94 protein-coding genes, 2 tRNA genes and 1 pseudogene (2 of these 97 cut by a window edge) are annotated in these 115,343 nt (G+C 67.2%); 53 read left to right on the top strand and 44 right to left on the bottom strand.

All coding sequences use genetic code 11. From position 1 onward, the window contains the following. Positions 1–2,440, top strand: partial view of a glycosyltransferase family 4 protein gene (locus CFB47_RS27495; RefSeq protein ID WP_179258988.1) — the 3' portion only. Its footprint begins 26 nt before the window's first position; only the last 2,440 of its 2,466 coding nucleotides appear in the window; its start codon lies beyond the left edge, outside the window; the stop codon is at positions 2,438–2,440. A 473-nt stretch (positions 2,441–2,913) separates the two neighbouring features. Here the strand turns inward: CFB47_RS27495 and CFB47_RS27490 are convergent, their stop codons facing one another. Continuing rightward, complete coding sequence (locus CFB47_RS27490) at positions 2,914–4,089, bottom strand: acyltransferase (RefSeq protein WP_089457858.1); 1,176 nt, start codon at positions 4,087–4,089, stop codon at positions 2,914–2,916. A gap of 217 nt (positions 4,090–4,306) precedes the next feature. Here CFB47_RS27490 and CFB47_RS41300 point away from each other — a divergent pair, with 217 nt between their 5' ends. Together CFB47_RS41300 and galU are read left to right on the top strand one after the other, a co-directional pair. Further along, positions 4,307–4,450, top strand: coding sequence for a hypothetical protein (locus tag CFB47_RS41300; protein ID WP_006479318.1), 144 nt, complete (start codon positions 4,307–4,309; stop codon positions 4,448–4,450). Between the two features lie 230 nt (positions 4,451–4,680). After that, positions 4,681–5,568: a UTP--glucose-1-phosphate uridylyltransferase GalU gene (gene galU / locus CFB47_RS27485; RefSeq protein WP_011548079.1), complete on the top strand. Its 888-nt coding sequence runs from the start codon at positions 4,681–4,683 to the stop codon at positions 5,566–5,568. Between the two features lie 395 nt (positions 5,569–5,963). Here galU and CFB47_RS27480 read toward each other — a convergent pair whose 3' ends face one another. Further along, positions 5,964–7,082, bottom strand: a complete 1,119-nt coding sequence (locus CFB47_RS27480) for an acyltransferase (RefSeq protein ID WP_089457859.1) — start codon at positions 7,080–7,082, stop codon at positions 5,964–5,966. Between the two features lie 257 nt (positions 7,083–7,339). Here CFB47_RS27480 and CFB47_RS27470 point away from each other — a divergent pair, with 257 nt between their 5' ends. Next, a complete protein-coding gene (locus tag CFB47_RS27470) occupies positions 7,340–7,789 on the top strand; it encodes an HU family DNA-binding protein (protein ID WP_011355701.1) in 450 nt (149 codons plus the stop codon). A gap of 278 nt (positions 7,790–8,067) precedes the next feature. Then, complete coding sequence (locus tag CFB47_RS27465) at positions 8,068–8,859, top strand: AadA family aminoglycoside 3''-O-nucleotidyltransferase (RefSeq protein WP_089457860.1); 792 nt, start codon at positions 8,068–8,070, stop codon at positions 8,857–8,859. 151 nt (positions 8,860–9,010) lie between these two features. On the opposite strand, the gene CFB47_RS27460 is transcribed toward CFB47_RS27465, so the two are convergent. From CFB47_RS27460 to CFB47_RS27450, 3 genes are all read right to left on the bottom strand, one after another. After that, positions 9,011–9,484 (bottom strand): VOC family protein, encoded by a 474-nt coding sequence (locus CFB47_RS27460; protein ID WP_089462902.1) that lies wholly within the window; start codon positions 9,482–9,484, stop codon positions 9,011–9,013. A 385-nt stretch (positions 9,485–9,869) separates the two neighbouring features. Beyond that, positions 9,870–11,027, bottom strand: coding sequence for a porin (locus CFB47_RS27455; RefSeq protein WP_089457862.1), 1,158 nt, complete (start codon positions 11,025–11,027; stop codon positions 9,870–9,872). Between the two features lie 403 nt (positions 11,028–11,430). Beyond that, a complete protein-coding gene (locus CFB47_RS27450; protein ID WP_089457863.1) occupies positions 11,431–12,378 on the bottom strand; it encodes a YihY/virulence factor BrkB family protein in 948 nt (315 codons plus the stop codon). 142 nt (positions 12,379–12,520) lie between these two features. On the opposite strand from CFB47_RS27450, the gene fdnG reads away from it, so the two are divergent. The 10 genes from fdnG (at position 12,521) to CFB47_RS27400 (ending at position 23,182) form a co-directional block, all read left to right on the top strand. Beyond that, positions 12,521–15,592, top strand: a complete 3,072-nt coding sequence (gene fdnG / locus CFB47_RS27445; protein WP_089462901.1) for a formate dehydrogenase-N subunit alpha — start codon at positions 12,521–12,523, stop codon at positions 15,590–15,592. Positions 15,593–15,602: 10 nt separating this feature from the next. After that, a complete protein-coding gene (fdxH, locus tag CFB47_RS27440; protein WP_089457866.1) occupies positions 15,603–16,517 on the top strand; it encodes a formate dehydrogenase subunit beta in 915 nt (304 codons plus the stop codon). After that, positions 16,514–17,140 (top strand): formate dehydrogenase subunit gamma, encoded by a 627-nt coding sequence (locus tag CFB47_RS27435; RefSeq protein WP_011355693.1) that lies wholly within the window; start codon positions 16,514–16,516, stop codon positions 17,138–17,140. The genes fdxH and CFB47_RS27435 overlap by 4 nt, the downstream gene beginning before the upstream one ends. 107 nt (positions 17,141–17,247) lie before the next feature. Beyond that, positions 17,248–18,183: a formate dehydrogenase accessory protein FdhE gene (gene fdhE / locus CFB47_RS27430; RefSeq protein ID WP_179250128.1), complete on the top strand. Its 936-nt coding sequence runs from the start codon at positions 17,248–17,250 to the stop codon at positions 18,181–18,183. A 76-nt stretch (positions 18,184–18,259) separates the two neighbouring features. Further along, positions 18,260–19,699, top strand: a complete 1,440-nt coding sequence (gene selA / locus CFB47_RS27425; protein WP_089462900.1) for an L-seryl-tRNA(Sec) selenium transferase — start codon at positions 18,260–18,262, stop codon at positions 19,697–19,699. Continuing rightward, on the top strand, positions 19,696–21,621 hold the full coding sequence (gene selB / locus CFB47_RS27420) for a selenocysteine-specific translation elongation factor (RefSeq protein ID WP_089463567.1): 1,926 nt from the start codon (positions 19,696–19,698) through the stop codon (positions 21,619–21,621). Before selA ends, selB begins: the two co-directional genes overlap by 4 nt. A 32-nt stretch (positions 21,622–21,653) precedes the next feature. Then, positions 21,654–21,749: transfer RNA gene (locus CFB47_RS27415), tRNA-Sec, on the top strand. A gap of 56 nt (positions 21,750–21,805) precedes the next feature. After that, a complete protein-coding gene (locus tag CFB47_RS27410) occupies positions 21,806–22,561 on the top strand; it encodes a Fic family protein (protein ID WP_089427918.1) in 756 nt (251 codons plus the stop codon). Positions 22,562–22,671: 110 nt separating this feature from the next. Further along, positions 22,672–22,771, top strand: a tRNA-Sec gene (locus CFB47_RS27405). Positions 22,772–22,969: 198 nt separating this feature from the next. Beyond that, a complete protein-coding gene (locus CFB47_RS27400; protein WP_089457868.1) occupies positions 22,970–23,182 on the top strand; it encodes a hypothetical protein in 213 nt (70 codons plus the stop codon). A 75-nt stretch (positions 23,183–23,257) separates the two neighbouring features. Here the strand turns inward: CFB47_RS27400 and CFB47_RS27395 are convergent, their stop codons facing one another. From CFB47_RS27395 to CFB47_RS27380, 3 genes are all read right to left on the bottom strand, one after another. After that, positions 23,258–23,683: an NUDIX hydrolase gene (locus CFB47_RS27395; RefSeq protein WP_089462899.1), complete on the bottom strand. Its 426-nt coding sequence runs from the start codon at positions 23,681–23,683 to the stop codon at positions 23,258–23,260. Positions 23,684–24,000: 317 nt separating this feature from the next. After that, positions 24,001–25,389, bottom strand: coding sequence for a nucleobase:cation symporter-2 family protein (locus tag CFB47_RS27385; RefSeq protein ID WP_089442905.1), 1,389 nt, complete (start codon positions 25,387–25,389; stop codon positions 24,001–24,003). A 142-nt stretch (positions 25,390–25,531) separates the two neighbouring features. Next, on the bottom strand, positions 25,532–26,488 hold the full coding sequence (locus CFB47_RS27380; RefSeq protein ID WP_089462897.1) for a LysR family transcriptional regulator: 957 nt from the start codon (positions 26,486–26,488) through the stop codon (positions 25,532–25,534). Positions 26,489–26,591: 103 nt separating this feature from the next. On the opposite strand from CFB47_RS27380, the gene CFB47_RS27375 reads away from it, so the two are divergent. After that, complete coding sequence (locus tag CFB47_RS27375) at positions 26,592–27,329, top strand: SDR family oxidoreductase (RefSeq protein ID WP_089462896.1); 738 nt, start codon at positions 26,592–26,594, stop codon at positions 27,327–27,329. 8 nt (positions 27,330–27,337) lie between these two features. Here the strand turns inward: CFB47_RS27375 and CFB47_RS27370 are convergent, their stop codons facing one another. Further along, the gene (locus CFB47_RS27370; RefSeq protein WP_089462895.1) at positions 27,338–28,315 is read right to left on the bottom strand and encodes a LysR family transcriptional regulator; all 978 of its coding nucleotides are present in this window, start codon (positions 28,313–28,315) and stop codon (positions 27,338–27,340) included. Between the two features lie 133 nt (positions 28,316–28,448). Between CFB47_RS27370 and CFB47_RS27365 the strand changes: the two genes are divergently transcribed. The 3 genes from CFB47_RS27365 to CFB47_RS27355 all read left to right on the top strand — a co-directional run bounded on the left by CFB47_RS27365 (position 28,449) and on the right by CFB47_RS27355 (position 30,861). Next, positions 28,449–29,165 (top strand): SDR family oxidoreductase, encoded by a 717-nt coding sequence (locus tag CFB47_RS27365; RefSeq protein WP_089462894.1) that lies wholly within the window; start codon positions 28,449–28,451, stop codon positions 29,163–29,165. A 206-nt stretch (positions 29,166–29,371) separates the two neighbouring features. Then, the gene (locus CFB47_RS27360; RefSeq protein ID WP_089462893.1) at positions 29,372–29,707 is read left to right on the top strand and encodes a putative quinol monooxygenase; all 336 of its coding nucleotides are present in this window, start codon (positions 29,372–29,374) and stop codon (positions 29,705–29,707) included. After that, positions 29,704–30,861 (top strand): iron-containing alcohol dehydrogenase, encoded by a 1,158-nt coding sequence (locus tag CFB47_RS27355; RefSeq protein ID WP_089462892.1) that lies wholly within the window; start codon positions 29,704–29,706, stop codon positions 30,859–30,861. The genes CFB47_RS27360 and CFB47_RS27355 overlap by 4 nt, the downstream gene beginning before the upstream one ends. A gap of 83 nt (positions 30,862–30,944) precedes the next feature. Here the strand turns inward: CFB47_RS27355 and CFB47_RS27350 are convergent, their stop codons facing one another. Beyond that, entirely contained in the window at positions 30,945–33,125 is a 2,181-nt protein-coding gene (locus CFB47_RS27350) for an ornithine decarboxylase (RefSeq protein ID WP_089462891.1), read from the bottom strand. Between the two features lie 511 nt (positions 33,126–33,636). On the opposite strand from CFB47_RS27350, the gene CFB47_RS27340 reads away from it, so the two are divergent. Next, on the top strand, positions 33,637–35,937 hold the full coding sequence (locus CFB47_RS27340) for an Orn/Lys/Arg decarboxylase N-terminal domain-containing protein (RefSeq protein ID WP_089462889.1): 2,301 nt from the start codon (positions 33,637–33,639) through the stop codon (positions 35,935–35,937). 46 nt (positions 35,938–35,983) lie between these two features. Next, positions 35,984–37,369 carry a putrescine-ornithine antiporter gene (potE, locus tag CFB47_RS27335; protein WP_089457879.1) on the top strand — a complete coding sequence of 462 codons (1,386 nt, stop codon included), beginning with the start codon at positions 35,984–35,986 and terminating at the stop codon, positions 37,367–37,369. Positions 37,370–37,390: 21 nt separating this feature from the next. Here potE and CFB47_RS27330 read toward each other — a convergent pair whose 3' ends face one another. Further along, entirely contained in the window at positions 37,391–38,299 is a 909-nt protein-coding gene (locus CFB47_RS27330) for a LysR family transcriptional regulator (protein ID WP_089427897.1), read from the bottom strand. Between the two features lie 174 nt (positions 38,300–38,473). Between CFB47_RS27330 and CFB47_RS27325 the strand changes: the two genes are divergently transcribed. Further along, positions 38,474–39,058: a putative glycolipid-binding domain-containing protein gene (locus CFB47_RS27325; RefSeq protein ID WP_089462888.1), complete on the top strand. Its 585-nt coding sequence runs from the start codon at positions 38,474–38,476 to the stop codon at positions 39,056–39,058. Positions 39,059–39,103: 45 nt separating this feature from the next. Here the strand turns inward: CFB47_RS27325 and CFB47_RS27320 are convergent, their stop codons facing one another. Both CFB47_RS27320 and CFB47_RS27315 read right to left on the bottom strand, forming a co-directional pair. Then, a complete protein-coding gene (locus tag CFB47_RS27320; RefSeq protein WP_046549856.1) occupies positions 39,104–40,096 on the bottom strand; it encodes a sulfonate ABC transporter substrate-binding protein in 993 nt (330 codons plus the stop codon). Positions 40,097–40,395: 299 nt separating this feature from the next. After that, positions 40,396–40,803, bottom strand: coding sequence for a DUF427 domain-containing protein (locus CFB47_RS27315; protein WP_089457882.1), 408 nt, complete (start codon positions 40,801–40,803; stop codon positions 40,396–40,398). A gap of 289 nt (positions 40,804–41,092) precedes the next feature. Here CFB47_RS27315 and CFB47_RS27310 point away from each other — a divergent pair, with 289 nt between their 5' ends. Further along, a complete protein-coding gene (locus CFB47_RS27310; protein ID WP_089462887.1) occupies positions 41,093–42,754 on the top strand; it encodes an ABC transporter substrate-binding protein in 1,662 nt (553 codons plus the stop codon). Positions 42,755–42,854: 100 nt separating this feature from the next. Here CFB47_RS27310 and CFB47_RS27305 read toward each other — a convergent pair whose 3' ends face one another. The 6 genes from CFB47_RS27305 to CFB47_RS27280 form a co-directional block, all read right to left on the bottom strand. Beyond that, positions 42,855–43,802: a TauD/TfdA family dioxygenase gene (locus CFB47_RS27305; protein ID WP_089432426.1), complete on the bottom strand. Its 948-nt coding sequence runs from the start codon at positions 43,800–43,802 to the stop codon at positions 42,855–42,857. Positions 43,803–43,966: 164 nt separating this feature from the next. After that, complete coding sequence (locus CFB47_RS27300) at positions 43,967–44,920, bottom strand: TauD/TfdA family dioxygenase (protein WP_089462886.1); 954 nt, start codon at positions 44,918–44,920, stop codon at positions 43,967–43,969. A gap of 148 nt (positions 44,921–45,068) precedes the next feature. Then, positions 45,069–45,914 (bottom strand): ABC transporter ATP-binding protein, encoded by an 846-nt coding sequence (locus tag CFB47_RS27295; RefSeq protein ID WP_089462885.1) that lies wholly within the window; start codon positions 45,912–45,914, stop codon positions 45,069–45,071. Positions 45,915–45,954: 40 nt separating this feature from the next. Further along, positions 45,955–46,776 carry an ABC transporter permease gene (locus tag CFB47_RS27290; RefSeq protein ID WP_089462884.1) on the bottom strand — a complete coding sequence of 274 codons (822 nt, stop codon included), beginning with the start codon at positions 46,774–46,776 and terminating at the stop codon, positions 45,955–45,957. Between the two features lie 42 nt (positions 46,777–46,818). After that, positions 46,819–47,661 carry an ABC transporter permease gene (locus CFB47_RS27285; RefSeq protein WP_089462883.1) on the bottom strand — a complete coding sequence of 281 codons (843 nt, stop codon included), beginning with the start codon at positions 47,659–47,661 and terminating at the stop codon, positions 46,819–46,821. 15 nt (positions 47,662–47,676) lie between these two features. Continuing rightward, a complete protein-coding gene (locus CFB47_RS27280; RefSeq protein WP_089462882.1) occupies positions 47,677–48,744 on the bottom strand; it encodes an ABC transporter substrate-binding protein in 1,068 nt (355 codons plus the stop codon). Between the two features lie 214 nt (positions 48,745–48,958). Between CFB47_RS27280 and CFB47_RS27275 the strand changes: the two genes are divergently transcribed. Further along, entirely contained in the window at positions 48,959–49,333 is a 375-nt protein-coding gene (locus tag CFB47_RS27275; protein WP_089458957.1) for a phage protein NinX family protein, read from the top strand. A gap of 22 nt (positions 49,334–49,355) precedes the next feature. Here the strand turns inward: CFB47_RS27275 and CFB47_RS27270 are convergent, their stop codons facing one another. Further along, entirely contained in the window at positions 49,356–50,342 is a 987-nt protein-coding gene (locus CFB47_RS27270) for an ABC transporter substrate-binding protein (protein ID WP_089463566.1), read from the bottom strand. 157 nt (positions 50,343–50,499) lie between these two features. Then, positions 50,500–51,378, bottom strand: coding sequence for a LysR family transcriptional regulator (locus CFB47_RS27265; protein WP_089457888.1), 879 nt, complete (start codon positions 51,376–51,378; stop codon positions 50,500–50,502). Positions 51,379–51,478: 100 nt separating this feature from the next. On the opposite strand from CFB47_RS27265, the gene CFB47_RS27260 reads away from it, so the two are divergent. Then, entirely contained in the window at positions 51,479–53,050 is a 1,572-nt protein-coding gene (locus CFB47_RS27260; RefSeq protein WP_089462881.1) for an MFS transporter, read from the top strand. An 86-nt stretch (positions 53,051–53,136) separates the two neighbouring features. Next, complete coding sequence (locus CFB47_RS27255) at positions 53,137–54,078, top strand: AEC family transporter (protein WP_089463565.1); 942 nt, start codon at positions 53,137–53,139, stop codon at positions 54,076–54,078. Between the two features lie 35 nt (positions 54,079–54,113). Here CFB47_RS27255 and CFB47_RS27250 read toward each other — a convergent pair whose 3' ends face one another. The 5 genes from CFB47_RS27250 to CFB47_RS41815 all read right to left on the bottom strand — a co-directional run bounded on the left by CFB47_RS27250 (position 54,114) and on the right by CFB47_RS41815 (position 58,711). Further along, on the bottom strand, positions 54,114–54,545 hold the full coding sequence (locus CFB47_RS27250) for a DUF1090 family protein (protein WP_089463564.1): 432 nt from the start codon (positions 54,543–54,545) through the stop codon (positions 54,114–54,116). 160 nt (positions 54,546–54,705) lie between these two features. Beyond that, entirely contained in the window at positions 54,706–55,896 is a 1,191-nt protein-coding gene (locus CFB47_RS27245) for a LysR family transcriptional regulator (protein WP_089462880.1), read from the bottom strand. A gap of 61 nt (positions 55,897–55,957) precedes the next feature. After that, on the bottom strand, positions 55,958–56,686 hold the full coding sequence (locus CFB47_RS27240; protein ID WP_089442880.1) for an aspartate/glutamate racemase family protein: 729 nt from the start codon (positions 56,684–56,686) through the stop codon (positions 55,958–55,960). A 22-nt stretch (positions 56,687–56,708) separates the two neighbouring features. After that, positions 56,709–58,259 (bottom strand): NCS1 family nucleobase:cation symporter-1, encoded by a 1,551-nt coding sequence (locus CFB47_RS27235; RefSeq protein ID WP_089462879.1) that lies wholly within the window; start codon positions 58,257–58,259, stop codon positions 56,709–56,711. Positions 58,260–58,369: 110 nt separating this feature from the next. Then, on the bottom strand, positions 58,370–58,711 hold the full coding sequence (locus CFB47_RS41815; protein WP_256946760.1) for a hypothetical protein: 342 nt from the start codon (positions 58,709–58,711) through the stop codon (positions 58,370–58,372). Positions 58,712–58,970: 259 nt separating this feature from the next. Here CFB47_RS41815 and CFB47_RS27220 point away from each other — a divergent pair, with 259 nt between their 5' ends. Further along, positions 58,971–59,519, top strand: coding sequence for a DUF3005 domain-containing protein (locus CFB47_RS27220; protein ID WP_089462878.1), 549 nt, complete (start codon positions 58,971–58,973; stop codon positions 59,517–59,519). Positions 59,520–59,583: 64 nt separating this feature from the next. Here the strand turns inward: CFB47_RS27220 and CFB47_RS27215 are convergent, their stop codons facing one another. Then, entirely contained in the window at positions 59,584–60,345 is a 762-nt protein-coding gene (locus tag CFB47_RS27215; RefSeq protein ID WP_089442877.1) for a DUF4397 domain-containing protein, read from the bottom strand. Between the two features lie 523 nt (positions 60,346–60,868). Between CFB47_RS27215 and CFB47_RS27210 the strand changes: the two genes are divergently transcribed. Continuing rightward, the gene (locus tag CFB47_RS27210; protein ID WP_089442876.1) at positions 60,869–61,201 is read left to right on the top strand and encodes a hypothetical protein; all 333 of its coding nucleotides are present in this window, start codon (positions 60,869–60,871) and stop codon (positions 61,199–61,201) included. Between the two features lie 126 nt (positions 61,202–61,327). Here CFB47_RS27210 and mmsB read toward each other — a convergent pair whose 3' ends face one another. The 3 genes from mmsB to CFB47_RS27195 all read right to left on the bottom strand — a co-directional run bounded on the left by mmsB (position 61,328) and on the right by CFB47_RS27195 (position 65,193). Continuing rightward, positions 61,328–62,218, bottom strand: coding sequence for a 3-hydroxyisobutyrate dehydrogenase (mmsB, locus tag CFB47_RS27205; protein ID WP_089462877.1), 891 nt, complete (start codon positions 62,216–62,218; stop codon positions 61,328–61,330). A gap of 16 nt (positions 62,219–62,234) precedes the next feature. Next, entirely contained in the window at positions 62,235–63,761 is a 1,527-nt protein-coding gene (locus CFB47_RS27200; protein ID WP_089462876.1) for a CoA-acylating methylmalonate-semialdehyde dehydrogenase, read from the bottom strand. A 112-nt stretch (positions 63,762–63,873) separates the two neighbouring features. Continuing rightward, positions 63,874–65,193: an MFS transporter gene (locus tag CFB47_RS27195; protein ID WP_089462875.1), complete on the bottom strand. Its 1,320-nt coding sequence runs from the start codon at positions 65,191–65,193 to the stop codon at positions 63,874–63,876. A gap of 443 nt (positions 65,194–65,636) precedes the next feature. Here CFB47_RS27195 and CFB47_RS27190 point away from each other — a divergent pair, with 443 nt between their 5' ends. The 3 genes from CFB47_RS27190 to CFB47_RS27180 all read left to right on the top strand — a co-directional run bounded on the left by CFB47_RS27190 (position 65,637) and on the right by CFB47_RS27180 (position 68,083). Next, the gene (locus CFB47_RS27190) at positions 65,637–66,596 is read left to right on the top strand and encodes a LysR family transcriptional regulator (RefSeq protein ID WP_089462874.1); all 960 of its coding nucleotides are present in this window, start codon (positions 65,637–65,639) and stop codon (positions 66,594–66,596) included. A 123-nt stretch (positions 66,597–66,719) separates the two neighbouring features. Further along, positions 66,720–67,526, top strand: coding sequence for a uracil permease (locus CFB47_RS27185; protein WP_089462873.1), 807 nt, complete (start codon positions 66,720–66,722; stop codon positions 67,524–67,526). Between the two features lie 59 nt (positions 67,527–67,585). Then, positions 67,586–68,083, top strand: coding sequence for an SRPBCC family protein (locus tag CFB47_RS27180; RefSeq protein WP_089462872.1), 498 nt, complete (start codon positions 67,586–67,588; stop codon positions 68,081–68,083). 64 nt (positions 68,084–68,147) lie between these two features. Here the strand turns inward: CFB47_RS27180 and CFB47_RS27175 are convergent, their stop codons facing one another. Together CFB47_RS27175 and CFB47_RS27170 are read right to left on the bottom strand one after the other, a co-directional pair. After that, complete coding sequence (locus CFB47_RS27175; protein ID WP_089457908.1) at positions 68,148–68,870, bottom strand: haloacid dehalogenase type II; 723 nt, start codon at positions 68,868–68,870, stop codon at positions 68,148–68,150. A 127-nt stretch (positions 68,871–68,997) separates the two neighbouring features. Next, a complete protein-coding gene (locus CFB47_RS27170) occupies positions 68,998–69,984 on the bottom strand; it encodes a hypothetical protein (RefSeq protein WP_089462871.1) in 987 nt (328 codons plus the stop codon). A gap of 90 nt (positions 69,985–70,074) precedes the next feature. Between CFB47_RS27170 and CFB47_RS27165 the strand changes: the two genes are divergently transcribed. Together CFB47_RS27165 and CFB47_RS27160 are read left to right on the top strand one after the other, a co-directional pair. After that, positions 70,075–70,290, top strand: coding sequence for a hypothetical protein (locus tag CFB47_RS27165; protein ID WP_256946759.1), 216 nt, complete (start codon positions 70,075–70,077; stop codon positions 70,288–70,290). 336 nt (positions 70,291–70,626) lie between these two features. Next, a complete protein-coding gene (locus tag CFB47_RS27160; protein WP_089462870.1) occupies positions 70,627–72,876 on the top strand; it encodes a bifunctional diguanylate cyclase/phosphodiesterase in 2,250 nt (749 codons plus the stop codon). A 27-nt stretch (positions 72,877–72,903) separates the two neighbouring features. Here the strand turns inward: CFB47_RS27160 and CFB47_RS27155 are convergent, their stop codons facing one another. Next, on the bottom strand, positions 72,904–73,971 hold the full coding sequence (locus CFB47_RS27155; RefSeq protein ID WP_089442865.1) for a diguanylate cyclase domain-containing protein: 1,068 nt from the start codon (positions 73,969–73,971) through the stop codon (positions 72,904–72,906). Positions 73,972–74,038: 67 nt separating this feature from the next. Further along, positions 74,039–75,043, bottom strand: a complete 1,005-nt coding sequence (locus CFB47_RS27150) for a chemotaxis response regulator protein-glutamate methylesterase (RefSeq protein ID WP_089462869.1) — start codon at positions 75,041–75,043, stop codon at positions 74,039–74,041. Positions 75,044–75,377: 334 nt separating this feature from the next. Here CFB47_RS27150 and CFB47_RS27145 point away from each other — a divergent pair, with 334 nt between their 5' ends. Beyond that, a complete protein-coding gene (locus CFB47_RS27145) occupies positions 75,378–75,908 on the top strand; it encodes a DUF4946 domain-containing protein (protein ID WP_089462868.1) in 531 nt (176 codons plus the stop codon). Positions 75,909–76,155: 247 nt separating this feature from the next. Here CFB47_RS27145 and CFB47_RS27140 read toward each other — a convergent pair whose 3' ends face one another. Next, entirely contained in the window at positions 76,156–76,380 is a 225-nt protein-coding gene (locus CFB47_RS27140) for a hypothetical protein (protein WP_039357299.1), read from the bottom strand. A 337-nt stretch (positions 76,381–76,717) separates the two neighbouring features. Between CFB47_RS27140 and CFB47_RS27135 the strand changes: the two genes are divergently transcribed. The 4 genes from CFB47_RS27135 to CFB47_RS27120 all read left to right on the top strand — a co-directional run bounded on the left by CFB47_RS27135 (position 76,718) and on the right by CFB47_RS27120 (position 79,826). Continuing rightward, positions 76,718–77,407, top strand: coding sequence for a DUF969 domain-containing protein (locus CFB47_RS27135; protein WP_089442862.1), 690 nt, complete (start codon positions 76,718–76,720; stop codon positions 77,405–77,407). Further along, entirely contained in the window at positions 77,404–78,354 is a 951-nt protein-coding gene (locus CFB47_RS27130) for a DUF979 domain-containing protein (RefSeq protein WP_089462867.1), read from the top strand. Before CFB47_RS27135 ends, CFB47_RS27130 begins: the two co-directional genes overlap by 4 nt. Before the next feature lie 10 nt (positions 78,355–78,364). Continuing rightward, positions 78,365–79,387 carry a DUF2891 domain-containing protein gene (locus tag CFB47_RS27125; RefSeq protein ID WP_089457914.1) on the top strand — a complete coding sequence of 341 codons (1,023 nt, stop codon included), beginning with the start codon at positions 78,365–78,367 and terminating at the stop codon, positions 79,385–79,387. A 115-nt stretch (positions 79,388–79,502) separates the two neighbouring features. Next, complete coding sequence (locus CFB47_RS27120; RefSeq protein WP_089457915.1) at positions 79,503–79,826, top strand: hypothetical protein; 324 nt, start codon at positions 79,503–79,505, stop codon at positions 79,824–79,826. Positions 79,827–79,856: 30 nt separating this feature from the next. Here the strand turns inward: CFB47_RS27120 and CFB47_RS27115 are convergent, their stop codons facing one another. Continuing rightward, a complete protein-coding gene (locus tag CFB47_RS27115) occupies positions 79,857–80,681 on the bottom strand; it encodes an IclR family transcriptional regulator (protein ID WP_089462866.1) in 825 nt (274 codons plus the stop codon). Positions 80,682–80,869: 188 nt separating this feature from the next. Between CFB47_RS27115 and CFB47_RS27110 the strand changes: the two genes are divergently transcribed. The 7 genes from CFB47_RS27110 to CFB47_RS27070 all read left to right on the top strand — a co-directional run bounded on the left by CFB47_RS27110 (position 80,870) and on the right by CFB47_RS27070 (position 92,488). Further along, the gene (locus CFB47_RS27110; protein ID WP_089462865.1) at positions 80,870–82,525 is read left to right on the top strand and encodes a GMC family oxidoreductase; all 1,656 of its coding nucleotides are present in this window, start codon (positions 80,870–80,872) and stop codon (positions 82,523–82,525) included. A gap of 128 nt (positions 82,526–82,653) precedes the next feature. Next, positions 82,654–83,958 (top strand): MFS transporter, encoded by a 1,305-nt coding sequence (locus CFB47_RS27105; RefSeq protein WP_089462864.1) that lies wholly within the window; start codon positions 82,654–82,656, stop codon positions 83,956–83,958. 573 nt (positions 83,959–84,531) lie between these two features. Beyond that, entirely contained in the window at positions 84,532–85,947 is a 1,416-nt protein-coding gene (locus CFB47_RS27095) for an FAD-binding oxidoreductase (protein ID WP_089462862.1), read from the top strand. A 180-nt stretch (positions 85,948–86,127) separates the two neighbouring features. Beyond that, positions 86,128–87,549, top strand: a complete 1,422-nt coding sequence (locus CFB47_RS27085) for an amino acid permease (RefSeq protein WP_089457920.1) — start codon at positions 86,128–86,130, stop codon at positions 87,547–87,549. A gap of 253 nt (positions 87,550–87,802) precedes the next feature. After that, positions 87,803–90,739 carry a molybdopterin oxidoreductase family protein gene (locus tag CFB47_RS27080; protein ID WP_089462861.1) on the top strand — a complete coding sequence of 979 codons (2,937 nt, stop codon included), beginning with the start codon at positions 87,803–87,805 and terminating at the stop codon, positions 90,737–90,739. A gap of 15 nt (positions 90,740–90,754) precedes the next feature. Next, a complete protein-coding gene (locus CFB47_RS27075) occupies positions 90,755–91,501 on the top strand; it encodes a 4Fe-4S dicluster domain-containing protein (RefSeq protein ID WP_089457922.1) in 747 nt (248 codons plus the stop codon). Positions 91,502–91,540: 39 nt separating this feature from the next. Then, positions 91,541–92,488, top strand: a complete 948-nt coding sequence (locus CFB47_RS27070) for a DmsC/YnfH family molybdoenzyme membrane anchor subunit (RefSeq protein ID WP_089462860.1) — start codon at positions 91,541–91,543, stop codon at positions 92,486–92,488. Between the two features lie 32 nt (positions 92,489–92,520). On the opposite strand, the gene CFB47_RS27065 is transcribed toward CFB47_RS27070, so the two are convergent. Next, a complete protein-coding gene (locus CFB47_RS27065) occupies positions 92,521–93,273 on the bottom strand; it encodes an IclR family transcriptional regulator (RefSeq protein WP_089462859.1) in 753 nt (250 codons plus the stop codon). Positions 93,274–93,487: 214 nt separating this feature from the next. On the opposite strand from CFB47_RS27065, the gene CFB47_RS27060 reads away from it, so the two are divergent. Continuing rightward, positions 93,488–94,477 carry an AAA family ATPase gene (locus CFB47_RS27060; protein WP_089457925.1) on the top strand — a complete coding sequence of 330 codons (990 nt, stop codon included), beginning with the start codon at positions 93,488–93,490 and terminating at the stop codon, positions 94,475–94,477. Then, positions 94,474–96,195, top strand: coding sequence for a cobalt chelatase (locus tag CFB47_RS27055; RefSeq protein WP_089462858.1), 1,722 nt, complete (start codon positions 94,474–94,476; stop codon positions 96,193–96,195). Before CFB47_RS27060 ends, CFB47_RS27055 begins: the two co-directional genes overlap by 4 nt. An 88-nt stretch (positions 96,196–96,283) precedes the next feature. On the opposite strand, the gene CFB47_RS27050 is transcribed toward CFB47_RS27055, so the two are convergent. From CFB47_RS27050 to CFB47_RS27035, 4 genes are all read right to left on the bottom strand, one after another. Continuing rightward, positions 96,284–97,051: a sulfite exporter TauE/SafE family protein gene (locus tag CFB47_RS27050; RefSeq protein ID WP_089457927.1), complete on the bottom strand. Its 768-nt coding sequence runs from the start codon at positions 97,049–97,051 to the stop codon at positions 96,284–96,286. After that, on the bottom strand, positions 97,048–98,082 hold the full coding sequence (pta, locus tag CFB47_RS27045) for a phosphate acetyltransferase (protein ID WP_089462857.1): 1,035 nt from the start codon (positions 98,080–98,082) through the stop codon (positions 97,048–97,050). Before pta ends, CFB47_RS27050 begins: the two co-directional genes overlap by 4 nt. Before the next feature lie 128 nt (positions 98,083–98,210). After that, positions 98,211–100,028, bottom strand: a complete 1,818-nt coding sequence (xsc, locus tag CFB47_RS27040) for a sulfoacetaldehyde acetyltransferase (RefSeq protein ID WP_089442844.1) — start codon at positions 100,026–100,028, stop codon at positions 98,211–98,213. Positions 100,029–100,188: 160 nt separating this feature from the next. Continuing rightward, entirely contained in the window at positions 100,189–100,587 is a 399-nt protein-coding gene (locus tag CFB47_RS27035; RefSeq protein WP_089457929.1) for a nuclear transport factor 2 family protein, read from the bottom strand. A 455-nt stretch (positions 100,588–101,042) separates the two neighbouring features. Between CFB47_RS27035 and CFB47_RS27030 the strand changes: the two genes are divergently transcribed. The 6 genes from CFB47_RS27030 to CFB47_RS40720 all read left to right on the top strand — a co-directional run bounded on the left by CFB47_RS27030 (position 101,043) and on the right by CFB47_RS40720 (position 110,722). Continuing rightward, positions 101,043–104,015, top strand: coding sequence for a type VI secretion system Vgr family protein (locus CFB47_RS27030; protein WP_089462856.1), 2,973 nt, complete (start codon positions 101,043–101,045; stop codon positions 104,013–104,015). A gap of 67 nt (positions 104,016–104,082) precedes the next feature. Beyond that, positions 104,083–108,882 (top strand): RHS repeat-associated core domain-containing protein, encoded by a 4,800-nt coding sequence (locus CFB47_RS27025; protein WP_089462855.1) that lies wholly within the window; start codon positions 104,083–104,085, stop codon positions 108,880–108,882. After that, on the top strand, positions 108,882–109,217 hold the full coding sequence (locus tag CFB47_RS40730; protein ID WP_143330873.1) for a hypothetical protein: 336 nt from the start codon (positions 108,882–108,884) through the stop codon (positions 109,215–109,217). The genes CFB47_RS27025 and CFB47_RS40730 overlap by 1 nt, the downstream gene beginning before the upstream one ends. 140 nt (positions 109,218–109,357) lie before the next feature. Next, positions 109,358–109,528, top strand: coding sequence for a hypothetical protein (locus tag CFB47_RS41295; RefSeq protein ID WP_179258987.1), 171 nt, complete (start codon positions 109,358–109,360; stop codon positions 109,526–109,528). A 26-nt stretch (positions 109,529–109,554) separates the two neighbouring features. Continuing rightward, positions 109,555–109,890: a hypothetical protein gene (locus CFB47_RS40725; protein WP_143330872.1), complete on the top strand. Its 336-nt coding sequence runs from the start codon at positions 109,555–109,557 to the stop codon at positions 109,888–109,890. 250 nt (positions 109,891–110,140) lie between these two features. Beyond that, positions 110,141–110,722, top strand: coding sequence for a hypothetical protein (locus CFB47_RS40720; protein WP_143330871.1), 582 nt, complete (start codon positions 110,141–110,143; stop codon positions 110,720–110,722). Positions 110,723–111,137: 415 nt separating this feature from the next. Here CFB47_RS40720 and CFB47_RS27020 read toward each other — a convergent pair. From CFB47_RS27020 to CFB47_RS27010, 3 genes and pseudogenes are all read right to left on the bottom strand, one after another. Beyond that, positions 111,138–111,648 (bottom strand): annotated as a pseudogene (locus tag CFB47_RS27020) (PLP-dependent aminotransferase family protein); the annotation flags it as partial. A gap of 91 nt (positions 111,649–111,739) precedes the next feature. Beyond that, positions 111,740–114,625: a GH92 family glycosyl hydrolase gene (locus CFB47_RS27015; RefSeq protein ID WP_089462854.1), complete on the bottom strand. Its 2,886-nt coding sequence runs from the start codon at positions 114,623–114,625 to the stop codon at positions 111,740–111,742. Between the two features lie 481 nt (positions 114,626–115,106). After that, positions 115,107–115,343 carry the 3' end of a PLP-dependent aminotransferase family protein gene (locus CFB47_RS27010; RefSeq protein ID WP_089462853.1) on the bottom strand. It continues 1,290 nt past the right edge of the window, so only the last 237 of its 1,527 coding nucleotides appear in the window; its start codon lies off the right edge, out of view — the gene reads right to left on this strand; the stop codon is at positions 115,107–115,109.

Genomic DNA, 115,343 nt, shown 5'->3' with positions numbered 1-115,343 from the left:
CGTATTGAATCTCGCCACCGCTGATGCGGCCGTGGCCGAAGCGGGCGATGCCGCCGCGCTGCGCCGGGCGCTGCCGGCCGAACGGGCCAACGCACGCCATCCGACGCGCGCGCTGCGCGTCGCGATCGTCCACGACTGGCTCGTCACCTATGCCGGAGCCGAGCGCGTGCTCGAACAGATCGTCGCGTGCTTTCCCGACGCGGACCTGTTCAGCCTCGTCGACTTCCTCGACGATCGCGCGTTCGTACGCGGCAAGCCCGTGACGACGTCGTTCATCCAGAAGCTGCCGTTCGCGCGCACCAAGTACCGCAGCTACCTGCCGCTGATGCCGCTCGCGATCGAGCAGCTCGACGTGTCCGAGTACGACCTGGTGATCTCGAGCAGCCATGCGGTCGCGAAGGGCGTGCTGACGGGGCCGGACCAGGTGCACATCAGCTACGTGCATTCGCCGATCCGCTATGCGTGGGACCTGCAGCACCAGTATCTGGAACAGTCGAACCTCACGCACGGGCCGAAGTCGCTGCTCGCGCGGATGATCCTGCATTACATCCGCAACTGGGACACGCGCACCGCGAACGCGGTGGACGGTTTCGTCGCGAACTCCGCGTTCATCGCGCGGCGCATCAAGAAGGTCTACCACCGCGACGCGGCGGTGATCTTCCCGCCGGTCGACGTCGACGCGTTTTCGCTGAACGCGGAGAAGGAGGATTTCTACCTGACCGCGTCGCGGATGGTGCCGTACAAGAAGATCGACCTGATCGTCGAAGCCTTTTCGCGCACGCCCGAGCGCAAGCTCGTCGTGATCGGCGACGGCCCCGAGATGCAGAAGATCCGCGCGAAGGCCGCCCCGAACGTCGAGATCATGGGCTACCAGCCGTTCGCAGTGCTGCACGACCGGATGCGGCGTGCGAAGGCGTTCGTGTTCGCGGCCGAGGAGGATTTCGGGATCTCGGTGGTCGAGGCGCAGGCGTGCGGCACGCCGGTGATCGCGTACGGCAAGGGCGGCGCGCTCGAAACCGTGCTCGACCCGCAATCGGACCTGAACCCGACCGGCCTCTTTTTCGACGAACAGACGCCGCTCGCGATCGTCGCGGCCGTCGACGATTTCGAGCGTGCGCCGCAGCGCTTCACGCCGACCGCCTGCCGCACGAACGCGGAGCGGTTTTCCGCCGATACGTTCCGGCAGCGTTTTCTCGACTACGTGGAGGCGGCGCTGCCCGGCGCGACCGCGCAGCGCGGTACGGCCATCGCGCCGATGCCGGCCGCGCGCGGCCCGGCGACGCTCGTGCTCGACCAGAGCGGCGTGCTCGGCGGCGCCGAGCTGTCGCTGCTCGAAATCATGAAGCACATGCGCGCGAACGCCGATGTGCTGCTGTTCGACGACGGCCCGTTCCGTGCGGCGCTCGACGAGATCGGCGCGCGCGTCGACGTGGTCGACCAGGGCGCGCTCGCGGGCGTGCGCAAGCAGGGCGGCGTGTCGCTCGGTGCGTTGAAGCAGCTCGTGCGGCTGGTGCGCGACGTCGCGCGCCGCGCACGCCGCGCCGAGGTGATCTACGCGAACACGCAGCGCGCGATGGTGGTCGCCGCGCTGGCCGGACGGCTCGCGCGCAAGCCGGTGGTGTGGCACCTGCGCGACATCGTCAGCACCGACCATTTCGGCAGCAAGCAGTTGCTGGCGATCAAGTACTGCGCGCGGCTCGGCGTCACGCGCGTGATCGCGAATTCCGATGCGTCCGCGCAGGCGTTCCGGACGCTGACGGGCTTCACGCCGCAGCACGTCGACGTCGTGTTCAACGGCATTTCGGCCGAGCCGTTCGACGCGCTGGAAGGCGTCAGCCAGGCCGCGCTGCGCACGCGCCTCGGGTTGCCCGAAAACGCGTGGCTCGTCGGTTCGTTCAGCCGGCTCGCGCGCTGGAAGGGGCAGCACGTGCTGCTGGAAGCCGCCGCGCGGCATCCCGACATGCACGTGGTGCTGGTCGGCGCGCCGTTGTTCGGCGAGGACGAATACGCAGCTCAGCTGCACGAATACGTCGCGCGGCACGGGATGGACGAGCGCGTGCATTTCCTCGGGTTCCAGCGCGACGTGGCCGCCTGCATGACGGCGGTCGACGTCGTCGCGCACACGTCGATCACGCCCGAGCCGTTCGGGCGCGTGATCGTCGAGGGGATGCTCGCGCGCCGGCCGGTCGTCGCGGCCCGCGCGGGCGGCGTCGTCGAGATCATCGAGGACGGCGACAACGGGCTGCTCTGCGCGCCGGGCGATGCGGCCGCGCTGGCCGATGCGCTGGCTACGTTGAAGCGCAACGGCGCGCTGCGCGAGCGGCTCGTCGCGAGCGGCCGGGCGACGGCGGTGCGCCGGTTCGGCACCGAAACCTACGTGGAGCGGGTCGAGAAGATCCTCGCGGATACAGTGAAGGCGGCGAAGGCGAAGAAGCGCTAGCAGCCGTCGGCGCGAGCCGGTGGGAAACGGGCCCTCATGCGGCGGTGTGCTGCGTGGGGGCTTTGTTTTTCAGCGCCGGGGGCCTTTGTCGGGCGGGTGATGGGTTGTTGTGCGCTGCGCGGGGCGTGCTTGGCCGATTGTTGAGTGGGAGGGCGCGGTTGGTGACGCGAGAAGGCGACGCCAATGGTGGCGTCAGAGGAAGACTTCAGAAGATGACGCCAGAAGATGACGCCAGAAGATGACGCCAGAAGATGACGCCAGAAGATGACGCCAGAAGATGACGCCAGAAGACCGCGCCCAGGCAGTCCCGGTGGCGAAAGGCGGTCGAGGGCGGCTCCTGCGGGCCGTGGCGCGGCCCGACGCCCGAAGGCTACCCACCCCCGCCAACCCGGCATGCCGGCGCGCTCAGGCCATGAAAAAGCCCCCGCGCGGCGCAGCGCCGTGCGAGGGCTCGGGAAAGCGCTCCGGCCGGATCAAACGGCCCGTTCAGGCGCCGGCGTAACGACCCGAGCGGGGCGAGCCGGCTTGAAGCTGGCCGACCACGTCATCGCGGGCCGTTCGAACATCCGGTAGAACACATACGCGACCGGGATCGCGGCGGCCATGAACGCGAACGACGGCCAGATCGACAGCTGCAGCTCGGAATGGAACAGCACCGAGCCGAGACAGACGAACAGCGGCAGGTGGATCAGGTACAGCGAGTAGCTGAAGTCGCCGAACCAGCTCAGCACGCGCAGCGGCGGCGTCGGGCGTGGCGGACGGGCGAGCGCGCGGTACAGGAAGCACGCGAAGCCGGCCGACCACAGCTGGAACGCGCCGTACTGGCCGAAATGGAATGCGCCGCAGCCGGCGGCCAGCAGCACGGCGGCCGCGCCGTACCACGCACGCGACGGCACGGCGGCCGCGCCGCGGGCCGGCTGCGCGCGCACGTCGGCGATCCACGCGCCGATCGTCCAGGACAGCCAGTACGACGTGAAGAACTGCAGGTCGTGCCGTTCGAGCAGCCACGCCGACGCGACGTTGACGAGCGCGACCGCGGCCACGACCGCCGGCATGCCGATGCGCCGGCGGATCGCGAACAGCAGCGGGTAGATCGCGTAGAACTGCACTTCGAGCGACAGCGTCCACAGCGCGCCGTTCGACCCGTACGTGTAGCCGGCGACGCCCTGCAGCGAGAACAGGTTCACGAGGAACGCGACGAGGCCGACATCGCGGATCTTGTGGCTGACGGGCTCGATCTGCAGGCTGACCGAGTCGAGTGCGAACGTAAACAGCAGCGCGGCGAGCAGCACGGGGTAGATGCGCGCGAACCGGCGCACCCAGAAGTTCGGCGCGTCGAGCCGGTAGGCGGGATCGGCCGCGAGCTTGAGCGCCGCGTTGCGATGGATGCAGTAGCCGCTGATCACGAAGAAGATCGGCACGCCGGCGGAGCCCCACGCGAACGGGAAGGTCAGGTAGCCGGCGATCGCGCTCGGGGTGAGCGCATGGCCGTAAGCGTGATGGAAGCTTTGCATGCCGACCCAGACGACCTGGCGGCAGTGGAAATAGGCGACGAGCAGCGCCGCGAAGCCGCGCATCGCGTCGATCACGTGTTCCTTGTGATCGGCGACGGGCGGCGCGGCCAGAGACGATCCGCTGAAAGCTTGCATGCGATTCGATTCCTTGCGACGGATGGACGGGAAGTTTCATCCAATCGTAATGCGCAAGAATTCGATCAATGAATAAAAAAATCTCGCCGTGAAATATCGGAATTCCACATCATGGTTTTATCGCGTTCAGAAAGCGGCTCCGCGACGCGGGTCAATTATTTACCGATTTTTTTCTGATAGTTTGAAGCTCCAGTTGATTGATGCAAGGAGCGGCAAGATGGACATGCATTGGATCGCGAGCGCTGCAGTACTGCTGGTCATGGCCGTGCTGTCGGCGTACCGTGAGGCGCTGAAGAACGAACCGATTCGCCCGGGTCTCGAACGGGGCGGCGTGCCCTATATCGAGGAATTCGAATCGTAAGAATTTGTATCTGGAAAATCGGTAATTTGTTTCTGCCTCGGCACTCGGTCCGGCAATATCGACCGGGTTGAAAGGATTATATTTTTTCCGGAATCATTGGGCAATCAGTCCATATCGAAAATGAGCGGAGTCGAATTGGCCGTACCGTCGATTCTCGATATGCCGTTCGGAACACAATCGCGCCGGGTCGCGGGTCGACGCGGCGCAGTCAACGCAATCAGGATGCGAACATGTTGAAAGTCACCAAGGCCGTGTTCCCCGTCGCCGGTCTCGGCACGCGGTTCCTCCCGGCAACGAAGGCGAGCCCGAAGGAAATGTTGCCCGTCGTCGACAAGCCGCTGATCCAGTACGCGGTCGAGGAAGCGATCAACGCCGGTATCACCGAGATGATCTTCGTCACCGGTCGCAGCAAGCGCGCGATCGAGGATCACTTCGACAAGTCCTACGAGATCGAGGCCGAACTCGAGGCGCGCGGCAAGGAAAAGCTGCTCGAACTGGTGCGCGGCATCAAGCCGAGCCACGTGAACTGCTTCTACGTGCGCCAGCCGGAAGCGCTCGGCCTCGGCCACGCGGTGCTGTGTGCGGAGAAGCTGGTGCACGGCGAGCCGTTCGCGGTGATTCTCGCCGACGACCTGCTGCACGGCGAACAGCCGGTGCTCAAGCAGCTCGTCGACGTGTTCGACCACTATCACAGCTCGGTGATCGGGGTCGAGACGATCCCGCGCGAGGACAGCCGTTCGTACGGCGTCGTCGAAGGCCGCGAATGGGAAGAGGACATCATCAAGCTGTCGGGCATCATCGAGAAGCCGGCGCCGGAAGATGCGCCGTCGAATCTCGGCGTGGTCGGCCGCTACGTGTTCATGCCGACGATCTTCGATCACCTGCGCAAGCTCAAGCCGGGCGCCGGCGGCGAACTGCAGCTGACCGATGCGGTCCAGTCGCTGCTCGCGAACGAGCAGGTGCTCGCGTATCGCTACTACGGCACGCGCTTCGACTGCGGCAGCAAGATCGGCTATCTCAAGGCCACCGTCGAGCTCGCGCTCCAGCATCCGGAAGTGAGCCGCGAATTCGAGGCCTACCTGCGTACCTGCTTGCCCGCGCTGGCTGCTGTCGCCTAAGCAGTCGCGCGCTCCGTTGTTTCAGGTGGTGGTTGTTCCGTTGGCCCCGGCCGCTCGCGCGCCGGGGCTTTTTTGCGTGTGCGGGTGGCACCAGTGCACGATCGCCGTGCGAGCCGCCGGGGTGCGTGTCGTGGCGGATCGGCTTCAGGATCGGGGTTGCGTGCGGAGTGGGGCGCGCCGACGAGCGCGGACGTCACGGCTGAAACCGGTGCCGCGACGGGCGCTCGGATGACAGGATCGGCGGTTCGATTGCGCGATGCGCATCGACGTTCGTGACTGCATCGGTTTTGCCGGCGCCGGTCGATGACGCGACGGCTCGAGTGTTGAGCGTCAGCGCCGGGGTGTGGCATGAAGCACCGCTTCCTCGCTCGACCGTTGCCGTGTTCGTGCCGTATTCAACGCGCCGACGTGCTCGGCCGTGCGACGAAATACCGGGCCAGCATCGCGGCGACCGGCTTCTTGAAATCGAGCAGCCGCTTTTCGAGATAGCGCCAGGACAGGTGCGCGAGCAGCACGGCGAGCGCGAACTGCAGCAGTTCGGGTAGCGTGTCGCGGACGATTTCCGGGATGGTCACGTGCGCGACGTGCGCGGGCAGCACGCCGAAGCGCGCCGGAATGAGGTTGTGGAACAGGTAGAAGCCGTAGCTGATCGTGCCGAGATAGGCGAGCGGCGCCCAGTCGAGCAGCGCCACGACCGGATGCCCGGGTTCGCTGACGATCCACAGCAGCAGCGCGCCGAGCGACGCGGACAGGCCGAGATCCGCGAGCCCCGCGATCGCGTCGGGCAGCGGCGTGCAGGCCGGCAGCACGAGAAAGAACACGACGCCGGCCGCGCCGAGCCAGCCGGGCGGAACGCGGCGCACGGCGGCCGCGCCGCGATCGGCGAGCGCCATCGCGCCGACGCCGCCGAGCGCGATCAGCGCGAAATTCCACGGCGAAAACGCATAGATCAGCACCGGCGACGCGTCGCACAGGTAGAGCGCGAGATGCGCGAGCGCGCACAGTACGATGGCCGCGATGCCGAGCGCGACGTGTCGCGCGGCGGGCACCGCGAGCAGCGCGAGCGGTGCGATCAGATAGAACTGCTGTTCAACCGCGAGGCTCCAGAAGTGCGACGTGGAGCCCGGCCAGCCGTCCTTGACTGCGCCGATCCAGTAATTCGACAGGAACACCGCGTGCCACGCGAGCCCGAGATTGACGCCGCGCTGGTAGAACAGCGCGTGCGCGATCGCGAGCGCGGCGAGCAGCAGGTAATAGACGGGAAAGATCCGCAGCGCGCGTTTCGCGAGGAACAGCGCGAGCGCATGGCGGCGCGTCATGGTGCCGCGCTCGACCGCCTGGCGGTTGCGATGCAGCTCGCCGACGATCAGGAATCCGCTGATGAGGAAAAACGTCCACACGCCAAGCTTGCCGACGTCGACGGCAAGGACGTGGCCCTTGTGGGACAGGAAAACGAGGATGACGGCGAGGGCTCGCAGGCCGTCGAGTCCTTTGACGTATCTGGCTTCGCGCATGGAGGCATCCGGGCATTGAGCGAGCCCAGTATAGGTGCGCAAATATCGAACGTAATTCGCATTCGGGTGCCTACGTGAAGGCGTTTTTTGATGCTGGAGCGTCGATGAAATCGGTCGCATGCAAAAAAACCTGCGGGAAACCCCGCGAAAACGCATAAAAGTACTGCACGAAGCGTCAAGGCGCTTGTAGAATCCGGCGTTGAAGCGCGCGCGTTGCACGCTTCGTGTATCCAACGACCACACCTGGTAGGAGAAACATGGCGACTTCCGCAAAAAAGGTGGCCAAGAAGGCTGCCGCACCGGCCACCAAGAAAGTGGCTGCCAAAAAGGCTGCGCCCGCGAAGAAAGTAGTAGCCAAGAAGGTTGTCGCGAAGGCGGCACCGGCTGCTCCGACGCCGCTGAAGGACAAGTTCACGAAGGCATCGCTCGCAACGCACATCGCTGAGCGCGCAGCTGTCGAAGTGAAGGCTGTCAAGGCAGTGCTCGTCGCACTCGAGAACGTCGTGCTGGGCTCGGTTCACAAGAAGGGCGCGGGCGAGTTCACGCTGCCGGGTCTGCTGAAGATCACGGCGCAAGTCGTGCCGGCGAAGAAGAAGCGCTTCGGCAAGGATCCGTTCACGGGCGAAGAGCGTTGGTTCCCGGCGAAGCCGGCCAGCGTGCGCGTGAAGGCACGTGCGCTGAAGAAGCTGAAGGACGCAGCAGCGTAATGCTGCGCAGTGGCTGCCGAATGCATGTCGGCAGCCACTGCGATGTCCGACGATCCCCGCACGCGAAAGCGTGCGGGGATTTTTATTGCGCTGCGCAAATCGCGCGGCAGCGAAGCGGCGAAATGGCGGAAGGTCCGGTTCGACGCGTGACGCACGACGGAAGACGTGTCGCGCACGCGCGATGACGAGCGGCAATCCTCTGCGTGCTTGCAGCCGATCCGCCGCTGCCTGTCGCGCGCGTTGTGCCGGTTGCGTGCGCATCGCGAGGCACACGCATCGTGACTGAATGCATTCCGGACGAAATCGCAGCCCAGGTCACCGCCGCGTGCGACACGATCGAGCGGCATCTCGGCGCGACGCTCACGGCAATCCACCTGTTCGGATCGGCGCTCGACGGCGGACTGAAGCCGCGCAGTGACGTCGACCTGCTGGTGACGGTGTCGGCCCGGCCGGACGAATCGACGCGGCACGCACTGATGCTCGACCTGCTGGCCGTGTCGGCGCCGCCGGGGCGCGCCGGCGGCATGCGCGCACTGGAAGCGACCGTCGTCGCGCACGATGCGGTCGTGCCGTGGCGTCATCCGGCGCGTCGTGAATTGCAGTTCGGCGAGTGGCTGCGTCACGAGCTCGAGGCCGGCATCGTCGAACCGGCGCGCGTCGATCACGATCTGGCGATCCTGTTGACGAAGGTGCGGCAGCACAGTGTCGTGCTGGTTGGCGTGCCGGCGGCGGCGCTTTTCGAGCAAGTGCCCGCACGGGATTTTGTCGCCGCGCTGCTGTCGACCGTTGCGCAGTGGAATGCCGAACCGGACTGGCGCGGCGACGCGTGCAACGTGGTGCTCGCGCTCGCGCGCATCTGGTACAGCGCCGCGACCGGCAGGATCGCGCCGAAGGACGTCGCGGCGACATGGGTTCTGGAACGCCTGCCGCAAGCCTACCGGCCGGTTGTCGCGGCGGCGCGTGCCGCCTATCTCGGCGGCGAGGAAGACGCGGCGATCCTGTCGGGCGAACCCGTTGCCGCATTCATCGGCTACGCGCGGCGAACGGTCGAATCGATGCTGTCGACGTAGCGGTGGATGCCGCGCGCGTGCCCGGCTTGAGAGCGACGCCGATGAAGATCATCGGCACTGGCGCGGCAGTCGCACGCGCATGCGGTCGAGCCGGATGCCTGTCGGCAACCCGGCGCGTCATCGCGCATGCGCCCTGCGACGTGCTGCTCCGTCAGCCCGCCGTGCCGGCGTAGGCGGCTTTCAGCGCGGCGTCGTCGAGCTTGATCATCTGCATCATCGCGGCGGCCACGCGCGTGGCCTTGACGGTGTCCCGGTCGGACACCATCGGGATCAGCGTGTCCGGAACGATCTGCCACGACACGCCGTAGCGGTCTCTCAGCCAGCCGCAGGCGTCGGCCGTGCCGCCGTTGTCGAGCAGGGCATGCCAGTAGCGGTCGAGTTCCGCCTGGTCGGCGCAGCTGACCAGCAGCGAAATTGAATGGTTGAACGCATCGGTGCGCGGGTGGCTCATCGCGAAGAACGGTTGCCCGAACAGTTCGAACTCGACCATCCGCGTGCCGTCGGTGCCGGGCACCGTCGTGACGCGCACGATGCGCGAATTCGGGAAGATGCCCGCGTAGAAGGCGGCGGCTTCTTCTGCTTCCGCCGCGTACCAGAGGAAAGGCGTGATCTTCTGAATCGTCATGGCGTATCTCCTGTGAATGGGGCGATGCGCGAACCGCGTGCCGCCATCGAGACGACGGATGACGATTGCCGAAATCGACACGCGTCGGCACATGGCGATCGCACCGGACGCGCGGTGCCGGCAGTGCGGATGGTAGTCGCTCGGCGGACGGATGGCGACCGGTGCGGCGCTTCGCAAACGGTGTTCCCGGCGCTTGGCAGCCGCCAGGCGCCGCTGCCGGCCGGCGGGCGTGGGTCGGGGCGCGGGTTGCGGTTCCCGGCCCGTGCGGGCGCTGCGGGCACGCGGGAGACGGACGAAAAAAAACCAGCCGCGGCCGAAACCGGGACTGGCTTTCCAGGTCGGCGGCAAGGCGTCGGAGACGCCATGCACGCCGGAAACGTACTTCTTAGAACTTGTGACGCAGGCCGAGTGCGACCAGCTCTTGGGACTTCGTGCCGGCGATGCCGTACGAGCCAACCGAAGCTTGCGCTGCCGACGTCGTGCCGTCCGCGTTGAGTTGCGTGCCGCTCGCGTGCTGGTAAGCGCCGACCAGGTAGATGTCCGTGCGCTTCGACAGCGAGTAGTCGCCGCCCAGCGAAACCTGATGGTACTTGGCGTTCGTGTTGCCGCTCGCCTTCGTGTACGAGTAGCCGAGGCCCAGCAGCAGCGGCGGCGTGACCTGATACGTCACGAACCCGCGGCCCGTGTTGTATTTTTCGGTCGAACCGAAGCCCGACGATGCGTCCGGCTTGTACTGTGCATTGCTGTAACCGAGGCCGAACGTCACCGGGCCGAATGCGTACTGGCCTGCCACTTGTGCGATGCCGATCGACTTCGCCGACACGTAACCCGCGTTGATCGGACCGTCGACGATATTGTCCGACGTCGTCGAACCCCAGCCTGCGCGCGCGCCGGCTGCCGGCGTCGGGTTGTTCGCGTAGAAGTAGCCAGCAGCAACGCCGACCGGGCCGTTGTTGTAAGCGGCCGCGACCGACCACGTTTGGCCGGCGCCCGTCTTGCCAGCGACGCCGCCGAGGGCGTACATGCCTTCGACCTGGAAGCCGGCGAACACCGGCGACGTGTACTTGATTGCGTTGCTGACGCGCAGGCTGTTGTCGTTGTTGTCGACGTCGCCCGGCGTGGCGAACACGCTGCCGAAGTAGTTGTCAGCCGTCACGCCCTGGACCAGGTCGACGATCGGATCGTATTGGCGGCCGAGCGTCAGCGTGCCGTACTGATCGCTTTGCAGGCCGACGAAGGCCTGGCGACCGAACATCCGCTTGCCTTGGCCCAGTGCGCCCGACGTCGAGTCGAAACCGTTTTCCAACTGGAAGATCGCCTTCAGGCCGCCACCGAGGTCTTCTGCGCCCTTGAGGCCGAAGCGGCTGCCTTGCAGGTTGCCGCTACCCATCGACCACGCATTGTTACCTTGACCGTCGTTACCGTGAACATAGGTGATCGACGTGTCGATCACGCCGTACAGCGTCACGCTCGACTGGGCCTGTGCGGCACCAGCGGCGCCCAGCAGGGCGAGCGAGAGGGTCGAGAGAGCAAGTTTCTTCATCGTTGAATATCTCCACGCAAGTGATTCATCGTTATTTGTTGCGGATTGGAGAATAGCTCAGTGCCATCGACGCAAGAAAGCTTAAAAAATAAAGTGTCTCGAAAAGGTAACAGCGAGAAAAAGTCTATATATATCAAGCACATTAACGACTGTTTCTGTTTTTGAAAAAGTTGACAATTGCTGCGATGCGATTGTTTCGCTGGTTGATGCGTATCGTGGCAGGAAGCCCGTTTCGGCCCGTCCGCGCACGGAAATCGAAGCATGCAAACGTTTGCGATTGCGGCAAAGAATGCGCGGGCGTGCAAAGAACGTGTCAACGCCGCGCGAATGCGCGGCGGGCAGCGGGGTTGCAAAGCGGCGGACGGGTGTGCGGGGCGTGCGGCGGTGCGGCGAAAGCGTTGGGTCAGTCGTCGCGCCTGCCGTCGGCGGGTCGATCGATGGCGCGATCGGCTTGAGCAGTAACGGCCGGTGTGGTGGTCGCGGCGGGCCGATGCGCGTTGCCGCGGGCGGCCGCGAATTCCGCGCCGAGCAGCAGCACGATCGCGGAGAAGTACAGCCACATCAGCAGGACCGCGAACGATCCGGCCGCGCCGAATGCACTCGCGGTGCCGGCGTGCGCGAGGTACAGCGCGAACAGCTTCTTGCCGCCGGAGAACAGGATCGCGGACACGATGCCGCCGATCGCGGCGTCGCGCCATGCGACGCGCGCATCGGGCAGGAACTTCATCAGCGCGGCGAACGCGCCCGCGAGCACGGCGATCCCGACGAAGAACTGCACGAGGTTCGTGACGATCACGTACGGCGAATTGCCCAGCAGCCAGGTGCCGACGAACGTGATCGCGGTGTCGAGCACGAGCGACACGATCAGCAGGAACGCGACGCCGAGCACGAGCCCGAACGAGATCAGCCGCACGCGCACGAGCCCGAGCATGCTCGACCAGCGGTTCTCGGTGGCCGGCCAGATCACGCTGAGCGCGGCGCTGAGCGACGCGAAGGTGGCCGACGCGCCGATCGCGAGCGCGGCGAACGAGATCAGGGTGGCCAGGCCGCCGCGCTCGCCCGCGCGGTGCGCGTTCTGCACGATCGTCTGGATGCTGGCCGCCGCGTCGTCGCCGATCAGCTGGTGGGCCTGTTCGAACACCTGGCCGCGCGCGGCATCGTCGCCGTAGAACCAGCCGGCCACGGCAATCACCATCACGAGCATCGGCGCGAGCGAGAACGCGGAGAAAAAGGCGATGCCCGCGGCCATCGCGGAGCAGCGGTCGGACGAGAAGCGCTTGAACGCGGTGAGGGCCCAGTTGGCCTGTTCTTGCGCGAGACGGGTGGCTTCGGAGGTGATCTGTCGTTTCATGACGGTTCGGGTGCGCGCGGAACGCGGATCATCGTTGGTAATCAGACAATTCAGTATTGATCCGAAGATTCGAACATAGTTGCGCGAACTGTCTATAATTCCTTTCAGTTTCCTCACCCCCACAATAACGCCGAGACCAGCCATGCTACAAATGTCCCGGCGCCAGTTCCTGAAGGTGACGGCTACGTCGCTTGCCGGATCGAGTCTAGCCCTGATGGGCTTCTCTCCGTCCGAAGCGCTCGCCGAAGTCCGACAGTACAAGCTGGCGCGCACAGTCGAAACGCGCAACACCTGTCCCTACTGTTCAGTGGGTTGCGGCATCCTCATGTACAGCCTCGGAGACGGCGCGAAGAACGCCCAGCCGAGCATCATCCATATCGAAGGCGATCCCGACCATCCCGTCAATCGCGGCACGCTGTGCCCGAAGGGCGCGAGCCTGATCGACTTCATCCACAGCCCGAACCGCCTGACGCACCCCGAGTATCGTGCGCCCGGCTCGGACAAGTGGGAACCGATTTCGTGGAATGACGCGCTCGACCGCATCGCGAAGCTGATGAAGGCCGACCGCGACGCGAACTTCGTCGAGACGGCGGAAGACGGCTCCAAGGTCAACCGCTGGCTGACCACCGGCATGCTGGCCGCGTCGGCGGGCAGCAACGAAGTCGGCTACCTGACGCACAAGACCATCCGCAGTCTCGGGATGCTCGCATTCGACAATCAGGCGCGTGTCTGACATGGCCCGACGGTGGCAGGTCTTGCCCCGACGTTTGGCCGTGGAGCGATGACGAACCATTGGGTCGACATCAAGAACGCGGACGTGATTCTCGTGATGGGCGGCAATGCAGCCGAGGCCCATCCGTGCGGTTTCAAGTGGGTAACGGAGGCGAAGGCGCACCGCAAGGCGCGGCTGATCGTCGTCGACCCGCGCTTCACGCGTACGGCCTCGGTGGCCGACTACTACGCGCCGATCCGCACCGGCACCGACATCGTCTTCCTGGGCGGCGTCATCAACTATCTGCTGACGAACGACAAGATCCAGCATGAGTACGTGAAGAACTACACGGACTTCTCGTTCATCGTGCGCGAGGATTTCGCGTTCAACGACGGCATCTATTCCGGCTATGACGCCGAGAAGCACGCGTACCCGGACAAATCGAGCTGGGACTACGAGCGCGGCGACGACGGCTTCGTGAAGGTCGATCCGACGCTGCAGCATCCGCGCTGTGTTTACAACCTGCTGAAGCAGCACTACGCGCGCTATACGCCGGACATGGTCCAGCAGACGTGCGGCACGCCGAAGGAGAAATTCCTGAAGGTGTGCGAGATGCTCGCGACCACGGCCGTTCCCGGCCGCGCCGGCACGGTGCTGTACGCGCTCGGCTGGACGCACCACTCGATCGGCGCGCAGATCATCCGCACCGGTGCGATGGTGCAGTTGCTGCTCGGCAACATCGGCATCGCGGGCGGCGGGATGAACGCGCTGCGCGGCCACTCGAACATCCAGGGGTTGACCGACCTCGGGCTGATGTCGAACCTGCTGCCGGGCTACATGACGCTGCCGATGCAGGCCGAGCAGGATTTCGACGGCTACATCAAGAAGCGCGTGCAGTTGCCGCTGCGGCCGAACCAGTTGAGCTACTGGAAGAACTACAAGGCCTTCCACGTGAGCTTCATGAAGTCCTGGTGGGGCGATGCGGCGACCGCCGAGAACAACTGGGGCTACGACTACCTGCCGAAGCTGGACAAGCAGTACGACCTGCTGCAGGTGATCGAGCTGATGAATGCCGGCAAGATGAACGGCTACATCTGCCAGGGCTTCAACCCGCTTGCGGCGTCGCCGTCGAAGGTGAAGACGGCGGCCGGGCTCGCGAAGCTGAAGTGGCTCGTGATCATGGACCCGCTCGCCACCGAAACCTCCGAGTTCTGGAAGCATCACGGCGACTACAACGACGTCGATTCGTCGAAGATCCAGACCGAGGTGTTCCGTCTGCCGACCACGTGCTTCGCGGAGGAAAACGGTTCGCTCGTGAGTTCGAGCCGCGTGCTGCAATGGCACTGGAAGGGCGCGGAGCCGCCGGGCGAGGCGAAGAGCGACCTCGAGATCATGTCGGGGCTGTTCCTGCGCATGCGCAAGATGTACCAGACGGACGGCGGCAAGTATCCGGATCCGATCGTCAACCTGACCTGGCCGTACGCGAACCCGGAAAGCCCGACGCCCGAAGAGCTGGCGATGGAGTTCAACGGCAAGGCACTCGCCGACCTGCCCGATCCGAAGGATCCGACCAAGGTGCTCGTGAAGAAGGGCGAGCAGCTGGCCGCGTTCGCGCAGTTGAAGGACGACGGCACGACCGCGAGCGGCTGCTGGATCTTCTGCGGTGCCTGGACGCAGGCGGGCAACCAGATGGGGCGGCGCGACAACGCCGACCCGACCGGCATCGGCCAGACGCTGAACTGGGCGTGGGCGTGGCCGGCGAACCGGCGGATCCTGTACAACCGCGCGTCGTGCGACGTTGCCGGCAAGCCGTTCGACCCGACCCGCAAGCTGATCGGCTGGAACGGCAGCGCGTGGAAGGGGGCCGACATTCCCGACTTCAAGGCGGACGAAGCGCCCGAGAACGGGATGGGGCCGTTCATCATGAACCCGGAAGGTGTCGCACGCTTCTTCGCCCGGGCGGGGATGAACGAAGGGCCGTTCCCCGAGCACTACGAGCCGTTCGAGACGCCGCTCGACGCGAACCCGCTGCACCCGAACAACCCGCAGGCGCTGAACAACCCGGCTGCCCGCGTGTTCCCGGACGACCGCGCGTCGTTCGGCAAGGTGGCGGAGTTCCCGCACGTGGCGACGACGTACCGGCTCACCGAGCACTTCCACTACTGGACCAAGCATGCGCGGCTGAACTCGATCATCCAGCCCGAGCAATTCGTCGAGATCGGCGAAGACCTCGCGAAGGAAGTCGGCGTCGCGCATGGCGAGCGCGTGAAGGTGTCGTCCAAGCGCGGCTACATCATCGCGGTCGCCCTCGTCACGAAGCGGATCAAGCCGCTGACGGTCGACGGCAAGAAGGTCCAGACGGTCGGCGTCCCGTTGCACTGGGGCTTCAAGGGTCTGACGAAGCCCGGCTATCTCGCCAATACCCTGACTCCGTCCGTGGGTGACGGCAACTCCTATACACCGGAATTCAAGTCGTTCCTGGTGAAGGTCGAAAAGGCGTAAGGGGAAAGAGATGGCATTGCAATCGCTGGATATCAAGCGCGTCTCGGCCACCACGACGCCACCGCCCACGGTGCGCGAACCGGTGACCGGGAGTGTCGCCAAGCTGATCGACGTATCGAAGTGCATCGGCTGCAAGGCATGCCAGACGGCATGCATGGAGTGGAACGACCTGCGTGACGAGGTCGGCACCAACGTCGGCGTGTACGACAACCCGGCCGACCTGACCGAGCATTCGTGGACGGTCATGCGGTTCTCCGAATACGAGAACCCGGCCGGCGACCTCGAGTGGCTGATCCGCAAGGACGGCTGCATGCACTGCGAGGATCCGGGCTGCCTGAAGGCGTGTCCGTCGCCGGGCGCGATCGTGCAGTACAACAACGGGATCGTCGATTTCCACGAGGAGAACTGCATCGGTTGCGGCTATTGCGTGACCGGCTGCCCGTTCAACGTTCCGCGGATCTCGAAGAAGGATCATCGCGCATACAAGTGCACGCTCTGTTCCGACCGCGTCGCGGTCGGCCAGGAACCGGCCTGCGTGAAGACCTGCCCGACGGGCGCGATCGTGTTCGGCACCAAGGAGGACATGAAGCAGCACGCGGCCGAGCGGATCGAGGACCTGAAGGAGCGCGGCTTCGAGCATGCGGGGCTGTACGACCCGCAGGGCGTCGGCGGCACGCACGTGATGTACGTGCTGCACCACGCGGACAAGCCGTCGCTGTACCACGGGCTGCCCGACAACCCGTCGATCAGCCCGATGGTGAAGCTGTGGAAGGGCATCGCGAAACCGCTCGCGGTGGCCGGCCTCGCGCTGACCGCGCTTGCCGGGTTCTTCCACTACGTCCGGGTCGGTCCGAACGAGGTGAGCGACGACGAGGAACAGGCCGCGCGCGACGAGGCGCGACGCATCAAGGAGGACGCGAAATGAATCACGACGACCCCAACCTGATCGTCCGCTACTCGGCGAACGAGCGCACGAACCACTGGATCACCGCGATCACGTTCGTGCTGCTCGCGCTGTCCGGGCTCGCGCTGTTTCATCCGTCGATGTTCTGGCTGACCGCGCTGTTCGGCGGCGGCCAGTGGACGCGGATCCTGCATCCGTTCGTCGGCCTCGTGATGTTCGTGTCGTTTGCGATCCTGGTGGTGCGCTTCTGGCACCACAACGCGCTCGACGCGGACGATCGCCAGTGGCTCAAGCAGATCGGCGACGTGCTGACCAACCAGGAAGACAAGCTGCCGCCCGTCGGGCGCTATAACGCCGGGCAGAAGCTGCTATTCTTTACGTTGGTCGCGTGCCTGCTGCTGCTCCTGCTGTCGGGAGTCGTGATCTGGCGGCGCTACTTCTCGTTCTACTTCCCGATCGGGGTGATCCGCGCGGCCGCTGTCGTGCATGCCGTGGCGGCCTTCGTGCTGATCGCGAGCATCATCGTGCACATTTACGCGGCGTTGTGGGTGAAGGGCTCGATCGGCGCGATGGTGCGCGGCACCGTCACGCTGGGCTGGGCTCGCAAGCATCACCCGAAGTGGTTCCGTGAAAGCGTGAAATAACGCACCGGAGCGGGGCGGCTCGCCGATCGCGGCGGGCTGCTCCGTCAGCCGTCGGAACCGCCTGAAGCGCCGACCTGTCGGCGCTTGTTTATTTGGAAGATATATTTGTGACACAACGCATCCTCGAACCGACCGAGATCTCGACCCTCGATCATTCGGCCATCCCGCGCTTTCGCCTGCCGGAGCGCGCCACCGCGTTCTCGGCGCGCGCCGCGCGGCTGCGCAAGCTGGCCGACCTGAACCCGATCAGCGGCTACCTGCGGCTGATGGCCACCGTCGCCGATGCGCAGCACGCGACGCTGCAAACGCTCGAACTGCCGCTGCCGTCGAAGGAAGCGATCGCGCGTGCGCAGGAGCATTCGATGCCGCTCGTGCCGGCGCTCGACGGCGAGCGCGATCCGCGCTGGCGGGCCGTGCTGTACGAACTGCTCGACCGCGTCGAAGGCGCCGGGCTCGTCAACCCGCAGCTCGCGAAGCTGCTCGACCGGCTGCGCCTGATGGCGCCCGCCGAACTGGACGCGCAAGCCGACGCGATCCTCGCGCTGCGTTTCGCCGAAGTCGACCCGGCTACCGCGCCGTTCCTGATGGCCGCGCTGCAGGTCGTGTGGACGGACCTCGCCAGCCGGGTTCCGCCGGCCGACGTCCCGTATCTCGACCAGCCGGGGCTGTGCCCCGTGTGCGGCACGCATCCGGTCGCGAGCGTCGTGCGGGTCGGCGGCCAGTACCAGGGCTACCGTTTCCTGCAATGCGGGCTGTGCACGACCGAGTGGCACATGGTGCGCACGAAGTGCTCGCACTGCGATTCGACCAAAGGCATCGCGTATCACGGGATCGAGGGCGGCAGCGAAGCCGTCAAGGCCGAATCGTGCGACGAGTGCAAGACCTATCGCAAGATCGGCTATCAGGACAAGGACTACGAGTTCGAGCCGCTGGCGGACGATCTCGCGAGTCTCACGCTCGACCTGCTGATGAACGAAGCCGGCTACCAGCGCAGTTCACCGAACCCGCTGCTGTGGCCGGACGTTTCGCGGGACGCGAATTGACGGCACGGGCCGGAGGGACGGTGCGCGAGCACCGGCGCCGGCCCGCTGCGAAGCATGAGACTGGAGCCTCAACGACGTGACCGAACCGGGTGTGAATGAACTGAATGCGGTACTGGCGCGCGTGCCGTCCGTCGAACGCGTGCTGTCGTCGGCGCCGCTGCAACCGCTCGTCGCGGAGTACGGCCGCACGCGCGTGCTGAACGCCGTGCGTGCCGAACTCGAACGCTGGCGTACCGCCGCGCAACACGATCCGGCGGCGGCCGAGCCGCTCGACGAGCCGCGCATCGCCGCGGCCGTCGCGCGCACGCTGGCCGCGCAGAGCGCGGGCGCGGTGCGCGCCGTGTTCAACCTGACCGGCACCGTGCTGCACACGAATCTCGGGCGCGCACTGTTGCCCGACGACGCGGTCCGCGCGGTGGTCGACGTGCTGACGCGGCCGGTCAACCTCGAATTCGACCTCGCCACGGGCCGCCGCGGCGATCGCGACGACCTGATCGACGATCTGCTGTGCGAACTGACGGGCGCGGAGGCTGCGACCGTCGTCAACAACAATGCGGCGGCCGTGCTGCTGGCGCTGTCGGCACTGGCGACGAAACGGGAAGTCGTGGTGTCGCGCGGCGAGCTGGTCGAGATCGGCGGCGCATTCCGCATTCCCGACATCATGAGCCGCGCGGGGGCCAAGCTGCGCGAGGTCGGCACCACCAACCGCACCCATCTGCGCGACTACGCGGAAGCCATCGGCCCGCGTACCGCGCTGCTGATGAAGGTGCATTGCAGCAACTACGCGATCAGCGGCTTCACGAAGGAGGCGACGCTCGCCGAACTCGCGCCGCTCGCGCGCGAGCACGGGCTGCCGGTGGCCGTCGATCTCGGCAGCGGCACGCTCGCCGACCTGTCGCAGTGGGGCTTGCCGCACGAGACGACCGTGCAGGAAACCGTCGCTGCCGGCGCAAACGTTGTCACGTTCAGCGGCGACAAGCTGCTCGGCGGGCCGCAGGCCGGCCTGATCGTCGGCGATCGCGCGCTGATCGCGAAGATCAAGAAACATCCGCTCAAGCGCGCGCTGCGCGTCGGCAAGCTGACGCTCGCGGCGCTCGAGCCGGTGCTGCGCCTCTACCAGTCGCCCGAGTTCCTGCGTGACCGGCTCACCACGCTGCGGCTGCTGACGCGCCCGCAGCGCGAGATCGCCGAGGCCGCCGAGCGCGTGCGTCCGGCGCTGCAGGCCGCGCTCGGCAGCGGTTTCGACGTGACGGTCGAGCCGATGTTCAGCCAGATCGGCAGCGGCGCGCTGCCGGTCGACCAGTTGCCGAGCGCCGGGCTCGTCGTGCGCACGGCGGACGGCAAGCGCGGCGGCCGTGCCCTGGCGCAGCTCGAGAAACGGCTGCGCGAATGGCCGCGCCCGGTGATCGGCCGCGTCGCCGACAATGCACTGCGGCTCGACCTGCGCTGCCTCGAAGCCGCCGACGAGGCGGTGTTCGTCGCGCAATGCGTGCCGCCCGCGGGGCCCGCTGCATGATCGTCGGTACCGCGGGACACATCGACCACGGCAAGACGACGCTGGTGCGCGCGCTGACGGGCGTCGACACCGATCGCCTGAAGGAAGAGAAGGCGCGCGGCATCTCGATCGAGCTCGGTTACGCGTATACGCCGCTCGACAACGGCGACGTGCTCGGCCTGATCGACGTGCCGGGCCACGAGAAGCTGATTCATACGATGGCGGCCGGCGCGTGCGGGATCGACTTCGCGCTGCTGGTGATTGCCGCCGACGACGGCGTGATGCCGCAGACGCGCGAGCATCTCGCGATCCTGCAGCTGCTCGGCGTCACGCATGGCGCCGTCGCGCTGACGAAGTGCGATCGCGTCGACGCCGCGCGCGTGGCCGACGTGCGCGACGAGATCGTCACGTGGCTGAACGACTCGACGCTGGCCGGCGTGCCGATTTTCGAGACGCGTGCGACGGCTGCGGACGATCCGGGTGTCGCCGCGTTGAAGCGTTATCTGGCGGACGCGGCGATCGCGTGGCGTGCGCGCCGCGACGACGGGCTGTTCCGGCTCGCGGTCGATCGCGTTTTCACGCTCGCGGGGCAGGGTACCGTCGTGACGGGCACCGCGTTCGCGGGCCGCGTCGCGACCGGCGACACGCTCGCGATCGTGCGCACGGGCGGCGCGGCCCGCGTGCGCAGTATCCATGCGCAGAACCGGCCGGTCGAGGCCGGCCGCGCAGGCGAGCGTTGCGCGCTGAATCTGGCCGGAGTCGACAAGGCCGAGGTCGAGCGAGGCGACACCGTCGCCGATGCGCGGCTCGTCGCGACGTCGCCGCGTCTCGACGTCGAGCTGACGCTGCTCGCGGATGCGGGGCTCACGCTGGCGCACTGGGCGCCGCTGCACGTGCATCTCGGCACGCTGCATCGCGTCGCGCATGTCGCGCTGCTCGACGGCGATACGCTCGCGGCCGGCCAGCGGATGCGCGTGCAGCTGGTATTCGACGAGCCGGTGTTTGCGCTGCCGGGCGACCGCTTCATCGTCCGCAATCCGCAGGCGACGCGCACGGTCGGCGGCGGCTGCGTGCTCGATCCGTTCGGGCCGGCGCGCAAGCGTCGTACGCCTGCGCGCCGCGCATGGCTCGACGCGCTGGCCGAATGGCTCGACGCAGGCCGCCTCGATGCGCTGCTCGCGCAGGCGCCGCTCGGCATCCCGCGCGCGATGCTCACGCATCTGACGGGTTTCGCGCCGAATGCGCTGGCGTTGCCGGAAGACGCGCTGGCGATCGGGCAGCGCGACGCCGCGTCGAACGAAGGCGCGGTGATTGCCCAGGCGCACTGGCGCGCGCTGCAGACGCGGGCAATCGATACGCTGCGCGCGTATCACGAGCGCATGCCGGACGAGCAGGGGCTCGACGCCGCGCGGTTGCGGCGGATGGCCGCGCCGCTCGCCGGCGATACGCTGTGGCGCGCGCTCGTCGATGCGCTGGTGGCCGGCGGCGAAGTCGCGCGAAGCGGGCCGTGGCTGCATCTGCCGTCGCATGCGGTGAGCCTCGAGCCGCGCGAGGAGGCGCTGGCGCAGCAGCTGCTGCCGCTGATTCACGCGGGGCGCTTCGATCCGCCGTGGGTGCGCGACCTGGCCCGTGACACGGGCGCGGCTGAAGACGCGGTGCGCGCGTTGTTGCGCAAGCTCGCGCGGCGCGGCGACGTGCACCAGATCGTGCGCGACCTGTTCTACCACGCGAGCGTGGTGCGCGAGCTGGCGGAACTGGTCGCGCATCTCGTGCCGTCGCGCGACGGCGGGCTCGATGCCGCGACGTTCCGCGATGCGACGGGGCTCGGCCGCAAGCGCGCGATCCAGATTCTCGAGTTCTTCGACCGGGTTGGGTATACTCGCTTTCACCGCGATCTTCACCTCCTGCGGCCTGACAGCGGTTGGGCGGGTATTCAGGCGTAGGCGCTCGTTGTTCTTTGGGTTCTTGTCCCCACGGAAGGCATTCGTATCCGGTGGTACGGCTGGACTTCAAATCCAGTTGGGGGTGTCAGACACTCCCGGGTAGGTTCGACTCCTGCTGCCTTCCGCCATTTGCCATTCCCGACGCGGAGTAAAATGGCGCGCATTGGTCGATTTTGGTGATTTCATGGATTCGTCCGTATCGCTTCTGCTGGAAGCCGTCGATGCCGACAAGGCAAAGCTGGACGCGGCGCGTCCACTTCCGCCGCACACGCTGGCGTCATTGCGCGAAAAGCTGATGCTGGAGTGGACTTACCATTCGAATGCGATCGAAGGCAACACGCTGACCTTGCGGGAAACGAAGGTTGTACTCGAAGGCATTACGGTCGGCGGAAAGTCGCTGCGCGAGCATTTCGAGGCCACCAATCATCGCGACGCGATTCTCTATGTCGAAGAAATCGTCGGCAAGCAGGAGACGCTGTCCGAGTGGCAGATCCGGAATATTCACGGGCTGGTATTGAAGGGGATCGACGACGGCGAGGCCGGCAGGTATCGCCGGGAGAACGTCGTGATCGCAGGCGCAAGCACGACACCACCGGATTTCCTGCATTTGCCGGCTGAAATGGCCGCGCTCATCGATTGGGACACGCAGGCGGGCGCGATGCATCCCGTGGCACGGGCTGCCGAATTGCATACGCGGTTCGTGAAGATCCATCCGTTCGTCGACGGCAATGGAAGAACGGGGCGGCTGCTCCTGAATTTCGAACTGATGAAGTCTGGCTATCCGCCGGCGGTCATTCGCAAGGAAGACAGGCTGGCTTACTACGATACGCTGGACGAGGCGTGCACGACCGGCGACTACAGCGGCATCACGCGCCTGGTGGCCGAGTCGGTGCAGCGCTCGCTCGACGCCTACCTCGGCGTGCTTGGATTGCGCACGTAGCGGGCCATTCCGAACGCCTGTCAGGCTGGTTCGATCGCTGAGGCGTCCTGTCTGGGCCGGTCAGTTCAACTCCGGTAAATGTGCCGTCTGCCGGGTGGTCCTCCTCGCACGGAAGGCATGCGTATCCGGGGAGGGTACGGCTGGACTTCAAATCCAGTTGGGGGTGTCAGACACTCCCCGGGTAGGTTCGACTCCTGCTGCCTTCCGCCACCCCGTTTTCTTGTCGACCCGACACGCTTCAATCAACGTGCAATTGCACGACAGCACCGGCGATTGCAATTGCCAAAACTTGATCGGGAAAAGCACTAAAAGTTTGCGATTTTTTTCCGGGCTATAGTCGAATCACTGAAGGTAGACGCGGCGTCCCTTGCCGATACCGTTCAGGTAATGACTGTAGACGGGTGCAGTATGAAAAATAAAATCGACAAGACCACCGGACCGATCTGGGGTGTGGCTGCAGGATTGCTTCTTGCTGGCGCGGGATTGAGTCTCGGCATTTTCCCGACGTCCCTGCAAAGCTCGGGAAGCGCGAACGACTTCATGGCGTCCGGTATTGCGATGCTCGGCATCTTCCTGGTCGTCTATGCGACACACGAGTTGCGAAGAAGGCGTCCGCACTGAGCGCATACGCGCTGCCGATCCACGCAGGACGATCCGGGCCGGTTTGCCGGCTCGCGAATACGCTCGCCCGTCGCGCTACGTCTTGCTGATTTCGTGTTGATAAACGAGTTCGACGATGCGCTTCGTCGGAATGCTGGCGCGCAACCCTTCGACGCCGTCGATCGGAAACCACTTGCATTTCTCGATCTCGTTGTTTGCTTGCGGCGTCTGGTCCGGGCCGACTTCCGCGAAGAACACGTGATGGATTTTGGCGAGGCCGGTGAACTGCATCGAGTAGACGAGCGGCTGGCCGGTCATGCCCGTTTCTTCGCATAACTCGCGATGTGCGGCGTCGAGCGGCGTTTCCCCGCGCTTGATCGTGCCGCCGGGAAGGGCCCAGCGCGACGCCGCACGGGCAACGAGCAAGACCTGTTCGCCGCGGTAGCAGACGATGGTCGCGCGTTCCTTGACCGGGACGGTGCTCGCTTCAGGGGCGGTATTGGGCGCTAGGGTTTGAGGCATGAAGCAATTCTAACCATCGCGGATCGATCGGCAAAGCGCGTCTGACGTGGTTTGACGATCGATCGTCACGGTTGCGTGTCCGGCCACGCCGCCGCTGCGTTTCGCAGGTTCGAGTCCACGCCCGGCCGGCGCCCGGTCGTCCGCGCCCAGGGGCGGGCGTCGGCATGAAGTGCGCGATGGGCTCCGCCCTTCGCTTCGAATCGGGCGATGTTATCGCTCGATGCCTCGATGCGGGACATATCGTTCGCCATGAAAAAAGCCGCGCGCCCGATGCACCGGTCGCGCGGCTTGAGGGGAGCCGGTCAGGCGTGCCGCCGTTACTTCTTTTCCGGCAGGAACCAGTTCATCACGAGCGCGCAGATGCCGCCCGTCGCCACGCCCGATTCCAGCACGTTCTTCAGCGCGTGCGGCAGGCTGTTGAGGATGTCCGGCACTTGCGACACGCCGAGGCCGAGCGCGAGCGACACCGCGATGATCAGCAGTGCGCGACGATCGAGATGGACGCCCGCGAGGATGTTGATGCCCGATGCGGCCACCGCGCCGAACATCACCATCGCCGCGCCGCCGAGCACGGGCTCCGGCACGGCCTGCAGCACGCCGGCGACGACCGGGAACAGGCCGAGCACCACGAGCATCCCCGCGATCCAGATGCCGACGTAGCGGCTGGCGACGCCGGTGATCTGGATCACGCCGTTGTTCTGCGCGAATACCGAGCTCGGGAACGTGTTGAACACGCCGGCCAGCAGCGAGTTCGCGCCGTTCACGAGCACGCCGCCCTTGATACGCTGCATCCACACCGGGCCTTCGACCGGTTCGTTCGAGATCTTGCTGGTGGCCGTGACGTCGCCGATCGCCTCGAGCGACGTGACGAGGTAGATGATCAGCATCGGCACGAACAGCGCCCACGAGAAGCCGATGCCGAAGTGCAGCGGCGTCGGGACCTGGAACAGCGCGGCCTGGTGCATGCCGGTGAAATCGAGGCGGCCGAGGAACGCGGCCGCGAGATAGCCGATCACGAGCGCGATGACGAGCGCGGTGCTGCGCACCCACACGATCGGCACGCGGTTCAGCAGGATGATCGTGCCGAGCACGAGGCCGGACAGCGTCAGGTTCTCCGCGCTCGCGAAGGTGCCCTTGGCCATCGCGCCAAAGCCGCCGCCCATGCTGATCAGGCCGACCTTGATCAGCGTGAGGCCGATCAGCAGCACGACGATGCCGGTGACGAGCGGCGTGATCAGGCGCTTCACGAACGGCAGGATGCGCGATACGCCCATCTCGACGAACGACCCGGCAATCACGACGCCGAAGATCGCGGCCATCACGGTCTCGACCGGCGTGCCTTGCTTGACCATCAGGCTGCCGCCGGCGATCAGCGGGCCGACGAAGTTGAAGCTCGTGCCCTGGACGATCAGCAGGCCGGCGCCGAGCGGGCCGAAACGCTTGCACTGGACGAAGGTAGCGATGCCGGAAATCACCAGCGACATCGACACGATCAGGGTCGTATCGCGGCTGGACACGCCGAGCGCCTGGCAGATCAGCAGGCCGGGCGTGACGATCGGCACGATGATCGCCAGCAGGTGCTGCAGCGCGGCGACGAAGGCGACCATCGGCGCCGGCCGGTCGTTCGGGCCGTAGACGAGGTCGCGGGCCGAATCTGCGGCGTCGGCGCCGTGGGCGGCGGGTTGGGCGGGAGAGGCGGGTTGCATGGCGAGCGGGCCGGACAAGGTGGAAAGTGCGGCATTTTAGCCGAACGGCCCGCCGGCGCCGCTGCAATAGCGGGGATTCGGCGGATCGGGAAAACGGTGGCGGATCGACGCGCGGGCCGGCCGTGGCCGCGGCGAGCGCCGGTCAGCGGGCCCGCCGCGACGCGGGTGCGGTCGGGATGGCAGTCGGGGCAGTGATCGCATGGAACCCGGGCAGCTCGGGAATCCGCTGCTCCATGAACTGCAGGAACGTGCGGGTCCGCAGCGGCAGATACCGGCGCGACGCGTAGACGAGGTGCAGCGCATGCGGCGGCACCATGTCCCACTTCGGCAGTAACCGGACGAGCTGGCCGCTGTCGATCAGGTCCTGAACGAGCCACGCGGGCCCGCTGCCCACCGCGTTTCCGGCAAGAAAGCATTCCCGCAGCGCCATCGAGCTGTTCACGCGATACCGGCCATGCACAGGAACGACGACCTGCTCGTCGCCGCGCGCGAAGGCCAGTTCGTTGCCGATGTCCGCGCGCGCGTAGCCGACGTACTCGTGCTTCACGAGGTCGTCCGGCCGGCGGAGCTTCTGCGCCCGCGCCACATACGCCGGTGTGGCGACCAGCAGGCGCGGCGACGACGCGATGTGGCGCGCCACGGCATCCGGCGGCAGCAGCTGGCCGAGGCGAATGGCGACATCGACGCCTTCTTCGACGAGGTCGATCACGCGGTCGGTCAATTGGAGCTCGACCTCGATCTCCGGCCACGCGGCGAGGAATTCGAGCACGAGCGCGTTCAGTCTCAGCTCGCCCAGCCCCAGCGGCGCATTGACGACCAGCTTGCCGACCGGCCGCACCGTTTGGCCGCGCACCTCGGCCACCGCGCTCGCGTATTCGTCGATCACGCGCTTGCAGCGATCGTAGAACCGGCGGCCTTCGTCGGTGGGCGCGAGGCTCGTGGTCGAGCGTTCCAGGAGGCGAACGCCCAGTTCCTTTTCGAACGCGGCGACGATCTTGCTGATCGTCGGCTGGCCGGTGCCTTCCTCCCGCGCGACTGCCGAAAAATTGCCGAGCTCGATCGCGCGGACGAATACGCGCATGGATCGCAATGAATCCATCTTATTCCTTTCGGGCATGAATCTTATTCAAGTCTCCCACGTTCCTGCGCAACGGAGAATGACCTAACGTTCGCGAACCTTCAATCCCTGATGAGGAGTCGACATGAACGAGGCAACGCAATCTTCGGCACTGGACGGTGCGCACGTCGTGGTATTCGGCGGGAGCTCCGGCATCGGCCTCGAGGCAGCGGCCACCGCGAAGGCGAAAGGCGCCAGCGTCACGCTGGTCGGCCGGACCCGCGCGACGCTCGAATCCGCCTCACAGGCGATCGGCGGCGCGCGCGTCGCGGTGGCCGACATCGCGGACCGGCAGGCAGTGGAGGCCGTGTTCGACACGATCACGCGCGTCGATCACCTGGTCGTCACGGCCGGCCGGTTCATTGCCGGCAAGCTGAACGAGACCGATCCCGATCACCTGCTCGCCGCGTGGCAGGAGCGTATCGCCGGGCCGGTCTACGCGATCCGCGCTGCATTGCCGCTGATGCCCGCGACCGGCTCGATCGTGCTGACCGGCGGGCAACTGTCGGATCGTCCGGCCGCGCAGGGCGTTTCCGTCATTGCCGCCGCCGTGCGTGGGGTCGAGGCGCTGGCGCAATCGCTCGCGCTGGAACTGAAGCCGATCCGCGTCAACGTGGTGGCGCCCGGTTTCGTCGAGACGCCGCTTTACGACGCGTTCGGCCCGGAAGCGCGCGAGGCGATCCTCGCGGGCGCGGCGGCGGCATTGCCCGGCGGCCGTGTCGGGCGCGCCGATGAAGTGGGGGAAGCGATCGCGTTCCTGTTGGGCAACGGCTTCATGAATGGCGAAATCCTGCACATCGACGGCGGCGGTCGGCTGGTCTGAGCCGCGCGTCAGCCTGCCGCGCGCGTGCCGGTGCGACGAGCCGGCTGGCGCGGCGCGCGACCCTCCGGATACGCGCGCTGGCAGACGGCGATGACCGCATCGCGCAGGCGACGGTGCACGGGGTCGCCGTGCATGCGCGGATGCCACAGCGCGGACACGAGGATCTCGGGCAGGCGCACCGGGATCTCGAAACTGCGTAGCCCGAGCGCCTCCGTGAGCCCCGGCGAGAACGCGTTGCCGAGGCTCGAGCGCGGCACGAGCGCGATCAGGTCGGTGCTGGCCGCGACCCGCATCGCATCGGGGTAGCCCGGTACGACGACCTGCACGGAGTGGTTCGAGCCGGCCTTGTCGGTCGAGTCGTCAGCCGGACCGCCGAAATCGCCCAGCTGCGACGCGATCACGTGACGGCAGGCCGCATAGCGCGCGGGCGTGATCCTGCCCGATGCGAACAGCGGGTGCCCGGCGCGCGCCACGGCGACGTGCCAGTCGTGAAACAGCATGCGGGTGTGCAACTCGGGGGCGTCGTCGCCGCGCTTGCCGATTTCCAGGTCGACGGTGCCGTCGCGCAACGCTTGCGGATCGCGATCGGGCTTCGGGACGAAGCGGACGCGCACCTGCGGCGCGATTTCGGCGAGTGCGGCGACCACCGGGCCGGACAGCATTTCCATGAACGAGGCGGCCGCGCGGAGTGTGAACGTGGAGGCGTGCGTCGCCATGTCCACGTCGGCCGTCGCGGGCCGCAGCACCGCGCGCGCATCGCTGGCGATCGCATGCACGCGGTCGCGCAACGCGGCGGCGTGCGGTGTCGGTACGAGCTTGCGCCCGGCGCGTACGAGCAGCTGATCGCCGGTGGACATCCGCAGCCGTGTGAGCGTGCGGCTCATGGCCGATGTGCTCAGGCCAAGCCGGCGCGCGGCGCCGGTCACGCTGCCTTCCGACAGCAGCACGTCGAGCGCGGTGACGAGATTCAGGTCGATGTCTTCCATGGCGGCAGGATACGCTTCTGGGCGATTTGATATGGCGTTGGATGCAACTATAGGTTGAATCTGGTGCGTCTGGCGCCTGCCGTGAAGCGAACCTATAGTGGCTGCATGACGAAACCCGGCAAAGGCGGAAACCATGCAACCCACTGAATCGAACCGAAACGTCCCTGCGCTCCTGCTCGTCGCGGCCTCGCGCGGCCTCGGGCTCGCGATGGCGGAGGCGTTCCTGGACAAAGGTTGGCGCGTAACGGGCACCGTGCGCGCAGGATCGGGGCGCACAAAGCTGCACGACCTCGCCGACCGGTTCGACGGCCGGCTCGACATCGAGACGCTCGACATCTGCGAACCGGTGCAACTCGCCGCGCTGCGCGAGCGGCTGTCGGGCCGGCGCTTCGACATGCTGTTCGTGAACGCGGGCACGACGAACGAACCCACCGAAACGATCGGCGAAGTGACGACCGACGAGTTCGTGCGCGTGATGGTCACGAATGCGCTGGCGCCGATGCGTGTGATCGAGACGCTGCAGGATCTCGTGACCGACGATGGCCTGATCGGCGCGATGTCGTCGGGGCAGGGCAGCGTCGCGAACAACGTCAGCGGGATGCGCGAGGTCTATCGCGGCAGCAAGGCCGCGCTGAACCAGTTCATGCGCAGCTTCGCGGTGCGCCAGGCCGATACGCGGCGCGCGATGGTGCTGATGGCGCCCGGCTGGGTCCGCACGGAACTCGGTGGGCCGGATGCGCGCCTGACGATCGAGGAAAGCGTGCCGAGTCTCGTCGACGTGCTGATCGAAAAGCGTGTGCGCCCGGGGCTCGAGTATCTCGACTATCTGGGGCGGACGGTGCCGTGGTAGTCGGCGTGTCGCGCGAGTAGCGGCCAATGGCGATCGGCGCTGTTTTCGTGGCGCGGTGGCGGCACTGCGAAGGCCGCGCCGATTCAATACAATGCGACGACCCGCCAGTGACACGGCGTTGCGCCGTCGCGTTCGAATCCCTCCGGTTCGCCGCGCATGGCGTGCGTCCCCGTCGTGACGGCCCCCAGTCGAACCCGGAGCGCAACATGAACGAACCGTACCTGCAGGTCATCGCGCATTTCCACGCCAAGCCCGGCAACGGCGACCGCGTGGTCGAATTGCTCGCGGAGCTCGCGCCGCTGACGCGCGCCGAGCCGAAGAATCTCGACTACGCGTATTTCCGGTCGCCGGAGGACCCCGACCACATCGTGATCCTCGAACGCTACCGCGACGCGGACGGCCTCGACGTGCATCGGGAAACGCCGCATTTCCAGCGGATCGGGTTCGGCGCGATCATTCCGTTGCTCGATCGCCGCGAAGTGTCCAGCTACATGGTGCAGCCCGGCACCGGCGCGGCGACGCCACCGGGAGGCGCCCGATGAACCCGTTTCAATTCCGTACCGTTCCGACGCAGGTCGTCGAATTCGGTGCCGCGCGCCGGCTCGGCGTGTTGTTGCGCGAACGCTTTCCGGCGCTCGTGCGGCTCTGTGTCGTCACCGACGCGTTCCTGCATCGCAGCGGCGTGCTCGCGCCCGCGCTGGAGAGCCTCGCCGCGCACGGCTGGCAAGTCACCGTGATCGACGACGTGATCGCCGATCCGCCCGAGCACGTGGTGCTGGAAGCGACCGAGCGGGCCGTCGCGGCCGATGCCGAGATCGTGCTCGGCCTGGGCGGCGGATCGTCGATGGACGTCGCGAAGCTGATCGCGGTGCTCGCGCCGGGGCAGCAGGCGCTGGCCGACATGTACGGCGTCGACAAGGTCACGAGCGCGCGGCTGCCGCTCGTGCAGATGCCGACGACGGCCGGCACCGGTTCGGAAGTCACGGCCGTGTCGATCGTCACGGTCGGCGAGGCGCGCAAGATGGGCGTCGTGTCGCCGCACCTGTTCGCGGACGTCGCGATCCTCGATGCCGAACTGACGCTCGGCCTGCCGCGTGCGGCCACGGCCGCGACGGGCATCGACGCGATGGTGCATGCGATCGAGGCCTACACGTCCGCGCGCCTGAAGAACCCGGTATCCGACATGCTGGCCGTGCACGCGCTGACGCTGCTGTCGCGCAACCTGCTCGCGGCGTGCGACGACGGCCAGAGCCGCCACGCGCGCGAGGCGATGCTGGTCGGCGCGATGTTCGCGGGGCAGGCGTTCGCGAATGCACCGGTCGCGGCCGTGCACGCGCTCGCCTATCCGGTCGGCGGGATCTTCCATGTGCCGCACGGGCTGTCGAATGCGCTCGTGCTGCCGCACGTGCTGCGGTTCAACGCGGCGGCCGCCGCGCCGCTGTATGCAGAACTCGCGTCGATCGTCGCGCCGTCGGCGACGGGCAGCGATGAAGCGCGCACGCACGCGCTGATCGCCGAGATCGACCGGCTGATCGTCGCGACGGGCATTCCGCGCACGCTGCGCGAGGTCGGCATCGGGGAGGGCGACCTGCCGAGGATGGCATCGGATGCGATGCTGCAGACGCGCCTGCTCGTGAACAATCCGCGCGAGGTGACGGAGGCCGACGCGCTGGAGATCTACCGGCAGGCGTGGTGAGGCGGCGGGCGGGCGCGCCGCCCGTCATGTCCCGCGATGCGCGCAGGACCGCGAGCGGCGCGAGGCCAACCGCCAGGCCGCCGTTACGCGCGTGACGCGTCGGCGCCGGCCGCCACCACGTACGCCGACGCCTGCTTCGTACCGTCCGGCCGCGTGTGCAGATAGACGCCCTGGATTTCCGGCTCGAAACCCGGCAGCGCGTTGATCCCCGCTTCGAGCGCACGGAAGTAGTCGAGCGCCGGGCCGCCCCACCTTTCGCCGGGCACCACGCAGAAGATGCCGGGCGGATAGGGCAGCGCGCCTTCCGTCGCGATCCGGCCTTCGATGCGATCGAGCGTGACGAGCTCGACGTTGTTGCGGATCAGCTCGGCGTTCGCGGCTTGCGGCAGCATCGCCTGCTTCGGGAACTGCGCACGCCGGAACATCTGCTTCTGCAGGTGCTTCATGTCGTGGCTGCGGTAGAAGTCGTGCATCCGCTGGCACAGCTGCCGCAGGCGCATGTCGCCGTACAGCGCCGGATACGCTTCGCACAGCGATGGAATCGCCTCGCGCAGCGGCGTGTCCTGGTCGAGATGGCGCTCGAACTGCGCGAGATGGGCGACCAGATGCTGCAGCTTGCCGAAGCTTTCGGAAGGCGTGAGCAGGAACAGGATCGTGTACAGGTCGGCCTTCTCGGGCACGACGCCGTGCTCGCGCAGATAGCGCGCCAGGATCGGCGCCGGTGCGCCGAACGCCGCGTACGCGTGCGTGTCGCGATCGATGCCGGGCGTCGTCAGCAGCAGCTTGCACGGGTCGACGAAATACTGGTCGTCCGCATAACCCTCGAAGCCGTGCCACGTGTCGGCCGGATGAAAGCGGAAGAAGCGCAGGTCGTCGACGATCTGCTCGGTCGGGTAGTCGGCCCACGGGCGGCCGTCGATAGTCTGGGGAACGAACGGCCGGATCTGGCGGCAGGTCTTCAGCAGCAGCTTGCGCGCATCGACGCCATGCGCGACGCAGTCGCGCCACAGGCGCTTGCCGGCCGGGCCCGCATGCATCTGCGCGTTGACGTCGAGCGCCGCGAACATCGGGTAGAACGGGCTCGTCGACGCATGGATCATGTACGCGTTGTTGAAGCGCCGGTGATCGCAGAAGCGCTTCTGGCCCTCGATGTGGCTGTCCTTCTTGTGAATCTGCGACGTCTGCGAGAAACCGGCCTGCTGCTTGTGCACCGACTGCGTGACGAAGATGCCGGGATCGTCGGGGCCGAGCGTGAGCATCAGCGGCGAGCAGTCCTGCATCATCGGGATGAACTGCTCGTAGCCGACCCACGCCGAATCGAACAGGATGTAGTCGCACAGATGCCCGATCCGGTCGACGATCTCGCGCGCGTTGTAGATCGTGCCGTCGTAGGTGCCGAGCTGGATCACCGCGAGCCGGAACGGGCGCGGCAGGCCGGCGCGCTCCGGTGCGACGTCGCGGACCGCGTCGCGAATGCGGGTTTCGTCGAGCGCTGCGCTGTCGACGCCGCCGATGAGGCCCCACGCGTTGCGGGCGGTCTCGAGGTAGACCGGCCGCGCGCCCGACAGCACGAGCGCGCCGAGGTGCACCGACTTGTGGTTGTTGCGGTCGAACAGCACGAGGTCGTCGGGCGCGAGCAGCGCGCTGGTGACGACCTTGTTCGACGTCGACGTGCCGTTCAGCACGAAGTACGTCTTGTCCGCGTTGTAGATCCGCGCGGCATTGCGCTGCGCTTCCAGTGCGGGGCCTTCGTGGATCAGCAGGTCGCCGAGCCGGACATCGGCGTTGCAGAGGTCGGCGCGAAAGATCGTCTCGCCGAAGAAGTCGAAGAACATCCGGCCGAGCGGGTGGTTCGAGAAGAACTGGCCGCCCTGGTGGCCGGGGCAGTCGAATTCGACATAGCCGCGCTGCACGTATTCGCGCATCACCTTGAAGAACGGCGGCAGCAGGTTCTCGCTGTAGATGTCGGCGGCGGCGGAGATCTGCCGGCCGTAGTAGTGGCGTCCGCCATGGCGGAGCTGGATCACGCCGCTCGCGCTCGGCAGGATCGACGGCGGCACTTCCTGGTCGGGCTCGACCGCGACGAAAAACGGAATCGCGAATCCGGTTCTTTCGACGGTTTTAAGCACCTGTTGCGCCGAATCGATTCCGACGACGATTGCCGCGATATTCGTGAAATCGGTCTGGAATACGTCGACCTGTTCGTGCGTGGTGAGGAAGGCGCCGATCAGCGCCGGCTCGACTGCGATTTTCAACAGGCTCACGCGAACTCTCCCGTAAATGTGCGGAAAACGGGAGCGGCATTCGCACGGGCGCGTAATCCGTGAAATCCGGCACGCGCTGCAGCCGATTGAAACGCTCCCGAGAATGCTGAATGCCGAATGGCGCGGTGCACGAAAAAGCCTTGTACGGTGCGGCCCGGCCGCCGCCGGGCAACGCACGGCGCAGCCGATCGTAGCAACAAACCCTGACGAATTCAATCGACCGGAATCGATCCTCCGATTACCGGGCGAGAGCGATCGAATAATCGGGAGTCGGCGTGCTGCATTGCACATCAAAATGAACCGATCGTGAAACGCGATTTGAAAACGACCGATCGTTTCACCGAATCATCTGCTTTTCATCAAATGGCATCTATGGCATAGTCGGCTCCGAATTGGATGGCGAATCAAACCGGATTTGCGAGCGTCTCATGCCGCCGCCCGTGGCCTGCTGTCCGCGTGCTCGTGAGACGAATTAAACCCAACGAAGCATCGGAACAACGAGGGCAAAAACATGAATACGTCCGTCGGTGGCATTCGTCGTCTCGGCCTGCGCGCGTTATTGGTCGATGACGAGATCACGCAGGAAACCGCGACCGGGCGTGCGGTCCGCACGCTGAGCGCGGAGCTCGTGCAGCGCGACATCGACGTGCTCACGGCCACCTCGGCCGACGATGCGATCATGCTGATCCGTTCCGACCCGTCGATCCAGTGTGTGCTGCTCGACTGGGATCTCGGCGTGGACGGTCATGGGCCGTCCGAGGCCGTGGTCGACGCGATCCGGCATCGCAACGCCAACGTGCCGATCTTCCTGCTGGCCGACCGCAGCGTCGCATCGTCGGTGCCGTCCAGGGTGATGGGGCAGGTCGACGATTTCGTGTGGCTGCTCGAGGATACGGCCGACTTCATCGGCGGGCGCATCCACGCGGCGATCGAACGCTATCGCGCCACCGTGTTGCCGCCGATGTTCGGCGCGCTCGCGAAATTCTCGCGCGTCTACGAATACTCATGGCATACGCCCGGCCACACGGGCGGCACGGGCTTCCTCAAATCGCCGGTTGGCCGCGCATTCTTCGAATACTTCGGCGAAGCGCTGTTCCGCTCCGACCTGTCGATCTCGGTCGGCGAGCTGGGCTCGCTGCTCGACCACTCGGGCCCGATCGGCGAAAGCGAACGCTACGCGGCCCGCGTGTTCGGCGCGCATCGCACGTATCACGTGACGAACGGCTCGTCGACGTCGAACCGCATCATCCTGATGGCGAGCGTGAGCCGCGACCAGATCGCGCTGTGCGACCGCAACTGCCACAAGTCGGCCGAGCACGCGATGACGATGTCGGGCGCGATCCCGACCTATCTCGTGCCGACGCGCAACCGCTACGGGATCATCGGGCCGATCGCGTCGGAGCGCCTCACGCAGGCGGCGATCCGCGAGGCGATCACGTCGAACCCGCTCTCGGCCGGGCTGGCCGATCGCCAGCCGAAGCACGCGATCGTCACCAACTCGACGTACGATGGCCTGTGCTACAACGTCGCGCGCGTCGAGGAGCTGCTCGGCGCGAGCGTCGACCGGCTGCATTTCGACGAGGCGTGGTACGGCTATGCGCGTTTCAACCCGATCTACCGCGATCGCCACGCGATGCACGGCGACCCGCGCGACCATCGTGCGGACCGCCCCACGGTGTTCGCGACGCAGTCGACGCACAAGCTGCTGACCGCGCTGTCGCAGGCGTCGTACATCCACGTGCGAGACGGCCGCAACCCGATTCCACATGGTCAGTTTAACGAAACGTTCATGATGCACGCGTCGACGTCGCCGAACTACGCGATCATCGCGTCGAACGACGTCGCGGCCGCGATGATGGACGGCCCCGGCGGCGCGGCGCTCACGCACGAGTCGATCGAGGAGGCCGTCGCGTTCCGGCAGATGATCGCGCGGATGAACAGCGAGTTCGGCGCGAAGGGCGACTGGTTCTTCGAGTGCTGGCAGCCCGACACCGTGCTCGAGACGCGCACCGGCCGCACGCTGCCGTTCCACGATGCGCCGCCCGAGCTGCTCGCGAGCGACCCGTCGTGCTGGGTGCTGCGCCCGGGCGCGCAATGGCACGGCTTCGGCAATATCGAGGACGGCTACTGCATGCTCGATCCGATCAAGGTGTCGATCGTCACGCCGGGCGTCGCGCCGGCCGGCGGGCTGATGCCGGTCGGCATTCCGGCGAGCGTCGTGACCGCGTATCTCGATGCACGCGGGATCGTCGTCGAGAAGACGACCGACTTCACGATCCTGTTCCTGTTCTCGATCGGCATCACGAAGGGCAAGTGGGGCTCGCTCGTCAGCGCGCTGTGCGACTTCAAGCGCGACTACGACGCTAACCTGCCGCTCGACATGGCGATTCCGTCGCTCGCGAAGGCGCATGGCTCACGCTATGGGGGCATGGGGCTGAAGGACCTGGCCGACACGATGTTCGCGGCGATGGAGCAGCTCGGCACGACGCGGTTGATGTCGGAAGCGTTCTCGATCCTGCCGAAGCCGGAGATGAGCCCGGTGCGCGCATACGAGCATCTGGTGCAGGGCCGCGTCGAGCAGGTCACGCTCGAGGAACTGGCCGGGCGCACGGTCGCCACCGGCGTCGTGCCGTATCCGCCGGGCATTCCGCTCCTGATGCCGGGCGAGAACGCGGGGGCGGCGGACGGCCCGGTGCTCGGCTACCTGAAGGCGCTCGAAGCGTACGACCGGCGCTTCCCGGGCTTCGCGCACGATACGCACGGCGTGGAAGTCGAGGACGGCACGTACCGCGTGTATTGCCTGACGGCCTGAACGCGCGACCGGCCGCGCGGCGGCCTCACATCGAGGGATCGACATCATGGAAAACACAGCGCGCATGTCCGACGCGGCCACCGCGGCCGCGCCGAAGAACCGGATGAACGTCTGGCAATTGACCATCCTCACGGCGGTCAACATGATGGGCTCCGGCATCATCCTGCTGCCGTCGAAGCTCGCGCAGGTCGGCACGATCTCGCTGCTGTCATGGATCGTCACGGCCGGCGGCTCGCTCGCGCTGGCCTATGCGTTCGCGCGGTGCGGGATGCTGAGCCGCAAGCCGGGCGGGATGGGCGGCTACGCGGAATACGCGTTCGGCAAGGCCGGCAACTACATGGCGAACTACACGTACGGGCTGTCGCTCGTGATCGCCAACGTCGCGATCGGCGTCACGGCGGTCGGCTACGGCACCGTGCTGTTCGACGCGACGCTGTCGCCGCTGCAGACCGGCCTGTGGACGATCTTCCTGCTCGTGCTGACGACGGTCGCGAACTTCGGCGGCTCGCGCATCACCGGCCGGATCGGCGCGGTGACGGTGTGGGGCGTGATCATTCCCGTCGTCGTCGTGTCGCTGATCGGCTGGTTCTGGTTCAGCGGCGCGACCTGGGGCGCCGCATGGAATCCTAACAACCTGCCGTTCGGGCCGGCCGTCGGCAGCTCGATCGCGGTGACGCTGTGGGCGTTCCTCGGGCTCGAATCGGCGTGCGCGAACTCGGACGCCGTCGAGAATCCGGAACGCAACGTGCCGATCGCCGTGCTCGGCGGCACGATCGCGTCGGCGATCTTCTACATCGTGTCGACCAACGTGATCGCGGGGATCGTGCCCAACGCGATCCTCGCGAAGTCGAACGCACCGTTCGGCATCGCGTTCGCGACGATGTTCACGCCGACGGTCGGCACGATCGTCACCGCGCTGATGGTGATCGCGTGCATCGGCTCGCTGCTCGGCTGGCAGTTCACGGTCGCGCAGGTGTTCAAGAGCTCGGCGGACGTCGGCTACTTTCTGCCGGTGTTCGCGCGTGCGACGCGCACCGGCACGCCGATCGTCGGGATGGTGATCCTGCTGGTCGCGCAGGTCGCGCTGGCGTTGATGACGATCAGCCCGGAGCTGAGCAGCCAGTTCCAGAAGATCGTCGATCTCGCGGTCGTCACGAACCTCGTGCCGTACGTGATGTCGATGGCCGCGCTGATCACGATTCAGAAGGTCGCGAAGGTGCCGCCGGCGAAGGCGCTGCTGACCAACGTGATCGCGATGGTGGCGACCGCGTACAGCTTCTACGCGCTGTTCAGCTCGGGCGAGCAGGCGCTGATGCTTGGCGGCCTGTGCGTGTTCCTGGGCTGGACGCTGTTCGGTTTCGTCAGCGCGCGCTTCTACCAGATGGAAGTCGACGCCCACGTGAAGGAGCCGGGGAAGTCGCTGCAGGCGTGACGGGGGCGGTGGGCGCCGCCGTTATCGGGCAGGGCGGGCCAGCAGCGGCGGGAGGTCCTGCTTCAGCAGGTCGACGACGGCTCGCACGCGCGGCGGCAGCGGCCGCTGCGCATGCACGAGCACGTTGAGCGCGAAGTCGGGAATCACGTAGTGCGGCAGGAGCTCGACGAGCGTACCGGCCGCGAGCGCGTCGGCGCACGCCGGCTGCTGGACCACGCCGATGCCGCCGCCGGCCACGATCGTGTCGAACATCGGGCGCCAGTGGCTCGTCGTCATGATCGTGCGGATGCGCGCGTAGTCGAGCGCGTCGCCGTCGCGCCGCAGCGGCAGCCGTTCGCTGGCGAAGACGCCTTTCACGCGGACGAACGGATGGTTCGCGAGATCGGCCGCTGTGTCGATCGGGCCGTGCCGCTCGAGATACGACGGCGCGGCAACGAGCCGGCGGCCGACCGCACCGACCGGATGCGCGACGAACCCGCCGTCGCCGAGCTGGCCGACGCGGATCGAGATGTCGACGCCTTCCGTGACCGGATCGACGATGTCGTCGTTCAGGACCAGGTCGATGTGCAGGTTCGGATACGCGCTGCGGACATGCATCAGCACACCCGGCAGCACGACCTCGCCGATGCACTGCGGCGCCGCGAGCCGGATCGTGCCGTCGAGGGCGTTCTCCGTCTTCGACACCGACGCGACCGCGTCGTCGGCCGCTTCGAGCAGTTCCTTGCTGCGTTCGTAGAAGATCCGGCCTTCTTCGGTGCACGTGAGGGTGCGGGCACTGCGCAACAGCAGCCGTGTGCCGAGATGCTTCTCGAGCCGCTCGATGCGCTCGCTGACGGCCGGCTGGCCCATGTCCAGATCGCGCGCCGCGCCGGACATCGTGCCGCGCTCGACGACCCTCACGTAGATGCGCATCGTCGCCAGCAAATCCATGAAGTCGCGCCCCTTGTCCGGTTCCGGTTGATGCCGATCGACGGATGGTATCAAAGCAGCGCTGCCCGAAGGTACGCGGCGAACCGATACTGATCATCGGTCGGCGAAGCCGCGTGTGTTCGCCGGTGCGATGGGGGACAATCGGCATCCGTGCGATCGACGGGAGACGACGACATGACGCAACAGGATGACGCGGTGCGCACGCGCTGCGTCGCATGGCAGATCGTGCAGACGTGGCAGGCCGCCGAATGGTGCCGGCTCGTCGAATCGCGAACGGGAATCGATCTGTCGGGATCGGTGTCGGGTGCGATCGACGGCTCGCCGTTTCGCATCGATTACGCGATCGCATGCGGCGCGGACTGGCTTACCCGTTCGGCGCGCGTGACGCGGTGGAACGGCACGGCGCCGCCACGGCAATGGGACATCGCGTGCGATGCAGGGCAGTGGACGATCGATGGCGTCGATGCGCCGGCGCTCGCGGGCGCGACCGATATCGATCTCGGCTTCAGTCCGTCGACCAATACGCTGCCGATCCGGCGGTTGGGGCTCGCCGTCGGCGAATCGGCCGAGATTCGCACGGCGTGGCTGCGCTTTCCGGATGTCGCGTTCGTGCGCGGCGAGCAGCGCTATACGCATACGGCGGAGCGCGTGTACCGCTACGAAAGCGGCACGTATGCGGCCGATATCGCGGTCGACGAAGCGGGCCTCGTCACCGACTACGACGAATGGCGGCGCATCGGCGCGGCCGCCGCGCGCTGATTCGCGCGTACCGCGCCGAGCGTCGGCGGCACCGGCACCGGCGCGTCAGCGTGCGCTCGCGACCGACAGCTTGCCCGGAATCAGCTTCAGCGCGCTGAATGCGTCAGCGATGTTCTGCTGATACGCGAGCGTCGCGTCGCTGATCGGCTGCACGCCGTAGCCGGCGCGCTTGAGTGCGACTTCGAGCGTCGGCGCGTCGAGGCCGACGAGCGGCGACAGTTGCGTGGCGACTTCGGGCACATGGTCGCGCGCCCAACGGTCGACCGCGTCGACTTCGTCGAGCAGCGCGCGCACCACCTGCGGGTGAGCGGCCGCGTATTTGCGCGCGGCGAGGTAGTACTGCGTATTGCGCACGAGCCCTTCGCCGTTCGCGATCACGCGCGCGCCGATCTGCCGCTCGGCGGCGGCCAGGTACGGATCCCAGATCACCCACGCATCGACGTTGCGCTGCACGAACGCGGCGCGTGCGTCGGCGGGCGTCAGGTAGATCGGCTGGATGTCGGCATACGTGAGCCCCGCATGTTCGAGCGCTTTCACGAGCAGGTAATGGACGTTCGAACCCTTGTTGAACGCGACCTTCTTGCCGCGCAATTGCGCGACGTTGCGGATCGGCGAATCGGGCAGCACGACGATCGCCTCGCCCTGCGGCGCGGGCGGCTCGTTGCCGATGTAGACGAAGTCGACGCCGCCCGCCTGCGCGAAGATCGGCGGCGTCTCGCCGACCGTGCCGACGTCGATCGCGCCGGCGTTCAGGCCCTCGAGCAATTGCGGGCCGGCCGGAAATTCGAGCCACTGCACGGTGACGCCCTGGCTCGCGAGCCGTTTCTCCAGTGTGCCGCGCGCCTTGAGCACGACGAAGTTGCCGTATTTCTGGAAACCGACGCGCAGCCGCGTGCCGCTGTCTTGCGCATGAGCCGGCAGGCCCGCGAGCGGGCCAAGCGCGAGCCCGGCCAGCCCGGCGGCCGCGCCTTGCAGCCACTGGCGGCGATGTGGGTTTGCGGGTGTCGGTTCAACGTCTGCGTGCGGTGTGTCGTTCATCGAGGCGTCCTGCGGGCGGGTTCACGGGCCGCGCGCGAAAGACGGCGCGGCCGGCGCAGGGCGGGGCCCGATGCGGGCGCTGCGCGCCACGGGCCGGCCCGCGCCGGATTCAGGACGATACGGCCGCGCAGGCCGACGGCCAACCAACGAATCCGCATATGCAAATCAGCGGCGGGCCAGGTGGGCGGGTGCGGGCCCGGGATCGGCACGGGAACCCGCCGGCACGGCGCGCCGTGCCGGCGAATGCGCCCACGCGCACGCGCAGCCGCCCGGAATTCGACGAACGGCTGTCACGACCCTCAATCGGAGCCGGCCGGGCTTTCCTCGATCGAATCGACGCGATCCGGATAGAACGCGAGGTGCCCGCGGATCCCGTCGACGGCCGGATAGGGTGCCTCGTAGGTCCAGACGGCATTCACGGCGCGCTCGCCGCCCACCGGAATCGAGTAGTACGCGGCGTCGCCCTTGTACGGACAGTACGTCGCGTGGTTGGTGCGTTGCAGCAGTGTCAGGTCGGCGTCCTCGCGCGGGATGTAGAACACCGCCGGGTAGGCGGCTTCGCGCAGCGCCAGCGCGCGGCGCGTATCCGCGACGACCCTGCCGGCCGCCTTGACCACGACGCGCCGCGGGTGCAGTTCGACCGTGATCGGGTGATCGGGGCCCGGCGTCTTCACCGGGCGAGCAGACGTTTCGGAGCTGACGGGCATCGTGTGTCCTCCTGGAATCGGCGGCACGGGCGCGCCGGGCGAATCCCGGCGCGCCCGTGCCGGCGTTGGCCAGCCGATACGATGCGCCATTTCGGGCGAGTCTGCAGGGGGCCGGAAGACGACGGCGCGAGACGGCCGCCCGACGTTCGCGTGGACGTTTTCATGCACGGGCAGCGGGATGCATCCACGACGATAAGCAACGCGAAATTAATTGGTAAGCGATCGGCGGGAGGCGCGCGAAGATCGGCCGTCTTCATTTGTATGACAGCGCTCTCCTGTCCCCGTCACCATGAAAAACGCTTTCGTTTCGTCAGCCGCGCGTCGTGCGCGTGGCGTCCCCCATGCCGCGATCGTCCTGCGCTGTCTCGCGGCGTCGCTGCTGCTCGCCGGCGCGGCCACGCACGCGCTTGCCGCGCCGTCCGGCAAGACGCTCGTGTATTGCACCGAAGGCAGCCCGGCCGGCTTCGATCCGGGCCAGCATACGACGAGCACCGATTTCGATGCGAGCACGTACCCGGTCTACAACGGGCTCGTGCAGTTCAAGCGAGGCACGCTCGATCTCGAGCCGGCGCTCGCAACGAGCTGGGACGTGTCGCCCGACCAGCGCACGATCACGTTCCACCTGCGGCGCGACGTGAAATTCCAGACCACCGCGTGGTTCAAGCCGACGCGGCCGTTCCAGGCCGACGACGTCGTGTTCACGTTCCACCGGATGCTCGATCCCGACGATCCGTTCCGCAAGGCCTATCCGGTCAGCTTCCCGTATTTCAGCGACCTCGGCTTCGACCGCAACATCGAGCGCATCGACAAGGTCGACGACTACACGGTGCGCTTCGTGCTGAAGACACCCGACGTCGTGTTTGTGCGCAATCTCGCGATGGCGTTCGCGTCGATCCTGTCGGCCGAGTATGCGTCGCAGCTCGCGGCGCGCCATCGCGAGGCCGACATCAACCAGTTCCCGGTCGGCACGGGGCCGTTCCTGCTGCGCACGTACCAGAAGGACGCGCTGATCCGCTATGACGCGAATCCCGACTACTGGAAGCCGGACGACGTGAAGCTCGCGCGCCTCGTGTTCGCGATCACGCCCGATCCGGCCGCGCGCCTGCAGAAGCTGGTGGCCGGCGAGTGCCAGGTATCGGCGTTCCCGCGGCCGGCCGATCTCGACACGGTGCGGCGCGACCCGAAGCTGACGTTGTTCTCGGGGATGGGCTTCAACGTCGGCTTCGTCGCGTACAACACGCAGCATGCGCCGCTCGATCGCGTCGACGTGCGGCGCGCGCTCGACATCGCGATCGACAAGGCGGCGATCGTGAAGACCGTGTTCAACGGCGACGCGAAGATCGCGACGAACCCGATGCCGCCCGCGCAATGGTCGTACAACCCGCGCCTGAAGGACGCGCCGCGCGACCCGGCGGCCGCGAAGGCGCTGCTCGCGCAGGCCGGTTTCCCGAACGGCTTCGACCTGACGCTGTGGGCGATGCCCGTGCAGCGCCCGTACAACCCGAACGCGCAGTTGATGGCGCAGCTGATCCAGCAGGACTGGGCGAAGATCGGCGTGCGCGCGAAGATCGTCAGCTACGAATGGGGCGAATACAATCGCCGCGCGAAGCACGACGGGCAGCACGACGCGATCCTGTACGGCTGGTCGGGCGACAACGGCGACCCCGACAACTGGCTCGGCACGCTGCTCGGCTGCGACGCGGTGCACGGCAGCAATCTCGCGAAGTGGTGCAACCAGGATTTCGAGAAGCTGGTGGACGCGGCGCGCTCCAATGGGGATGTCGCGAAGCGCACGGCGCTGTACGAGCAGGCGCAGGTCGTGTTCAAGGACCAGGTGCCGTTCACGCCGATCGCGACGTCGATCGTGTCGCTGCCGATCTCCAAGCGCGTGCACGGGCTGACGTTCTCGCCGCTCGGCGGGCATCGCTTCGACGGGGTCTGGCTGGATTGACGGGCGGGCCGCGCGGACAAGTGTTTTCGTCCGCGCGGTGCGATGAAGGGAAAGGCCGGCGCGATACGGTGCGCGCCGGCTACCGGCAGAGCGGTTCGGTTCAGTTGAGCGCGACCGCCGCCGCGGCTTCGACCGGCGAGCCTTCGAGCGCGACCGACGGCCGGCCGTCGGGGCCGACCGGCACGTCGCCGATGAGCGTCGTGCGATACAGCTGGCGATCGAAGTCGAGATCGAAGATGTCGACGGGCGCGAGGTGGGCAGTCGCGCGGTTGTCCCAGAACGCGATGCTGCGCGGTTCCCACTTGAAGCGGATCGTGAATTCCGGCCGCGTCACGTGTTCCCACAGCAGTTCGAGCAACGCTTGGCTCTCGCGCGGCGTCAGCCCGACGATCGATTTCAGGAAGCTCGGGCTCACGTACAGCGCCCGTTCGCCGGTCTCCGGATGCACGCGCACGAGCGGATGCTCGGTGACGAGCGGGCGGCGTTCGACCGCGTCGTCGAACGCGCCGGTGGCGCGCGCGCCGGCCGGCGGCGTGAAGCGGTGAATGCCGCGCAGGCCGTCGACGAAGCCGCGCAGCGGCGCGGACAGCGTTTCGTACGCCCGCACGAGGTTCGTCCAGTGCGTGTCGCCGCCGTACGGCGGGATCGTCACGCCGCGCAGGATCGACGCCCACGGCGGGTTCACGGCGGCCGTCACGTCGGTGTGCCAGCCGGTCCACGGGCGGCGCACCGGTTCGCCTTCGAAGCGCGTCGCCTTGCGGTGCTTCGCGATCGAGTAGACGGCCGGATGCCCGTCGACGTGCCCGAACACCGGGTGGCCGACCGTCGGCTCGCCGAACTGCGCGGAGAACGCGACATGCTGCTCGTGCGTGAGGAACTGCTCGCGAAAGAAGATGACGCGCCATTTCAGCAGCGCGGCGCGGATCGCCGCAATCTGCGGCGTGGTCAACGGTTGGGTGAGGTCGACGCCGCGGATTTCCGCGCCGATATGGGCGGACAGCGGAATCACGTCGACCGGCTGGGCGGCGGGTTCGAGTAGGGCGCTCATGTGACGCTCCTGGCGGAAGTGGAGGGGTCGATGGGCCGACATCGTTGCGCGGGTGCGCGTCGGTCCGGCGGCGGGAAGGGCATGGTCGGTGTCCGGTAGCGAAAAGCGGGGGGGGGGCAGGCGCGGCGGCGCGCACGGAGCGCCGCCGCCGCGCGACACGGGCATTACTGCAGCGTCGCGCCCGGCCCCTTCAGCACGACGCTCTGGCGGCCGTCGATGCCGACCGGCACGTCGCCGTGCACGGTGGCGCGGCGCACGACGCGGCGCGCATCGCCGTAGTCGTTGATCGCGTAGTGCTGCGTCGCGCGGTTGTCCCAGATCGCGACGTCGCCTTCCTGCCAGGTCCAGCGCACGGTGTTCTCGAGACGCGTCACGTGTTCATGGAACACCTGCAGCAGGTGCGCGGAATCCTGCGCCGACAGCCCCTTGAGCCGCTGCACGAAATGCCCGAGCACGAGCGTGCGTTCACCGGTTTCCGGGTGGACGCGCACGACCGGGTGCTCGGTTTCGTAGACGGTCGACGTGAACACTTCGCGGTAGCGCTTCAGTTGCGTGTCGTCGGCATGCACGTGCGTCGACGCGTAGTCGTACGCGTTGGTGTGCAGCGCCCACAGCGTGTCGGCGAGCGCGCGCAGCGGGTCGGGCAGGTTCGCGTACGCCGCGGCCGTGTTGGCCCACACGGTGTCGCCGCCGAACGGCGGAATCACGACGGCGCGCAGGATCGAGATCTTCGGGTATGCATCGACGAAGGTCACGTCGGTGTGCCACGAATTGGCGCGCGCGCCGTGCGCGGAATCGAGTTCGAGCAGATGCGCGCTGCCGTCGACGGACGGCACGGTCGGGTGCGCGACGGTCTTGCCGAAGCGGCGTGCGAACGCTTCCTGCGCGGTGTCGTCGAGATGCTGCTGGCCACGGAAGAACAGCACCTTGTGGCGCAGCAGCGCGGCCTGGATCGCGTCGAACGTCGCGTCGTCGAGCGTGCCCGACAGCCGCACGCCGGCGATCTCGGCGCCGATCCGGCCGGCGACCTGGCGAAGCTGGAGCAGTGTGGCGGCCGTGCGCGGCGCGGCGTGCGAAGCATGCGAAGACGGGTGAGCGGCGTGCTGGACTTCGGACATCGGGAGTCTCCTGGAGTCGGGTCGGGCGAGTCTCCATTCAAGCAGGGACCGCGCGCAATCGGAACCGATGAATCGTCACAACCTTAGCGTGTGCGCAGCGATGATCGATATGCATCGTCATGCTGAGCAATGCGGTGCGGCATGCGCGCTACCACGCAAGCCGCCATTCGCCGATCCGGTGCGGGCGCGGCGTGTCGACGTGCTTACCGCCCGGGCGATCGTCGCCCGGCGGTTCGTGGTCGTCGAAATCGGCGAGCACCGTGTCGCGCAATCGCGCGAATTCCGGCGAATCGCGCCGGCGCGGTCGCGGCAACGCGACATCGACGATGCGTTCGATGCGGCCCGGGCGCGGCGCCATCGTCACGACGCGGTCGCCGAGATACACGGCTTCGTCGACGTCGTGCGTGACGAGAATCATCGTGATGCGCTCCTGTTCCCAGATGCGCAGCAGTTCGTTCTGCATCCGCGCGCGCGTCTGCGCGTCGAGCGCGCCGAACGGTTCGTCGAGCAGCAGCACGCGCGGGCGGTTCACGAGGCCGCGCGCGATCGCGACGCGCTGCGCCATCCCGCCCGACAGCTGGTTCGGATACGCGTGCTCGAAGCCGTTCAGCCCGACGAGCGCGATGTGATCGGCCACCGCGCGCCGCTTCGCGGCCGCGTCGAGCGGCGCGTTGCGCAGCGCGGCCTCGATGTTCTGCGCGACGGTCAGCCACGGGAACAGCCGGTGATCCTGGAACACGATCCCGCGCTGCAGCGACGTGTCGCGCACGCGTTCGGCGCCGGCCCGGATCTCGCCGGCGTAATCGGTATCGAGCCCGGCGATCAGCCGCAGCAGCGTCGACTTGCCGCAACCGCTCGAACCGACGATCGTGACGAATTCGCCGGCGCGCACATGCAGCGACACGTCGTCGAGTACGGCGAGCGCGGCGCCGCGTTGCGCGTAATGCTTGCTCACGTGGAGGATGTCGAGCGAATCGGAGGCGAGGGTCGTCATGGCGGGGCGAGGAAGAGGGTGACGAGAAAGAAACGGGCGATCAGCGCGCCAGGTCGCCGCGCCGGGCCAGCACCTTGCGTTCGATCGCACGCGCGATCGCGTTCAGCGCCCAGCCGGTCACGCCGACGACGATGATCCCGAACAGCACGAGGTCCATGCGGAACTGCTCGCTGCCGTCGATCAGCGTGTTGCCGATCCCGCTGCCGGCGACCAGCAGGTATTCGGCACCGAGCGTCGCGAGCCACGAATAGATCAGGCCGAGATACAGCCCGGTGAAGATCGACGGTAGCGCGGCCGGCAGGATCACGTAGCGCACCAGCTGGAGCCGCGAGTAGCGCAGCGCGCGGGCGACGTCGACATACGCGCGCGGCACCGCATGAATGCCGTCGCAGGTGTGCGCGGCGACGGGCAGCAGCGCGGCGAGCGACAGGAACACGACCTTGGCGACGTCGCCGAGGCCGAACCACACCGAAATCAGCGGAATCCACGCGAACAGCGAGATCTGCTTGAACGTGTCGAAGCTCGGGCCGACCATGCGCGCGGCGACGCGCGACAGTCCGAGCGCGGCGCCGAGCAGCAGCCCGCCCGTCGCGCCGAGCACGAAGCCGCACGCTTCACGCGCGAGCGACGCGGACAGTGCGCGGCCGAGTGCGCCGCTCGTGGCTTGCGCCCATGCGGTGCGCAGCACGTCGGCGGGGCCGACGAGCAGCCCGCTGCTCACCAGGTGCGCGGACGCGATTGCCCACCACAGCGCGAACGCGACGAGCGGCAGCACGAAGCCGCGCCAGTCGGGGGCGCGCAGGCGGCGGGCGGTCGCGGTGGCGGGCGGGGTGGCGTCAGGCGCGGCGGCGGGATACGTCAAGGGTAGGACTCCTTCGGTTGCGCGGGCAGGGGCAGCAGCAGTTCAACCGCGGAACGCGGACGGCACGCCGCGGCGCAAGCGCGCTTCGAGCGCATCGAGCAGCCGGTTGATCACCAGGCCGACCGCGCCGACGACGATGACGGCCGCCATCACGAGATCGAGCTGGAACAGTTGCCGCCCGTACACGATCAGGTAGCCGAGCCCTTCGGACGACGCGACGAGCTCGACGACGACGAGCGCGAGCCACGACTTCGTGAACGCGAGCCGCACGCCGGTCGCGAGCGTCGGGATCGCGGCAGGCAGCACGACGTGCACGATGCGTTGCCGGCGCGTGTAGCCGAACACGCTGGCGACTTCATCGAGCGCGGGCGGCGTCTGGCGAAACCCTTGCAATGTGCTCAGCGTGACGGGGACGAGCGCCGCATGCGCGATCAGCAGGTATTTGAGCGGCTCGCCGACACCGACGAGCAGCAGCAGGAACGGCAGCCAGCCGAGCACCGGAATCTGCACGAGTGCGTTGAAACTCGGCAGCACGTACGCTTCCAGCGTGCGCGACAGCCCGAGCGCGACGCCGGTCGCGAAGCCGAGCAGCGTGCCGGCGGCGAAGCCGACCAGCACGCGTTGCAGGCTGATCAGCGTATGGCGCACGAGGTCGCCGCTCGTCGCGAGATCCTTGAGTGCGTCGAACACGCGTTCGGGCGGCGGCAGAATCTGCGGCGCGATCCAGCCGCGCGCGCTGCCGATGGTCCACAGCGCGAACAGCAGTGCGGGCAGCAGCCACGGCGCGAGCCGCCACGACCACCGCTTCACGGCCGCCGCACGGCGAGGCGGCGCGGCGAGCGTGTCGCGCCCGGAGGACGGAAGGGAAAACGCGGTGTCGCTCATCGTGGCGGGCCCGGGTCAGGAAAGCGGCTTGCCGGCTGCGTCGTAGCGTGGCCAGTAGTTTTCGAGCTTCAGCGTGCGCAGCGCATTGTCGAGATACTTCGGCTCGAACCAGCCCTCGACGTCGACCGGCTGACGGATCAGCTTCAGCGCCAGCGCATCCTGCGCGACGGACTTGTAGCGCGCGACGAAGAACGGATCGATCAGCGGCGACAGGCGATCCTTCAGGCGCTGGTTCGCATAGTCGGCCTGCCACGACGACACCGGCACGCCGCTTTTCGCCCACAGCTTGAACAGCGCGTCGCGGTTCGCTTCGTCGGACGACCATTGCGCGCCCTTCACGACTGCGGTGACGACGCGCTGCACGATGTCCGGATGCGCGCGCTCGAACTCGTCGAGCACGAGCAGGTGAGTCTGGCGCGTGAGCTGCGGGCCGTCGTTCTGCGATTCGTAGATGATCTTCGCGAGCCCCGCGTCGCGCAGCTTGTACAGCTGGTAATCGCCCACCGACGCATCGATACCCTTCGACGCGAGCGCGGCGAGCGAACTCGCGGCGTCGAGATTGATCACGCGCAGGTCGCGTTCGCTAAGCCCGTTTTTCGCGAGCGCGTTGTCGGCGACGAGCTGCAGGTTCGTGCCGCGGAAAATCGATACGCGGCGGTCCTTCAGGTCCTTGATCGAGCGGATCGGGGAGTCGGGCGGCACCGCGATCTTGACGCCCGAGCGCACGCTCGCGGCGAGCAGCAGGCGCGTCTTGATCCCGTTCGCCCGCGCGAGCACGGCGGGCAGGTCGCCCTGGTACGCGAAATCGAGCGCCTTGTTGGCGATCGCCTCGTTGACGGCCGGCCCCGCGCCCTTGAAGAACAGCCACTCCACCTTGATGCCGTCGGCCGCGAACTCCTTTTCGACCAGCTGCTGCAATTGCGCGGTGGCCGCACTCGAGCCGCCGAATGTCGGCGGATCGCCGGCGCCTTGCTGGGCGACACCGATGCGGATGGTGGCGGGCTTGTCGGCGTGCGCGGCGGCGGCCGGCAACGCAATGAGGGACGCGATCAGCAGCGAGCGAAGCAGGCGCAGTGGAAGCATGAATCGATGGGTCCGGAACGTTGGGGAGCGAGGCTGTGCGACAGCCTGTCGAGGCATTCTCGATGACGTGCCAGGGCCGGACAAGAAACGATTTGAACTATGCTTATCGCGGCGCGGCCGATGACGATACCTGCCGCGCGAGCACCGAGCCCGTGCGGCTGCGCGCACAATGGACAGGCTATTTTTCGTCGCGACGGCGACCATGGAGGCGAGCATGCAAGTCCACGACCTGACGGGCGCGGCGCTCGACTACTGGGTGGCGATGGCGGAGGATCTCGACGCCCCGCGCGCCGACGCATCCGGATGTACCGCGATCCGCGAGCCGGGGGGCGTACCGGCCCTATTCGCGCCGTCTTCGTCATGGGCCGACGGCGGCCCGATCGTCGAGCGCTTGCCGTTCGCCGGATTCGAGCGCGACGGCGGGCGCGGCGCGTGGCGGGCCGTGCTGCACCGGGCCGTGCCGGCCGCGGGCGAGCGCTGCACGTTCAACCAGTCCGGCCCGACGCTGCTGGTCGCCGCGATGCGCACGCTCGTCGCGTCGACGTTCGGTGACGACGTGCCGGATCTCGATATGGCGCGCCCACGTTGAACGCGGCCACGCGCGGCAGCGTTCAGGCCGATACGTTGCGGATCGCGATCGACGCGACATCGACGCGCCGCGGCAGGATCGCGTCGGCCGCCGCGCGGTCGGCGACACGCTGCAGCACGTCGATGTCCGCGCTGCTGAGGCTGCGCTGCGCGAGCGCGGCCCGGCGCGCGATGTCGGTGGCCGCGTCGGGCGGCAGGCGCGTGAGCGACGCATAGACGCTCGCATAGTCGCCCGGATGCGCGAGCGCCCATTGGCCCGCACGGGCGAGCCGCGCCAGCACGTCGGCGAGCGCCGCGCGCTTCGCGCGATCGTCGAGGGTGTCGACCGGCGACGTCAGGAACGCCAGCCCGGAATTGATGCCGCTGCCGTCGCGGACGATGCGCGCGCCGCGCCGGACCGCATGCCCGTAGTACGGATCGAACGTCGCCCAGATGCCGATCCGCTTCGCCTCGAACGCGGCGAACGCGTCGACGGGCAGCACGAAGCGCACCTCGACATCGCGCGGCGCGAGGCCGTGTTCGCGCAGCGCGCCGTACAACTGGTACTGCGAGATGCTGCCGCGCGCGGACGACACGACGACGGTTTGCCCTTTCAGGTCGGCGACGGTGCGGACCGGCGAATCGGGCTGTACGACGATGCCGAGCGACGCCGGCGAGCCGACGCGCGTCGCGACGATCCGCAACGACGGGTCGCCGAGCGCGGCGGTCAGCACGGGCAGGTCGCCGGCCGGCGCGAGATCGATCGCGCCCGCGCGCTGCGCCTCGAACAGCGGCGCGGCACCCTGGAAATTGGCCCAGCGGAACCGGTAGGGCGTGCCGTCGAGCACGTGCGCGGCTTCCGCAAGCGCGCGCAGGCCGCCGGCCTGGTCGCCGAGCACGAGCGTCACGCCCGACAGGTCGGCGCCGGCCGCCTGGGCGGGCGGTGCGATGGCGCCCGCGAGCGGCGCGGCGGCGAGGGCGGCAAGACGCTGCAGCACGCGGCGGCGCGCCGGGGCGGCGGAGGGATTCATCGGCGGGGTGTCCTCGGTGATCCGCGCGCAGGCGGCGCGGCTGCCGGGCAGGTTACGGAATCGGTTTCCGGCCGACAAACATCGAATCGTGCAATGCATATTCGCGCGGCGACGGCCGGCATGGCTGCGCTCGCCGCATGCGGGCTTCAGGCGGGGCCTACGCGGCCGACGGAACCGTCCGCAGGAACGCGCGTACCGCCGGCGCCTTGTCGAAGCGCCGGTGCGCGAGCGCCAGTTCCGACGTGATCGGCTTGCCGGCGATCGGCCGGTACACGACGCCCGGCAGCGACACGCAGCCGGCGAGCGCATCGGGAATCACCGCCACCCAGCCATTCACGGACACGCACGCGAGCACCGCGAGCAGGCCGCCCGGGCGGGCGGCGATCAGCGGTGCGAAGCGGCCGCGGCGCGCGACGTCGAGCGTGCCGCGCTCCTGTTCGGGTACCGCGAAGCGCGCGTCGGCGAGGTCGGCCGCGCGAATGGCCGACATCGACGCGTAGCGCGACCCGGCCGGCACGGCCGCGACGAACACGTCGCGCTGCAGCGTGACGATCCGCAGGCCGCCGGGCAGCGGCAGCGGCGGGCGCACGTACGCGAGGTCGAGCCGGCCCGTGTCGAGCTGGTTCGCGACGTCGTCCATCGGCACTTCGCGCAGGTTCAGCTCGATGCGCGGGTGCGCGTCACGAAACGCGCCGACGGTGCGCTGCAGCGTGCCCGAATAGACGGCCGACGACACGTAGCCGATCTCGATCCGGCCGAGTTCGCCGCGCTCGGCCAACGCAGCGAGCTCGCGGCCGCGCTGCAGGTGCTCGACCGCGGCGCGTGCCTCGGCGAGATAGGCCTCGCCGGCCGCGCTCAGCGTGACCGCACGGCGCGACCGGTGAAAGAGACGCACGCCGAGCACGCGCTCGGCCTCCTGGATCTGCCGCGTGAGCGCGGGCGGCGCCATGTCGAGCGCTTCGGCCGCGCGGGCGAAGTGCAGGTGCTGCGCGACGCTGAGGAACGCGCGGACGTGACGGAATTCGAGCCGGTCCATGATTGCAATTTTCGTTAATAAAACAGCATCGGTGTGTCAATGACAGGCAATACGGGCCAAGCCTAGCATAAGGCTCGTCGATCCTGTTCCGGAGTAACCGATGTCCCAACCTTCCCCGGCATCGCGCGCAGGCGCGGCTGCCGCCCCATGCGCGGGCGCCCGCCTGCCCGCCGCCGCGACGCTCGCCGTCGCGTCCGCCACCTGCTCGCTGATCGTGCTCGACACGAACGTCGTCGCCGTGTCGCTGCCGAGCATCGCGCGCAGTTTCCACGCGAGCTTCGCCGATATCGAATGGGTCGTGAGCGCGTACATGACCGCGTTCGCGGCCTGCTTGCTGCCGGCGGGCGGGCTCGCCGACCGCTTCGGGCGCAAGCGGATGCTGTTCACGGGGCTCGCGCTGTTCTTTCTCGCGTCGCTCGGCTGCGGCGTCGCGCCGACGGCCGGCTGGCTGATCGCCGCCCGGGCGGTGAAGGGCGGCGGCGCCGCGCTGCTGCTGACGGCCGCGCTCGCCGTGATCGCGAACCGTTTTCCGGACGGGCGCGAACGGGCGCGCGCATGGGCGATCTGGGGCATGTGCATGGGGACCGCGACGGCCATCGCGCCGCTCGTCGGCGGCGCGATCACGCAATGGATCGGCTGGCGCTGGGTGTTCCTGCTGAACCTGCCCGTCTGCCTGTTGCTGGCGGTTGGTGCGCGTGTCGCGATCGACGAGTCGCACGATCCGCACGCGAAGCGCGTGGACGCGGCCGGCAGCCTGCTGTTCGGCGCGGCGCTCGCGTGCGCGATCGCGGCGCTGATCGGCGCGCCGTCGCACGGCTGGCTGTCGGCCGCGACGCTCGGCCGGCTCGCGCTGGCCGCCGCGCTCGTCGCGGCGTTCATCGGCGCGGAGCGCTGGCAGGCGCGGCCGATGATCGATCTCGCGCTGTTCCGTCAGCCGCGCTTCGTCGGCGCCGTGCTCGCGATGTTCGGCTATGCGGCGTGCGCGCAGGTGATGATGACGTTCCTGCCGCTGTACCTGCAGAACGCGTTCGGGATGTCGGCGATCGACGCGGGGCTCGGGATGCTGCCGTTCGCGTTCGCGATGATCGCCGGGCCGTCGCTCGGCGCGGCGCTGGCCGCGCGCGTGTCGTCCGCCGGCGTGCTGGCAGGCGGGCTCGCGCTGATCGGCGCGGGCAACCTCGCGACTGCGGCGCTGACGGCCAGCGGCGACTACCGGCTCGTCGCGCTCGGCATGTTCGTGACGGGCTGCGGCGCGGGCATCATGAACGGCGACACGCAGAAGGCGATCATGGCGTGCGTGCCGCCGAACCGCACCGGCATGGCATCGGGCATCAGCACGACGACGCGCTTCTCGGCGATCGTGACGGCCGTCGGCGTGCTCGGCGCGGTGTTGACGGCGAGCACGCAGGCGCGGCTCGACCGGTTGCTGTCCGCCGCGCCCGGCCTGCGCGCGTTCGCCGATGCACAGTTCATGTCGAGCCTGCTGGCCGGCGACCTGGCGCGGGCGCTCGAGCGTGTGCCGTCGTCGGCCGCCGGTGCGCTCGCGCAGGCGGCGCCCGTCGCGTTCGCGAGCGGGTTCGCCGATGCGCTGACGGTGAGCGGCGGGCTCGCGCTCGCCGTCGCCGTCGTGGCCTACAAGTTGCTTGCGCAACCGATGCGCGACGGCGCGTGATGCACGGGCGGCACGCGCCGCGCATTGGACGCGATTCGGCGGAACCATTAAGCTGGCGCGTTCCGGTTTCACGCAGCGTGTTCAAGATGTCATCGACGATCGAGATTCTGTTGCCCGTGTTCGGGCTGATCGCGGCAGGGTTCCTGTGCCGCCGGCGCGGGGTGCTGGGGCCGGCGGCGGCCTCGGAACTCAACCGCTTCGTCGTGTGGCTCGCGCTGCCCGCGTTGCTGTTCCAGATCATGGCGCACGCGTCGTGGCACCAGCTGTATCAGCCGGCTTTCGTGGCCACGTTCGCGCTGACCTGCGCGCTCGTATTCGTCGGCGTGCTCGCGTGGCGCCTGTTCGCGGGGCGCGGGCTCGCCGATGCGAGCATCGACGCTATTGCCGCGTCGTACCCGAACACCGGCTATCTCGGCTTTCCGCTGTGCCTGCTCGCCTTCGGCACCGACAGCCTCACACCGACCACGATTGCGACCATCCTCGTGGCGTGCGTGCTGTTCGCCGGCGCGATCGTGCTGATCGAGGTGGGGTTGCAGCGCGATCGCGCACCGTTGCGGCTGGTGTGGAAAGTGGTCGGCGCGCTGCTGCGCAACCCGCTGATCGTCGCGCCGCTGGCCGGCGTTTGCGTGTCGGCCGCGCAGGTGCCGCTCGGTGCGCCGGTCGATACCTTCCTGAAGCTGCTCGGCGGGGCCGCGAGCCCGTGTGCGCTCGTCAGCCTCGGGCTGTTTCTCGCGGAGAAGCGGGAAGGGTCCGGCGCCGCACCGCGGGGCAGCATCGCGCTGACGGCGGTGAAGCTGTTCGTGCAGCCCGCGCTCGCGTGGTGGCTTGGCGTGCGCGTGTTCGCGCTGCCGCCGGTGCTCGCGCAGATCGCGGTCGTGCTCGCCGCGTTGCCCACGGGTACCGGGCCGTACATGCTGGCCGAGTTCTACGGGCGTGAAGCGCAGGTGACGTCGCGCACGATCCTGTTGTCGACGCTCGGGTCGATCGTGTCGTTGTCGGTGCTGCTCGTGCTGGCGCGACACGTCTGACGCGGCACACCGTGTCGACGCATCACGTCAGCCCTTCAGCCTTTCAGTGCGTCGCGATCGATCTGCGCATCGTGCAGGTCGCGTGTTGCGTTGCGCAGCTTGATCTGCTTGTCGGCGAGCTTGCGTTGCGCCTTGTTCAGCTGCTTCGCATCGCCGAGCGCTTCGGCTTCATGGATGCGTGCCTGCGCTTCGTGCACCTCGTCCTGCGCGCGCTGCAGATCCCGCTGCTTGTCGGCGACCTTGCGTTCGGCGCGCGCGAGCTGGCCGGCGTCCGTGCAATGGGCCTTGACCTGGTCGAGCGCGGCTTGCTGGCGCATCGCCTGAGGTGCGTTGCCGAACCGCTTCGCGTTATCGATCTGTGTCTGCAACGCCCGGATGCGCGTCGCGCAGTCCTGCGTATCGGCGAATGCGCCGGTACTCGCGAGCAGCGCGACCGGAACGGCCAGCGCAACGAGTGTCTTCTTCATGCGGGTTTCCTCGATGGGGCGGCGGCCGGCATCCGTGATGCAGAGCGTCATCCGCCAGGGTTCGAGGCGTCATTCTGACGAGTCGGCGCGGACCGGGTAAATAGGACCGGTCTGACTTGCCGCGACTGCACGAATCGCTCCGGCGTGTGAATGACGACCGTCAATGCGACTTCGTCGCGAGGCGGTGGAGGCGTGCCGCTTGGACGACACGCCGAGGATGCGGCGCGTGGCAATGCGTGGCCCGCCTGCGGCGCGTGCGTCGTGCGGGTTCGGGGGGATCGGCCGCGACCGGCGTGCTATTCCGTGCGTCCGCGTCCGCGTCCACGTCCACGACTGCACTGGCGGCCACCGCCGCCACCGCCGGCTGCCTCGCCTCGGCATCGAGCCACGCACGCGTCGCTTCCGCGATCAGCCCGCGCAGCCAGCGCACGCCCTCGGCGCATGCCGCCGATTCGTTCCAGGTCATCCGGTACACGATATCCGGCGGTTCGGCCGGCAGCGCGACGGCGGCGAGCGGCAGCAGCTTCGCGTAGTGCCGCGCGAGCCGGTACGTGGTGGTCAGCAGCAGGTCGGTGCGCACGAGCGCATGCGCGGCGAGTTCGAAATGCGGCAGCGTGACGACGATCCGCCGCTGCAGGCCCACGCGTTCGAGTTGCCGGTCGATCGCGCCGGACGCCTCGAGCCACGACGGTGTCGGGCACAGCTGCGGCGCGTCGGCAAACTCGGCCGCCGTCATCGTGCCGCGCCGCGCGAGCGGATGCGTCGCGCGCATCAGGCAGACGACGCGATCGTCGAACAGGTCGTCCTGCCGGAACCGCGACGCGCGGGCAGGGCGATTGTCGATCACGATGTCGAGCTCGCCGTCGGCCAGTGCGCGCTCGTCGTCGAAGCCGTCGCCGAGCGGATGGAACACGAGCTGTGCGTCCGGCGCGCGTTCGCGGAACAGCGCGACGAGCTTCGGCACGAACAGCACGTTCAGGTAGTCGGGGCAGCCGATCCGGTAGGTCCGCACCGACGTGCGCGCATCGAACCTCGGCTGCTGGATGCGGATGAAGTCGATCACGCGCAGCGCGTTGCGCAGCGGTTCGATCAGCCGCGCGCCGAATTCGGTCGGCACCATCCCGTAGCGGCTGCGCACCAGCAGCGGATCGCCGAGCAGCGTGCGCAGGCGCTTGAGCGCGGCGCTGGTGGCCGGCTGCGACATGTTCAGGCGCACAGCCGCACGCGACACGGTGCGCTCGGTCAGCAGCACGAGCAGGATGCGCATCAGCCGTGCATCGAGCACGTCGAGCGCGTCCGCGGCGTCGGACGCGCCGCGGGGCAGGGTGTTCGGGTCTAGTGGGTCCCGCATGCCGATGTGCCTCCCGGCGCCCCGCTGCGCGAGTGCGACGCCGCAGCGGGCCGGCGCCGCGTCATTGTGCGAAGGTGCCCGGCCAGCCGACGATCCGCTTCGGGCGCGGCGGCGCGTACGTGCGGACTTTCGACGTCTTCAGCTTCAGGCGCACCAGCGACTCGGCGAGCGCCACCGCGGCCGAGACGCCGTCGACGACCGGCACGCCCGTGCATTCCTCGATCTGCCGGTCGAGGCCGGCCATCCCGCCGCAGCCGAGGCAGATCACTTCCGCGTGATCGTCCTTCACAGCGCGCTGCGCCTGGCCGACGATCGACTCGATCGCGCGGGCCGGGTTCTCCTCGAGCTCGAGCACCGCGAGGCCGCTTGCGCGCACCGACGCGCAGCGCGCGTCGAGCCCGGCGAGCTTCAGGCGATCCTCGATCAGCGGCACCGTGCGGTCGAGTGTCGTGACGACCGAGTAGCGATGGCCGAGCAGCATCGCGACGCTCGCGGCCGCTTCGGTGATGTCGACGACCGGCACCGTCAGCAGTTCCTGCAGGCCTTCGCGGCCGTGTTCGCCGTAGCCGGCCTGGATCACCGCGTCGTACGGCTCGTCGTAGTGCATGACGCGATCCATCACGGCGATCGCCGCGAGGTAGCTCTCGAAGTTGCCTTCGACCGACTCGGCGCCGAAGCGCGGCGTCAACCCGACGATCTCCGTGCCCGGCGACGCGGCGGCCTGCGCCTGCGCGGCGATCGCGTCGGTGATCGACTCGGTCGTGTTGACGTTGACTACCAGGATCCTCATTGCGACTCCGTATGCAGGTGTTTCAGTGTTGGGTGCAGGCGACCGCGATGGATTCGCCCGAGCGCGCCTCGTAGTGCCGGTTGCGATCGGCCAGCAGCCAGTACACGCTGCCCGCGATGGCCGCGCCGAGCAGCCACGAGAACGGCGTCATCGCGCTGAAGGCCGGCACGACGGCGAGCGTGATCGAGATCAGCGCGGACGGCACCAGTGCCGCGAGCGCCTTGCGGTTCACGCCGCGCGTGTAGAAGTAGGCGCCGGTCGGCGCTTCGGTATAGAGGTCGGGCACGTTCACGCGCTGCTTGCGCACGAGCCAGTAGTCGACCGTGATGATCCCGTACAGCGGGCCGAGCAGCGCGCCGAGGCCGGACAGGAAGTAGACGATCACGATCGGGCTGTTGTACAGGTTCCACGGCAGGATCAGCACGGCGACCGTCGCGCTGATCAGGCCCGCGCGGCGGAACGACAGGCGGTGCGGCGCGAGGCTCGTCAGCACGAAGGCCGGCGCGACGAAGTTCGCCATGATGTTCACCGCGACCGTCACGATCAGGAACGCGAGGCAACCGAGCACGAGGAACAGCTTGTTCGGCACCGTCGCGATGATTTCCGTCGGGCTGTGGATGATGTGGCCGTTCAGCTTGAACTGCGCGCCGGCGAGCACGAAGCTGATCGTCGCGAACACGAGGATGTTCACCGGCAGGCCCCAGAAGTTGCCCACCCGCACCGTCTTCGCGCTCGGCGACGAGCGCGCGAAATCGCAGAAGTTGAGCACCAGCGTGCCGTAGATCGCGAGCCACAGCGAGCCGCCCGCGAAGATCTCCGTCCACATCCTGAAGCCGGTCAGCGGCTTGCCGATCGACATCGCGAGATGGCCGCCGGTGCGGCTGAACATCCACGCGGCGAGTGACAGCGTCGTGACGAGGATGACCGGGCCGGCGAGCCCTTCGTACTTGCGGACCATTTCCATCCCGTACGTGAGGATGCCGATCTGCACGAGCCAGATCGCGACGAACGTGACCCAGCCGAGCGTCGACAGCCCGAAGATCGCGTTCTGGTCGAATGCGGCGAGGCCCGGCCAGATCGCGGTGAGCAGCACGCGCAGCACGACCGACGCGAGATAGGTCTGGATTCCGAACCATGCGATCGCGATCACCGCGCGGATCATCGCGGGCAGCAGCGCGCCGTAGATGCCGAAGCTCATCCTGCTGATCACCGGGAACGGCACGCCGGTCTTCTGGCCCATGTAGCCGGTGAGGTTCATGAAAAAGTAGACGAGCACCGCGCCGATCGCGAGCGACGCGAGCATCTGCCAGCCCGACAGGCCGAGCGCGAACAGCCCGATCGCGAACGAGTAGTTCGCGATGTTGTGCACGTCGTTGGTCCACAGCGCGAAGATGCTGTAGCGGCCCCATGTCCGGCCGTCGGCCTGGGTCGGCGCGAGGTCGGCGTTGTGCAGCCGCGGACTCAGCGCGGGGTCGCGCGCGGCCGAATCGGTTCGATGCGATGCGTCGTCCGCGCCGGGCACGATGCCCGGGCGGTGGGTGGCTTCCAGTTGCACGCCGTTGTCTCCTTCCATGTGCGGGGCGCGTGACCGGCAACGTGCGAACGCTGCGCCGGCCCGGCCGCCGTGGACGTTATGTCTCGGATTTGTTCGCGAGTATGGAAGGCCGGCAACGCGATGGGAAATTAAATATTCGGTTGGGCGTCATTTGAAAAATGAATGGTAGCGGGCGGCCGCGGCGGCGGGGGCCGGCACGCGAATTGCGCGCCTGCGGGCTCCATCCACATCGACATCAGCGGAGGTGTCATGCAGCGATATTCACTTCGACATGTATCGCGAGCCGTCTTCGCCGGCATCCTGATTGCGGGCTTGGCGGCAGGTGCGGGTTGCCAGAAGAAGAGCGACAACGGCGGCACAAGCTCGGAATCGAGCGCCACGGGCGGCATGTCGGCCGCACCGTCCACCGCGCCATCGGGTACGCCGAGCAGCGGGGCGGCCGGCAGCAGTGGCGACAGCGGCGCGAGCATGCCGGGCGCGGCTTCCGCGCCGGGCGGCGCGAGCGGCGGCTGACACGGCTGACGCGTGGGGCGGACGGTGCGCCGGCGGCGCGCCGGTTGTGCCCGGGTGCGCCGTCCGTATGAAGGGCCGTGCCGGCCTGGCACGTGCGCCCGGCGCGGTGCGTGTCGGGCCGTGCCCATGAAAGATTTGCAAGGACCGTTGTAGTGATTCCCGGACCGGCGGCGGCAGCCCTGATGCCGGCGCGCGCCGGCCGGACGAGGAGGTGCAATGCAGAACGCGGAATCGAACCCTACCCCTGAACAGCAGCGGGAACAGATCGAGAAGAGCCCGGTGAAGACGCCGGCGGCCGGCGACATGCCCGACGCGGCAACCCAGGCGGCGCAGGTCGCGCAGCGTCCGCTGACGCCCGAGAGGATCGCCGGGAAAATGCCGACCGGCTTGCCGCCGATCGAGCGCGGCACGCAGGCGCCCGACAGCGGCGACCCCGTACGGCGAGCGGCCGCGCGGATCCCGACGCTCGACAACGCGAACATGGCGATGACCGACAACACGGTCGACGTCGACGGCAAGGGCATGGAAGCCGCCGCGGGCGCGTCGAAGTGGCACGACAACGTGATTTATTCGAATGCGTCGCTCGACGAAGCGGTCGAGACGCCCGACGAAGGGCTCGGCGGGATCGAGAGCCGTCCGTCCGGCAACATGCCGCAGATCGCGACGCGGCCGGGCTGGCGCGTACGCCATGTCGGCGATGTCGACGTCGAGCACGGCGACGGCACGCGCGCCGAGCATGTGATCGTCCTGGAGCGGAACAACTGACCGCGTGACGGGAAGAGGCGGCGGGCGGCACGATCGCGCCGCCCGCCGCAATCATGAGCGGTCCTTACTGCGGACCGAGTTCCTGCGCGGACGCATCGGCGTCGTTGCCCTGCGCAACCAGCACGTGGATATCGTTCGGCGTCACGTCTCCGACCCCGCCCGACGGGATCGTCAGCAGCAGCCAGTCGGCGTTGTTGTTGATGGTGACCGGCGCGGTCTTGAGGATCGGCGTCTTGCTGCCTGCCGTCGTGACGATCACCTGGTAGCTGCCGCCGTTCAGGTAGATCGAATCCTGCGTCGATGCCGGCACCGCGTTTTGATAAGCCGCGCCCGCGAGCGTCGGGCTTTGCGTCGTGATGTCCGTGCCGGGCGGCACGACGTACACGTCGACGTTCTGTGCATTCGGCGACGCGTTGAAGCTGCGCACGCGCGCCTTGTCCGACAGCAGGCCCTTGGCGTACGGATCGTCGATCACGGAGATCAGCGACGTCGTGCTCGGCAGCGCGATCGTCGTGTAGTGATGGCCGTTTGCCGCACTGAACGATTGCGCGGCGATGGTCGTCGTCGTGCCGGAGACGTCGTAGCTCGCGTTCTGCGTGCCCGAGTCGACGTCGTGATAGCGCGTCACGCCCTTGTACGCGATATTGCCCTGGTCGAGCTTCGCGTTCAGGTAGTAGTCGAGGTTCGGCCCGGCCGGCACCGCGTTGATGAAGCGCGCCTGCGGCTTCGAGATGCCGAGTTCGGTCCCGGCGTCGTCGCCGCCGCCACACGCCGCGAGCACGGAAACGACCGAGCAAAGGGCGACCAGCGTTCGTATTGATTTCATGTTGTCCTCTCGTTCATGGAACCTGCTTGCGATGCGGGATCGCCGCGCGAAGGGTCGCGCGGTGCGCAGCGCCGGTTGAGGGAAAGATGCCGTCCGCCGGAGCGGCGGGCGCGTGCATGACGCAAGCGATGTGCCTGTGCGGCGGCAAGCGGGACGTCGGCGACCCATTCGCCGGTCTGCAAATGGCCGGACTGGGCGCGAGGATCCCCGCGCGATGCGCCGGGAGCAGGCCGGGCGGCCGCCCTGGTGGGGCGACGTGGCGGCGCTGGAAGGATCCGGCAGGAAACCACGGGCTGATCGGCCGCGGCCGTCCGGCAGCGCGATGGGGCAGGCCGACCGGGCAAAAACTACCCGCCGGTCGTATCTGGCCCTGAAAGAGAGTGGAAATATTGCCCCATTTTCCTCATCGTTTAACCATTCGAAACAATGTGTTCACTGAAAGGGGCATGATCTCCGGCGATCGAGCAGGCATACTGTCGCCTATGTTGCTCAATGCGCGTCGAACGGCGCGCGCCTGCCCCCCATGTCCATTCCAGTTTCCTTTCGAACCTTGCGATGGTTGACCGTCGCGGCTGCTGCATGCTTGCTCGCCGCGTGTTCGACCGCTTCCGACGTGACCGCGACGTCGAACCCGAATGTCTATACCGTGACGACGCGCACGGTCGGCGTGTCGACGACGTGGGCCGACGCCCATACGAAAGCCGTCGACGAAGCCACCAACTACTGCACGCAGCGCGGGATGCGCGCGAGCATGAAGCAGGAATCGCTGACCAGCGGCAGCCGGGTCGGCGCGCGCTCCGAACTTGCGTTCGAGTGCCATCCGACCTTCGAGACGGCGTCGAACCCGCGCGGTTGAGCGACCGGCGGCGTTCGTTGACGCCGCGTCTGCGCCGCCCGTTTTCCTTCCCCCGCATGCAAAACGACCCGCGATGCCGTTCCGGCACATCGCGGGTCGACGCACGTCCGGTGCGGGCGGCGGCGGTTACGCCGGCTGCGCCTCGTACAGCTTCACGCACGCGGAGAAGTCGAGCGTGCCGAGCCCTTGCTGGTTCATCGACTGATAGAGCTGCTGCGCGAGCGCACCCATCCACACCGGCTGGTGGGCGCTGCGCGCCGCTTCGGTCGCGAGCCCGAGATCCTTCAGCATCAGGTTCGCCGCGAACCCGCCCGCGTAGCCGCGCGCGGCCGGCGCGGTGTCGCTCACGCCCGGATACGGGTTGTACGCGTCCGAGCTCCAGCAGCGGCCGGTCGACGTATTGATGATGCCGGCCAGCACGGCCGGATCGATCCCGAGCGCCGCGCCGAGCGCCATCGCCTCCGATACGCCCATCATCGAGATCCCGAGCAGCAGGTTGTTGCAGATCTTCGCGATCTGCCCGGTGCCCGTGCCGCCGCACTGCACGACGTTCTTGCCCATGTCGAGCAGCACGGGGCGGATGCGCTCGAACAGCGCGGCGTCCGCGCCGACCATGAAGGTCAGCGTGCCGGCCTGCGCGCCGCCCGTGCCGCCCGACACGGGTGCATCGGCGAGCGGGAAGCCGCGCTGCGCGGCGGCCTCGGCCACCGCGCGCACGGTGCCCGGATCGATCGTGCTGCAGTCGATCAGCGCAGCGCCGGCGCGTGCGCCGGCCAGCACGCCGTCATCGCCGAGGTAGACCGCGCGCACGTGCTGCGCGGCCGGCAGCATCGTGATCACGATCGCGCCGCGCGCGGCCGCTTCGCGCGGCGAGCCGGCGGCCGTCGCGCCGGCGCGCACCGCAACGTTGACCGCGTGCGCGTCGAGGTCGAACACCGTCAGCGCGTGGCCGGCTTTCAGCAGGTTGGCGGCCATCGGGCCGCCCATGTTGCCGAGTCCGATGAATGCAATTTCCATGTGCAGGCTCCCGGAGTCAGCGCAGCGCGATCGTCGTGTTCACGCCGCCCGCCGTCGCGTCGTCGTCGAACCAGCGCGCGGTGACCGTCTTGGTCTGCGTATAGAACTGCACGACCTGCTTGCCGTACGGGCCGAGATCGCCGAGCTTCGAGCCGCGCGAGCCGGTGAAGCTGAAGTAGGGCACCGGCACCGGGATCGGGATGTTGATGCCGACCTGGCCGATGTCGATCTCGCTCTGGAACTTGCGTGCAGCCGCGCCGCTCTGCGTGAACAGGCCCACGCCGTTGCCCATCGGGTTGCGGTTGACGAGCGCGATCGCTTCGTCGAGCGTGTCGGCTTCGAGCACGACCACCACCGGCCCGAAGATTTCCTCCGTGTAGATCGACATGTCGGTCGTCACGCCCGAGAAGATCGTCGGGCCGACGAAGTTGCCCTGCTCGTAGCCGGGCACCTTCACGTTGCGGCCGTCGAGTTCGAGCTTCGCGCCGGCCTTCACGCCTTCGTCGATCAGCGACAGGATGCGTTCCTTCGCGGCCTTCGACACGACCGGCCCGACGTCCGTGCCGGCTTCCGCGCCCGCATTGACCTTCAGCGCCTTCGCCTTCTCGACGAGTTCGGGCAGCCAGTCGCGCGCCTTGCCGACCAGCACGACGACCGACGTCGCCATGCAGCGCTGGCCGGCCGCGCCGAAGCCCGCGCCGACGAGCGCGTTGATCGACTGTTCGCGATGCGCATCGGGCAGCACGACCGCGTGATTCTTCGCGCCCATCATCGACTGCACGCGCTTGCCGTGCTGGCTGCCCAGGTTGTACACGTGCGTGCCGACGCGCGTCGAGCCGACGAACGAGATCGCCTTGATGTCCGGGTGCGTGCAGAGACGGTCGACCACCGTCTTGCCGCCGTGCACGACGTTCAGCACGCCCGGCGGCACGCCGGCCTCGATCGCGAGTTCGACGAGCTGCATCGTCGACAGCGGATCCTGCTCCGACGGCTTCAGCACGAACGTGTTGCCGCACACGATCGCCATCGGGAACATCCACAGCGGGATCATGCCGGGGAAGTTGAACGGCGTGATGCCCGCGCACACGCCGATCGGCTGGCGCAGCGTGTAGGTATCGACGCCGCCCGCGACGTTCTCCGCGAATTCGCCCTGCTGCAGCGTGCCGATCGAGCACGCGTGCTCGACCACTTCGAGGCCGCGGAAGATGTCGCCCTGCGCGTCGGGCAGCGTCTTGCCCTGCTCGGCCGTCAGCGTGTGCGCGATCCGTTCGAGATTGCGGCGCACGAGATCCTGGAACTTCAGCATGATGCGCAGCCGCGCGCCGATCGGCGTCATCTTCCAGGTCTGGAACGCGCGCTGCGCGGACGCGATCGCGGCATCGACCTCGTCGAGCGTCGCAAACGGCACGCGACCGATTACTTCCTGCGTCGCCGGGTTGACGATGTCGCCCCATTCGGCGCTTTGCGATTCGACGAACGCGCCGTCGATCAGCAGCTTGGCGGTGGGCAGGGCGAGGGTGGTCTGGGGAACTGCGGCGTTCATGGATGTCTCCGTAAAGCGGTGTGACGACGAAAAGGGTGTCTGCTTGCGCCGCGCGTGCATGCGCGGCGGGCAGCAGGCTGAACTGAAGTCGATCGAATGCGGGCCGGCGCGCTCACGCGCGGGCCGGTCGCATCAACGCGGTACACATGAGCGCGAATACGCCGAAGCCGACGACGTACGCGATCACGTAGTGCGGCTGGCCGCCGCCGGCCTTGAGCAGCGACGTCGCGATCATCGGCGCGAAGCCGCCGCCGATCACGCCGGCGAGTTGCACCGACAGCGAGATGCCGCTGTAGCGGATTTCCGCGGGGAACTGCTGCGCGAACAGCAGCGATTCCGGCGCATAGAGAATCGGGAACACGACGCCGAGGCCGAGCACGATCGCCCACCACGCGTACGACGTCTGCTGCGTGCCGAGCATCATGAAGAACGGCGCGGCGAACGCGCACATCAGCACGAGGCCGATCGCGAACATCCGGCGCTGGCCGATGCGGTCGCTCAGGTGGCCGCACAGCGGCATCGTGACGAGCGACAGCGCGGCGCCGGCCGTGATCGCGTGCAGCATCTCGGCCTTCGGCAGGTGCAGTTGCTGCGTCGCGTAAGCGAGCGCGAACGTGACGACCATGTAGAACCAGGTGTTCTCGGCGGCGCGCGCGCCGACGATCGTCAACACCTCGCGCGGATGGCGGCGCAGCGCGGCCGTCACCGGCGACTTCTCGGCCTTGCCCTGGCGCTGCATCTTCTCGAAGTCGGGCGATTCGGGCACCTTCGCGCGGATGAACCAGCCGAGGCCGACGAGCGCGATACTCGCGAGGAACGGCACGCGCCAGCCCCACGACAGCATGTCGGCTTCCGGCAGCGCGGCCACCGCGGCCATCGCGACCGACGACAGGATCAGGCCGAGCCCGACGCCCGTCTGCGGCAGGCTGCCGAACAGCCCCTTGCGGCCCTTCGGCGCGTGTTCGACGGCCATCAGCACCGCGCCGCCCCATTCGCCGCCGACCGCCATCCCCTGCAGGAAGCGCATCGCGATCAGCAGCGCGGCAGCCCAGTAGCCGATGCGATCGTACGACGGGATCAGCCCGATGATCATGCTCGGCACGCCCATCAGCAGCAGCGTGATCATCAGCATCGACTTGCGGCCGATGCGATCGCCGAAGTGGCCGAACACGATGCCGCCCATCGGCCGGCCGATGAAGCCGACCGCGAACGTGCCGAACGCGGCCAGCGTGCCGACGACCGGGTCCAGCGACGGGAAGAAGATGCGGTTGAAGACGAGGGCGGCGGCGGTGCCGTAGAGGAAGAAGTCGTACCACTCGATCGTGGTGCCGGCCATGCTGGCCCAGCCGGCCAGCAGGTAGTGCTTCGCGGTGCGCTCGGGCGCCGGCGTCGCGATGGTCGCATGCTCATCGAGGGTGGATCGGGTCTGCATGGTGTCTCCGGTTTTATTGCCCGCGGCTCATGGTCCGCAGGTCACGGTCGAGTATAGTTATGCGCAGATTCATGATGTACCGATAAAGAAACCGGTTGGATGTGCATTTATGCATATCGACGTCCGGCCCGGAGACATAGGGTCTGTTTGCATATGGAACGCCCATGCGAATGCCCGAAATCGCTCGTAGGGCAAGAAGTGAGGAGCGCCGTTTGGCCGAGCCAAACAAGCGACGAGCGACGCCGCCATACGGGCGATTTCGGGCATTCCCGTGACATGTTCTTTTTAGTTTGGGGTTGCCACGAGAACGGCCGCTCGCCGCGTTGCGCTCCTTGCGAATACGTCAGTATTCGCGGCGTCGCGCGCCTCGCGAGCGGCCGTTCTCGTGGCAACGCATGGGCGTTCCATATGCAAACAGACCCTTACCCCTTTTTCCCTCGCTAATGCGACACGCCATCGAGCCGGTTTCCGGCAACCTGAACTGGGACGACCTGCGCTTTTTCCTCGAAGTCGCGCGCACGCAGCGCGCGAGCGGCGCCGCGAAGCGGCTGGGCGTCGACTACACGACCGTCGCGCGGCGCATTCGCGCGCTGGAGGCCGCGATGGGCACGCTGCTGTTCGACAAGTCGCGCTCCGGCGGCTTCACGCTGACGGCCGAAGGGCAGCGGCTCGTCGCATACGCGGACGCGATGGAGACGACCGTGCAGTCCGCGTGCGACCAGGTCGCGAACACGGGCGAGGCGCTGTCGGGCCATGTGCGGATCGGGTCGACGGAAGGGTTCGGCTGCTTTTTCCTTGCGCCGCAGCTCGCGCAGTTTCGTGCCGAGCACCCGCACGTGACGGTCGACCTGCTGCCGGTGCCGCATTTCGTCAACCTGCCCAAGCGCGAGGCGGACCTCGCGATCACGCTCGAGCGGCCCGAGCGCGGGCCTTACGTGGTCACCAAGTTGTGCGACTACCAGCTGCGGCTCTATGCGACGCGCGACTATCTCGCGAACCATGATCCGATCACCTGCACCGACGATCTCGCGCAGCACGCGTTCATCAGTTACGTCGACGATCTCGCGTTCAGCAACGAGCTGCTGTACCTGGACCGCGCGGTGCCGGGCGCGACGGCCGGGCTGCGCACGACGAGCGTGATCGCGCAGTATTTCGCGGCGTTGCAGGGCGGCGGGCTCGCGATCCTGCCGTGTTTCATGGCGGCCACGCAGCCGGCGCTGGTGCCGGTGCTGCCGGACGACGTGGTCGTCACGCGGTGCTTCTGGCTGACCTGCCGCGAGGATCTGCGCAAGCTGCGGCGCGTGACCGCGCTGTGGGATTACCTGCGCGCGGCGGCGGACGCGAATCGCGCGCTGCTGTCGGGGGAATCGGGGAAGCTGAGATTCGTCGGCGAGCCGGAATAGCGCGTGACGTGGCCGCGGCGAAGGCGGTTGTGCGGTTCAGTGCGTGAACACGACCCGGCGGCGAACCTGCCGGCAAGCGAAGCATTGAAGAATCGGGGAATCGGGGAACCGGGGGCAAGACAGATGGCATTGACGCATGCGGGCAAGGTCTTCGTGGTGTGTGTGGCGGTCTTTGCCGTGGCCGCTTATTGGCTCGCGTCGCGCATGGTGCGCCGCCAGTCCGGCGCCAGGCACGGTGCGAAGGGGGCGCCGAATCGCGGCGCGGTCGCGTTCTGGTGGCTCGTGTGCTTCTGCCTGGTGTCGCTGTTCTTCCCGTTCGCGTACTGGATCGGCGACGAACTCTACGTACTGGCCGTCTCGCCGAAATACGAGGCGACCGTCGTGTCCTACACGTCCGAGTGGGATACCTGCGAGCGCCGCGACAGCGACGGGCGGACCGAACGGTATCAGTGCCTGAAATACACGTCGATACTGGAAGCGGCGCTGCCCGACGGCAAGCGCGTGGTGATGCCGGGCAACGTCCGTTCCGGCGGCGCGCCGGAAATCGGCGAGCGGATCGATGTCGTGTTGCCGCCCGGTGCGGATCAATGGCACGAACGCAGCGTGCGCAGTGTCGGCCTGCTGGCCGGCGGCGGGCTGATGGTCGCGATGATCGGGTACTTCCTCTACCTGATCGCGGCGTACGGCGCCGGCCGGTACCTCGACCGCGCGGCCCGCTTCGGCGTGGCGGCGGTGATGAACGGGCTCGTGCCGCTCGGCGCGCTGCTGATGGAAATCGGGTTCCTGAGCGTGCCTTACCGCTACTGGGCGCGAGGGAATCCGGAAGATTGGCCGGTATGGGTGCTGGCGCTCAGCCTGCTGTTCGCGCTCGCGCTGCTGCCGTTGCTGCTCATCTACGCGCGCACCGCGTGGCGGGCGGTCGTGAAGTAACGGAGGCGGCGGGGCGGTTGTGCCATCATTGCCGCACCGACAGCCGCCAGGAGACGGTCGTGGAAATTCATTCGCAGTGGACGTTCGATTGCCGGCCCGAGCATGTCTGGCCGCATTTCCTCCATGCCCGGATGGACGACACGCGGCCGTTGCTGTTCCGCCTCGGCGTGCCGAAGCCGGTCAGTTGCCGCGTGCTCGAAGGCGTGCCGGCCGTCGGCAACACGCGGCAGTGCACGACTGATCGCGGCACCATCGACCAGCGGATTCTCGTGCTCGACGAGCCTCGCCGGCTGCGTTACCGGATGGTGGCGTCGACGGTGTGGTGCCGCGACTGGGTCGGCCTGCTCGAGGACGAATTCACGCTGACGCCGATCGAAGGCGGCAGGACCCGCGTCGAGCGGCGCACCGTGTTCAGTGCACGCGGCCTTTTCAAGCCGGTTCGGCAGATCGGGTTGTGGCTCGCACTGCAGCAGGCGCACCGGTATGCGGCGCGCAACTGGCGGCGCCTCGCGATGGCGGCGCGGGGGCGAGCGGTCGAGACGGCGTCGGCGCGCTAGGCTTTGGGAGCCGGCGCCCCACGAGCCGCCGGCCACCCCGCGACCGCGCACCGGAACCCGGTTTTCAACGCGGGCATTCGAGCCGGTCCGCGAGCTCGTTCAGATCCCTGACGTCGAAGTCCCACGCATCATCGGCTTTCAGGTCGGTCGTCTGGCCCGGGCCGTGTTCGGTCGGCCGCAGCACGAACGCGGTCGACAGCCCCTGCCGGCGCGCGGCCGCGAGATCGCCGTTGTGCGCGGCGACCAGACACAGCTCGGCCGGTTCGACGCCGAGAATCTCGACCGTATCGCTATAGACCTGCGGCGACGGCTTGTACGCGCGGACCACCTCCGCACCGAGAATCGCATCCCACGGCAGCCCCGCGCGTTTCGCGACGTCGACCATCAGCCGGATGTTGCCGTTCGACAGTGGCGCGATGATGAAGCGTCGCTTCAGCCGTTGCAGCGCCGCGACGGCGTCGGGCCACGGGTCGAGGCTGTGCCACGCGAGGTTGAGCGTGTCGATGTCGGCGTCGGGCACGTCGTCGATCCCGTAGCGGTCGAGCGTGCGCACCAGGTTCTCGCGGTGCAGGACGTCGAGGCGCACGTAGCGGCGGCGGCCGCTGCGGATTTCTTCCATCGACGGCGAATATTCGGCCCGCCACGCATCGGCGAATTCGAACGGGTCGAGCGCGGGGGCATGGCGGTCGAGGAACGCGGCGGCGCCGCGTGCGACGCCGCTTCTCCAGTCGACGATCGTTCCGAAGACATCGAAAACGAGCGCCTTGATTTCGGTTGTGGGCATCATGCGATCCTTTGCAGCGGCAGGTGATCGGGCATGGGCCGCTGCGTTGTCTACACGAACGAGCGCGGCCTTCCGCCGACATTAGATCATGTATGCAAGGGTACGCGCTGTGGCTGCGGCCCGTATCGGGTCAGCCGGCGTGCCGCTGGCACGGCGCAAACCGATGTTGCGCGAGTTGCAGCAGCACGCAATCGACCGCCTCGCCGGTTTTCGCGTTTCGGCCTTTCCCCTCGATGCGGAAGTCGTTGCCGGCGACCCAGGCCGCGTCGGTCGTGCTGTCGCTGGAAAACAGATAGTCGCCGACGGCCGTGTCGCTGTCGGCGAAGTTGGCTGACCACGTTTTCAGATCGAGTGCGGGGCCGTATGTCGCCCGCATGGCGCCAAACCGGATGCCGATCACGTTGGCGGGCGGCGCGTCATGATCGACGCCGAGCCACGACAGCATCCAGTTGCCATCGTTGCCGCGGTTGACGCGGGTGACGGCGGGCCAGTCGATCACGCCAATCGTCCTGGGCGCGGCAAGCGCGCATTGATAGAGCTGCCGCTGCGTGGAGTCGGGTTGCCATCGCATCACGACACTGTCGGGTGCGCAGGACCAACCGTCGATGGTTTGCGGCCGGGTCAGCGTGACGCTCCAGACGTCGGCATCGAAATCCTGGCGCAGAAGCCCCTTGATTTCCAGCGCGCCCATTCTGACGCTGGTGTCGGACCGTGCGCCGACAGGCTGGCGGTTCCAGAATCCGCCGCCGGTCTGCACGTATTGCACTTCGCTTCCGGCGGGAAATGACACACCGGCCACGACGATGGGGCGATCGGCCGTGCCGTCGACGTGATGCCCCGGTGTGCCCAGAAACTGATCGAGCGCGCCCCAGCCGAACAGGACGAGTACTGGCAAGCTGAAGAACAGCAGCGTCAGCCCGCCGCGTTTGCCGGGCGGCTGCTTGCGCAGGAGCCACGAGACGGCACCCGTCAACAGTGCCCAGACCACGAAGAAAATCAGCAGGTAGAAGGCCAGATCCACGACCCCACCCAGCTCGCCGGCTTCGGCGTTGCAGATCGAGGGTGCGAGCAGCGGCAGCGTGAGCAGGGGGCGGACGGGAGGAGTCTTTATTTCCACGAATTCGATCCTTGTCTGTGGCAGGCATATTGGTTGAAAAGTCGACCCGCTACGCATGCTGCACATACTATCCGACTGCACAAGCGAATCGTGGCCGAGCAGTCGCCTTGCCTGTTCGTGCAGTCGGCCCGCGCGTTCGAGCTCGCCGCGAGTGCGGGGGAGCGCGTCGGCCGGTTGCCGCTGAAGCTGTCGACGATGCCTGAAACGGTCGGCGCGCTGTATGCGGCGCCCTCGAGCGGGTCGGTCGCGGCCGCGATCGACGCGTTGAAGGCCGTGACACGCACGCATCCCGGCATGGACGATTGAATGCGAATGGAGCACAGCGTCGCCACAGTCTGACAAACCGTTTGCAAAAGCGGTGCGCGCAACGCGTGGCGCTGCCTCGGGCCGTCGCACCGCGTGCAAGTCTTTCGGCGAGCTGACTGTCGGCTGCGAGCACCGCATCGACCACGCGTAACCCCTGATGCACGTGGATGCGCCGCTGGTCACGGATTGGTGTTAAATGTATTTCGGCGCGCGTTGGCACCGCGCGCAATACGGGGCGCACCGGGCATCGGCGTAAACCCGGAGCGAAATTCGGCACGAAGGATCGAAAACGAATCGGGCGCATCAGACCCGATCGGACAGACGGCAGGATTCATCTTGAATACCGAACCGCAAAGTTCTCGTTACAGTCCCGGGCTCGCGGCGGAAGTGCTCGCATCCGAGCAAAGCGTGCTGAGGCTGATCACGCGCAACACACCGCTGCCGGAACTGCTCGTCGAGGTCTGCCGGCGCGCCGAGGCGTTGCTCGGCGACGGCGCGTCATGCACGATCCTGCTGCTCGATCCCGACGGCGTGCACGTGCACGTCGGTGCCGCGCCCTCGCTGCCGGTGCGGTACAGCACGGCGATCGAAGGCGCGTCGATCGGGCCTGCCGCCGGCTCGTGCGGCACGGCGATGTACCTGCGCCGGATGGTCGTCGTCGAAGACATCGAAACCGATCCCCTGTGGGCCGACTACCGGGCCGTCGCATTGCCGCTGGGCTTGCGCGCGTGCTGGTCGGTGCCGTTCCTCGACGACGCGGGCGTCGTGCTCGGCGCATTCGCCGTCTATTACCGCACACCGCGCCGGCCGGGCGACGAGGCAACGGAACTGTTGCGCGACATCGGCAACAGCGTCGGCCTCGCGGTGCACCAGGACCGGATCGCGCGACAGCTCGCGCGCAGCGAGGAACATCACCGGCTCGTGGTCAACAGCCTGAACGAAGGGATCGTCGTGGTGTCGCGCGACGGCGTCGTCGTCGCGAGCAACCCGAGTGCGAACCGGATGATGCGCGTGAAGGGCGACCTCGTCGGCCGGCGGCTGTCGACGGTGATCCTGCGCAAGCTGCACGAGGACGGCACGCCGATCGCGCCGGACGAGTGGCCGAGCCGGCGCGCGCTCGAGACGGCCACGCCGATGCTCGGCTACACGGTCGGCTTCGGCCTGGCGGACGGCGACATCATCTGGGTGCGCGGCAACGCGGTGCCGATCGTGAAGCCGGGCGAGCAGCAGGCCGATTCGGTGATCGTGTCGTTCAACGACATCGGCCCCGTGCGCGAAGCGCAGCAGCAGTTGCGTTACCTCGCGACGCGCGATGCGCTGACGGGCCTCTACAACCGCCGCTGGCTGGGCGACCGCATGCGCGAGCTGTTCGGCGGACACGATGCGGCGGGCGGGCCCGCGCGCGTCGCGATCCTGTTCATCGATCTCGTCGGTTTCAAGAAGGTCAACGACACGGCCGGCCACGACGCGGGCGACGCGCTGCTGCGCAGCGTGGCCGCGCGGCTCGCGGCCTGCGGCGGCGGCCAGCACGCGCTGACGCGGGTCGGCGGCGACGAGTTCGTGATCCTCGTCGACGACTGCGACGATCCCGACCGGCTCGAGGTGCTCGCGCGCGAGGTGATCGACGCGATCGCGAAGCCGTTCGCGATCGCGAACAACGAATACTGGCTCGGCGTGTCGATCGGGATCAGCGTCGCGCCACGCGACGGCGACGATGCCGTCACGCTGATGCGCAATGCCGATTCGGCGATGTACGACGCGAAGCAGCGCGGCCGCAACCACTTCACGTTCTTCACCGCGCAGCTCAACCTGCGGCTGCAACGCCGCTTCGCGATCGAGCAGTCGCTGCGGCGCGCGTTGTCGTCGGACATGCTGCGGCTCGCGTATCAGCCCGTCGTCGACGCGCGCAGCGGCCGCACGGTCGGCGCCGAGGCGCTCTTGCGCTGGACGAGCCCCGAGCTCGGGCCGATGTCGCCGGCGGAGTTCATTCCGGTCGCGGAAGATACGGGGCTGATCGTCGCGATCGGCCAGTGGGTGCTCGAAACCGCGTGCCGGCAGGCGGCCGAATGGCGCCGCACGATCGCGCCCGACCTGATGCTGGCCGTCAACCTGTCGCCGCGGCAGTTCCATGAAGGGCTCGTCGAATCGGTCGGTCGCTGCCTCGCGCAGACGCGGCTCGATCCGTCCGCGCTCGAACTCGAGATTACCGAAGGACTGCTGATGAACGACACGGACACCGTGCTGCCGATGCTCGAGGCGCTCACGGACATGAACGTGCGGATCTCGGTCGACGATTTCGGCACCGGCTATTCATCGCTTGCGTACCTGAAGCGCTTTCCGCTGCACAACCTGAAGGTCGACCGCTCGTTCGTGTCGGGCGTGCCCGATCATCACGACTCGGTGGCGATCACGCAGGCCGTGGTCGCGATGGCGCATTCGCTCGGGATGAAGGTCACGGCCGAAGGGGTCGAGACGCAGGCGCAATCGTGGTTCCTGCAGCAGATCGGTTGCGACATGCAGCAGGGCTATCTGTTCAGCCGCCCGCTGGATCCGGGCGACTACGCGCGCCGGCTCGGCGCCGTGTGAGCGCGGCGCGCGTTCGGCGTTCGGCGCTCAGTCGACGCGCGGCCCGCCGAACCCGCCGGGGACCGGCGTCGTCGGCGTCGCATCGATCTCGACGCGGTTCTTGCCTTCGTGCTTCGCGCGATAGAGCGCACGGTCGGCCGCTTCGATCAGCAGCGTCGTCGGCAGGCCGGGCATCGGCACGATGGTCGCGCCGCCGATGCTGATCGTCACGGTGTTGCCGGTCGACGAATGCGCGTGCCGCAGCCGCAGCGCCTCGACCGCGAGGCGGATCTTCTCGCCGAGCAGCCGCGCGGCGCCCGGCGACGTGGCCGGCATCACGACCGCGAATTCCTCGCCGCCGAAACGCGCGGCGAGATCGCCCGACTGGCCGAGGCAGCGCTCGATGGTCGACGCGATCTGCTTGAGCACGCTGTCGCCCGACACGTGGCCGTACGTGTCGTTGTACAGCTTGAAGTTGTCGACGTCGATCATCAGCAGCGACAGCTCGCTGCGCTCGCGCGTGCCGCGCCGCCATTCGGCGGCGAGGTATTCGTCGAGATAGCGCCGGTTCGACAGCCCGGTCAGGCCGTCGGAATGAGTGAGGCGCCGCAGCTCGAGATTGGCTTCGAGCAACTGCTGCTGCGATTGCCGCAGCGCGCGGTAGGCCTCGTCGCGTTGCAGCAGGTTCATGTACGAGCGCGAGTGGTAGCGCACGCGTGCGACGAGCTCGATGCGGTCGGGCAGCTTCACGAGGTAGTCGTTCGCGCCGGCGGCGAACGCGGCGCTCTTGATCACGGGCTCTTCCTGCGTCGACAGCACGATGATCGGCACGTCGCGCGTCGCCGGATTCTCGCGGTACGCCCTCACGAGGCTCAGCCCGTCGGTGCCGGGCATCACGAGGTCCTGCAGGATCACGGTCGGCCGTGTCTCGATCGCGGTGGCCATCGCGTCGTCCGAACGCGGGCAGTAGTGGAAATCGATGCCGTCCTCGTCGACGAGCGCGCGCCGCACGGCTTCCGCGACGATCGTCTGGTCATCCACCAGCAGCACCATCGCCGGCACGTCGACGGGCGGCGTGTAGGGGCCGCCTGGCGGGCGAGTCAGGTCAATCGTCATGGTCGATGCGGGTTGTTGCGGTTGTTGCAGGGGCAGACATGGGTGTTGCGCGTGTTCATCGTCGGGCTCAGATTCTCGCGAGCGCCGCCAGCTCGCCCGCGATGCGCCCGAGGGGCAAGATCGCGCGTGCCGCGCCGAGCGTCGCGGCCGCTTTCGGCATGCCGTACACGGCGCTCGTCGCCTCGTCCTGGGCGATCGTATGGTAGCCCTTCATCCGCAGCGCCTTCAGGCCGATCGCGCCGTCGCGGCCCATCCCGGTGAGCAGCACGCCGATCACGCGGCCGGGCCAGTGCTCGGTCAGGCTGTTGAAGAACACGTCGACCGACGGGCGATACGGCGTGGCGGCCGGTTCGCGCGTGTATTCGAGCGTGCCGTCACGGGTGATGCGCAGGTGGTCGTCGGTCGCGGCGAGCAGTGCGACGCCCGGCTGCGGGCGATCGCCTTCGCGCGCGACGCGTACGGCGAGCGGTGTCTGGCCGTCGAGCCATTGCGCCATGCCTTCGGCGAACGCGCGGTCGACGTGCTGGACGATCACGATCGGGGCGCTGAAATCGGCCGGCAGGCCGCCGAGGACGGACGCGAGCGCGCCGGGGCCGCCGGCCGAGGCGCCGATCGCGACCAGCGGGCCGCCGCCGGCGCGGGCGGCCGTGCCGGCGAGGCGCGTGCCGCCGGGCGCGTCGAGCAGGCGGCCGATCTGGTCGATCTTCGCGAGCAGCAGGCGGGTCGTGTCGCCGGCCGCGCCGTCGCCGAGCCGCGGCGTATCGACCGCGTCGAGCGCGCCGGCGCCCATCGCCTCGAACACGCGCCAGGCATTCGCGCCGATGCAGCTCGTCACGATCAGGATCGCGCACGGTCGTTCGGATCGCATGATCCGCCGCGTCGCTTCGATCCCGTCGAATTTCGGCATGATCAGGTCCATCAGCACGATGTCGGGCGGCTGCGCGGCGCACAGCTCGACGGCTTGCGCGCCGTCGGTCGCGACCCACAGCACGCGGTGCTCGGGCCGGCGCGCGATCGCGCGGCGCATCGCCTCGACGGCAAGCGGGAGGTCGTTGACGATGCCGATGTTCACAAGCGGAATTCTCCGGTCGGTTCGTAGTGTTGGAGGTGGGCCGGGTTCATGGAAGGGGCTGCCTGCTCGGCGCCGCCGGACGGCATCGGCGGCCGGACGGCACGACATTCTTTTCGGTTGGCGACGCCCGCATGCTGTCATGCGGCGCGGGCGGCGGCAATCGAAAAATTCGCGCATGGTGCCGTTTCAGTGCGTTTCCTCTATGACGGTGCGTACCGGAAGGCCCGTGAAAGCCGGTCTCCGCTGGCGGGCGGACGGTACGCCGTGCGATCATGACGCGCCCTCCGCGACACGGAATCCGCCGAACGACATGAGCCTGAAGCCCCGTTTTCGAATGACCGTGCGTGCCCTCGCCGTGTGGTTGTGCATCGGGCCGCCGATGACGTTTGCCGAAGCGGCCGAACCCATTGCGTGGCCGTCGGGCTGGGAAGTGTCGCCAGGTCCCGCACCGACCACCCGCGCCGGCAAGACGCTGCCCGGTTCAAATGACGTCGCGGTGAAACGCGGCCCGTCGGGCACGGCCGAGGCGGTGATTTCGCTGATGCGGATCGTCCGGACGGATCACGGCGCGGCCCGTCTCGATCACGAGTTCGACACGATGCAGCACACGATCGTCGACGGTTACCGCCATCGCGGCTGGACCGCGCAGTGCACGTCACCCGGCCAGATGGCGCTGGGCGGCCGCGCGGGACTCGCGACGACCTGCGACATGCATCGCGCGGATGGAACGGCGATCCGCCAGACGCTCGTCGCGACGATGAGCGAGACGATCATGTACGGGCTGTCCTATACGGCGCCTGTCGACCGGTTCGACGCGAGCAAGCCGGAATTCGATACGATGCGCGCGCATTTGACGGTGCAATAGCGCGCGATCCCTCCAGGCGCGACGAAGCGCGCCGACGCGTTCATGACGGAACGCGACCGCGCCGGCAACCGGGCGGTCGCGAACCTGCCGAGGATCTTCACGCAGGCCGACTGCCGGCCACTGCGCGCGGGTCGGTGGTTCGGCATGGGCGCCGGGACACCGGCCGCGTAGCGCCCGCGCCCGCCCGTCATCCGCTTCGGCGGGCGAGGGCGGAAACCGGTCGCGCACCCGATGTGCGGCCGCGCCGTCAATGGCTGCGCGCGTACCCCTGGATCAGCGCGCGCATCATCCCCTCGACCGTCGCGTCGAGCAGGTCGGCTTCCTGCTCGGACTCCTCGACGAGCGCGGCATACGCGGTCGCGAGCGTCACGCGATCGACCTCATGGCGTTGCTCCATCAGCGTCACCATCCCGTCCTTCGCCAGATGAGCGGAGAACGCGCGGCTGCCGATGGTCTGGAATACGTCAATCATGGCGGCTCTCCCGTCCGTTGCCGATGCTTTCCAGTGTAGTCGGCGCACCGGGGCTCCGCCACGCGCGGCAGGCCGCTGCACGCCGCCGGCCGGGGCGCCGACGCACGTGCCGCAACCGGCGCGTGCGCGCCGTCCGGCCATCCCCCGATTCCTCGGACGAAACCCCACCGACACATGGCCCAGGCACCGTGGTCGCACGCTTCAACGTTTACCCGAAGCAGTAAATTGTCGACTTTTTGTCGATAAAGTCTCGTGTTAGATTGCGCCGTCAGAGCCCGGTCCAAACCGGGCAGGCGGCGCAGGCCAAGGCGCCGCGCGTCCGATCCAAGGAGGAGCAATGCTGGTGCTGATTGGGGTGCCGATCGTCGTGATCGGTTTTGCGCTGCGCTTCAACGCGCTGCTGGTGGTCACGATCGCGGGGCTCGCGACGGGGCTGGCGGGCGGGCTGAATCTCGTCGACATCGTCAGCGCGTTCGGCAAGGCGTTCACCGAAAACCGCTACATGGGGCTCATCTGGCTGACGCTGCCGGTGATCGCGCTGCTCGAGCGCAACGGGCTCAAGGAGCAGGCGAAGCGGATGATCTCGCGCGTGCAGGCGGCCACCACGGGCCGCGTGCTGATGCTGTACTTCGTGCTGCGCCAGGCGACGGCCGCGCTCGGCCTCACGTCGCTCGGCGGCCATGCGCAGATGGTGCGGCCGCTGATCGCGCCGATGGCGGAGGCCGCCGCGGTCAACCGGCATGGCGAACTGCCCGAATCGGTGCGCCAGCAGATCCGCGCGCATGCATCGGGCGCCGACAACGTCGCCGTGTTCTTCGGCGAGGACATCTTCATCGCGATCCAGTCGATCCTGCTGATCAAGGGCTTTCTCGAACAGAACGGCATCTCGATCGAGCCGCTGCACCTGTCGGTGTGGGCGATCCCGACCGCGATCGCCGCACTGCTGATCCACTGCACGCGCCTCGCGTTGCTGGATCGCCGGCTCACGCGCGGTTTCGGCCTGGTGGGGCAGGAGGGCACGCGATGATCGGCCTCGAATCGCTGTACACGCTCGCGGGGTTGATGTTCGCCGCGTTCGCCTACTTCAACCTGACCGATCGCACGAACCCGCGCCGCGTCGTCAATTTCGCGTTCTGGGCGATCTACGCGGCCACGTTCCTGTTCGGCGCGCTGCTGCCGCATTTCGTGACGGGCTGCCTTGCGATCGCGCTCGCGGTGATCGCCGGTTCGGGCAAGCTCGGGCGCGGCAAGTCCGACGAAGCCGGGGAGGCCGCGGCCGTGCGGCGCGAGACGCTCGCGCAGCGTTTCGGCAACAAGTTGTTCCTGCCCGCGCTGCTGATTCCGGTCGTCACGCTGATCGGCACGTTCGCGCTGAAGCTCGTGCCGTTCGTCGAGCAGAAGAGCGTGACGCTGATCTCGCTCGTGCTCGGCACGCTCGTCGCGTTCGCCGTCGCGCTCGCGATGCTGCGCGATTCGCCCGTGCATGCGGTGAAGGAGGCACGCCACACGATGGACGCGGTCGGCTGGGCCGCGATCCTGCCGCAGATGCTCGCGGCGCTCGGCGCGCTGTTCGCGGTCGCGGGTGTCGGCGGCGTGGTGTCGGGGCTCGTCAGGGAGTGGGTGCCGATCGATTCGCCGTTCGCGGTGGTCGCGGCCTACACGGTCGGCATGGCGCTGTTCACGATGATCATGGGCAACGGCTTTGCCGCGTTTCCCGTGATGACGGCCGGCATCGGCCTGCCGCTGATCGTCCACCAGTTCCACGGCAACCCGGCGATCGTCGGCGCGATCGGGATGCTGAGCGGCTTCTGCGGTACGCTGATGACGCCGATGGCCGCGAACTTCAACATCGTGCCGGCGGCGCTGCTCGAACTGAAGGACAAGAATGGCGTGATCAAGGTGCAGTGGCCGACGGCCTTGCTGCTGCTCGCCGTGAACACGCTGCTGATGTACGCGTTCGCATTCCGCTTCTGACGAGATCCCCATGACCGACCGACTGACCCCCGAACTCGCCTCGAAATTCGCGTCGCTCGCGCTCGCGCACCTGACCCGCGAATATCCGAACAAGCTGACGCATGCGCTCGAAGGTCCGCACGACGTGCAGGGGCCGCGCGCGTTGCACCCGATCTTCTACGGCAGCTACGACTGGCACTCGTGCGTGCACGGCTACTGGCTCGTGCTGCGCGTGCTCGAACGCTACCCGGCATTGCCGGAGGCCGAACGCATCGTCGCGATCGTCGATGCGCACTTCACCGACGCGAACGTCGCCGGCGAGCGCACGTATCTCGCGCGGCCGCACAACGCCGGTTTCGAGCGGCCGTACGGCTGGGCGTGGCTGCTCGCGCTGTCGGCGCAACTGGAGCGGCTCGCGCTGAAGGGGGCGATGCCGCAGGCCGCGCGCTGGGCGAAGACGATGGCGCCGCTGACCGACCTGTTCGTGTCGCGCTTCGAGACCTTCCTGCCGAAAGCGACCTATCCGCTGCGCGTCGGCACGCACTTCAACACCGCGTTCGCGCTGGCGCTCACGCTCGACTTCGCGCGCGACACGCAGCGCGACGGGCTCGCGGCGCTGATCGTCGATACCGCGAAGCGCTGGCACCTGAACGATGTCGCATGCCAGGCGTGGGAACCGTCGGGCGACGAATTCCTGTCGCCCGCGCTGATGGAGGCGGAGCTGATGCGGCGCGTGCTGCCGGCTGCCGAATTCGACGGCTGGTTCGCGCGCTTCCTGCCCGATCTCGCGCGCGGCGAGCCGGCGACGCTGTTCGAGCCGGCGACGGTCAGCGATCGCAGCGACGGGAAGATCGCGCACCTCGACGGGCTGAACCTGAGCCGCGCGTGGTGCCAGCGCGCGCTGGCCGGCGCGTTGCCGGAAGATGATGCGCGGCGCGCGAAGCTGCTCGACGCGGCCGACCGGCATCTTGCGAGCGCACTCGCGCACGTGGCCGGCGACTACATGGGCGAGCACTGGCTCGCGACGTTCGCGTTGCTCGCGCTGGAGGCGTAGCGCGCGAAACCCCGCCGGCGGCAAGGTCTTCGGCACGCGGCTATACTCGCCGCTCGGGCCGTATCGCGCAGCATGCGTTGCGCGATGCGGTCATCTGTTTCCCTGCCGCCTCGCCATGGACAAGCTCATTTCCTACGTCGCCGCGATTCACGGACTCCCGGGCCCGGTGTCGATCGTGTCGCACACGACGTCGCACGATCGCTGGACCGACGACGATGTCGAAGTCATGCGCGACGAAACCGAATACCGCTTCGACAACGGCGCGATCGTGCGCCGCTCGGTCGAGCAGGATCGCGCGCCGTCCGATCTGCTGTGCGCGGAATGCTGGATCGACTACGACGTGCTGCGCCATCCCGATGCGCAACCGATCGGCCCGACGCGGATCACGTTCGACAACGCGTGCCGTGAGACTTTCTGGCTGCGTTACCACCTCGCGTGAACGTTTCGACGCTTTGGCGCATCACGGCAATCAACCCGGCGGCGCGCCCTCGGCCGCATGCAGCAGCGGCGCGAGCCGCGTCGCCGCTTCCCGCATTTTCGGCACGTTCTCCAGCAGGTCGTTGAGCGTCGCGCGCGCGGTCGGCGCATGCACGGCGAGCGCCGCGAGCACGCGGCCGCTTGCTGCCTCCTTCACCGGCACCGCCACCGCCACCATCCCGCGCACGAACTCCTCGTTGTCGATCCCGACGCCACGCGCGGCGAGCCGGTCGAGCTCGGCCGCGAGCAACTGCGCATCGGTCAGCGTCCGGTAGGTCATCTTCTTCAGCGTGAGCCGCGCGAGCATCGCGTTGCGCTCCAGCGCATTCAGCTGCGACAGGAACAGCTTGCCGCTCGCCGTGCAATGCAGCGGCACGCGCATGCCGGGCCGCATCTCGAGCCGCAACGGCTCGGTCGTCTCGACGCGTTCGACGTACAGCACCGTGTCGCCGTCGAGCGCGGTGAGGTTGCAGGTCTCGCCGAGCACGTCGACGAGCGAGCGCAGCACCGAGCGGCAGCCGCGCGTGAAGGTGTTGTTCGACAGCGCCGCGAGCGCGAACTGCGCGGCACGCGGGCCGAGCGCGATGCCGCGATCGTGGCCGCGCGAGTCGGGCAGGTGGATCACGTAGCCGCGCGTTTCGAGCGATTCGATCAGGCGCAGCAGTGTCGCCTTTGGAATGTGCAGCCGCGCGGCGAGCTGCGACAGCGTGTAGGGCTGGCCGGCCGACGCGAGTGCTTCGAGCACCGCGAGCGCGCGCAGGACGCGCGCGTCGTCGGCGGGCGCGCCATCGGACGGCGCGGGGGCGGTTTCGCGCATGTGTCTCCTCCGTCGGGATCGGCGTGCGTCCCGGGATGGTGTGTGCGACGGAAATGAAACGAATTGAACGGTTTTTGTACCACATTCACGGCGTGGACAATAAATCGGCTTGTATGCGTTCCGTGGGCTCAATAAATTTGGACGAAACATACCGGATTTTCAAAAAACCCCGGAAACGGAGACACGGAATGACACGCAGCTTCGACTATGTCGTGGTCGGCGCGGGATCGGCCGGTTGCGTCCTCGCCAACCGGCTGTCCGACGGCGGCCGCCATACGGTGTGCCTGCTGGAAGCCGGCCCCGCCGACCGCTACATGTGGATCCACGTGCCGATCGGGTACGGCAAGACGATGTTCCACCCCGTGTACAACTGGGGCTTCCACACCGATCCCGATCCGAACATGCACAACCGCCGCCTGTACTGGCCGCGCGGCCGCACGCTCGGCGGCTGCAGCTCGATCAACGGGCTGATCTACGTGCGCGGGCAGCAACAGGATTACGACCACTGGGCCGCGCTCGGCAATCGCGGCTGGAGCTGGCGCGAGTGCCTGCCGTATTTCCGCAAGCTCGAACACAACACGCTCGGCGAAGGGCCGACGCGTGGCATCGGCGGCCCGCTGTGGGCGTCCGTGATCCGGCAGCGGCACGAACTCGTCGATGCGTTCGTGGCCGCGTCGAACCGGCTCGGCGTGCGCACGGTCGACGATTTCAATACGGGTGACCAGGAGGGCGTGGGCTATTACCAGCTCACCACGCGCAACGGGCTGCGCTGCTCGACGGCGGTGGCCTACCTGAAGCCCGCGCGCGGGCGGCCGAACCTGCACGTCGAAACCGATGCGCAGGCGCTGAAGGTGCTGTTCGACGGCGCGCAGGCGTCCGGTGTGCGGTACGTCCAGCATGGCAACGTGCATGAGGTGCGCGCGTTGCGCGAGGTGATTCTCGCGGCCGGCGCGCTGCAATCGCCGCAACTGCTGCAGGTGTCGGGCGTCGGGCCTGCAGCGCTCTTGAACCGGCACGGGATTCCGGTCGTCGCCGATCGCGCGGGCGTCGGCGAGAACCTGCAGGATCATCTGCAGATTCGTCTGATCTACGAAGTGACGAAGCCGATCACGACCAACGACGAGCTGCATTCGTGGATCGGCCGCGCGAAGATGGGGCTGCAGTGGGCGTTGTTCCGCGGCGGCCCGCTCGCGATCGGCATCAACCAGGGCGGGATGTTCTGCCGTGCGCTGCCGGACGAATCGGCGACGCCGGACATCCAGTTCCATTTCTCGACGCTGTCGGCCGATTCGGCGGGCGGCAGCGTGCATCCGTTTCCCGGCTGCACGTATTCGATCTGCCAGCTGCGGCCCGAATCGCGCGGCACCGTGCGCATCCGCACCGACGATGCGCGCGACGCGCCGTCGATCCAGCCCAACTATCTCGACACCGAGCGCGACCGCCACACGACGGTGGCCGGCGTGCGCTTCGCGCGACGCGTCGCGGCCACCGAGCCGATGGCGCCGCTGATGAAGCGCGAAGTGCGGCCGGGCGCGGACGCGCAGACCGACGACGAACTGCTCGAGTTCTGCCGGGAATACGGGCAGACGATCTTCCATCCGTCCGGCACCGCGAAAATGGGCGTCGCGAGCGATGCGCTCGCTGTCGTCGACGAGCGGCTGCGCGTGTACGGCACGCGCGGGCTGCGCGTGGTCGACTGCTCGATCATGCCGACCCTCGTATCGGGCAACACCAACGTGCCGATCGTGATGGTCGCCGAGAAGGCGTCCGACATGATCCTCGAGGACGCGCGCGAGGCCGATCGCGGCCGCAGTGTCGCGCCGGCCGCCGAGGCGCTCGCGTAGCGCGTCGCCACGCATCACCCCGCGTGGCCCGTGCGCCTGCGCCCGGACGGCCGCCGCGCGTTCATCGATGCCCCCGCCGGTACGGCGCCGGGGCAGGTTGCGGCGCATCCTTACCTGGAGAAGCTCGCATGGCAATCGATTCCCGGGTCGTCCGACGCGTGGCCGCGGCCAGCGTGATCGGCGCGACCGTCGAGTGGTACGACTTTTTCCTGTACGGCGTGGTCGCCGGCATCGTGTTCGACAAGCAGTACTTTCCGGCCGGCGACGCGTTCGTGTCGACGATGCTCGCGTATGCGACGTTCGCGGTCGGCTTCGTCACGCGGCCGCTCGGCGGCTTGCTGTTCGGCCATCTCGGCGACCGCGTCGGGCGCAAGTCCGCGCTGATCCTGACGATGCTGATCATGGGCGTGTCGACGGCCGGCGTCGCGTTCCTGCCGACCTACGCGCAGATCGGCATGTGGGCGCCGGTGCTGTTGCTCACGCTGCGCGTGCTGCAGGGCATCGGCCTGGGCGGCGAGTGGGGCGGCGCGGTGCTAATGGCGTACGAGTACGCGCCGCCGCACCGGCGCGGGCTGTATGCGAGCCTGCCGCAGATCGGGCTCGCGATCGGGCTGTGCCTCGCGGCCGGCGTGGTCGCGGCGCTGTCGCGTGCGCTGCCGGACGCCGCGTTCCTCGCGTGGGGCTGGCGCGTCGCGTTTGCGGCGTCGCTGCTGCTGGTCGCGGTCGGCTTCTACATCCGCACGCGCGTGGCCGATACGCCCGAGTTCGTCGCGCTCAAGCGCCAGCGGCGCGCGACGAAGCTGCCGGTCGTCGAGCTGCTCGCCCACTATCGTCAGGCGATCCTGCTCGGGATGGGCGCGCGTTATATCGACGGCGTGTTCTTCAACGTGTTCGCGGTGTTCTCGATCGGCTACATGACGCGCAACCTGTCGATGTCGCGCGGCGACGCGCTGCTCGGCGTGATGAGCGCGGCGGTCGTGATGTGCGTGTTCATCCCGGTGTTCGGCGGGCTGTCGGACCGGCTCGGCCGTGCGCGTGTGTACCGGTGGGGCGCGACGCTGTGCGGGCTGTCGGTGCTGCCCGCGTTCTGGCTGCTGCAGACGCAGTCGACCCACCTGCTCGCCGTGTGGCTCGCGCTGGTGATCCCGTTGGGGATCTTCTACGCGATGGCCTACGGGCCGGAGGCCGCGCTGTTCGCGGAGCTGTTCGATGCGAACGTGCGTTACACGGGGATTTCGTTCGTCTACCAGGTGTCGGGTATCTTCGCGAGCGGGCTCACGCCGATCGTCGCGACCGCGCTGCTGCGCATGAACGGCGGGGCGCCGTGGCTCGTCGGGGTTTACGTGATGTTGTCTGCACTCCTGTCGATCGTGTCCGCACGGGCGATCGAGAAGCGCGGCGGCGTGGACGGCTTAGCGGTGCGCGCGATGTGACGGTGGAAGGGGCGGATAGGGCAGGGCGCGGCGTGGGGGCGTATCGGCGGCCCGGTCTTCCGGCGGCGTCGTGCCTGCGCCGCTGACCGACGCTGTCTGCCGGTCGCCCGCTGCCGCCCGCCGTTCGGTGCCCCGGTCGTCCGGCCGCGTCGTGCTCATGCCGCCGCGCCTTGCCAAGCGACTCCGTCTGCCGTCTGCCCGAGGTAGCCCGCCGTTCAGCGTCCCGATCGCCCGGTGGCATCGCGTCCACGCCGCCGATCCTTTTTGACCGACGCCGCGCACCTGTCGCCGGCTGTTACCAGCCGTTCGACGCCCCCACACGCTGGTCCAAGCGAATCCGGTCGACTGGCCCTACCTGCGACAAATCGGCCTGCCTACACTTTCCTCGACAGATCGCCGCATTGAAGCATCTGCACACGATCGACCCGAAGAGAACGATCAGGAGACAGGCATGACCAACAGGCAGTCGGCAGCATTCGCCCGTGCGGCGAGCGCGCGCCCCGCATCAGTCAGTCGAATCGCCTCGTGCGCCCGTTGCGGCGCGGCAGGCCAGCCCGTGTCGGAGGTCTGAGCATGTCGACCCCTTCCATCGAACGCACCGCGAGCGGCTTCGCCGGCGGCCGGCCGAGCGATACGCGTTACGACCCGACCTACGATCCGCTCGTGTCGCCGGGGCCCGGATGCGGCAAGCAGTACGCGCCGACCTACTGGGTCGCAACCGCCGGCACCCCGCCGCCCGATGACGGCCCCGTGACGCGCGATCTCGATGTCGACGTCGCGATCATCGGCGCCGGCTACACGGGCCTCGCGACCGCGCTGTGCCTCGCGCGGGATCATGGCATCAAGGCCGTCGTGCTCGAAGCCAACCGCACGAGCTGGGGCTGCAGCAGCCGCAACGGCGGGCAGGGGCAGAACGCGTCGGGCCGGCTGTCGCGCTCGCAGTGGATCGAGCGCTGGGGCAAGGATGTCGCGCTGAAGATGCACGACGAGATCCTCGAAGGCTTCGAGCACTTCAAGTCGCTCGTCGCGGAAATCGACTGCGACCCGCAGCCGGGTGGCCATTTCCTGATCGCGCATCGCCCGCGCATCATGGCCAGGCTCGCGGCCGAGGCGAAGGTGTGGAAGGACGTGTTCGGCTATCCGTCCGAGCTGCTGAGCGCCGAAACCTTCCGCCGCGAATTCATCAACGATCACGAAGCGGCCGGCGCGTTGCACGAGCCGGAAGGCATCGGCATCCATGCGCTGAAGCTCGCGTTCGGCTACCTGCGCCTCGCGCGCGAAGCCGGCGCGAAGGTGCATACGAGCAGCCCGGTGCTCGGCTTCGAGACGATCGACGGCGTGCATCACCTGCGTACGCCCGGCGGCGTCGTGCGGGCCCGCGCGGTGGGCATCGCGACCGGCGCGTACACCGCGCAGACGCTGCATCCGTCGCTGCGCAGCAAGGTGATGCCGATCCTGTCGAACTCGATGGTCACGCGCCCGCTCACCGACGCGGAGATCGACGCGTGCAATTTCCGCACGACGCAGGTGCTGACCGATACGCGCACGCTGCGTTTCTACTACCGTTTCCTGCCCGATCGCCGCTTGCAGATCGGCAGCCGCAGCGCGATCACCGGTGACGATGCGCCGAACCCGCGTCACTTCGAATTGCTGAAGGAAGGGATGGCGCGTAAGTTTCCCGCGCTGCGCGGCGTGGAAATCGACTATTCATGGTGGGGCTGGGTCGACGTGAGTCACGACATGATGCCGCGCGTGTGCCAGCCCGACCCGCGGCAGTCGGTGTACTACGCGCTCGGCTACGGCGGCAACGGCGTGTCGTACTCGCAGCAGGCCGGCCGCCGGCTGGCCGAGCAGATTGCGGGGAAGGGCGCCCGCCAGACGCTGCCGATCTTCACGTCGCCGCTGCCTGGCCACCCGTTCGCGCCGTTCCGGCGCCTCGGGCAACGGATGCTCTACCTGTCTTACTTCAGGAACGACGAAAAGCCCTGAACGCAGTGCCTATCGCCCGGCGTGACGTAACGCGTGCCGGGCGGTCGAACACAATAAAAGCAATAGAAATCCGTGCGGCCGGGGCGGCAGGCGCCCCTGCACGCGCCGTCGCCGGCGGCGCCCGCGCTCACTCGATGGTGGCGTGCGGGCGGCGTCCGGACAACTGGATATGGAGAAGACATGCAACCCTCGAATCAGAGTGACCTGAAGTGTGGACTCAAGCAGCGCCACATGACGATGATCGCGCTTGGCGGCGTGATCGGTGCCGGGCTGTTCGTCGGCAGCGGCGTGGTGATTCAGCAGACCGGGCCGGCCGCGATCCTGTCGTTCCTGATCACGGGCGGGCTCGTCGTGCTCGTGATGCGGATGCTCGGCGAGATGGCCTGCGCGATGCCGGCCGTCGGTTCGTTCTACGAATACGCACGGCTCGCGTTCGGCAACTGGCGCGGGCCCGGCAAGATGGCGGGCTTCCTGACCGGCTGGATGTACTGGTATTTCTGGGTGATCGTCGTCGCGCTCGAAGCGGTGGCCGGCGCGAAGCTGATCCAGTTCTGGCTGCCCGATACGCCCGCGTGGATCATCAGCCTCGCGCTGCTGGTCGTGCTGACGCTCACGAACCTGATCTCGGTCGGCAGCTACGGCGAGTTCGAGTTCTGGTTCTCGTCGATCAAGGTCGGCGCGATCATCGTGTTCCTGTTCCTCGGCGGCCTCTACGTGCTCGGCCTGTGGCCCGCGTCGATGCATACGACGTCCGTGCTGCCGACGCTGCTCGGCCACGGCGGCTTCATGCCGCTCGGCATCGGGCCGGTGATGAGCGGCGCGGTCGCGGCGACCGGCTTCTACTTCGGTGCCGAGATCGTCACGATCGCGGCGGCCGAGGCGAAGGAACCGGCGAAAGCGGTTGCGAAGGCCACCAATTCGGTGATCACGCGCGTGCTGGTGTTCTACGTCGGCTCGGTGGCGCTCGTCGTCGCACTGGTGCCGTGGAATTCGCATCAGATGGCCACGCCGTACGTGAGCGCGCTCGAAGTGATGGGCCTACCGGCTGCCGCCAACGTGATGAACGCGATCGTGCTGACGGCCGTGCTGTCCGCGCTCAACTCGGGCCTCTATGCGGCGTCGCGGATGCTGTTCGCGCTCACCCGCCACGGCGACGCGCCGGCCGCGCTCGCGAAGGTCAACAAGCGCGGCGTGCCGGTGCGCGCGATCCTGCTCGGCACGGTGTTCGGCTACGTGTCGGTCGTGATGTCGTACGTGTCGCCCGATACCGTGTTCGCGTTCCTCGTCAATTCGTACGGCACCGTCGCGCTGTTCGTGTACGTGCTGATCGCGTTTTCGCAACTGCGCCTGCGCAAGCGTCTCGACCCGGTGGCCGCCAGCAAGCTGCGCGTCAAGATGTGGGCGTATCCGTACCTCACGTGGGTCGCGATCATCGGGATGGTCGGCATCCTCGTCGCGATGGCGTTCATCCCCGACCAGCGCAAGCCGCTGTGGCTCGGTGTCGCCAGCCTCGGCGTGCTGATCGTCGCGTACGGGCTCACGCGCCGCAGCCGCCGCGAGCCTCTCGACGACAGCGAACTGCTCGCCTATCCGCCGCGGTGACGCACGGTCATGCGCGGTAACGCCTGACGCCGAAGGCCCGGCCCGCGTGCCGGGCCTTCGTGCATGCGGCTTCCGGCCCGAGCCGACGGATGGCCGGGGCAATTATCGGGGCAACTATCGGGCTGACCGATAGCACCGATCAGAGGATGCGACTTTATGTCGGCCGCGTGCCGGCATAGCATGGATGAACCGATTCACGGGTGCGCCCTGCTGGGCGCGCCCTCATCCGCGAATCCGCGAACGAGGACAGACGATGGAACATCGGGCACGCGAGCGGGACGAGCAGGCCGAGATCAAGACGACGACGTGCTACATGTGCGCGTGCCGCTGCGGCATCCGCGTGCACCTGCGCGACGGCGAGGTGCGCTATATCGACGGCAATCCCGCGCATCCGTTGAACCAGGGTGTCATCTGCGCGAAAGGCTCGTCCGGCATCATGAAGCAGTATTCGCCCGCGCGGCTCACGCAGCCGCTGATGCGCAAGCCGGGCGCCGAGCGCGGCGACGCGCAGTTCGAGCCGGTGTCGTGGGAGGTCGCGTTCGACGTGCTCGAAAAGCGTCTCGCACACCTGCGCGCCACCGACCCGAAGCGCTTCGCGCTGTTCACCGGCCGCGACCAGATGCAGGCGCTCACCGGGCTGTTCGCGAAACAGTTCGGTACGCCGAACTATGCGGCGCATGGCGGGTTCTGCTCGGCGAACATGGCGGCCGGGATGATCTACACGATCGGCGGTTCGTTCTGGGAATTCGGCGGCCCCGATCTCGACAACGCGAAGCTGTTCTTCATGATCGGCACCGCGGAAGACCACCATTCGAATCCGCTGAAGATCGCGCTCGGCAAGTTCAAGCGCGCGGGCGGCCGTTTCATCGCGATCAATCCGGTGCGCACCGGTTACGCGGCGATCGCCGACGAATGGATTCCGATTCGCCCCGGCACCGACGGCGCGCTGTTCATGGCGCTGATGCACGAGCTGATCGCGCGCGACGCGTTCGACGTCGAATTCGTGTCGCGCTTCACGAACGCGGCGGAGCTGGTCGACCAGCGCGACGGCGCCGACACGTTCGGGCTGTTCGTGCGCGACGCCGGCGCGCCGGAGGTCAACGCGCTGTATCCGCAGAACCGGATGTGGTGGGACACGAAGACGAACCGCGCGGTGCTGCATCACACGGAAGGCGCGGCGCCCGCGCTCGACGGCCGCTATACGCTCGACGACGGCACGCCCGTCGCGCCGTCGTTCACGTTGCTGCGTGAGCAGGTGGCCGAATGCACGCCCGAATGGGCGGCCGACATCACCGGCATCGCGGCCGACACGATCCGCCGCCTGGCGCGCGAGATGGAGACGGTTGCGCGCGACCACGCGATCCAACTGCCGGTGCGCTGGACCGATTCGTGGGGCAAGGAACACGAATCGGTGAAGGGCGTGCCGATCGCGTTCCATGCGATGCGCGGGCTCGCCGCGCATTCGAACGGCTTCCAGACGATCCGCGCGCTTGCCGTGCTGATGTCGCTGCTCGGCACGATCGACCGGCCGGGCGGCTTCCGGCACAAGGCGCCGTATCCGCGCGCGGTGCCGCCGTCGGCGAAACCGCCGAACGACCCGGCGCAGATCAAGCCGAACACGCCGCTTGCCACCGGCCCGCTCGGCTGGCCCGCCGGCCCCGAGGATCTGTTCGTCCATCCGGACGGCACGCCCGCGCGGCTCGACAAGGCGTTCTCGTGGGAATACCCGCTCGCGGTGCACGGGCTCATGCATTCGGTGATCACCAATGCATGGCGCGGCGATCCCTATCCGATCGACACGCTGCTGATCTTCATGGCCAACATGGCGTGGAATTCGTCGATGAACACGACGGAAGTGCGCAAGATGCTGGTCGACAAGCGCGACGACGGCGAATACCGGATCCCGTTCCTCGTCGTGTGCGATGCGTTCGCGTCGGAGATGACGGCGTTCGCCGACCTGATCCTGCCCGATACGACCTACCTCGAGCGGCACGACGTGATGTCGGTGCTCGACCGGCCGATCTCCGAATTCGACGGGCCGGTCGACTCGGTGCGCGTGCCGGTCGTGCCGCCGACCGGCGAATGCAAGCCGTTCCAGGAGGTGCTGATCGAACTCGCGAGTCGGCTGAAGTTTCCGGCCTTCACGACCGCGGACGGGCAGCGCAAGTATCGCGACTACCCGGATTTCGTCATCAACTTCCAGACCGCGCCCGATTCCGGCACCGGCTTCCTGATCGGCTGGCGCGGCAAGGACGGCGACAAGGCCGTCGTCGGCGAACCGAATCCCGACCAGTGGAAGCGCTACGCGGAGAACAACTGCGTGTATCACCACCGGTTGCCGGAGCCGCTGCAGTACATGCGCAACTGCAACGGCCCGTACATGCAATGGGCGGTCGACAACGGGATGCGCAAGTTCGGCGTGCCGATCGTGATCCAGCTCTACTCGGACGTGATGCAGAAATTCCGGCTCGCCGCGCAGGGCCGCACGTCGGGCCGCCAGCCGCCCGACCATCTGCGCGAGCGCATCGCGCGCTATTTCGATCCGCTGCCGTTCTGGCATCGGTCGCTCGAAAGCGGGCTGACCGATGCGGGCCGCTATCCGCTCGCGGCGATCACGCAGCGGCCGATGGCGATGTACCACTCGTGGGATTCGCAAAACGCATGGCTGCGCCAGATCCACGGCGAGAACCACCTGTTCGTGAACCCGGTCACGGCCGCCGCGCAGCAGATCGACGACGGCGCATGGATCTACGTCGAATCGCCGTGGGGCAAGGTGCGCTGCCGCGCGCGCTACAGCGAGGCGGTCGAGCCCGGCACCGTGTGGACGTGGAACGCGATCGGCAAGGCGGCCGGCGCGTGGAACCTCGGGCCGCAGGCGGGCGAGTCGCAGCGCGGCTTCCTGTTGAACCACGTGATCACCGACGAGCTGCCGGATGCGGCGCGCGGCGGTGCGCGGATGTCGAACTCCGATCCGATCACGGGGCAGGCCGGCTGGTACGACGTGCAGGTGCGGATCTATCCGGCCGAAGCCGATGCGGCCACGACCTTGCCGCAGTTCGCGCCGATGCCGGCGCTGCCGGGCACGCCGCGCGTGCTGCAGCGCGTGCAGGCGTATTTCGCGGGAACCGGCGCATTCGCCGCGCGGTTGCGGCGCGCGGCGTCCGCCGGCCCGAAGTCTGAAGATCGCTGATCGAAGGAGCACCCCATGACCCAGATGGCCCTCGTCATCGACCTGAACGTGTGCGTCGGCTGCCATGCCTGCGTGACGAGCTGCAAGGAATGGAACACGTCGGGCGAAGCCGGCAGCCTCGCCGATATGCGCCCGTACGACGACGATCCGTCCGGCACGTTCTTCAACCGCGTGCAGACCTACGAAGCAGGCGTGTTCCCGATGACCGACACGATTCACTTTCCGAAGTCGTGCCTGCATTGCGAGGATCCGCCGTGCGTGCCGGTATGCCCGACCGGCGCGAGCTACAAGCGCAAGTCGGACGGGATCGTGCTGGTCGACTACGACAAGTGCATCGGCTGCAAGTACTGCGCGTGGGCATGCCCGTACGGTGCGCGCGAGCTCGACGAAGGGCGCAAGGAGATGACGAAGTGCACGCTGTGCGCGGACCGCATCGACAACCAGGCGCTGCCCGAGCGTGACCGCAAGCCGGCCTGCGTGCTCGCGTGCCCGACGTCGGCGCGGCTGTTCGGCGACGTGCACGATCCGGAGTCGGACGTGTCGCGCGCGATCCGCGAACGCGGCGGCTATCAGCTGATGCCCGAATGGGGCACGCAGCCGTCGAACCATTACCTGCCGCGCGTGAAGACCGAAGCATCGTGCGGGTGCGGAAGTAGCGGCGGGTGCGGCAGCGCATCGAACGGCATCGGCGAAGACGATTCATTCGAGGCCCGCGCGACGCGCGGCGACATCGATCTCGTGTCGCTCGCGACGCAGCGCTGAACGCCAAGCCCTTCACTCATACGAAAAACCGGAGTCCCCATGCGTCCAGCCTTTTCTGTCGTTTTCCTCACCACCCTGTGCGGTGCGGCACAGGGTCTGCTGCTGACGCTCGTGATCGTCGAGGCACTGGCAAGCGCGGCAGGCGTCGATATTGCCGCGTCGTTCTACGTGACGGGCGCCGCGCTATCGGTCGCGCTCGGCGCACTCGGCCTGCTGGCGTCGTTCTTCCATCTCGGCCACCCCGAACGCGCGTGGCGTGCGATCGCGATGTGGCGCACGTCGTGGCTGTCACGCGAATGCATCGCGCTGCCGGTGTTTCTCGCGTGCGCATTCGCGTATGGCGCGGCGCACCTGCTCGGCTGGCCCGGTACGTTGCTGATCGGCGCGGTGGGCGCGCTCGCGAGCGTCGCGCTGTTCGTGTGCACCGCGATGATCTACGCGTGCCTGCGCTTCCTGCAGGAGTGGGCCAGCCCGCTGACGCTCGTGAACTTCGTGCTGCTCGGCTGCGCGTCGGGCTGTACGCTCGCGACGGCGTGCGCCGCGTGGCTCGCGCCGTCGCTGGTCGGCCGGCTCGCGGTGGCCGCCTGCGTGCTGACGCTCGCAGGTTGCGCGGCACGGATTGCGTCGCTTGCACGCAATGCGCGACTGCGGCCGAAGTCGACCGTGCAGAGCGCGACCGGGATCCGCAGCGACAAGGTCGAACAGAAATCGCGCGGTTTCACGGCCAGCGCGTTCAATACGCGGGAGTTCTTTCACGGGCAGGGCAACGGCACGCTGCGGGCGGTAAAGGCCGGCTTCCTGATCGGCGCATTCGCGGTGCCGTTCGTGCTGACCGGCGCGGGTGCGCTCGCGCCGACGTCGGTCGCGGCCGCCGTCGCGCTCGGCGCGGCGTTCGTGATCCAGTATGCGGGGCTGGTCGCGGAACGCTGGTTCTTCTTCGCGGATGCGCGCCATCCGCAGAACATCTACTACCAGCGCGCGTCATGACGTTGCGTGGGCGCCGCCACGCCGCGCGGGAACTAGAACGTTTCCGCGAGCGCGCGCGCCGCTTCCTGCAAACGCGGCACGTGGTCGAGCAGCCGCGACAGCGGTGCGCGCGACACGGGCGCATGCACGGCGACCGCGGCGATGCATGCGCCGTCGTCGCCGACGATCGGCGCCGCGATGCACACGATGCCCGCGACGAATTCCTCGTTGTCGATCGCGACGCCCTTGTGCGCGGTGCGGTCGAGTTCGGCTTCGAGCAGCTCGGGGTCGGAGATCGTGTTCGGCGTGTAGCGCGGCAGCGCCAGTGCGCGTACCAGCGCGGTGCGTTCGTCGCGCGGCAGCAGCGCGAGCAGCAGCTTGCCGCTGGCGCTGCAGTGCGCGGGCACGCGCGAGCCGGGCTTCAGGTCGAGGCGCAGCGGCCAGTCGGCTTCGACGCGGTCGAGATAGACGACTTCCGTGTCGTGCAGCGCGGTGAGGTTGCAGGTTTCGCCGAGATCGGCGACGAGCCGTTCGAGGATCGCGTGGCGCAGCCGGCGCGCGCCCGCATGCAGCATCACGCCGGTGCCGAGCCGCGCGAGGCGCGGGCCGATCGCATACGCGTTCTTGCGGCCCGGCTCGCGGATCACGAGGCCGCCGGCTTCGAGCGACGCGAGCATCCGGTGCAGCGACGCCTTCGGGAGATCGACTTCGCGCACGAGATCGGCGAGCGACACGGCGTCGCCGGCCTGGACGAGATGTTCGAGCAGCGCGAAGGCGCGCAGCGTGGGCGTATCCGCGGGCAGCATGGCAGGCGTTCCGAAAACTGGATGGCGGCCATTGTACCGAACGGCCCGGCAGGCCGGCCGCGTGGGGCGGTGGGCGCGGCAACCCGGCACGCATTTTCAGCGATGGAACGAATCGTTCCATAAACGCGACCGGCGCGGGCGCGACGATCGATGCCCGCGCGGCCAGCAACGACAGCAACGACAGCAACGACAGCAACGACAGGAGCGCAACGCAATGGATGGGGTGGCGAACAAGCCGGACTGCATGGTGCCGGTCCGCGAACGGTTCGGGTTCGATTCAGACCTGATGGTGCCCGCGTTCAGCACGCGCGACGACCACGTGCCCGATATCGACGACGCCTACCGCTTCAACCCGGACGTCACGCTCGCGATCCTCGCGGGCTTCGCGCGCAACCGCCGCGTGCTCGTGCAGGGGATGCACGGCACCGGCAAGTCGACGCATATCGAGCAGGTCGCTGCACGGTTGAACTGGCCGTGCGTGCGCGTGAACCTCGACGGCCACATCAGCCGGCTCGATCTGGTGGGCAAGGATGCGATCGTCGTGCGCGACGACGTGCAGGTGACCGAATTCCAGGAAGGGATCGTGCCGTGGGCGCTGCAGCGGCCGGTCGCGCTGATCTTCGACGAATACGACGCGGGGCGGCCCGACGTGATGTTCGTGATCCAGCGGATTCTGGAGCGCGACGGCAAGTTCACGCTGCTCGACCAGAACCGCGTGATTCACCCGCATCCGTCGTTCCGGCTGTTCGCGACCGCGAACACGGTCGGGCTCGGCAACCTGAACGGGCTCTACCACGGCACGCAGATGCTCAACCACGCGCAGATGGACCGCTGGAACGTGGTCGCGACGCTCGACTACCTGCCGCGCGACGAGGAGATCGGCATCGTCCGTGCGCGCGTGCCGGAACTCGCGGACGAAGCCGGCCGCCCGCTGCTCGAATCGATGGTGAGCCTCGCGGAGCTGACGCGCAACGGTTTCGCGACCGGCGACCTGTCGACGCTGATGTCGCCGCGCACGGTGATCAACTGGGCCGAGAACTGCCAGATCTTCCGCGATCCGGCGCTCGCGTTCCGGCTCACGTTCCTGAACAAGTGCGACGACGCGGAGCGGCCGGTCGTCGCCGAGTATTACCAGCGCTGTTTCGGCGAGGAGCTGGCGGTTGCGTCGCGTGCCGGCGGCGGCGAGCCGGGGGCAGGGCGGTGAGCGCCGATCGCGATGCCGCGCGCCGCACGTCGGCGCGCGAAGCGCTGGGCGCGTCGACGGTACGCGCGCTGACGCGTGACGCGGCGCTGCATTACCGGGCGGGCCGCGTGTGCCGCGACCTGCGGCCGTTGCCGATCCATGCGCCGCACCTGCGCGCGCACGCCGCCGACGACGATCTCGCGTCATGGCGCGGCGCGGCCGACGGCGTCGCGCTGCGCATCCTGTATTCGGATGCGGACCGGCATCGCGCGTTGTCCGGCGACGATCCGGTCGAACGCGTGCTGTTCGAGATGCTCGAGCAACTGCGCTGCGAATCGCTCGCGCCGCCCGCCATGCGCGGTGTCGTGCAGAACCTGCGTCATCGCTTCGAGACCTGGTCACGCGCGTTTCATCGATCGGGGCAGGCCGACACGCATGTCGGGATTCTCGTGTACACCGTCGCGCAGATCGCGTGGTCGCGGCTGACGGGCTGGCCCGTGCTCGAAGAGACGGAAGACCTGATCGAAGCGTCGCGCGCGGCGATCGTGCCCGAGATCGGCGTGCAGCTTGCCGGGCTCAAGCGCTGCCGGCACGATCAGCGCGCCTTCGCGGAACACGCACTCGCGCTCGCGAAGTGTATCGCTGCGATGATTCGCGACGCGCGTGCGGCCGTCGTGGAAACGGAGACGGAAGACGCGCGCGAGCAGGACGACGCGTTGACGAATTTCTCGCTGTGGGTCGATTTCGACGAGACTGGCGTCGATATGCCTGCGCTCGTGGAGACGGGCGACAGCGTCGTGCTGCAGGGCGGCGATGCCGTCTATCGTGCCTATACGACGCGCTACGACCGCGAGCTTCGACCGGCCGCGCAGATCCGCACGGCACTGTTGCGCGAGTATCGCGACCGGCTCGACGCCCAGGTCGCCGCGCAGCGGATCAACGTCACGCGGCTCGCCCGCGTGCTACGCGCGGCGCTCGTCGTGCCGCAGGCCGACGGCTGGTCGTTCGGCGAAGAGCATGGCCGCCTCGACGGTCGCCGGCTCGCGCAACTCGTCAGCTCGCCGGCCGAACGGCGGCTGTTCCGGCTCGAACGCGTGCGGCCGCACGCCGACTGCGCGCTCGCATTCCTGATCGACTGCTCCGGGTCGATGAAGACGTGGATCGACGGCGTCGCGCTGATGGTCGACACGCTGGCCCGCGCGGGCGATGCCGCTGGTCTCGCAACCGAAGTGCTGGGCTTCACGACGCTCGCCTGGAACGGCGGGCGCGCGCGGCAGGACTGGCTCGCGCGCGGCAAGCCGCGTCATCCGGGCCGGCTCAACGAAACCGGCCACCTGGTGTTCAAGGACGCGGATACCCACTGGCGGCATGCGCGCACGGGCATTGCCGCGCTGTTCAAGGCCGATCTGTTCCGCGAAGGGGTGGACGGCGAAGCGGTCGAATGGGCGTGCGCGCGGCTCGCGGCGCGGCCGGAGGCGCGCAAGATCCTCGTCGTGATCTCGGACGGCAGCCCGATGGACGGGGCGACGGCGCTCGCGAACGATCCGTTCTACCTCGACAACCATCTGAAGCAGGTGGTTGCGCGCGAGGAGTCGGCGGGACGCGTCGACGTGCTCGGGTTGGGCGTCGGGCTCGATCTCGGCCCGTATTATCGGCACCGGCTCGCGATCGATCTCGCGTCGGCGCCCGATATGAAGCGGCTCGTCGAAATCGCCGGATGGATCGGCGCGCGGCGGTGACGCGGGTGTCTGCATTCGACGCGGATGCGTCGAGTCCGAATCGATTACCGGGACCAAGGCGGTTCGACGTAGCGCACGCCGCGCGGCATCAAGCGCGATGCAGCAACGGCGGCAACGACGTCGCGATCAGCCCGAGACCGATCGCCATCAGCACGCCGAACGCAAGCCGGCGCAACGCGACCGGCGACAGCGGCGGCGGGTACTGGCGGGCGGCCACCGTCGTCAGCATCACGACCGGCGTCGCGATCGCGGCCAGCAGCCAGATGTCGCGATCGAGCTGGCCTTCGCATGCGCTGTACAGCACGCGCGTGGCCGAAGTCGTCGTGAACAGCACGATCAGCGCGCAGCGGATCTGCACGAGCGTCAGCGGCTGCCGGTAGAACTGGAAGATCAGCGGCGGCCCCGACACGCCGAACATCCCGCTCAGCAAGCCGCCGAACAGGCCGCTGACGAAGAAGCTGCGGTTGTCGGAGCGCTCGGTGAGCGGCGTGGGGCGCAGCGCCGCGCTCAGGCCGCCGTACAGCACGACCGCGCCGAGGATCAGCTGCAGCAGGTCGGCCGCCGAGCGGCTCAGGCATTCGAGCAGCAGCACGCCCGCGACGACGGACGGCAGGATGCCGAGCGTCGCCGCCCCGACCGCGCGCCAGTCGATGTGATGCAGCCGTCCCGGCAACGCGGTCGCGCCGTTCGCGAGCGACACGACGCTCATCAGCGTGGCGACGGTCGCAAGCGGCGCGAGCCCGAAGCCGCTCGTCGCGCCCATCACGATCATCCCGAGCCCGAAGCCGGTGACGGTCTGGAAATAGCTGCCGGCGCCGATCACCGCGATCAGGATCGCCAGTTTGTCGGCGGTCATGCGTGTGCGGCCTCGCCGGTTGCGGCGCGCTGCGCGGCCGCTTGCGCCTGCACGGTGGTTGCCGCGATCACGTGATACACGTCGTCGGCGCTGCAGCCGCGCGACAGGTCGTTCGCGGGCCGACGCAAGCCTTGCAGCAGCGGGCCGACGGCCTTCGCGCGGCCGATCCGCTCGGCGAGCTTGTAGCCGATGTTGCCGGCTTCGAGGCTCGGGAACACGAGCACGTTCGCGTGGCCGCCCACCTGCGAATGCGCGATCTTGCGCTCGGCGATTTCCGCGACGATCGCCGCGTCGAGCTGCACGTCGCCGTCGATCGCGAGGGTGGGGCGCAGTGCGCGTACGTGTGCGGTCGCGGCCGTTACCTTGTCGACCGCCGCGTGATGCGCGCTGCCGCTCGTCGAGAACGACAGCATCGCGACGCGCGGCTCTTCGCCGAGCAACGCATGCGCGCTGTCGGCGGCGGCCATCGCGATCTCGGCGAGCTGATTGGCGTCCGGATCGACGACCAGCGCGCAGTCGGAGAAGATCAGCCCGCCCTTGATCGTGTGGAACGGTTCGCACAGCATCATCAGGAAGAAGCTCGACACGATCCGGAACGCCGGATCGACGCCGATCAGCTGGATCGCCGCGCGCACGACGTCGGCCGTCGCATGCACGGCGCCCGCGACCGAACCGTCCGCGTCGCCGAGCCGCACCATCAGGTTCGCGTGGCAGAGCGGGTCGAGCACCGCGTCGCGCGCGGCAGCGGCCGTCATGCCCTTGTTCTTGCGCAGCGCATGCAGCGTGTCGGCATAGACATCGCGTTGCGTGGCGGTGGCCGGATCGACGAGCGTCATGCCGTCGAGATCGATCGCGTCGCGTGCAGCCGCCGCGTGAATGGCCGCACGGTTGCCGACGAGCACGATGCGGGCGATACCGTCGCGGGTCGCGCGCGCGGCGGCCTGCAGCACGCGCGGATCGTCGGCTTCGCACAGCGCGATGCGCATCGGCTGGCGGCGCGCGGCGTCGAGAATGCGGTCGAGGGCTTTCATCGTTCGCTCAGAGAAAAAGAAAAAACGGCCGGATGCGGCGGCCCGCACGGGGCACGGCGTCCGGCCGGAGGGCCGGCCTCGCGAGCGGGGCGCGCGGCCGGCAACGGGGTTGCGTCGACGACGCGGCGTTACACGTAGTCCTTGTACTTGTCGAGCATGCGAACCGGCTTCGACAGCGCATCGCGACGGAACGGATCGCCGAGTTCGCGCGTGCACATGATCTCGATGATCGTGGTCTTGCCTTGGTTCATCTGCATGTCGATGGCGCGCTTGAGCGCCGGGCCCACATCCTCGAGGCGGTCGACCGTGATCCCTTCGGCGCCCATCGCCCGCGCGATCGCCGCGAAGCTCTGGTTGTCGAGTTCACCGGCGACGAAGCGGCGGTTGTAGAAGTCGACCTGGTTCTTCTTCTCCGCGCCCCACTGGCGGTTGTGGAACACGACGGCCGTCACCGGGATGTTGTGACGCACGCAGGTCATCGTTTCCATCAGGCTCATGCCCCACGCGCCGTCGCCCGCATACGACACGGCCGGGCGGTGCGGCGCGGCGACCTTCGCGCCGATGATCGTCGGGAACGCGTAGCCGCAGTTGCCCCAGCTCATCGCCGCGAAGAAGCTGCGCGGCTTGTTGAAGCGCAGGTAGCTGTTCGCGACCGAGTTGATGTTGCCGATGTCGGTCGACACCATCACGTCCTCGGGCATCGCCTTCTCGAGTTCGCGCAGCACCTGGCGCGGATGCAGGTACTGGCCGCCGCTGAACGGCTTCTCGTGCTTCTGTTCCTCGATCATGTCGAGGCTGTACGCGTCGCGCTCGTGCGTCCAGTCGTCGAGTTCCTTTTCCCACGCGGCCTTCTCGGTCGCGATCTGGTCGGCGCGCTCGCCGCGCGAGCCGTCGCACGCGAGCGTGCGGCCTTCGAGACGTTGCGTGAGTGCGATCGCCGCGGCCTTCGCGTCGCCGCAGATGCCGACCGAGATCTTCTTCACGAGGCCGAGCATCTTGTGATCGGCGTCGATCTGGATGATCTTCGCGTCCTTCGGCCAGTAGTCCATTCCGTGCTGCGGTAGCGTGCCGAACGGCCCGAGGCGCGAGCCGAGCGCGATCACGACGTCCGCGCGCGACAGCAGCTTCATCGCCGCCTTCGAGCCCTGGTAGCCGAGCGGGCCGCACCACAGCGGATGGTTCGCCGGGAACGAATCGTTGTGCAGGTAGCTGTTGACGACCGGTGCGCCGAGCCGTTCGGCGAGCGCCTTGCATTCCTCGATCGCGTCGGCCATCACGACGCCGCCGCCCGAGATGATCACCGGGAACTTTGCCTGCGCGATCAGCGCGGCCGCGTCGTCGAGGCTCTGCTCGCCGCCGGCGCCGCGATCGAGCCGGCGCGGTTGCGGAATCTCGACCTTGACCTTGCCGTAGAAGTAGTCGCGCGGGATGTTCAGCTGCGTCGGGCCCATCTCGGCCTGCGCGCGGTCGAAGCAGCGCGCGGTGAATTCGGCCATCCGCGCCGGGTGCGTGACGTGGCCCTGGTATTTCGTGAACTCCTGGAACATCGGCAGCTGGTTCGCTTCCTGGAAACCGCCGAGGCCGATGCCCATCGTGCCGGCTTCCGGCGTGACGATCACGACCGGGCTGTGCGCCCAGTACGCGGCCGCGATCGCCGTCACGCAATTGCTGATGCCGGGGCCGTTCTGGCCGATCACGACGCCGTGGCGGCCCGACACGCGCGCATAGCCGTCGGCCATGTGGCCCGCGCCCTGTTCGTGCACGACCGGGATCAGGCGGATGCCGGCCGGCGCGAAGATGTCCATCGCATCCATGAACGCGGAGCCCATGATGCCGAACATGTCGGTCACGCCGTTGGCCGCGAGGGTCTCGACGAAGGCTTCGGACGGCGTCATGTCCTGCGGACCGTTCGCCGATGCACGCAGGGAAGTGGATTGTTCGCTCATGGGTTGTCTCCGATTGTTCAATTAACGGAACGTCTTGTTCCAGATGCTATTTGCTGGGGAAGGCCGGTCAAGTCATTCCGCCCGCTGCCGGGGAATGTGGAATGAAATGAATCGATTCGTTTCAAAATGCACGTGGGGCACGGTGGCCTGGCCGCTGCGCTCAGGCCGGCTGCTTCGGCCGTTCCTTGCGGAAGGCGCGCTTGACGGCGATCAGTCCGTCGCGGAATTCGAACAGGTCGCAGCCTTCGGCCTCGATACGCCAGCCTTCGGCGTGCGTGCCCGTGAACACCCATTCGGAGACGCCGCGCTCGCCGGCGACGGTGTGGCGGCCGTGCCCCCAGTGCGCGTCGGGGAAGGTCTTGAACACGGCTTCGAACGCGGCGCGTACCGCGTCACGGCCGACGAAGCGCGTGCCGTGGATGTCGGGGCCGCCGGCCGCGTCGAACACGCAGTCCTCGGTCATGAAGCCCATCAACGCATTGGTGTCGTGCCGGTTGAAGGCGTCGGAAAATGCCGCGAGCGTGGCGGCCGTGACGGGGGCGGTGAGCGTGTCTGCCATAACGTGTCTCCTGTCGAATGGTGAGCGGTGCGCAAGGCGCTGGCGCGCATGCGGCACGCGGTATCGACACGTTAGTGAGCGCTCGTTTTTGGCGGTAGCGCCAGTGGGGGGGATTCGCTTGGGCCAGAGCGGGTGCCTGGCTGCAGGGCGGAAGAGGATGGTCTGCTTCACACTTTTTAAGTGTTGGGTCACAAGTGCGGCATTGTGTCTTGCCGCGTGGACCTTCCGGGTGTTTTTTGGGATGGAGTTTGCGGATAGCATCTAGCGGATCGCGGACGGCCGCCTTGTCGGACGTCCTGCACGGAATCGGAGCGGGTGGACGATGCGCAAGGCACGAGCCTCGTATGTTCCGGCGGCCGCATCGCTTCGATCCGGATAAGCCCAGCAGCGCAAACTCACGGATCGCTAAATTGTGAAACGTGTAGGAGTCCTGCGCTGAAAGAGACGAGGAAGTCATGTATTCACCCGCGCAGTCCCGTGTTGTGTCGATATCCGGCGTTGCGCTCCCCGAATTTGCCGGGCAGCCGATTCTTCTGCCGATCAAACTCCTTGGCGATGAAACACTTGGCAAGCTTTCCACGTTCACGCTCGAGCTCAGGACGTTGAGCGTGCCGGCGCTACCCGTCTACAAGGCGCGTGATCGTATCGAGCCCGACAAGCTGGTGGGTACCGAGCTGACCATTTCGATCGAGTTCGACGGCAAGGGGACGTTCGTTCCTGGCGTGGCCGGCGAAGCGGGGCAGGGCAATCTGGGCGCCGGCAAGCGCGAGGTGACCGGGCTGATCGCCGAACTGGTGTCGACCGGCGAGGATGATCGGTACGCCTATTACGAAATGAAGGTGCGGCCCTGGTTGTGGCTCGCGACGCTCAATCGCGAGAATCGCATCTTTCAGAACCAGAATGTCGTCCAGATCACGGAAGCCGTGCTGGATTCGAGCCTTTATCCATTCAAGTACGAATGGCGGCTCGGCGCCATCGGCCTGGGCGGCGGCTATCCGGCACGCGACTATGTGCGGCAGGTGTGGGAATCGGATTTCGACTTCCTGGCCCGGTTGTGGAGCGAATGGGGCATCTACTACTTCATGGATGGCTCGACGCTGGTGCTGTGCGACTCCCCGGGCGCGCATCACCCGCACGGGAACATGTATGACTCGATCTTCTATCGGGCACCTGCTGGCGCACGTATCGACGAAGAGCATATCCACGAATTGAAAGTCTCGCGGCTGGTGACACCGGGAGCAGCCAGCGTGGTCGATTACGATCCGACACAGTCTCTGGCAAAGATGTCGAACTCGGTGAGCCGGTACAGCGAGATTGCGTTCGACAATGCCGAGCATTATGCGTGGGGCGACTACTCGCAGCCGCTGGCCGGCACGATGGGTTTGTCCGGAACGCCGAATGATACGGCTCGGGAAGCCCGGTACCTGGCCGGCGTCCGTGTCGATGCGGAGCGCTGCAAAGGCAGGCGCGCGAACGGGCGGGGCAATCTGCGCGGGCTGGCGGTGGGCCATACGTTTCGTGTCGAGGGGCATCCGCAGAAGGCGACCAACACCGAGTTTCTGGTGATTGCCGCGCGGGTCGAGATTCGCAACAACGATCAGGCGACGGGCGGCGAACCATATCACTGCATCACCGATTTCGTGGTCCAGCCGGCGAATGCCGTCTTCCGGAGTCCTCTGCAGAGAAAGCCGCCATGCGGGCCGGAAACCGCCGTGGTGGTCGGTCCGGAAAATCAGCCCATGTGGATCGACGGCTACGCGCGCGTGAAAATCCAGTTCGTCTGGGATCGGCTCGGCAAGCGCGACGAAAACGCGAGCTGCTGGGTGCGCGTGTCCTCGCCCTGGCAGGGCGGCGGGTTCGGCTTTGTCGCGCTACCCCGCATCGGGCAGGAAGTGACGGTGAGCTATCACGAAGGCGATGCGGACAAGCCGTATGTGTCGGATCGCCAGGTCAACCAGTTCAACCAGCCGCCTTGGGAGTTGCCGAAGAACCAGGCGTTGATGGGCTGGCGCAGCCTGAGCCTCGCGGGCGGGCAGGCGAATCAGGTCGTGGTGGACGACACGCCGAACCAGTTGCAGGTTCAGGTGACGAGCGATCACGCCCAATCCCGGCTTGTGCTGGGCTACAACACGCGTATCGAGGGGCGCCCGGGGCGGCTGGAAGCGCGCGGCGAAGGGTTTGAACTGGCGACGATGGCCTGGGGCGTGATGCGTGCGAACCGGGGCATCCTGATCACGACCGAGGCGCGAGACGGCGCGGCGCAGCCGGCCAAGGACATGGTCGAGACGGTTGAACGACTGTCGGTGGCTCACGACCAGCAAGACACGTTTGCGACAACGGCACGCGAACAACAGGTACAGGAAGCGGGCGACCAGGATGAGGTCGCAAAGGCACTTCAGGCGCAGCGCGACGATATCCAGGGGAGCGGTTTGCCCAACGCGCAGGCGGGTCAGTTCCCGGAGATGCGCACGCCTTTGCTGGTACTGGCGGGCGCGGCCGGCATTGCGGCCACGACATCCCAATCCACCCACCTGGCATCGGGCGAGCATCTCGCGCTGACGGCGGGCGGGCACGTTGGCGTATCGGTGGGCAAGCGCCTGCTGGTGAGCGTGGCGCGCGGTGTGCGCACGCTGGTGCAGTCGTGCGGGTGGAAACTGGTCGCAATGTCGGGCGACATCGAATTGAAGGCGTTGAAAGACAACCTGACGCTGCTGGCGAAGCTGAACATGACGGCCACGGCGAACCGCATCACGATCAGCGCTCAGGAAGAACTGGTGGTCAGCGGCGGAGGCAGTGCAACGCAATACACCAGCGGCGGCATTACCCACATGACGGCGGGCGGCTATACGGCGCATGCCGGGAGTTTCACGTACACGGGACCGAAGAGTCGGGCGGCGCTGTTTCCTGAGCCGCCTCCGCCCGGCAAGGGCAATCTGGAACTGTTCAACACGTATGCGATTCAGCGCGGGGTGATGTCGTCATACCGGGTTGAGGACGCACTCGGTCGGGTCGCCACGGGCGTGTTGAGCGCCAACGGCTACGCCGCGGTCAGCGGTCTGGCGCCCGGCCCGGCACACGTGACATTCGGTGCCGACAGCGCCGATCCCTGGAGTCCGGGCAGTTACGCGCGCAAGGCCGAATGGCCGGACGGTGCGTCGGACGACGTGCGCAAGACGTCCGCTGGAGCCCCCGCCCAGGCCCGCGAGATTGCCGCGCAGGTGTTGTCGGGCGCGGGCGCCGCGGCGAATGCGAGCCGGCAACTGAGCCAACTGGTTGGCGCGTTCACCGCGGGCGCTGCGGGCAGCCTCGTCGGCACGGGGCTCTCCGGCGCCCGGGCCGTGCTCGGGGGGGCGGGCGCGACCGCCAACGTGGGGCCCGGTCGAGCCGGACCGACCATGCCCGACGTGCGTACCCCCGGTTTCGTATAACGGGCGCGCTTCGCCGCTCGCTTCCGCATCGCATTCCCCCATTCCTGAATCTTCTCGATTTCTCGCCATGACCGGATCTTCGACTGCTGTCGCTCCCCGTCCCCCGCAGTTGGCTGTCGCACCGCTGAACACCATTCACCCGGAAGACATTGCTGCCGCCTCCCGCAAGTTTGATCAGTGGCTGCGGGAGATCAGCGGCGGCGTCGTCACACTGGAACGGGTGAGCAACGTCGCGCAGGGGCTGCCGGTGATCGGTAACGTCATTGCCCTGGTGAGCGTGGCGCTGGGCGTGAAAGCGTTGTACGGCAAGCCGAATGCCGATGCGATGGACTGGGTGGACATCGGTATCGACCTGATCGGTGTCATTCCTGTGCCGCCGACTCTGGCAGCGGCTCGCATGAGCCTCAGGCCGATGCTGGTAGAGGCGCGCCGTGAACTGGCGGTCCAGTTGAAAGCGGCGGCAAAGGGTGCGGTAAAAGTCGAAGCCAACGACGTGCTGGTCGGGCTGCTGGCGTCGCATCTGAATGCGACCATCGTCGGGGACCTGGAAAAGTTCGTGCAGGAGGCGCAGGTTCGACTGGACGCGATGCTCAAGGACGCGGGCGAGTTGCTGGAAAAAATGCTGCTGGACATGGCCCACGGCATGAAGAAGGCGGCGTTGGGTCAGTTGAACGCAGAGGGCAATGCGGCGTTGGCGGCCAAGGAGGCGAGTCAGGCCGCCGAGATTTTTGTCCGCGACCCGGAGGCCAGCCTCAAGAAGGGGCTTTGGTCGTTGTATCACGCGATCAAGGCGAGTGTTGAAACGGTCTCCAACGAGGTGGTGAACGTCACCACCACCAGACAACAGCGTGAGCAGATGGCCGCTGACGTCGACCGGAAAATTCGAGAACTCGCCGGGATGTGCAAGGGGGCACTGGCCACCCTCGCCGATCCACGCGTCGGTGCAATCGCCAAGCTGCTGACCTTGCTGTTGGCGGTGGTTCAAGCGTATCGAAAGAAGCATGCCCGCAAGGGCCAGGGCGCCAACGTCCCTGAAAACAGGAGCGGTCAGGCCTCCCAAAGCCATGGCCAAGGCGCCGTCGACGGGATTCCCGTGCAGGCGGGAGCCAGACAGGATGGCGGCTGCAAGGAGTGTGCAGGGACCATCGGCAGTATCAGCTTCGCACGCGGCGCCGAGCGTATCGATCACGACGACTTCACCTTGCCGGGGCCGTTCCCGTTCACCTGGCGCCGCCAGTATCGGTCGGATCTGGCCGCCTATGACGATGGGCCGATGGGCGCGCGGTGGATCACGCCTTACATGACGCGGTTCGACATCGTGCATAACGATGCACTGCCGGAAAGCCTTCGTTATCACGCGGCGGACGGCCGCACGCATGCGTATCCGCTGCCGAAGGTCGGCGCGTTCCATTACGACGCCATCGAGAACGTGACGCTGGTACGGGTGTCCGATCGGGCCATCACACTGGCGCGCGGCTACGACGCGAAGGAAACCTATGAGCGTCATGGCGCGCATTTCCGGCTGACCAGTATCGTGCTGCGCAACGGCGCGGGATTGGCGATCGCCTATGATCACCCGCAGACCGTGCCCGGCCATACGCTGTTGCCGTCCGATCTGATGTCCTATCACGGGGATGAGGTTGCGATCGATGCCCACGTCCGCGTGGTGCCCGACACGCAGGGGCGTGTGGCGCAGGTTTGGCTGATCGAAGATGGCAAGCCGGTGCGGCAGCTCGCTCACTATATGTTCGATGACGCCGGCGATCTGATCGAGGCCTTCGATGAGAACGACGCAAGCCGAAGCTATACGTATCAGCACCACCTGGTCACGCGCTACACGGACCGCACGGGTCGAGGCATGAACCTGCGCTGGGACGGTGAGCGCGCGACGGCCAGGGCCGTGCGTGAATGGGCCGACGACGGCAGCTACGACACGACGCTGGAGTGGGATCCGAACATTCGCTTGACCTACGTCACCGACGCGCTCGGCCACGAGACCTGGTACTACTACGACATTCTGGGCTACACGTACCGCATCCGGCATGCGGACGGACGTTCGGAATGGCTGTTCCGGGACGACGCGAAGAACATCGTGCGTCACATTCATCCCGACGGCAGCGTCGAGACCTTTACCTACGACGAGCGCAGCAACCCGGTGTCGCATACCCGGGCCGACGGCTACACGGTGTATTTCGCGTACGACGCCCGCGACAACGTGCGCAAGATTCGCGATGGCGAAGGCGGCGTGTGGCTGCGCGACTACAACACCAAGGATCAACTGATCGAGGAAATCGATCCGCTCGGCAACAAGACGGAATACGTCAACAACGCGCTCGGCCAGCCGGTGGAAATCGTCGATGCGAAGGGCGGAAAGAAGCAGCTTGCCTACAGCCCGACCGGCCAGTTGTCGTCATATACCGATTGCTCGGGCAAGACGAGCCGATGGCAGTACAACGGACGCGGGCAACTGGAGCGATTCACCGATGCAGCGGGGAGCGTGACGCAGTATCGCTATGCCGAAGGGCAACTGGCCGAAGTGGTTCGTCCCGATGGCGTCGTCGAGCAATTCGAGCGGGATGCGGAAGGGCGGCTACTGGCTCACGTCGACGGGCTGCTGCGACGAACCGAATGGCGCTATACGCGCGCGGGCCTGATCGCCACGCGCACGGGGGCCAATGGCGAGTCGCTGGGTTATCGATGGGACAAGCTGGGTCGCCTGGAAGCGTTGACGAACGAGAACGGGCGCGAGACGTCGTTTGCGTACGATCCGGTGGGCCGGTTGCTGGCCGAAACGGGGTTCGATGGCAAGACGACCCGCTACCGATACGATCCGGCCTCGGGTGTGCTTCAAGACGTGCTGAGCGGGGAGAAGGGACATCGGGTCACGGCGGTTGGCTTCGATGCGGTTGGCCGGCTGACGTCGCGCCAGACCGGGCAATGGGACGCGGACGCCCGCCAGTGGAAATACGGCGAGCAAGAGCGATTCGCGTACAACGGCAACGGCCAGATGGTCCTTGCGGAGAATGACGCGAGCCGCCTGCAGTGGTTCCACGACGAAGCAGGCAATGTCACGCGTGAACACCAGCACTTCCGCTTCCTGAAGAAAGCGAGTGTCGCGGTGTGGCGCCACGAATACGACGTGCTGAATGAGCGCGTGGCGACGATCCGCCCGGACGGCCACCGGGTGGCGGTTCTGACCTATGGCAGCGGCCATGTGCATGGCGTGCTGCTCGATGACACGGAACTGGTGCAGATCGAACGGGACGCGTTGCATCGCGAGATCGAGCGGGTGCAGGGCAATGGCCTGACCCAGACGCAAGAATACGATGCGGCGGGAAGGCTGCTACGCCAGAAGCTGAAGGTGACCCGGAGCGAAACGCCGGGCGGAAAGCGGCTCATGCAGCGCAGCTACACCTACGACCGCGCGGGTCAGTTGGAACGGATCGAGGACACGCAGAACGGCATGCGGACCTATCGATACGATCCGGTGGGTCGGCTCGTGGCGGCCACCGGCATGCTGGGCGAGGAGACGTTCGCATTCGATCCGGCGAGCAACCTGATGGACGACGCGCAGACGCGGCACTTCGAGGCTGATCCTGCGCGCGGCATACCGGGGTATTCGAGTCGAATCCAGGGGCGCCCGGCGCTGCTGGATAACCTGCTGTGCGAGTATGCGGGCACGCACTATAGGTGGGACGAATACGGCAACCTGATCGAACGCCGGAAAGATGGCGATCGGGCGTGGTTCGAGTGGGACGGCTTCGATCGGCTCGTTCGGTTCGATACCGTCAAGGTGAGCGTGCGTTACTGGTACGACGCGCTAGGCCGGCGGATGGCGAAGGAATCGAATGCGCGGGTTCGGGTCAGTTCGCTCGACGGTAGCGACTACCATGCAATCGAGACGGCGCGGCTCAATGCGGAGTATGGCTATGGTCTGACGCTATATGGATGGGACGGCGATACGCTGGCGTGGGAGAGCGGCAAGGGCGAGCATGGTGGCAATGGCCGCACGACGCACTATGTGTACGAGCCGAACAGCTTCGTGCCGATGGTGCAGGCGACGCATCCGGGATGGATTCCGCTGCACGAACGGCCGGACTATGATGAACATTACGACATCGACCGGGACCCGCTGTGGAGTCGCACGAACCGGCCGGTGGCGTTTGGGCGGATCGGCTATTACCAGTGTGACCAGATCGGCACGCCGCAGGAAGTGACGGACGAGCAGGGTGAGATTGCGTGGAGCGCGCGTTACCGAGCGTGGGGTGAAGCGAAGGAGGTGATCAGCGAGGCGGCGCGCAAGGCGGGTGTTCGGAACCCGATCCGCTTCCAGGGGCAGTACTTCGATCATGAGACGGGGCTGCATTACAACCGGTATCGGTACTACGATCCGCAGAGCGGGCGGTTCATATCTAAAGATCCAATTGGGCTCGCGGGCGGATTGAACGGCTTCCAGTACGCGCCGAATCCGATAAGCTGGATCGATCCGCTTGGGCTCTCTGGCTTCGAGCCGAAAGTTCTAACGAGCGGAACCGTTTTCAGAAATGCGTCTGGAACACCTGATAGTCTGACACCAAGACTGGGGAAAGACACGACTCGTATCGACGGGAAAGAGCCTGGTCTATCGGCGGCGACGTCAGAGGCCGGACTGGATAGCGGGAAATACGTTGTGTTAGACGTGAAAAAGCTTTGCTCGTGTGGCTTACAAGCGACGAATGACAAGCCAAACGGTCACGTAACAATTAGACCCATAAACGATTCTGCTGATTCCAAGTTGACTGATTGGGCTAAATCCAGAGGGAGTGGATCAACACACCCTCTGACAGAAGGTATATTGGGATCGGTCACTGGCAAGGGGAAAAAGTGATGGCAAGCGATATTTGTGACTATTTGGTGAGGTACGTTGAGGCAGTGGAGGTCGAAGTTGGTGAGAAAGTAATGCTCGAATCATCGAGCTCTGGCTTTTATCAAAACATGCTAGGTGGTACGGCGTACGTGAGTTTCTATCCAAGCGAGATCGATCTAACACTTGATCTAAATGGTGCGGAAGGACTGTACGAGCTGACTGCCGACTTAACACGTCAGGATGGGAGAGTTGTTGTTGGAGATATTTTTAAATTCAGTGGTAATGCTGAGCACTTAAAGGAAAATCTCGGCAGAATTTTTAATGATTTGGTGAGGTTGATTTCGGATCGTCTGTAGGAGACCCGCAGTGAAACGCCGGGCGGAAAGCGGCTCGTGCAGCGCAGCTACACCTACGATCGCGCGGGTTGGCTGGAGCGGATCGAGGACACGCAGAACGGCATGCGAACCTATCGCCCCGATCCGGGGGGCGGCTCGTGGTGGCCACCGGCATCTTCGGTGAAGAGACGTTCGCATTCGATCCGGCGAGCAACCTGCTGGACGACGCGCAGACGCAGCACTTCGAGCCCGATGCTGCGCGTGGCATGCCGAGGTATCCGAGTCGAAAAGTGCCGTCGTTCGTATCTTGGTACGCCGAGCGGGAAGATTAAGGTTTACACAGTGACCGGAGGCGAGCGTGAACCATAGAGATGACAAGATTGAAAATCTGGTTAATAAGTATCCGGGGGATTTCTCTTTTTCGGGGAGGTGTTTTGAGGTCATTTATTTTGCGGCATCTGAATTTTTGAAATTCTCGAAAGGTGAATGGCCTCTGGGGAATTATGAAATTGAAATTGGATTTAACGATGGGGAAACTCTCATGTCCATTTCGTTTATTCCGGTCTCGGTGCATGAGGTTGAGGGTGTGCCCTTTGGAATTTCCAATCAAGGAATGTACGGAAACGGGCGTGGGGTGAAATACATATATGATGTTATTGAGCAAAAGTTAATAAGGTCGGTTTATATGCGTTAATATAATGAAATCTGGAGGGCGAGGGCGCGCGAATAGTTTCGGAAGTGGTAGGCGCCAAGCGTCAGATGTGCTGCTGGTAACACGAGAGGATCCTTGATTATAAAGTCGCGCATGGTGGAAAGGGGGCAGAAGACACGGCGACCTGAGAAAAATCGGAGGTAACTAAAGCTCCCGCCGTATTTATCAAGGATTGAACTCCATGTGGAATATGGTAAATTATTAAGTCTGCTTTAATCTACCAAGGACTACTGTGAAAAAACTGTCGCTTCGCCATATATCGATCATTGGAATTATTTCGCTTGTCAATCTGACCGTCGTGGTTCACTCTGCTGACCTTGGCGCCAAGGCCTTGAGCGCTGCACTGTGTAAGCCAGCCTATTCAATCGCCGTTGCAGACGCGTTGTATAGGGAGGTAGAAAAATCTGCCAAGGCTGAAATGTATTCGGGTGCGGCGATCTACTCACTGCCCAATGCCAGCGAGCATGACGGCTTCACTGCGAGGCAACTCTTCGTGGCGGGTACTTCGATCGGCGTTTTGATCGATGGAGAGAGAGCTGATGCACTTGCTGCAAAATATCAACTTGTCAAGGAAGATGCTGGTATTTTGATGGGGTATAAGGAAAATAATCGATACGCGACGTATAACCAATATACAAAGGGCTATGCTCGTTCGATAGCTATTGATGGCAAAAGTCAGGTCTTCATCTATGGGGTTCCCGGAACGATAATGATTGCCGCTCGTGAAAGCAAGGCGTTTCCTGGAAAGACGATACTTGCCTGTGAATTTCTCAGTAACTATGGCCGAGATAATGCAAAGGCAATAGGTCGTTAAGCGGTCGATCTTGTATGGTGTGGGTGCCTATAGGAAATTAAGATGATTTGAGGCGATTGTTGACCTTAAAAAAATCCCGCCGAAAAAATGGCCTTTTGAGTTATGAGGTTAGCCTCTGTCAATGTATGTTAGGTTTGGTGATTTGGATTGATTTTCTTGATTTACAATTAAATAATTTCTCACGCTTCGAGGGGCGATGGAGATTTATGCGGAAACACCCCTGGTTTTGCCACTAGAGTACATCGATGGCTACAGGAGAGTTTCTGTAGACGCCCGTGAAGAAGACGATTTCGGACAGACTCCGCCTTGCCGAAAGCCAAGGCGGGGTGTGTCGTTCTCCAAAGAATACGCACTCGGGAGCACCGTTGAGAATGGCAGTGTGCTGAGGGGGCATCGCTGATTTCAAGCCTAAGGCGGCCCGTACGCCCGGCTCAATCCGCTCAGCGGAATCGCGGAAAACCCTATCCAGAAACATCGACGCGCATTGCTGTCGTCGTTCATGAAGAACACGCAGCGCCGCTCGATCAGGATGCCGGCTTCCTGTGCATCGGCCGCGAGGTGCGTCGCGTCCAGCCAAGGCGGGCCTTCGACCAGACACGGGGCGCTGCCCGTCACCAGCGCGTGTCGCACTTCCGGCAGATGCGCGTCGAGCGCGGCTTTCCACACCGGCAAGCGCTCGCCGTACGTACGCGCGAGCCGGCGCAGCAACATGTCGTGGTGGCCGAGCGCGAGAAAGGTCGCGAACGCGCGTTTGATGTACAAAACCGGATGTTTCCCCATCAGCCGCCGCAGCGCACGCAGGACGCGACTCAGCTCGCGCGGCCCGACCACGTAGCCGAGCGACAGACCCGGCGCGAACGGCTTCGACAGGCTGCCGACGTAGATACGCGGGTGCCCGTATAGAGGCTCTTCAGTGCCGAAGAAGGTGCAGTCGTCTCGGAGACCGCACGGCAGCAGCGCTGGCCGGCGAGGGGATACATCGGAAGGCCCGATGCATCCCCGGCGGTCAGGCCGGCATCAGGAAGCCGTCATCCCGATCCCGAACACGTGCATCTTGCCGGCGCTCACCTGGCGCGGCAGCACGATGCTCGTCACCACCTTGCCGGGCGGCACCGGAATCTTCTGCGCGAAGATGTAGGTCTTCACGTTGTCCTGCTGGCCGCTGCCCGAATTGCGGTACGCCATCGTGACGGCGATCGCCGCGCTGGCATGCGCGCTGCCGCCATTCAGCGTCCAGTCGTCGAAAGCCAGCGTAACAGCCTGACTCGATCCATCCGCAAAATTCAGCTGCGCCGTGCCGCTGCTCGGGCCATTGTTGGCCGAGCCGAGCACCACCACGCCGGTGCCGGCCGATCCCGGCGGCAGCATCACGGTCTGGCCGACGGTCACGGTGTTGTCGAGCGAGAGCGGCCCGCCCGCCACCGCGACGCTCGCGCCGGCCACCGCGAACGGCTTGCCGGGCTGCACGCCCGCCGCTGCCAGCGCATTCAGCGAGTAGCTGAACAGGCTGCCGTCGAAGTCCGCGCCCTGGCCGTCGGCATTGGTCGCGCCGTCCGCGCTGAAGCCGCGATTGTTGTAGCTGTCGACCGCGTTGACCGCCACCGGCACGCCGAACGACGGCGGCTGTTTCCGGCTGCCCCATTGCGACGGCGTGCTGCCCATCGCGAAGTGCAGCGTCGCGCCGTTCGCGATGTCGTCGTAGGCGACCCACGGCACATCGTGGGCGCGACCGTTGATCGACAGCGACTGCACATAGCTGGACGCAGGCGCGCCCTCGGCGCGAATCCGCCACGTGCGGCCGTTGCCGAGCCGCACATCGATCTGCGGGAACTGCGGACTGCCGATCGCCAGGCCCGCCACGCCGGGGATCTGCGGATACAGGCCCAGCGCACCCCACACATACCAGCCCGACACGGCGCCGAGGTCGTCGTTGCCGGGCAAGCCGTCGGGGCCGGTGCCGAACGCGCTGGCGAGGATCTGCTGCACCACGCGCTGCGTGCCCGACGGCTGTCCGGCCCAGTTGTAGAGCCAGGGCACCTCGAAGGTCGGCTCGTTGCCCATGTAGAAGTTGGGCAGGCTCAGGCCGGCATTGAGCACCGTGAAGAACTGGTCGAGCCGCGACGTCACCGCCGCATTGCCGCCCAGCTGCGCGAACAGGCCGGCACCGTTGTACGGCACCATCCACGTGTACTGCTCGGCATTGCCTTCCACGTAGTTGTCGCCGCTGCTCGGCGTCTCGGGAATCCACGCGCCGTTCGACTGGCGCGCCGCGATCAGCGGCGGCGTCAGCGCGGTATTGAGCAGGTTCTGCCAGTAAGCCGAGCGGCTCAGCAGCATGCGCTGCGTCGCGGTATCGCCGAGCGCGCCGGCGAAGCGCGAGATCGCGAAATCGCTGTTCGTGTATTCGAGCGTGGACGAAGCCTGTCCCCACTCGCCGTTGGTGATGTAGCCGGTCTGCAGGTAGCTCGCGCGGCCACCGTTGGTGGTCACGTTGTTGCAGGCCGTGCCGGGGATGTTCGCCATCTTCACCATGTGCTGCAGCGCGGACCGCGTATCGAAGCGCCGCGCGCCGAACGCATACGCGTTCGAGACGATCAGCGAACCGGCGTCGCCCGGCATCACGCCGTCCTCGACGTTGTCGTTGACCCAGTGCGGAATCGCGCCGCACTGGTCCGCGTCGTTGATCAGCGACTGGATCATGTCGCTGGTCTCGGACGGGTTGAGGATCGACTTCAGCTGGATCAGCGAGCGGTAGATGTCCCAACCCGAGAACGACGAATACTGGGCCTGCTGGCCCTTGGCGACCTGGTGCACGGTGTTGTCGAAGCCGATGTACTGGCCGTTCACGTCACTGAAGATGCTCGGTGCCCAGAGCGCGTGATAGAGCGCCGTGTAGAACTTTTTCTTCGCGTCGAGCGTGCCGCCCGCCAAGCGGATGCTGTTGAGGCGGTCGTTCCAGATGCGGTCGGCCTGCGTGCGGACGCCCGCGAAGTCCCAGCCGCGATTTTCCGCGTCGAGGTTGGCTTTCGCGTTGGCGACGCTGACGTAGGAGAGCCCGATCTTCATCCTGACCGTCTGGCCCGAGCGGAAGCCCAGTTGAGCCACGCCGTGCGAAATCGACGCCGACGTGAAGGCCTGGTCGAAGGCGGCGTAGAAGTAGACGGGCACCGGCACCGAGTTGCCGCAGAAGCCGCCGCCGATCGTGCTGCCGGAGATGGCGCTGTCGGAAACTTGCGTGATGGCGCCGGTGGTCGAGGTCTTGGTGTTGGTGCGGGTCGCGTCGAGTACCAGCAGCGCGGGTTTGCCGGCCGGGTACGCGAATTGGCCGAAGCCGGTGCGCAGCGTAGCGGTCAACTCCACCTTGATCTGCGAGTCGAGCAGCACGGAATAGTAGCCGGGCCTGGCCGTTTCGTTCGCATGACTGAAGGTTGGCGCGAGCTGCGTCGGGTCGGTGGTCGGCATGACCGGAAATTCGCCGTTGTTGCCGCTGCAGCCGGCACCCGGCATGTGCGTCAGGCTGAAACCCTGGATCGAGTGGATGTCGTAGTAGTAGCCGGCGGGCGAGTTCGGCTCCTGGCTGTTGCTCGGCGCCGGCGTGGTGTTGGTGTCGGGCGCCCACTGCACCATGCCCGACGGCAGGCCGGCGGCCGGTTCGACGCTGCCGGCCTGTCCCGCCGGCACCGGGTTCGGCGAATTGCTCGCGAGCGTGCCGATCAGCGGATCGACATACTGCGTCAACGACAGGTTGCGGTTGTCATCGAGATTGGTCGTATCGGCCGCGGCATCCGACGGGCGTGCCGCCAATACCGACGCCGCGGTTCCGTCGCTGCCGTCACCGCCTCCGCACCCGCTCAATGCGCACGCCGCGGCCAGGATTGCCGCGAGCGTCGTGAATCGAATCATGATCGCCCCTCCGGTTGTCCACCCACTTTTTTAGTTGGCAATCCAGTCGATCGAACCGTTGCTGCGTCGTCGCTTGTTGCCGTCTTTCAGCGTCGTAACACTAGGATTTGGACGAATCCGTTGTCAATCGGATTTGGAGAGTTGTAATGTTTTTATTGGATTTACTAAACGAATCGAAACGCAATGAATTCAGGCGACGACGTGTTGAAGTCGCACTGTATCGGCGTGTGGGAGCGAGTGGCGTAGGCGGAGTTCGATGAGGCAGCGGAACATCACCTGTTGGTCGAAGCGATGCGTCTTGTGCTCACGTCTGCGGTTCATCGATACCCGACGAGGCGGTCAGCAAGCATGTGGCCGTGAGTCACGCTGCAGGATGACTCGCGGCCGATCGTTGAAACTGTTTTTCCAGCTGCAGCGCGCAAAACATGCGTGCTTCCAGGTGAGTGCGCCGTGTCGGCGCACGACGCCTTTTCGCCGCCGGTCAGGCCCCCGGACGTTGCGAACGCACGCATTGCGCGAGCGCCCGCACGCCCGGTTCGATCCGCTCGAGCGGGATCGCGGAAAACCCCATCCGGAAGCAGCGCCGCGCGTCGCCTTCATCGTTCATGAAGAACACGCTGCCCGGCTCGATCAGGATGCGGGCTTCCTGTGCATCGGCGGCGAGGCGCGTCGCATCGAGCCACGGCGGCCCCTCGACCCAGCACGACGCGCCGCCCGT

The organism is Burkholderia sp. AU27893 (assembly GCF_002223205.1).
GTDB lineage: Bacteria > Pseudomonadota > Gammaproteobacteria > Burkholderiales > Burkholderiaceae > Burkholderia.
Note: the sequence above shows the minus strand (reverse complement) of the source record. Positions and strands in the feature narration are given on the sequence as shown.

Bases quoted from the DNA above. Each gene is read 5' to 3' on its own strand.
- CFB47_RS27490 (WP_089457858.1), bottom strand. From the start codon at position 4,089: ATGCAAGCTTTCAGCGGATCGTCTCTGGCCGCGCCGCCCGTCGCCGAT.
- CFB47_RS41300 (WP_006479318.1), top strand. From the start codon at position 4,307: ATGGACATGCATTGGATCGCGAGCGCTGCAGTACTGCTGGTCATGGCC.
- galU (WP_011548079.1), top strand. From the start codon at position 4,681: ATGTTGAAAGTCACCAAGGCCGTGTTCCCCGTCGCCGGTCTCGGCACG.
- CFB47_RS27480 (WP_089457859.1), bottom strand. From the start codon at position 7,082: ATGCGCGAAGCCAGATACGTCAAAGGACTCGACGGCCTGCGAGCCCTC.
- CFB47_RS27470 (WP_011355701.1), top strand. From the start codon at position 7,340: ATGGCGACTTCCGCAAAAAAGGTGGCCAAGAAGGCTGCCGCACCGGCC.
- CFB47_RS27460 (WP_089462902.1), bottom strand. From the start codon at position 9,484: ATGACGATTCAGAAGATCACGCCTTTCCTCTGGTACGCGGCGGAAGCA.
- CFB47_RS27455 (WP_089457862.1), bottom strand. From the start codon at position 11,027: ATGAAGAAACTTGCTCTCTCGACCCTCTCGCTCGCCCTGCTGGGCGCC.
- CFB47_RS27450 (WP_089457863.1), bottom strand. From the start codon at position 12,378: ATGAAACGACAGATCACCTCCGAAGCCACCCGTCTCGCGCAAGAACAG.
- fdxH (WP_089457866.1), top strand. From the start codon at position 15,603: ATGGCATTGCAATCGCTGGATATCAAGCGCGTCTCGGCCACCACGACG.
- CFB47_RS27435 (WP_011355693.1), top strand. From the start codon at position 16,514: ATGAATCACGACGACCCCAACCTGATCGTCCGCTACTCGGCGAACGAG.
- selB (WP_089463567.1), top strand. From the start codon at position 19,696: ATGATCGTCGGTACCGCGGGACACATCGACCACGGCAAGACGACGCTG.
- CFB47_RS27410 (WP_089427918.1), top strand. From the start codon at position 21,806: ATGGATTCGTCCGTATCGCTTCTGCTGGAAGCCGTCGATGCCGACAAG.
- CFB47_RS27400 (WP_089457868.1), top strand. From the start codon at position 22,970: ATGAAAAATAAAATCGACAAGACCACCGGACCGATCTGGGGTGTGGCT.
- CFB47_RS27395 (WP_089462899.1), bottom strand. From the start codon at position 23,683: ATGCCTCAAACCCTAGCGCCCAATACCGCCCCTGAAGCGAGCACCGTC.
- CFB47_RS27385 (WP_089442905.1), bottom strand. From the start codon at position 25,389: ATGCAACCCGCCTCTCCCGCCCAACCCGCCGCCCACGGCGCCGACGCC.
- CFB47_RS27380 (WP_089462897.1), bottom strand. From the start codon at position 26,488: ATGGATTCATTGCGATCCATGCGCGTATTCGTCCGCGCGATCGAGCTC.
- CFB47_RS27375 (WP_089462896.1), top strand. From the start codon at position 26,592: ATGAACGAGGCAACGCAATCTTCGGCACTGGACGGTGCGCACGTCGTG.
- CFB47_RS27370 (WP_089462895.1), bottom strand. From the start codon at position 28,315: ATGGAAGACATCGACCTGAATCTCGTCACCGCGCTCGACGTGCTGCTG.
- CFB47_RS27365 (WP_089462894.1), top strand. From the start codon at position 28,449: ATGCAACCCACTGAATCGAACCGAAACGTCCCTGCGCTCCTGCTCGTC.
- CFB47_RS27360 (WP_089462893.1), top strand. From the start codon at position 29,372: ATGAACGAACCGTACCTGCAGGTCATCGCGCATTTCCACGCCAAGCCC.
- CFB47_RS27355 (WP_089462892.1), top strand. From the start codon at position 29,704: ATGAACCCGTTTCAATTCCGTACCGTTCCGACGCAGGTCGTCGAATTC.
- CFB47_RS27340 (WP_089462889.1), top strand. From the start codon at position 33,637: ATGAATACGTCCGTCGGTGGCATTCGTCGTCTCGGCCTGCGCGCGTTA.
- potE (WP_089457879.1), top strand. From the start codon at position 35,984: ATGGAAAACACAGCGCGCATGTCCGACGCGGCCACCGCGGCCGCGCCG.
- CFB47_RS27330 (WP_089427897.1), bottom strand. From the start codon at position 38,299: ATGGATTTGCTGGCGACGATGCGCATCTACGTGAGGGTCGTCGAGCGC.
- CFB47_RS27325 (WP_089462888.1), top strand. From the start codon at position 38,474: ATGACGCAACAGGATGACGCGGTGCGCACGCGCTGCGTCGCATGGCAG.
- CFB47_RS27320 (WP_046549856.1), bottom strand. From the start codon at position 40,096: ATGAACGACACACCGCACGCAGACGTTGAACCGACACCCGCAAACCCA.
- CFB47_RS27315 (WP_089457882.1), bottom strand. From the start codon at position 40,803: ATGCCCGTCAGCTCCGAAACGTCTGCTCGCCCGGTGAAGACGCCGGGC.
- CFB47_RS27310 (WP_089462887.1), top strand. From the start codon at position 41,093: ATGAAAAACGCTTTCGTTTCGTCAGCCGCGCGTCGTGCGCGTGGCGTC.
- CFB47_RS27305 (WP_089432426.1), bottom strand. From the start codon at position 43,802: ATGAGCGCCCTACTCGAACCCGCCGCCCAGCCGGTCGACGTGATTCCG.
- CFB47_RS27300 (WP_089462886.1), bottom strand. From the start codon at position 44,920: ATGTCCGAAGTCCAGCACGCCGCTCACCCGTCTTCGCATGCTTCGCAC.
- CFB47_RS27295 (WP_089462885.1), bottom strand. From the start codon at position 45,914: ATGACGACCCTCGCCTCCGATTCGCTCGACATCCTCCACGTGAGCAAG.
- CFB47_RS27285 (WP_089462883.1), bottom strand. From the start codon at position 47,661: ATGAGCGACACCGCGTTTTCCCTTCCGTCCTCCGGGCGCGACACGCTC.
- CFB47_RS27280 (WP_089462882.1), bottom strand. From the start codon at position 48,744: ATGCTTCCACTGCGCCTGCTTCGCTCGCTGCTGATCGCGTCCCTCATT.
- CFB47_RS27275 (WP_089458957.1), top strand. From the start codon at position 48,959: ATGCAAGTCCACGACCTGACGGGCGCGGCGCTCGACTACTGGGTGGCG.
- CFB47_RS27270 (WP_089463566.1), bottom strand. From the start codon at position 50,342: ATGAATCCCTCCGCCGCCCCGGCGCGCCGCCGCGTGCTGCAGCGTCTT.
- CFB47_RS27265 (WP_089457888.1), bottom strand. From the start codon at position 51,378: ATGGACCGGCTCGAATTCCGTCACGTCCGCGCGTTCCTCAGCGTCGCG.
- CFB47_RS27260 (WP_089462881.1), top strand. From the start codon at position 51,479: ATGTCCCAACCTTCCCCGGCATCGCGCGCAGGCGCGGCTGCCGCCCCA.
- CFB47_RS27255 (WP_089463565.1), top strand. From the start codon at position 53,137: ATGTCATCGACGATCGAGATTCTGTTGCCCGTGTTCGGGCTGATCGCG.
- CFB47_RS27250 (WP_089463564.1), bottom strand. From the start codon at position 54,545: ATGAAGAAGACACTCGTTGCGCTGGCCGTTCCGGTCGCGCTGCTCGCG.
- CFB47_RS27245 (WP_089462880.1), bottom strand. From the start codon at position 55,896: ATGCGGGACCCACTAGACCCGAACACCCTGCCCCGCGGCGCGTCCGAC.
- CFB47_RS27240 (WP_089442880.1), bottom strand. From the start codon at position 56,686: ATGAGGATCCTGGTAGTCAACGTCAACACGACCGAGTCGATCACCGAC.
- CFB47_RS27235 (WP_089462879.1), bottom strand. From the start codon at position 58,259: ATGGAAGGAGACAACGGCGTGCAACTGGAAGCCACCCACCGCCCGGGC.
- CFB47_RS41815 (WP_256946760.1), bottom strand. From the start codon at position 58,711: ATGCTCGCGCCGCTGTCGCCACTGCTGCCGGCCGCCCCGCTGCTCGGC.
- CFB47_RS27220 (WP_089462878.1), top strand. From the start codon at position 58,971: ATGCAGAACGCGGAATCGAACCCTACCCCTGAACAGCAGCGGGAACAG.
- CFB47_RS27215 (WP_089442877.1), bottom strand. From the start codon at position 60,345: ATGAAATCAATACGAACGCTGGTCGCCCTTTGCTCGGTCGTTTCCGTG.
- CFB47_RS27210 (WP_089442876.1), top strand. From the start codon at position 60,869: ATGTCCATTCCAGTTTCCTTTCGAACCTTGCGATGGTTGACCGTCGCG.
- mmsB (WP_089462877.1), bottom strand. From the start codon at position 62,218: ATGGAAATTGCATTCATCGGACTCGGCAACATGGGCGGCCCGATGGCC.
- CFB47_RS27200 (WP_089462876.1), bottom strand. From the start codon at position 63,761: ATGAACGCCGCAGTTCCCCAGACCACCCTCGCCCTGCCCACCGCCAAG.
- CFB47_RS27195 (WP_089462875.1), bottom strand. From the start codon at position 65,193: ATGCAGACCCGATCCACCCTCGATGAGCATGCGACCATCGCGACGCCG.
- CFB47_RS27190 (WP_089462874.1), top strand. From the start codon at position 65,637: ATGCGACACGCCATCGAGCCGGTTTCCGGCAACCTGAACTGGGACGAC.
- CFB47_RS27185 (WP_089462873.1), top strand. From the start codon at position 66,720: ATGGCATTGACGCATGCGGGCAAGGTCTTCGTGGTGTGTGTGGCGGTC.
- CFB47_RS27175 (WP_089457908.1), bottom strand. From the start codon at position 68,870: ATGATGCCCACAACCGAAATCAAGGCGCTCGTTTTCGATGTCTTCGGA.
- CFB47_RS27155 (WP_089442865.1), bottom strand. From the start codon at position 73,971: ATGACGATTGACCTGACTCGCCCGCCAGGCGGCCCCTACACGCCGCCC.
- CFB47_RS27145 (WP_089462868.1), top strand. From the start codon at position 75,378: ATGACCGTGCGTGCCCTCGCCGTGTGGTTGTGCATCGGGCCGCCGATG.
- CFB47_RS27140 (WP_039357299.1), bottom strand. From the start codon at position 76,380: ATGATTGACGTATTCCAGACCATCGGCAGCCGCGCGTTCTCCGCTCAT.
- CFB47_RS27135 (WP_089442862.1), top strand. From the start codon at position 76,718: ATGCTGGTGCTGATTGGGGTGCCGATCGTCGTGATCGGTTTTGCGCTG.
- CFB47_RS27130 (WP_089462867.1), top strand. From the start codon at position 77,404: ATGATCGGCCTCGAATCGCTGTACACGCTCGCGGGGTTGATGTTCGCC.
- CFB47_RS27125 (WP_089457914.1), top strand. From the start codon at position 78,365: ATGACCGACCGACTGACCCCCGAACTCGCCTCGAAATTCGCGTCGCTC.
- CFB47_RS27120 (WP_089457915.1), top strand. From the start codon at position 79,503: ATGGACAAGCTCATTTCCTACGTCGCCGCGATTCACGGACTCCCGGGC.
- CFB47_RS27115 (WP_089462866.1), bottom strand. From the start codon at position 80,681: ATGCGCGAAACCGCCCCCGCGCCGTCCGATGGCGCGCCCGCCGACGAC.
- CFB47_RS27110 (WP_089462865.1), top strand. From the start codon at position 80,870: ATGACACGCAGCTTCGACTATGTCGTGGTCGGCGCGGGATCGGCCGGT.
- CFB47_RS27105 (WP_089462864.1), top strand. From the start codon at position 82,654: ATGGCAATCGATTCCCGGGTCGTCCGACGCGTGGCCGCGGCCAGCGTG.
- CFB47_RS27095 (WP_089462862.1), top strand. From the start codon at position 84,532: ATGTCGACCCCTTCCATCGAACGCACCGCGAGCGGCTTCGCCGGCGGC.
- CFB47_RS27085 (WP_089457920.1), top strand. From the start codon at position 86,128: ATGCAACCCTCGAATCAGAGTGACCTGAAGTGTGGACTCAAGCAGCGC.
- CFB47_RS27080 (WP_089462861.1), top strand. From the start codon at position 87,803: ATGGAACATCGGGCACGCGAGCGGGACGAGCAGGCCGAGATCAAGACG.
- CFB47_RS27075 (WP_089457922.1), top strand. From the start codon at position 90,755: ATGACCCAGATGGCCCTCGTCATCGACCTGAACGTGTGCGTCGGCTGC.
- CFB47_RS27070 (WP_089462860.1), top strand. From the start codon at position 91,541: ATGCGTCCAGCCTTTTCTGTCGTTTTCCTCACCACCCTGTGCGGTGCG.
- CFB47_RS27065 (WP_089462859.1), bottom strand. From the start codon at position 93,273: ATGCTGCCCGCGGATACGCCCACGCTGCGCGCCTTCGCGCTGCTCGAA.
- CFB47_RS27060 (WP_089457925.1), top strand. From the start codon at position 93,488: ATGGATGGGGTGGCGAACAAGCCGGACTGCATGGTGCCGGTCCGCGAA.
- CFB47_RS27050 (WP_089457927.1), bottom strand. From the start codon at position 97,051: ATGACCGCCGACAAACTGGCGATCCTGATCGCGGTGATCGGCGCCGGC.
- pta (WP_089462857.1), bottom strand. From the start codon at position 98,082: ATGAAAGCCCTCGACCGCATTCTCGACGCCGCGCGCCGCCAGCCGATG.
- xsc (WP_089442844.1), bottom strand. From the start codon at position 100,028: ATGAGCGAACAATCCACTTCCCTGCGTGCATCGGCGAACGGTCCGCAG.
- CFB47_RS27035 (WP_089457929.1), bottom strand. From the start codon at position 100,587: ATGGCAGACACGCTCACCGCCCCCGTCACGGCCGCCACGCTCGCGGCA.
- CFB47_RS27030 (WP_089462856.1), top strand. From the start codon at position 101,043: ATGTATTCACCCGCGCAGTCCCGTGTTGTGTCGATATCCGGCGTTGCG.
- CFB47_RS27025 (WP_089462855.1), top strand. From the start codon at position 104,083: ATGACCGGATCTTCGACTGCTGTCGCTCCCCGTCCCCCGCAGTTGGCT.
- CFB47_RS40730 (WP_143330873.1), top strand. From the start codon at position 108,882: ATGGCAAGCGATATTTGTGACTATTTGGTGAGGTACGTTGAGGCAGTG.
- CFB47_RS27015 (WP_089462854.1), bottom strand. From the start codon at position 114,625: ATGATTCGATTCACGACGCTCGCGGCAATCCTGGCCGCGGCGTGCGCA.